This window comes from Kitasatospora sp. Root107 (assembly GCF_001424875.1).
Taxonomy (GTDB): domain Bacteria; phylum Actinomycetota; class Actinomycetes; order Streptomycetales; family Streptomycetaceae; genus Kitasatospora.
Genome location: NZ_LMCT01000010.1, coordinates 1 through 92,812, shown reverse-complemented (window position 1 = coordinate 92,812; position 92,812 = coordinate 1). Strand labels below are relative to the sequence as shown.

80 protein-coding genes, 2 tRNA genes and 3 pseudogenes are annotated in these 92,812 nt (G+C 72.2%); 31 read left to right on the top strand and 54 right to left on the bottom strand.

Annotation, left to right across the window (positions count from 1 at the left end; genetic code table 11):
* From ASC99_RS10115 to ASC99_RS10090, 7 genes and pseudogenes are all read left to right on the top strand, one after another.
* A pseudogene (locus tag ASC99_RS10115) lies at positions 1–407 on the top strand (NAD-binding protein); the annotation flags it as partial.
* Between the two features lies 1 nt (position 408).
* Positions 409–672 (top strand): annotated as a pseudogene (locus ASC99_RS40295) (Ion channel protein); the annotation flags it as partial.
* 32 nt (positions 673–704) lie between these two features.
* A complete protein-coding gene (locus ASC99_RS10110) occupies positions 705–1,682 on the top strand; it encodes an NAD(P)H-quinone oxidoreductase (RefSeq protein WP_057230413.1) in 978 nt (325 codons plus the stop codon).
* Between the two features lie 154 nt (positions 1,683–1,836).
* A complete protein-coding gene (locus tag ASC99_RS10105) occupies positions 1,837–2,682 on the top strand; it encodes a hypothetical protein (RefSeq protein WP_057230411.1) in 846 nt (281 codons plus the stop codon).
* 97 nt (positions 2,683–2,779) lie between these two features.
* Positions 2,780–3,367: a bacterial proteasome activator family protein gene (locus ASC99_RS10100; protein ID WP_057230409.1), complete on the top strand. Its 588-nt coding sequence runs from the start codon at positions 2,780–2,782 to the stop codon at positions 3,365–3,367.
* Between the two features lie 189 nt (positions 3,368–3,556).
* Positions 3,557–4,885 (top strand): annotated as a pseudogene (locus ASC99_RS10095) (protein kinase); the annotation flags it as partial.
* Between the two features lie 174 nt (positions 4,886–5,059).
* On the top strand, positions 5,060–6,778 hold the full coding sequence (locus ASC99_RS10090) for a protein kinase (RefSeq protein WP_082598223.1): 1,719 nt from the start codon (positions 5,060–5,062) through the stop codon (positions 6,776–6,778).
* A 225-nt stretch (positions 6,779–7,003) separates the two neighbouring features.
* Here ASC99_RS10090 and ASC99_RS10085 read toward each other — a convergent pair whose 3' ends face one another.
* A complete protein-coding gene (locus tag ASC99_RS10085; protein WP_082598222.1) occupies positions 7,004–8,083 on the bottom strand; it encodes a phosphotransferase enzyme family protein in 1,080 nt (359 codons plus the stop codon).
* Positions 8,084–8,142: 59 nt separating this feature from the next.
* On the bottom strand, positions 8,143–8,802 hold the full coding sequence (locus ASC99_RS10080) for a response regulator transcription factor (RefSeq protein ID WP_057230407.1): 660 nt from the start codon (positions 8,800–8,802) through the stop codon (positions 8,143–8,145).
* 361 nt (positions 8,803–9,163) lie between these two features.
* On the opposite strand from ASC99_RS10080, the gene pdhA reads away from it, so the two are divergent.
* The 3 genes from pdhA to ASC99_RS10065 are packed head-to-tail and all read left to right on the top strand — an operon-like array spanning position 9,164 to position 12,721.
* Entirely contained in the window at positions 9,164–10,345 is a 1,182-nt protein-coding gene (pdhA, locus tag ASC99_RS10075; RefSeq protein ID WP_057230405.1) for a pyruvate dehydrogenase (acetyl-transferring) E1 component subunit alpha, read from the top strand.
* Positions 10,345–11,319 (top strand): alpha-ketoacid dehydrogenase subunit beta, encoded by a 975-nt coding sequence (locus ASC99_RS10070; protein ID WP_057230403.1) that lies wholly within the window; start codon positions 10,345–10,347, stop codon positions 11,317–11,319. The genes pdhA and ASC99_RS10070 overlap by 1 nt, the downstream gene beginning before the upstream one ends.
* 13 nt (positions 11,320–11,332) lie before the next feature.
* Entirely contained in the window at positions 11,333–12,721 is a 1,389-nt protein-coding gene (locus tag ASC99_RS10065; RefSeq protein WP_057230401.1) for a dihydrolipoamide acetyltransferase family protein, read from the top strand.
* A 57-nt stretch (positions 12,722–12,778) separates the two neighbouring features.
* Here the strand turns inward: ASC99_RS10065 and ASC99_RS10060 are convergent, their stop codons facing one another.
* From ASC99_RS10060 to ASC99_RS10050, 3 genes are all read right to left on the bottom strand, one after another.
* A complete protein-coding gene (locus ASC99_RS10060) occupies positions 12,779–13,672 on the bottom strand; it encodes a hypothetical protein (protein WP_057230399.1) in 894 nt (297 codons plus the stop codon).
* A gap of 184 nt (positions 13,673–13,856) precedes the next feature.
* Complete coding sequence (locus ASC99_RS38405) at positions 13,857–14,627, bottom strand: hypothetical protein (RefSeq protein WP_157531461.1); 771 nt, start codon at positions 14,625–14,627, stop codon at positions 13,857–13,859.
* Between the two features lie 56 nt (positions 14,628–14,683).
* Entirely contained in the window at positions 14,684–15,556 is an 873-nt protein-coding gene (locus ASC99_RS10050; RefSeq protein ID WP_057230396.1) for a hypothetical protein, read from the bottom strand.
* Positions 15,557–15,759: 203 nt separating this feature from the next.
* Here ASC99_RS10050 and ASC99_RS10045 point away from each other — a divergent pair, with 203 nt between their 5' ends.
* From ASC99_RS10045 to ASC99_RS10035, 3 genes are all read left to right on the top strand, one after another.
* On the top strand, positions 15,760–16,971 hold the full coding sequence (locus ASC99_RS10045; RefSeq protein ID WP_057230394.1) for a benzoate/H(+) symporter BenE family transporter: 1,212 nt from the start codon (positions 15,760–15,762) through the stop codon (positions 16,969–16,971).
* A gap of 197 nt (positions 16,972–17,168) precedes the next feature.
* On the top strand, positions 17,169–18,407 hold the full coding sequence (locus tag ASC99_RS10040; RefSeq protein WP_057230392.1) for a M64 family metallopeptidase: 1,239 nt from the start codon (positions 17,169–17,171) through the stop codon (positions 18,405–18,407).
* A gap of 73 nt (positions 18,408–18,480) precedes the next feature.
* Positions 18,481–19,791 (top strand): nitrate/nitrite transporter, encoded by a 1,311-nt coding sequence (locus tag ASC99_RS10035; protein ID WP_057230390.1) that lies wholly within the window; start codon positions 18,481–18,483, stop codon positions 19,789–19,791.
* Positions 19,792–19,872: 81 nt separating this feature from the next.
* Here ASC99_RS10035 and ASC99_RS10030 read toward each other — a convergent pair whose 3' ends face one another.
* Positions 19,873–20,694, bottom strand: coding sequence for a maleylpyruvate isomerase family mycothiol-dependent enzyme (locus ASC99_RS10030; protein WP_057230388.1), 822 nt, complete (start codon positions 20,692–20,694; stop codon positions 19,873–19,875).
* A 168-nt stretch (positions 20,695–20,862) separates the two neighbouring features.
* Here ASC99_RS10030 and ASC99_RS10025 point away from each other — a divergent pair, with 168 nt between their 5' ends.
* The 3 genes from ASC99_RS10025 (at position 20,863) to ASC99_RS10015 (ending at position 23,418) form a co-directional block, all read left to right on the top strand.
* A complete protein-coding gene (locus tag ASC99_RS10025; RefSeq protein WP_057230429.1) occupies positions 20,863–21,660 on the top strand; it encodes a carbon-nitrogen family hydrolase in 798 nt (265 codons plus the stop codon).
* A gap of 177 nt (positions 21,661–21,837) precedes the next feature.
* On the top strand, positions 21,838–22,725 hold the full coding sequence (locus ASC99_RS10020) for a GntR family transcriptional regulator (protein WP_063857052.1): 888 nt from the start codon (positions 21,838–21,840) through the stop codon (positions 22,723–22,725).
* A gap of 45 nt (positions 22,726–22,770) precedes the next feature.
* Positions 22,771–23,418: a hypothetical protein gene (locus tag ASC99_RS10015; protein WP_057230386.1), complete on the top strand. Its 648-nt coding sequence runs from the start codon at positions 22,771–22,773 to the stop codon at positions 23,416–23,418.
* A 70-nt stretch (positions 23,419–23,488) separates the two neighbouring features.
* Here the strand turns inward: ASC99_RS10015 and ASC99_RS10010 are convergent, their stop codons facing one another.
* The gene (locus ASC99_RS10010) at positions 23,489–24,274 is read right to left on the bottom strand and encodes an SLATT domain-containing protein (protein WP_057230384.1); all 786 of its coding nucleotides are present in this window, start codon (positions 24,272–24,274) and stop codon (positions 23,489–23,491) included.
* A 471-nt stretch (positions 24,275–24,745) separates the two neighbouring features.
* Here ASC99_RS10010 and purD point away from each other — a divergent pair, with 471 nt between their 5' ends.
* The 4 genes from purD (at position 24,746) to ASC99_RS09990 (ending at position 30,702) form a co-directional block, all read left to right on the top strand.
* Positions 24,746–25,987, top strand: coding sequence for a phosphoribosylamine--glycine ligase (gene purD / locus ASC99_RS10005; protein WP_057230381.1), 1,242 nt, complete (start codon positions 24,746–24,748; stop codon positions 25,985–25,987).
* 493 nt (positions 25,988–26,480) lie between these two features.
* The gene (locus tag ASC99_RS10000; protein WP_057230379.1) at positions 26,481–28,040 is read left to right on the top strand and encodes a hypothetical protein; all 1,560 of its coding nucleotides are present in this window, start codon (positions 26,481–26,483) and stop codon (positions 28,038–28,040) included.
* Between the two features lie 165 nt (positions 28,041–28,205).
* Positions 28,206–29,741, top strand: a complete 1,536-nt coding sequence (locus tag ASC99_RS09995; protein ID WP_057230377.1) for a N,N-dimethylformamidase beta subunit family domain-containing protein — start codon at positions 28,206–28,208, stop codon at positions 29,739–29,741.
* A gap of 61 nt (positions 29,742–29,802) precedes the next feature.
* Positions 29,803–30,702 (top strand): phosphoribosylaminoimidazolesuccinocarboxamide synthase, encoded by a 900-nt coding sequence (locus tag ASC99_RS09990; RefSeq protein ID WP_057230375.1) that lies wholly within the window; start codon positions 29,803–29,805, stop codon positions 30,700–30,702.
* A gap of 159 nt (positions 30,703–30,861) precedes the next feature.
* Here ASC99_RS09990 and ASC99_RS09985 read toward each other — a convergent pair whose 3' ends face one another.
* From ASC99_RS09985 to ASC99_RS09955, 7 genes are all read right to left on the bottom strand, one after another.
* Positions 30,862–31,470, bottom strand: coding sequence for a response regulator transcription factor (locus ASC99_RS09985; RefSeq protein ID WP_057230374.1), 609 nt, complete (start codon positions 31,468–31,470; stop codon positions 30,862–30,864).
* On the bottom strand, positions 31,467–32,690 hold the full coding sequence (locus ASC99_RS09980) for a sensor histidine kinase (protein ID WP_057230372.1): 1,224 nt from the start codon (positions 32,688–32,690) through the stop codon (positions 31,467–31,469). The genes ASC99_RS09985 and ASC99_RS09980 overlap by 4 nt, the downstream gene beginning before the upstream one ends.
* 80 nt (positions 32,691–32,770) lie before the next feature.
* Complete coding sequence (locus tag ASC99_RS09975) at positions 32,771–33,565, bottom strand: ABC transporter permease (RefSeq protein WP_057230370.1); 795 nt, start codon at positions 33,563–33,565, stop codon at positions 32,771–32,773.
* Positions 33,562–34,533, bottom strand: coding sequence for an ABC transporter ATP-binding protein (locus ASC99_RS09970; protein ID WP_057230368.1), 972 nt, complete (start codon positions 34,531–34,533; stop codon positions 33,562–33,564). The genes ASC99_RS09975 and ASC99_RS09970 overlap by 4 nt, the downstream gene beginning before the upstream one ends.
* A 147-nt stretch (positions 34,534–34,680) precedes the next feature.
* A tRNA-Gly gene (locus tag ASC99_RS09965) sits at positions 34,681–34,753 on the bottom strand.
* 25 nt (positions 34,754–34,778) lie between these two features.
* Positions 34,779–34,851: transfer RNA gene (locus ASC99_RS09960), tRNA-Gly, on the bottom strand.
* Between the two features lie 139 nt (positions 34,852–34,990).
* Positions 34,991–35,308, bottom strand: coding sequence for an Lsr2 family protein (locus ASC99_RS09955; protein WP_057230366.1), 318 nt, complete (start codon positions 35,306–35,308; stop codon positions 34,991–34,993).
* A gap of 465 nt (positions 35,309–35,773) precedes the next feature.
* Here ASC99_RS09955 and purS point away from each other — a divergent pair, with 465 nt between their 5' ends.
* From purS to ASC99_RS09935, 4 genes are all read left to right on the top strand, one after another.
* Positions 35,774–36,028, top strand: a complete 255-nt coding sequence (gene purS / locus ASC99_RS09950; RefSeq protein WP_033250393.1) for a phosphoribosylformylglycinamidine synthase subunit PurS — start codon at positions 35,774–35,776, stop codon at positions 36,026–36,028.
* Positions 36,025–36,702, top strand: coding sequence for a phosphoribosylformylglycinamidine synthase subunit PurQ (gene purQ / locus ASC99_RS09945; RefSeq protein ID WP_057230364.1), 678 nt, complete (start codon positions 36,025–36,027; stop codon positions 36,700–36,702). Before purS ends, purQ begins: the two co-directional genes overlap by 4 nt.
* Positions 36,702–38,957: a phosphoribosylformylglycinamidine synthase subunit PurL gene (purL, locus tag ASC99_RS09940; protein ID WP_057230361.1), complete on the top strand. Its 2,256-nt coding sequence runs from the start codon at positions 36,702–36,704 to the stop codon at positions 38,955–38,957. The genes purQ and purL overlap by 1 nt, the downstream gene beginning before the upstream one ends.
* Before the next feature lie 61 nt (positions 38,958–39,018).
* Entirely contained in the window at positions 39,019–39,852 is an 834-nt protein-coding gene (locus ASC99_RS09935) for a maleylpyruvate isomerase family mycothiol-dependent enzyme (protein ID WP_057230359.1), read from the top strand.
* Between the two features lie 168 nt (positions 39,853–40,020).
* Here the strand turns inward: ASC99_RS09935 and ASC99_RS09930 are convergent, their stop codons facing one another.
* On the bottom strand, positions 40,021–40,875 hold the full coding sequence (locus ASC99_RS09930; RefSeq protein ID WP_057230357.1) for a DUF3152 domain-containing protein: 855 nt from the start codon (positions 40,873–40,875) through the stop codon (positions 40,021–40,023).
* A 191-nt stretch (positions 40,876–41,066) separates the two neighbouring features.
* Here ASC99_RS09930 and ASC99_RS09925 point away from each other — a divergent pair, with 191 nt between their 5' ends.
* A complete protein-coding gene (locus ASC99_RS09925; protein WP_057230355.1) occupies positions 41,067–41,486 on the top strand; it encodes a DUF3151 domain-containing protein in 420 nt (139 codons plus the stop codon).
* A gap of 82 nt (positions 41,487–41,568) precedes the next feature.
* Here the strand turns inward: ASC99_RS09925 and fbaA are convergent, their stop codons facing one another.
* On the bottom strand, positions 41,569–42,591 hold the full coding sequence (gene fbaA, locus ASC99_RS09920; protein ID WP_057230353.1) for a class II fructose-bisphosphate aldolase: 1,023 nt from the start codon (positions 42,589–42,591) through the stop codon (positions 41,569–41,571).
* 323 nt (positions 42,592–42,914) lie between these two features.
* On the opposite strand from fbaA, the gene ASC99_RS09915 reads away from it, so the two are divergent.
* Complete coding sequence (locus ASC99_RS09915) at positions 42,915–43,622, top strand: DedA family protein (RefSeq protein WP_057230352.1); 708 nt, start codon at positions 42,915–42,917, stop codon at positions 43,620–43,622.
* A 48-nt stretch (positions 43,623–43,670) separates the two neighbouring features.
* Here ASC99_RS09915 and ASC99_RS09910 read toward each other — a convergent pair whose 3' ends face one another.
* The 32 genes from ASC99_RS09910 to ASC99_RS09760 form a co-directional block, all read right to left on the bottom strand.
* A complete protein-coding gene (locus tag ASC99_RS09910) occupies positions 43,671–45,494 on the bottom strand; it encodes an alkyl/aryl-sulfatase (RefSeq protein ID WP_057230350.1) in 1,824 nt (607 codons plus the stop codon).
* Positions 45,495–45,586: 92 nt separating this feature from the next.
* Positions 45,587–46,123, bottom strand: a complete 537-nt coding sequence (pyrE, locus tag ASC99_RS09905) for an orotate phosphoribosyltransferase (RefSeq protein ID WP_057230348.1) — start codon at positions 46,121–46,123, stop codon at positions 45,587–45,589.
* A 27-nt stretch (positions 46,124–46,150) separates the two neighbouring features.
* The gene (locus ASC99_RS09900; protein WP_082598227.1) at positions 46,151–47,029 is read right to left on the bottom strand and encodes an SRPBCC domain-containing protein; all 879 of its coding nucleotides are present in this window, start codon (positions 47,027–47,029) and stop codon (positions 46,151–46,153) included.
* A gap of 69 nt (positions 47,030–47,098) precedes the next feature.
* The gene (locus tag ASC99_RS09895) at positions 47,099–48,736 is read right to left on the bottom strand and encodes a spermidine synthase (protein WP_369824209.1); all 1,638 of its coding nucleotides are present in this window, start codon (positions 48,734–48,736) and stop codon (positions 47,099–47,101) included.
* 79 nt (positions 48,737–48,815) lie between these two features.
* A complete protein-coding gene (locus tag ASC99_RS09890; RefSeq protein ID WP_057230344.1) occupies positions 48,816–49,385 on the bottom strand; it encodes a DUF2617 family protein in 570 nt (189 codons plus the stop codon).
* A gap of 346 nt (positions 49,386–49,731) precedes the next feature.
* Entirely contained in the window at positions 49,732–51,207 is a 1,476-nt protein-coding gene (locus ASC99_RS09885) for an aldehyde dehydrogenase (protein WP_057230342.1), read from the bottom strand.
* A gap of 28 nt (positions 51,208–51,235) precedes the next feature.
* Positions 51,236–52,129, bottom strand: a complete 894-nt coding sequence (locus ASC99_RS09880; protein ID WP_235502551.1) for an isocitrate lyase/phosphoenolpyruvate mutase family protein — start codon at positions 52,127–52,129, stop codon at positions 51,236–51,238.
* A gap of 62 nt (positions 52,130–52,191) precedes the next feature.
* Positions 52,192–52,773, bottom strand: a complete 582-nt coding sequence (locus ASC99_RS09875; protein WP_057230340.1) for a thiamine pyrophosphate-dependent enzyme — start codon at positions 52,771–52,773, stop codon at positions 52,192–52,194.
* A complete protein-coding gene (locus tag ASC99_RS09870) occupies positions 52,773–53,297 on the bottom strand; it encodes a thiamine pyrophosphate-binding protein (RefSeq protein WP_057230337.1) in 525 nt (174 codons plus the stop codon). Before ASC99_RS09870 ends, ASC99_RS09875 begins: the two co-directional genes overlap by 1 nt.
* Before the next feature lie 23 nt (positions 53,298–53,320).
* Positions 53,321–54,631: an acetyl-CoA carboxylase biotin carboxylase subunit family protein gene (locus tag ASC99_RS09865; RefSeq protein ID WP_057230336.1), complete on the bottom strand. Its 1,311-nt coding sequence runs from the start codon at positions 54,629–54,631 to the stop codon at positions 53,321–53,323.
* Positions 54,631–55,674 carry a hypothetical protein gene (locus ASC99_RS09860; RefSeq protein ID WP_057230334.1) on the bottom strand — a complete coding sequence of 348 codons (1,044 nt, stop codon included), beginning with the start codon at positions 55,672–55,674 and terminating at the stop codon, positions 54,631–54,633. Before ASC99_RS09860 ends, ASC99_RS09865 begins: the two co-directional genes overlap by 1 nt.
* 48 nt (positions 55,675–55,722) lie before the next feature.
* Positions 55,723–56,580, bottom strand: coding sequence for a TauD/TfdA family dioxygenase (locus ASC99_RS09855; RefSeq protein WP_057230332.1), 858 nt, complete (start codon positions 56,578–56,580; stop codon positions 55,723–55,725).
* Between the two features lie 45 nt (positions 56,581–56,625).
* Positions 56,626–57,021 (bottom strand): hypothetical protein, encoded by a 396-nt coding sequence (locus ASC99_RS09850; RefSeq protein WP_057230331.1) that lies wholly within the window; start codon positions 57,019–57,021, stop codon positions 56,626–56,628.
* Positions 57,021–58,373: a cation:proton antiporter gene (locus tag ASC99_RS09845; RefSeq protein WP_057230329.1), complete on the bottom strand. Its 1,353-nt coding sequence runs from the start codon at positions 58,371–58,373 to the stop codon at positions 57,021–57,023. Before ASC99_RS09845 ends, ASC99_RS09850 begins: the two co-directional genes overlap by 1 nt.
* Positions 58,366–59,691, bottom strand: a complete 1,326-nt coding sequence (locus tag ASC99_RS09840) for a sulfate adenylyltransferase subunit 1 (protein WP_057230327.1) — start codon at positions 59,689–59,691, stop codon at positions 58,366–58,368. Before ASC99_RS09840 ends, ASC99_RS09845 begins: the two co-directional genes overlap by 8 nt.
* A gap of 2 nt (positions 59,692–59,693) precedes the next feature.
* The gene (cysD, locus tag ASC99_RS09835; RefSeq protein WP_057230325.1) at positions 59,694–60,614 is read right to left on the bottom strand and encodes a sulfate adenylyltransferase subunit CysD; all 921 of its coding nucleotides are present in this window, start codon (positions 60,612–60,614) and stop codon (positions 59,694–59,696) included.
* Entirely contained in the window at positions 60,611–61,183 is a 573-nt protein-coding gene (cysC, locus tag ASC99_RS09830; RefSeq protein ID WP_235502549.1) for an adenylyl-sulfate kinase, read from the bottom strand. The genes cysD and cysC overlap by 4 nt, the downstream gene beginning before the upstream one ends.
* Entirely contained in the window at positions 61,180–63,180 is a 2,001-nt protein-coding gene (locus ASC99_RS38400) for an inositol monophosphatase family protein (RefSeq protein ID WP_157531460.1), read from the bottom strand. The genes cysC and ASC99_RS38400 overlap by 4 nt, the downstream gene beginning before the upstream one ends.
* A complete protein-coding gene (locus tag ASC99_RS09820) occupies positions 63,146–64,339 on the bottom strand; it encodes an MFS transporter (RefSeq protein WP_057230322.1) in 1,194 nt (397 codons plus the stop codon). Before ASC99_RS09820 ends, ASC99_RS38400 begins: the two co-directional genes overlap by 35 nt.
* A 118-nt stretch (positions 64,340–64,457) precedes the next feature.
* Complete coding sequence (gene pyrB / locus ASC99_RS09815) at positions 64,458–65,504, bottom strand: aspartate carbamoyltransferase (RefSeq protein ID WP_057230320.1); 1,047 nt, start codon at positions 65,502–65,504, stop codon at positions 64,458–64,460.
* Between the two features lie 91 nt (positions 65,505–65,595).
* The gene (locus ASC99_RS09810) at positions 65,596–65,805 is read right to left on the bottom strand and encodes a hypothetical protein (RefSeq protein ID WP_057230319.1); all 210 of its coding nucleotides are present in this window, start codon (positions 65,803–65,805) and stop codon (positions 65,596–65,598) included.
* 40 nt (positions 65,806–65,845) lie between these two features.
* Complete coding sequence (locus tag ASC99_RS09805) at positions 65,846–66,718, bottom strand: TauD/TfdA family dioxygenase (RefSeq protein ID WP_057230318.1); 873 nt, start codon at positions 66,716–66,718, stop codon at positions 65,846–65,848.
* A 44-nt stretch (positions 66,719–66,762) separates the two neighbouring features.
* Positions 66,763–68,028 (bottom strand): hypothetical protein, encoded by a 1,266-nt coding sequence (locus ASC99_RS09800; RefSeq protein ID WP_157531459.1) that lies wholly within the window; start codon positions 68,026–68,028, stop codon positions 66,763–66,765.
* Positions 68,003–69,961 carry a S9 family peptidase gene (locus tag ASC99_RS09795; protein WP_057230316.1) on the bottom strand — a complete coding sequence of 653 codons (1,959 nt, stop codon included), beginning with the start codon at positions 69,959–69,961 and terminating at the stop codon, positions 68,003–68,005. Before ASC99_RS09795 ends, ASC99_RS09800 begins: the two co-directional genes overlap by 26 nt.
* Positions 69,958–70,980 carry an aminotransferase class I/II-fold pyridoxal phosphate-dependent enzyme gene (locus ASC99_RS09790; RefSeq protein ID WP_057230315.1) on the bottom strand — a complete coding sequence of 341 codons (1,023 nt, stop codon included), beginning with the start codon at positions 70,978–70,980 and terminating at the stop codon, positions 69,958–69,960. The genes ASC99_RS09795 and ASC99_RS09790 overlap by 4 nt, the downstream gene beginning before the upstream one ends.
* 29 nt (positions 70,981–71,009) lie before the next feature.
* The gene (locus ASC99_RS09785) at positions 71,010–72,080 is read right to left on the bottom strand and encodes a hypothetical protein (RefSeq protein ID WP_157531458.1); all 1,071 of its coding nucleotides are present in this window, start codon (positions 72,078–72,080) and stop codon (positions 71,010–71,012) included.
* Between the two features lie 512 nt (positions 72,081–72,592).
* The gene (locus tag ASC99_RS40290; protein WP_235502548.1) at positions 72,593–73,258 is read right to left on the bottom strand and encodes a hypothetical protein; all 666 of its coding nucleotides are present in this window, start codon (positions 73,256–73,258) and stop codon (positions 72,593–72,595) included.
* Between the two features lie 193 nt (positions 73,259–73,451).
* Positions 73,452–73,607 (bottom strand): hypothetical protein, encoded by a 156-nt coding sequence (locus ASC99_RS38395; RefSeq protein WP_157531457.1) that lies wholly within the window; start codon positions 73,605–73,607, stop codon positions 73,452–73,454.
* A gap of 728 nt (positions 73,608–74,335) precedes the next feature.
* Positions 74,336–75,370 (bottom strand): LuxR C-terminal-related transcriptional regulator, encoded by a 1,035-nt coding sequence (locus tag ASC99_RS09775; protein WP_082598219.1) that lies wholly within the window; start codon positions 75,368–75,370, stop codon positions 74,336–74,338.
* 152 nt (positions 75,371–75,522) lie between these two features.
* Positions 75,523–76,074, bottom strand: coding sequence for an NUDIX hydrolase (locus ASC99_RS09770; RefSeq protein ID WP_082598218.1), 552 nt, complete (start codon positions 76,072–76,074; stop codon positions 75,523–75,525).
* A gap of 13 nt (positions 76,075–76,087) precedes the next feature.
* Positions 76,088–77,248, bottom strand: coding sequence for a pyridoxal phosphate-dependent aminotransferase (locus tag ASC99_RS09765; protein WP_057230313.1), 1,161 nt, complete (start codon positions 77,246–77,248; stop codon positions 76,088–76,090).
* Between the two features lie 9 nt (positions 77,249–77,257).
* Positions 77,258–77,485: a hypothetical protein gene (locus ASC99_RS09760; RefSeq protein WP_057230312.1), complete on the bottom strand. Its 228-nt coding sequence runs from the start codon at positions 77,483–77,485 to the stop codon at positions 77,258–77,260.
* A gap of 268 nt (positions 77,486–77,753) precedes the next feature.
* Between ASC99_RS09760 and ASC99_RS09755 the strand changes: the two genes are divergently transcribed.
* A complete protein-coding gene (locus tag ASC99_RS09755) occupies positions 77,754–79,700 on the top strand; it encodes a BTAD domain-containing putative transcriptional regulator (protein WP_057230310.1) in 1,947 nt (648 codons plus the stop codon).
* An 87-nt stretch (positions 79,701–79,787) separates the two neighbouring features.
* On the opposite strand, the gene ASC99_RS09750 is transcribed toward ASC99_RS09755, so the two are convergent.
* Entirely contained in the window at positions 79,788–81,005 is a 1,218-nt protein-coding gene (locus tag ASC99_RS09750; RefSeq protein ID WP_057230308.1) for an ATP-grasp domain-containing protein, read from the bottom strand.
* A 187-nt stretch (positions 81,006–81,192) separates the two neighbouring features.
* On the opposite strand from ASC99_RS09750, the gene ASC99_RS09745 reads away from it, so the two are divergent.
* The 4 genes from ASC99_RS09745 (at position 81,193) to ASC99_RS09730 (ending at position 86,350) form a co-directional block, all read left to right on the top strand.
* Positions 81,193–82,479, top strand: a complete 1,287-nt coding sequence (locus ASC99_RS09745; protein ID WP_057230306.1) for an acetyl-CoA carboxylase biotin carboxylase subunit family protein — start codon at positions 81,193–81,195, stop codon at positions 82,477–82,479.
* Between the two features lie 23 nt (positions 82,480–82,502).
* Positions 82,503–83,771: an acetyl-CoA carboxylase biotin carboxylase subunit family protein gene (locus ASC99_RS09740; protein WP_057230305.1), complete on the top strand. Its 1,269-nt coding sequence runs from the start codon at positions 82,503–82,505 to the stop codon at positions 83,769–83,771.
* Positions 83,772–83,776: 5 nt separating this feature from the next.
* A complete protein-coding gene (locus tag ASC99_RS09735) occupies positions 83,777–84,994 on the top strand; it encodes an MFS transporter (RefSeq protein ID WP_063857050.1) in 1,218 nt (405 codons plus the stop codon).
* Between the two features lie 183 nt (positions 84,995–85,177).
* The gene (locus ASC99_RS09730) at positions 85,178–86,350 is read left to right on the top strand and encodes a hypothetical protein (protein WP_157531456.1); all 1,173 of its coding nucleotides are present in this window, start codon (positions 85,178–85,180) and stop codon (positions 86,348–86,350) included.
* Positions 86,351–86,410: 60 nt separating this feature from the next.
* On the opposite strand, the gene ASC99_RS09725 is transcribed toward ASC99_RS09730, so the two are convergent.
* The 5 genes from ASC99_RS09725 to ASC99_RS09705 all read right to left on the bottom strand — a co-directional run.
* Entirely contained in the window at positions 86,411–87,352 is a 942-nt protein-coding gene (locus tag ASC99_RS09725) for a hypothetical protein (protein WP_057230301.1), read from the bottom strand.
* 5 nt (positions 87,353–87,357) lie between these two features.
* Positions 87,358–88,599, bottom strand: coding sequence for an ATP-grasp domain-containing protein (locus ASC99_RS09720; RefSeq protein ID WP_057230299.1), 1,242 nt, complete (start codon positions 88,597–88,599; stop codon positions 87,358–87,360).
* 46 nt (positions 88,600–88,645) lie between these two features.
* Complete coding sequence (locus tag ASC99_RS09715) at positions 88,646–90,133, bottom strand: FAD/NAD(P)-binding protein (RefSeq protein ID WP_057230297.1); 1,488 nt, start codon at positions 90,131–90,133, stop codon at positions 88,646–88,648.
* Entirely contained in the window at positions 90,133–91,044 is a 912-nt protein-coding gene (gene metF, locus ASC99_RS09710; protein WP_057230295.1) for a methylenetetrahydrofolate reductase [NAD(P)H], read from the bottom strand. The genes ASC99_RS09715 and metF overlap by 1 nt, the downstream gene beginning before the upstream one ends.
* Positions 91,045–91,076: 32 nt before the next feature.
* On the bottom strand, positions 91,077–92,812 hold a 1,736-nt coding region (locus ASC99_RS09705), incomplete at its 5' end, for a vitamin B12 dependent-methionine synthase activation domain-containing protein (RefSeq protein WP_200948306.1).

Below are 92,812 nucleotides of genomic sequence, written 5' to 3'. Positions count from 1 at the left end.
GAGACGTTGTTGCGGGCTGAACTGCCTACGGCCAGCCGGGTGGTGGTTGCTCCGGAGCGGGATGACACGTCGGTGTTGGTGACGTTGACTGCGCGTCAGTTGAACAAGCATGCGACGGTGGTGGCGGCGGTGCGGGAGGACGAGAACGCGCCGTTGCTGCGGCAGAGTGGTGCGGATGTGGTGGTGACCAGTTCGAGTTCGGCGGGGCGGTTGCTGGGGATGTCGATGCTGAGTCCGCATGCGGGGGCGGTGATGGAGGATCTGCTGACGTACGGCAACGGGCTGGATGTGGTGGAGCGGCCGGTCACCAAGGCCGAGGCGGGGCACAGTCCGCGTGACTGCACCGATCTGGTGGTCGCGGTCGTGCGTGGCCGACGGGTCCTCAACTACACCGAACCCGAAGCCGCNGCGGGGCGGTTGCTGGGGATGTCGATGCTGAGTCCGCATGCGGGGGCGGTGATGGAGGATCTGCTGACGTACGGCAACGGGCTGGATGTGGTGGAGCGTCCGGTCACCAAGGCCGAGGCGGGGCACAGTCCGCGTGACTGCACCGATCTGGTGGTCGCGGTCGTGCGTGGCCGACGGGTCCTCAACTACACCGAACCCGAAGCCGCCGTCCTCCAGCTCACCGACCGCCTCATCACCATCCAGCAGGCGGTCCCGTCGGCCTGAGGCCACCCCGGCGGGGCAGTACCGTCGGAGGTATGCATGCGATGACGATTCCTCAGCCCGGTGGTCCCGAAGCACTGGTGTGGGCGGAGGTGCCCGACCCGGTGCCCGTCGCCGGGGAGGTGCTGGTCGAGATCACGGCCAGCGCCGTGAACCGGGCCGACCTGTTGCAGCGGCAGGGCCGCTACGCACCGCCGGCCGGCACCTCGCCGTACCCCGGGCTCGAGTGCGCGGGGCGGATCGTCGCCCTCGGGGCCGGGGTGGCCGGCTGGGCGGTCGGCGACCAGGTCTGCGCCCTGCTGGTGGGCGGCGGGTACGCCGAGCTGGTGGCCGTGCCGGTCGGCCAACTGCTGCCCGTGCCGGAGGGGTTGAGCGTGACCGAGGCGGCCGCGCTGCCGGAGGTGGCCTGCACGGTCTGGTCCAACCTCTTCATGGTGGCCCATCTGCGCCCCGCCGAGACGGTGCTGCTGCACGGCGGCGCCAGCGGCATCGGCACCATGGCGATCCAGCTGGCCAAGGCGGTCGGGGCCAAGGTGCTGGTCACCGCCGGGAGTTCCGACAAGCTGGCCCGCTGTGCCGAACTCGGTGCGGACGTCGGCATCGACTACCGGAAGCAGGACTTCGTCGAGGAGGTCGCGGCCGCCACCGGTGGGGCCGGGGCGGACGTGATCCTGGACATCATGGGTGCCAAGTACCTGGACCGGAACCTCGACGCGCTGGCCACCAACGGCCGCCTGGTCGTGATCGGTCTGCAGGGCGGGGTGAAGGGCGAGCTGGACCTCTCCAAGCTGCTCGCCAAGCGGGCCGCGGTGGCCGCCACCACGCTGCGCGGCCGCCCGCTCGGCGAGAAGGCGGCGATCGTGGCGGCGGTTCGCGAGCACGTCTGGCCGCTGATCGAGGCGGGCGTGGTCAAGCCGGTGATCGACCGGGTGCTGCCGCTGACCGCGGCGGCGGAGGCGCACCGCGTGCTGGAGGCGGGCGAGCAGGTCGGCAAGGTGCTGCTCACGCGCTGACCGCGGGACCTGCCGCGGCTCCGGACCGGGAGCCGCGGCAGATCTCCGACTGGGTACGAAATGCCTGGATTGTCGGATTGTGTGAGGCTGGTGCGGAGCTGTCCCGCCGCCGTCCGCGTCCCAGCGCGGTCGGCCGTCGGAAGGACCTCCCTCCGTGGCCGCACTTCCGTTCGCGTTCTCAGCACGTCCCGTTCCGGTCACGGTGATCTGGCGTACCGCCGTACTGGCCGGCGTGGCGGTGCCGCTGCTGCTGGCCGGGCCGACCGCGCTGGCGGAGGAGCGGGAGCCGGCGGGCCCGCCGCAGGTGGAGGTGGTGCTGACCACCGTGCCGCCGGTGCTGATACCCCAGCTCCCGGTCCTCCCCAAGCTGCCTCAGCTACCCGCGCTGCCCACCGTTCAGCTGCCGGTCGTCCCGGGCTCGAGCCCGGTGCGGACCGTGCCGGCGAAGCCCCAGCCGTCGGAGCCCGTCGCGCCCTCGCCGATACCGTCCGGGGAGCCCAGGCCCGACCCGTCGCCGACCGCCGGGCCCAGTGCCGAGCCGTCCGCCGAGCCGAGCCCGGCTCAGACTCCCACCCCGACGCCCGTCCCGACTCCCACCCCGATCCCCGCAACGGAGCCGACGCCGTTGCCGAGCCCCGTGGCCCCCGCCCGCCCGGCCGCGCCCGTGCTGCCGGTCGGGCCCGCCCGCCAGGGCCAGGTCCCCGCGCACCAGCCGCCCGCTCCGGCGGCCCCCGCCGTCGCCGAGCAGGCTGCCCCGCTGCCCGAGCGCGCCGCACCCGCCGACCCGACCGGCTCGGCGACCGAGCCCGGCGAGCAGGCAGCACCGGCCGAGCCCGTGGAGTCGGCCGACCGGCCTGCGGCTGCCGTCCAGATGGCGGCCGGCCTCACCGCCCCGCTGCGCTGGACCGACGCCTCCAACCTGCAACTGCCGCTCGGTGCCGGGCTGGCGATGATCGGTTGCGGGCTGGCGCTGGTCGGCTTGCGGCTGCGCCGCCGCTGACAGCGGGTCAGGCCGGATCGGCGGCGCGGGCGGCCTCGTACCCGGCATGATGGTCGGTGAGTTGACCCTCCCCCCGCGTGAAGCATATGAAGGAGCTATGACTAAGCCGATGAACGAACGGTCGCAGTCGGAGGACGCCCCGAAGGTGCAGATCGTGGGCCCGGACGGGATGCCGGTCGGGGCGGTCCCCGGGGCCGGGTTCGGCCGGTTCGGCGAGGGCGAGGCGATGGAGCCGCGCGAGCTGCCGGTGACCGAGATGGTCGAGCAGCCCGCCAAGGTCATGCGGATCGGCAGCATGATCAAGCAGCTGCTGGAGGAGGTCCGGATGGCTCCTCTCGACGAGGCCAGCCGGGTCAGGCTGAAGGACATCCACGCCAGCTCGATCAAGGAGCTGGAGCTCGGCCTGGCGCCGGAGCTGGTGGAGGAGCTGGAGCGGCTCTCGCTGCCGTTCACCGAGGACACCATCCCGACCGAGGCCGAGCTGCGGATCGCCCAGGCCCAGCTGGTCGGCTGGCTGGAGGGCCTGTTCCACGGCATCCAGACCGCGCTGTTCGCCCAGCAGATGGCCGCCAGGGCCCAGTTGGAGCAGATGCGGCGCGCGCTGCCGCCCGGCAGCCACGGCGCCGAGGCGGAGTTCGACGAGCCGGTCGAGGGACGCGGCATCCGCTCGGGCCCGTACCTGTAGAGCTGCTGCGCGGACTTCGTTCCAGCTCGGACACGGCCCCGCCCCGGCACCCGGTGGCGGCGGGCCGAGCCGATACCCTGACCCCTGTCGTCGGCCCCTGCGGGTCGGCGGCCGGGGTCGGTCCGGTTCTGCACCCGGACGGCTGGGCAGCCGGGACACCTCCGCAGCCGGAGGGGGAAGCAGGAGAGCATGAGCGGCGAGGACGGCAGCACGGGCGAGGGACACTCGCTGGCAGGCGGCCGGTACGTGCTGCGGCACCTGCTCGGCCAGGGTGGGATGGCCTCCGTCCACCTGGCCCACGACACCGTGCTGGACCGCAAGGTCGCGGTGAAGACCCTGCACACCGAGCTGGGCCGGGAGCAGGCTTTCCGGGAGAGGTTCCGCCGGGAGGCGCAGGCGGTCGCCAGGCTGCAGCACACCAACATCGTCTCGGTCTTCGACAGCGGCGAGGACATCGGTCCGGACGGCGCGACCACCCCCTACATCGTGATGGAGTACGTCGAGGGCCAGGCGCTCCGCGACGTGCTGAACGAGGCGATCGCCAAGCACGGCGCGATGCCCGCCGACCAGGCGCTGAAGATCACCGGGGCGGTGCTGTCCGCGCTGGAGGCCTCGCACGACCAGGGCCTGGTGCACCGGGACATCAAGCCGGGCAACGTGATGGTCAGCGCCAAGGGCACCGTGAAGGTGATGGACTTCGGCATCGCGCGCGCCCTGCAGTCCGGGGTGACCTCGATGACCCAGACCGGCATGGTGGTCGGCACCCCGCAGTACCTCTCGCCGGAGCAGGCGCTCGGCAAGAGCGTGGACGCCCGCTCGGACCTCTACTCGGTCGGCTGCATGCTGTTCGAACTGCTCACCGGGCAGCTGCCGTTCGACGGTGACTCACCCTTCTCGATCGCGTACAAGCACGTGCAGGAGGAGGCGCCCTCGCCGTCCGGGCTCAACCCGGCGGTCCGCCCCGGGGTGGACGCCCTGGTGGCCAGAGCGATGCGCAAGGACCCGGCGCACCGGTTCCCCACCGCCGAGGCGATGCGGGCCGAGCTGGAGCGGATCGCGGCCGGAGCGTCGGACGGCGGGACGCCGCTGCGGGTGGCCACCCCGCTGGTGATCGGCGAGGGTCCGCGTTCGGTGTCGGCCGGCGGCGCGGTCTCGGCCGGGGGTTCGCTGACCGGCTTCCCGCAGGTCAGTGGCGACCTGCGCGGGCCCGCCCCGCAGGTGCACCAGCCGTACCAGCCGTCCACCCCGCCGCCGTACGGCCCGCAGACCCCGCCGCCGGCCTTCGCCCAGCCGTACCCGGGGCCGCACACGCCGGGGCCCTTCCCGCAGCAGCAGCCGTCGCCGTACCCGTTGGGTCATCAGCAGCCGTACCCCCAGCAGCCGTACGCCGCACCGCAGTTCGCCCCGCAGGCGGCGAAGGGGAATGGCTGCTCGACCGCGCTCGTGATCGTCGGGGTGATCATCGGGGTGATCGTGCTGGCCTCGGTGATCGTCGCCATCGTGGCGGCCAAGCAGGAGCAGAACCGGCAGAACAACACCTACGACTCCGGTGCCTCGACGGCTTCGAGCCAGTACCTCCCGGACCAGCCGATCTGACCGTCGCACCGGCTCCGCCACGGCACGGCGGGCCCGCCGAAGCGGTAGCGTTCCAAGGACGCAACTGACAGGGCGACCCGCCCGGGGCGAGGAGTGATGGCACAGACACAGCAGCCGGGCGACGGCGCGGACGAGACCCCCGAGACGCCCGAGGTGCCGACGGCCACCCCCACGCCCAGCACCGCCGAGACGGCGGAGACGGCTGTGCTGCCCGCAGGTGGCGGCCCCGGGCCGGCCACACCGGGACGGGGCACCGCCGCACCGCTCGGCACCGTCGGCGAGGGCCGCTACCGGCTCACCCACCGGCTCGGCCGGGGCGGGATGGCCGAGGTGTTCGCGGCCCAGGACATCCGGCTGGCCAGGACCGTCGCGGTCAAGCTGCTCCGCACCGAACTGGCCCAGGACGAGACCGCCCGGCTCCGGTTCACCCGGGAGGCGCACTCCGTCGCCTCGCTCAACCATCACTCGATCGTCGCGGTCTACGACACCGGCGAAGAGATCGAGAACGGCGAGTCCACGCCGTACATCGTGATGGAGCTGGTCGAGGGCCGCACCGTCCGCGAGCTGCTGGTGGACGAGGAGGCGCCGCCGGTCGACCAGGCGCTGATCATCATCGCCGGGGTGCTGGAGGCGCTCGCCTACAGCCACCGGCACGGCATCGTGCACCGGGACATCAAGCCCGCCAACGTGATCATCACGACCGGCGGCGCGGTCAAGGTGATGGACTTCGGCATCGCCCGCGCGCTCACCGGACCGGCCAGCACCATGACCCAGACCGGCATGGTGATGGGCACCCCGCAGTACCTCTCGCCCGAGCAGGCCCTCGGCAAGCCGGTGGACCACCGGTCCGACCTGTACGCGGCCGGCTGCATGCTCTACGAACTGCTGGCGCTGCGCCCGCCGTTCACCGGTGAAACCCCGCTCTCGGTGGTCTACCAGCACGTCCAGGACGCACCGGTGCCGCCCTCGGAGGCCAACGACCGGGTGCCGGTCGAGCTGGACGCGATGGTGCTGCGCTCGCTGGCGAAGGACCCGGACGACCGGTTCCAGAGCGCGGACGAGTTCCGGGCCCACCTGCAGCACGCGCTGCGGGAGATGCACGGTGCGGCCGGGGCCGGCTACGCGGCGGGAGCCGCCGCCGCGGCCGCCGCGGCGGCCGGGCTGGCAGCGGCCGGGGCCGGCAACACCGGCGGCTACCCCGGCTACGAAGGCGTCCCGAGTGGGGGCACCGCGATCACCGAGCCGCTCGGCGGTGTCGGAGCCGGTACCGATCCGACGGCGGTGCTGGGGTATCCGGTGGGCTCGCCGTTCAAGACGCCCTCGGCGCCGTACCCGGCGGTCGGCGGTGGCGGCGGTGGTGGCGTCGGTGCCGGAGGTGACGACGGGTCAGGCGGGGAGGAGCCGAAGGGGCGACGGAATCCCTGGCCGGTGGTGGCCGGGGTGCTGCTGGTGCTCGGCGCCGCAGGCGTCGGCATCGGGCTGGCACTGAACAACAACGACAAGGGCACCGAGCCGCCGGTCACTCCCTCGGCGTCCAGCTCGGCCTCGGCCACGCCGTCCCCGTCGGAGTCGCCGTCCCCGTCGCCCACCAAGACCAACTCCCGGACGGCGTCGCCGAGTCCGACTCCCACGCCGACACCGACCCCGACCCCGACGCCCACCCCTTCGCCGTCGCCGAGCCCGACACCCACGCCGACGCCGACACCCACCCCGACCCCCACGCCGACACCCACCCCGACCCCGACGCCGTCGCCCGCCGGCTCCCCGTCCAACCCGGCTCCGCCCAGCACTCCGGCGGCGAACCCGAACTCGTAGTTTTCGCAGGTCCCGAGGTTGCACCACCCAGGGGCTCGGGGCTCTGCTGACTTGCGGCTCCGCCGCGGGGCGCGGAGGTCTGGCGTTCGGGTCACTGCGAAAGTGCCTGACCATCGACGCACGGATCACCTTTTCCGATGTCGGCGTCGCCCCGCGGCGGAGCCGCCCATCAGCAGGGCCCCGAGCCCCTGACCGTAGATGCCTGAGCACCTGCCTGAATCAGGGTCAGTTGGTCAGGGCGTCGAGGACCTGTTCGTACTCCTGGCACCACCAGGTGAGTTGGCCGGCCGAGGCGGCGAAGAGGTGGTCGGCGCGGTGGTCGGCGCGCTGGTAGTGCCACTGGAGCATCCAGAGGTCGTTGAGGCGTTCCCACCAGACCCGGTGCGTGGCGGCGGCCAGGTCGGCGGTGCCGGCGGCGCCGGTGCTGCGGTAGGCGCGGGACCAGCGGCGGACCCGGTTGAGGTCGAGGACTCCGGTGGTGCGGTCGTCGAAGAGCAGGGTGGCGGCCCGGACCGCCTCTTCGGCCTGGGGGCGGGGGCCGAGTTTGTCCCAGTCCAGTACGGCCGTCACCCGGCCGTGCCGGTGGAGCAGGTTGAGGCCGTGGAAGTCGCCGTGGGTCCAGCCGGTGGGCGGGGCGGCCTGCGGGGCGGGGCGGCGGTGCCGGTGGGTGTCGAGCAGGTCGAGCCGTTCGGTGAGCCGTCGTTCGGCGAGGGTGTCGAAGGAGCCGGTCCCGGCGGCCCTGGCCTGCTCACGGAGGCGGCCGACCAGGAGGGCGGTCTCCGCCGGGTCGGCGGACCGGTGGCCGGCCGGCTGCCGGACGGGGGCGCAGACCTCGGCAAGGGCGCCGTGCAGGCGGCCGAGTAGCGCGCCGAGCTCGCCGCACTGCCGTAGGTCCAGCTCGGTGCCGTGCCGGTGTTCGCCCTCGATCCAGGGGAAGAGCGCGAACAGGCGGCCGCCGTGGCTGGTCCAGGTGCGGCCGTCCCGGGTCCGCACCGGGGGCTCGACCGGCAGGCCGAGCGCCGCCAGGGCGGTGGTCGCGCGGTGCTGGGCGGCGACCACCGGGCGGGTGGCGGTGGCCTGGTCGACGTAGCACTTGAGGAAGAACCGGCCGGTGCCGGTCTCCACCCGGTACCCCCGGTTGAGCAGCCCCTCGGCGACCGGTATGGCGCTGAACCGGGCCAGCCGGTAGGTGCGCAGCACCCCGGCCAGGGTGCGGTCCTGGACCGGGGGGCTGAGTGTGCCGATGGGGGGTGCGCTGGTGTCCGGGCGAGCCGGTGCGCACGCGAAGGAGGTGCCTTGGGTCACGTCCCCTGAGCGTAGTGCTTACCGGCAGGGGTACTTGACAGGGCGTCAGCGATCTGCTCTCAGTGGTGCTGGTCCGCCTGGTGCCTGGCCACGTACGCGGCGGCCTGGGTCCGGCGCTCCATCCCCATCTTGGCGAGCAGGCTGGAGACGTAGTTCTTGACGGTCTTCTCGGCCAGGTGGAGCTCGTTGCCGATCTGACGATTGGTCATCCCCTCGCCGATCAGGTCGAGGATCCGGCGCTCCTGCTTCGTCAACTGGGCGAGCCGCTCGTCCTCCTTCTCGCCCCCGTCGCGGAGCCGCGCGAGCACCCGACTGGTGGCGATCGGGTCGAGCAGCGACTTGCCCGCCGCCACGTCGCGGACCGCGGAGATCAGGTCGGTGCCGCGGATGGCCTTCAGTACGTACCCGGAGGCCCCGGCCATGATGGCGTCGAAGAGCGCCTCGTCGTCGGAGAAGGAGGTGAGCATCAGGCACTTGATCTCGGGGTGCTGGGAGCGCACCTCGCGGCAGACCTCAACCCCGTTGCCATCCGGCAGGCGGACGTCGAGCACGGCGACGTCCGGCCGGACGGCCGGGATCCGGGTGAGCGCCTCGGCGGCGGTGCCGGCCTCGCCGACCACCTCGATGTCGTCCTCGATCGACAGCAGCTCGTGCACGCCCCGGCGGACGACCTCATGATCATCGAGCAGGAATACCCTGATTTGTCCGTTTCCAGTCACGGCCGAATGCTCCCATGAATACGGACCGAAGTCCTGTCCTCCGTGCCGACCACCGTGCGGAAATTGATGCCCGTTACCCCCTTACGCGGAGACAGCTGCCCGGATAGCGTGCGCAGGTGTCCTGACGGCCACGAAATGAGAGCCGCGCCACACCCGTGGCGCTCATCGACCCGAACAACTAGGACGTCCTAGCGCAGAAGCGCCAAGGGGCTGCGCTGGGTAACGTTCTCGTAAGGGACGCCGTCGGAAAAGGAACACCACCTGCTGAGCAGATCGGTGCGCATACCCACGCGCTCCTGCGAGGCGGTGACCGGACCGGTCACCGGCGACCCCGGGCGGCCGGACAGACCGAGGAGTGAACGTGACCGTCAAAAGCACGACGAGGGCGCGCAAGAAGGCTGCCCCCGCCGTACCTGACACCCTCCCGCCAGTTCTTTCGGAGGCCCAGTCTTCGGAGTCCCAGCCGGACGCCCAGCCGGAGTTGATCCAGCTGCTCACGCCGGAAGGCATCCGGGTCGAGCACCCGGACTTCCCGCTGACCACCACGCCGGAGGAGCTCCGCTCGCTCTACCGGGACCTGGTGCTGGTCCGGCGCTTCGACGCCGAGGCCACCTCGCTGCAGCGCCAGGGCGAGCTCGGCCTGTGGGCCTCGCTGCTCGGCCAGGAGGCCGCCCAGGTCGGTTCGGGCCGGGCGATGCGCACCGGTGACTACGCCTTCCCGACCTACCGCGAGCACGGCGTGGCCTGGTGCCGCGACGTCGACCCGCTGAACCTGCTCGGCATGTTCCGCGGCGTGAACCACGGCGGCTGGGACCCGAACGAGAAGAACTTCCACCTCTACACCATCGTGATCGGCGCGCAGACCCTGCACGCCACCGGTTACGCGATGGGCATCACCAAGGACAGCGCGGACGACGCGGTGATCGCGTACTTCGGTGACGGTGCCTCCAGCCAGGGCGACGTGAGCGAGGCGTTCACCTTCGCCTCGGTCTACAACGCGCCGGTGGTCTTCTTCTGCCAGAACAACCAGTGGGCGATCTCCGAGCCCACCACCAACCAGACCCGGATCCCGCTCTACCGCCGCGCCTCCGGCTTCGGCTTCCCGGGCGTCCGGGTGGACGGCAACGACGTGCTGGCCTGCCTCGCGGTGACCCGCTGGGCGCTCGACCACGCCCGCAGCGGCAACGGCCCGGTGCTGGTGGAGGCGTTCACCTACCGGATGGGCGCGCACACCACCTCCGACGACCCGACCCGCTACCGGGCCACCGAGGAGACCGAGTCCTGGAAGGTCAAGGACCCGATCTCCCGGCTGAAGGCGTACCTGGAGCACGAGGGCCTGGCCGACGAGGCGTTCTTCGCCGAGCTGGAGGCGGAGAGCGAGCAGCTCGGCCTGCGGGTCCGCGAGGGCGTCCGGAACATGCCCGACCCGGACCCGACACTGATCTTCGACCACGTCTACGCGGAGCCGCACACTCTGGTGGACGAGGAACGGGCGGAGTACGAGGCGTACGCCGCCTCCTTCGAGGGCGGGGAGAACCACTGATGGCCGGTCAGCTCAGCATCGCCAAGGCGCTCAACGAGGCGCTGCGCAAGTCGCTGGAGAACGACCCGAAGACCTTGCTGATGGGCGAGGACATCGGGAAGCTCGGCGGTGTCTTCCGGATCACCGACGGCCTGCAGAAGGACTTCGGCGAGGACCGGGTGATCGACACCCCGCTCGCCGAGTCCGGCATCGTCGGCACCGCGATCGGCCTGGCGCTGCGCGGCTACCGCCCGGTGGTGGAGATCCAGTTCGACGGCTTCGTCTACCCGGCCTTCGACCAGATCGTCTCCCAGCTGGCCAAGATGCACGCCCGCGCGCTCGGGCACGTGAAGATGCCGGTCACCGTGCGGATCCCGTTCGCGGGCGGCATCGGCGCGGTCGAGCACCACAGCGAGTCGCACGAGGCGTACTTCGCACACACGGCCGGCCTGCGGGTGGTCACCCCCTCCAACGCGCACGACGCGCACTGGATGCTCCGGCAGGCGATCGCCTCGGACGACCCGGTGATCTTCCTGGAGCCGAAGCGCCGTTACTGGGACAAGGGCGAGGTCGGCGACTCGGCCGACCTCGGGCTGCACTCCGCGCGGGTGGTCCGGCCGGGTGCCGACGCCACGCTGATCGCGTACGGCCCGATGGTGAAGGTCTGTCAGGAGGCCGCCGCGGCGGCCGAGGAGGACGGCCGCCGCCTCGAGGTGGTCGACCTGCGGTCGATCTCGCCGATCGACTTCGCCACCGTCGAGGAGTCGGTCAAGCGCACCGGCCGGGCGATCGTGGTGCACGAGGCGCCGGTCTTCATGGGCCTGGGCTCCGAGCTCGCCGCCCGGATCACCGAGCGCTGCTTCTACCACCTGGAGGCCCCGGTGCTCCGGGTCGGCGGCTACCACGCCCCGTACCCGCCGTCCCGGGTGGAGGAGTCCTACCTGCCCGACCTGGACCGCGTGCTCGACGCCGTCGACCGCGCACTGGCGTTCTGAGAAGAGGAGCGAAATGACCACTGAGGTGCGCTCGCTCCGCGAGTTCAAGATGCCGGACGTCGGCGAGGGTCTGACCGAGGCCGAGATCCTGACCTGGTACGTCAAGCCCGGCGACGTGGTGACGGACGGTCAGGTGGTCTGCGAGGTGGAGACCGCCAAGGCGGCGGTCGAGCTGCCGATCCCGTTCAACGGGGTCGTCGAGACGCTGTTCTTCCCGGCCGGTTCGACGGTGGACGTCGGCATGTCGATCATCTCGGTCGCGGTGGGGGAGGGGGCCGCCGAGCCGGCGCCCGCCGCCGCGCCGGCTGCCGCCGCTGCTCCGGTCGTCGAGGCGCCGGACGCTGCCGTGCCCGAGCGCCGCGAGGTGCTGGTCGGGTACGGGCCGCGTACGGGTGGTGCCCAGCGGCGGGCCCGGAAGGCTCCGGCCGCTCCGGCCGCGGCGGTGGCCGCTCCGGCCGCGGCTCCGGCCGTGGTGGTGCCCGCGCAGGCCGAACCCGTGTCGGCGGAACGGCCGTTGGCCAAGCCGCCGGTGCGCAAGCTGGCCAAGGACCTGGGCATCGACCTGCGGACGGTCACCCCGACCGGCCCCGACGGTGTGATCACCCGGGACGACGTGCACGCCGCCGCCGTCCCTGCGCCGGTGGCCGAGCCCGTCGTCGCTCCCGTTGCCGCCGCCCCGCTGCCGGTCGCGGTCGGTACGGGTGACGTCCGGGTGCCGGTCAAGGGCGTCCGGAAGGCCACCGCGCAGGCGATGGTCGCGTCGGCGTTCACCGCGCCGCACGTCACCGAGTTCATCCAGGTCGACGTCACCCGGACGATGAAGCTGGTGCGCGAGCTCAAGGCGAGCGGCGAACTGGGTGAGGGCGTCCGGGTCAGCCCGCTGCTGCTGGTCGCCCGGGCTCTGCTCACCGCCATCCGGCGGCACCCGGAGATCAACGCCGCCTGGGACGAGGCGAACCAGGAGATCGTGCTCAAGGGCCAGGTCAACCTGGGGATCGCGGCCGCCACCCCGCGCGGTCTGCTGGTGCCCAACATCAAGGACGCCGGGTCCAAGACCCTGCCGCAACTGGCGACCGCCCTCGGCGAGTTGACCGACGTCGCGCGCCAGGGCAAGACCTCGCCGGCCGACCTGTCCGGCGGCACCGTGACGATCACCAACGTCGGCGTCTTCGGCGTCGACACCGGCACCCCGATCCTCAACCCCGGCGAGGCCGCCATCCTGGCCTTCGGCGCGGTCCGGGAGCTGCCGTGGGTGCACAAGGGCAAGGTGGTGCCCCGCCTGGTCACCACGCTGGCACTCTCCTTCGATCACCGCCTGGTCGACGGCGAGCTGGGCTCCAAGGTGCTGGCCGACACGGCCGCCGTCCTGGAGCGCCCGAAGCGCCTGATCACCTGGGGCTGACGCTCCTTCGGCACGCGGACGGGCCCTGCTCCCTCGGGAGCAGGGCCCGTCCGTTTTTCAGCCCCGGGTGCGGAGGGTGCGGCGGACCAGCAGCAGCACGCCGGCGCCGAGCGCGACGAAGGCGGCGGCAGAGGCGAGCAGGAAGGTGTTCGGGGTGCTGCTGCCGGTTTCGGCCAGCTCGGTGGTGGTGGCGGCGGCGGTGGGCGAGACGCTCGGCGTCGGTGCGGTGGCGGGCACGTCCTTGGCGGCGGCGGGCACGGCGGCCGGGGTGACCGGGGTGACCGGCGCGGCCGGGGCGGCGGTCGAGGGGGTGGCCTTCGGGGTGGCGGGCTTGGTGGGCTGGGCCGCCGGGTGGTTGAACTTCAGGTTGGTTGTGATCATGGGGGCGTCACCCTGGGACGACACGTGGAGCTCGATGCCCTGCTGCTCCTTCGGTGCCGTGGCGGCCAGCCCGATCCGGAACACGTAGCGCTTGGTCTGGCCGTCGGCCAGCGGGGCGTCGAGCAGCGAGGTGTCGGCGGAGAGCGTCGGGTCGCAGCCGAGGCGCAGCTTGAGCGGCTGCCACTTGCCGTCCTTCATCACCTCGACGGTGAAGTCCTGCTTCCGGACGTTGACGTTCGGCAGGTGGTTGTCGGCGGCCCCGGACTGCGGGTTCCAGAACGAGAGTCCCGGGCTGATCGCCTTGTAGGGGGCGCCGGTGTGGTTGGCGATCTGCACGCCGAACTCGACCTTCGGCCCGCCGGCGGTGAGGGTGGTGGCCCTGGGGTTGACGAAGGTGAGAGCCGGGGTGGTGGCGCGCTGCGGCTCGGGCGCCTGGGCGGAGTTCGAGAAGGGCGCGTCGCCGCAGGCCCAGGCGGTGGAGGCGGGGAGGACCGTGAGCCCTGCGGTGAGGGCGACGACGGCGGCCAGCGGAGCAATCTTCGCAAAACGGTTGATAACGGGCGCACGCATGACGGGTCTCCCCCAAGGAGCTGGAACTGACGATGAGTTGGTGAAGGGGTGCCGCCTGGCCGGCTCCTGCCGGGCCCTGCTCTCCGTGCCTTCAACCGTTAAGACGTGCATCCCCGTCGGGGGTTGCAGGTGAGTTCAGAAATCTTTTCGAGGGATTTCCGGCAGCGCCGGGCGTCCGGTTCTTTCAGCGCCGGCCGAGCCGGCGGACCGTCAGCAGGATGGCCGCGCCGAGGGCGACGAAGGCGGCGGCGGAGGTGAGCAGCAGGGTGTTCGGGGTGCGCGGCCCGGTCTCGGCCAGCTCGGCGGCGGTCGCGGTGGGGGCGCTCGACGCAGTGGCCCGGACGGGAGCGGGAGCCGGGGAGGCCTTCGGACGGACCAGGCTCAGCCTGCCACCCTTCGCGTTGCCCGAGAGCCAGTCCTCGCCGGTCGCGGAGACGGAGTAGGTGACGAAGCCGAGGCCCGTCGGCGCACCGGCCGGCACACCGACCCGGAAGGTCAGCTCGACCGACTCGCCCTTGCGCAGCGCGAGCATCGGCAGCGCCTCGTCCTCGTTCACCAGGCCTCGGGTACAGCCCGGCTGGAGCGCCAGCGGGTGCCAACTCCCGGTGCCCTTGCGCCAGGAGGCCTGGACGTCCTTGACGGTCAGATCGTGTCCGTCGACGAAGTGCCCGAGCCCGATCGCCGGCTCCACCGCCCGGTAGTCGCCGTCGGTGTTGTTGGTGATCCGCACCGGGACGTCCACCGCGGCACCGCCCACGGTGACCTGGGCCGGGGACTTGAGCTGGGTGACCGTCAGCTCGCCCTGGTGCTTCGCGGGGTGCGGCTGGGACTGGGTACGGCCCTTGAGGTCGGACCCGCAGACCGCCCAGGCGGAGCTGCCGCCGGCGACGACGGGCAGGCCGACGGAGAGCACCAGGGCGGCGGTGACGGTGGCGGCGGAACGGGACATGCGCATGGTGGACTTCCCCCGGGGAACTGGTGGTTGGTGGCGCGAGTGGGTCAATGAGTGGGTCAGCGGCGGCGGTTGTGGCGGCGGACCACGGTGAGGACGGCTGCGCCGAGGGCGACCACGGCGGCGGCGGAGGTGAGCAGGAAGGTGTTCGGGGCGCTGCTGCCAGTCGAGGCCAGCTCGGTGGCAGGGGCGACGACGGGGGCAGCGGGCTGCTGGGCGGGGGTGGTGGAGGCACTCGGAGTCGGCGTGACCGTCGGGTCGGCGGCCGGCGCAGCGGCCTGGACGGCGGCCGGGGCGGCCTTCGGAGTGGAGGGCTTCGGCGTGACGGGCTTGGCGGCCGCCGACGGGCGGACCATGGTCAGGGTGATCGGCTTGACGTTGGGGGAGAGGTGGATCTCGAGGGACTTCTGCTCGACCGGAGAGCTGCTCTTCAGGCCCAGCCGGAACTGGAACCGCTTGGTGTCTCCGGCCGCGAGCACTCCCCTGGCCGCCGAGACGTCGACGTTGAGGTGCGGGTCGCAGCTGTGCCGGAGCGGGAGGTTCTTCCAGCCGCCGCCGACCATGACCTCGACGGTGATGTCCTCGGGGCGGAGGTTGACCTTCCGCAGGTCGTTGGAGACGTCGCCGGACTGCGGGTTCCAGAGGGCGGGGCGGGGCGCGATGCTCCGGTAGTCCTCGCCGGTGCCGTTGGACAGCTCGATGCCGAACTCCACCTTCGGCCCGCCCACGGTGATCTTGCCCGGGGTGCCCGGGAGGAGGGTGGCGGCCGGGTCGGTGGCGTGGTGCTCCCAGGCCTCGGTGGCGGCCGGGGCGGGCCGGTCGCCGCAGGCCCAGGCGGTGGAGGCGGGGATGACGGTGAGTCCGGCGGTGAGGGCGGCGACGGCGGCCAGCGGGGCAATCTTCGCAAAACGGTTGATAACGGTCGTACGCATGACGTGTCTCCCCCAAGGAGCTGAAACTGGCGATGAGTTGGTGAAGGGGCGCCGCCTGGCCGGCTCCTGCCGGGCCCTGCTCTCCCTGCCTTCAACCGTTAAGACGTCCATCCCCCTCGGTGGTTGCAGGTGGGTTCAAAACTTTTTTCGAGGACTGTCCGGGAGCCCTCCGGGATACTGCCGAGGTGACAGAACTACGGGGGATGACAGCGGCACCGCAGGGCACGACCGAGCCTCGGGCGTCGCTGCGCAGGGATGTGTCGGGGCCGGCCCTGCTGGCCGGTCTGGTGTGTGTGGCGGTGTCGTTCTCGGGGCCGCTGGTGGTGGTGCTGGCGGCGGCGAAGGCGGGGCAGCTGACGCCGGATCAGACCGCCTCGTGGATCTGGGCGGTGTCGATCGGCAGTGGGCTGAGCTGCCTGCTGCTGTCCTGGCGGACCAGGACCCCGGTGATCGCGGCCTGGTCCACGCCGGGGGCGGCGCTGCTGGTGACCAGCCTGGGGGAGTACCCGTACCGGGAGGCGGTCGGGGCGTTCCTGGTGAGCAGCGTGGCGGTGACCCTCTTCGGGGTGACCGGGCTGTTCGGCCGGCTGATCCGGGCGGTGCCGGTCGGGATCGTGAACGCGATGCTGGCGGGCATCCTGTTCTCGTTCGGCGCGGGGATCTTCACCTCGCTGAAGGCCGCGCCGGTGCTGGTGCTGGGCAGCTTCGCGGCCTTCCTGGCCGCCCGCCGGTTCGTGCCCCGGTACGCCGTACCGGTGGCCCTGCTGGCGGGTGCGCTGCTGGCCGCCGCCACCGTCGGGCTGCCGCTGCAGTTCGGTCAGGGCGGCCCGGTCCGGCCGGAGCTGACGGTCCCGCAGTTCAGCTGGGCCGCGATGGTCGGTCTTGCGCTGCCGCTCACCATCGTCGCGCTGGCCTCGCAGAACGCGCCGGGGCTCGGCGTGATGCGGGCCTCCGGCTACGAGCCGGACGACCGGCTGCTGATCGGCGCGATCGGCGGGTTCTCGGTGCTGCTGGCCCCGTTCGGCTCGCCCGGGGTCAACCTGGCCGCGATCACCGCCGCGATCTGCACCAGCCCGGAGAGCCACCCGGACCCGCGCCGCCGCTACGTCGCCGGGATGTCCACCGGCGTGCTGTACATCCTGATCGGCAGCTTCGCCGGGGTGCTGGTGAGCCTCTTCACCGGCCTGCCGGCCGCGCTGATCGCGGTGGTCGCGGGCACCGCCCTGCTGGCCTCCTTCCAGGGCAGTCTGGCCGGGGCGACGGCCGACGAGTACGGCCGGGACGGCGCGGTGGTGACCTTCCTGGCCACCGCCTCGGGGATGACCCTGTACGGCATCGGCTCGGCCTTCTGGGGCCTGCTGTTCGGCGTCGCGACACACCTCGTGCTGCAGACCGGGCGCACCCGCAAGGGCTGACCCACGGGGGTTGACCCACGGGGGTTGACCTGCGGGGCTGACCGCGCAACCGGGGCTGGGCCGGTCGGCCGACCGGTTGCACCGGTCCGGGGAACTTGGCGCGCAGGGGGACTGCGGGGGCGTACGGGACGGGTACGTCTTCGCGACCCCCCACCCGAGCCCCCGCCGGGTGACCGGAGCAGCGAGGACGAACCCGTATGCCTTCTGGCAATCCTGGCCGTCGTCTGCTCCGCGGCCTGGCCGCAGCCGTCCTGCTGGCGGCAGCCGTGCTCCCCGCCGCGCTGGAGGTGGCCTCGCCGCCGCCGTACGACGTGATCGGCGCCCCGTCCCCGGCCCCCGAACTGGCCGTCCCGCCGCACCTGCTCCGGCAGGCCGACCTGCGGGCCGACGGGGCCGCCCCGACCGTCGACATACGGCGCAGCGGGACGCCCGACCGCCGGATCACCCTGGTGCTGCTCGGCGACGGCTACACCGCCGATCAGCAGGACCTGTTCCGGCAGCAGGCCGACCTGGCCTGGCAGTCGCTGATGGAGATCGAACCGTTCCGCAGCTACCAGGGCTTCTTCAACATAAGGCGGGTCGAGGTGGTCTCCCCGGCGGCCGGGATCGCCGAGGGCGACCAGTCGGGACGGCGGCCCGACTCGCCGCTCGGCATGCACTTCTGGTGCGAGGGCACTGCCCGGCTGCTCTGCGCCGACGAGACCGCCACCGCCCGGTACGCCGGGGCGGGCGAGGGTCCGCAGTACCTGATCGCGCTGGCCAACTCCACCGAGTACGGCGGCGCGGGCGGCACCGGGGTGACCACGCTGGCGGGCGGCAACCCGGACGCCGGGCGGATCATCCAGCACGAGATAGGGCACACCGTCGGGGACCTCGGCGACGAGTACGACAGCGCACCGGCCGACGCCGACTACCCCAACCTGTCCACCCAGGACGCCGAGGAGATGCGCCGGGGACAGCAGAAGTGGTGGCGCTGGCTGGGCGCCCAGTCGCCCGACGGCGGTGGCGTGATCGGCGCGTACCGGAGCGCCAACGGGGTCTACCGGCCGACCGCCGATTCAGTGATGCGCACCCTCGGCGGCAGCTACAACCTGCCCTCCCGGGAGGCCATCATCAAGCAGATCTACCAGCGGGTCGGCCCGACCGACCCGCCCGTCCCGGCAGCCGGCGAGGTGACCGGGCGGCCCCGGCTGGCGGTGCGGCCGCTGGGACTGACCGGACCGCGCCGGCTCGCGGTGGAGTGGCGGGTGGACGGGCGGGCGGTGGAGAGCCCGGCCGAGGACCGGAGCTGGCTGGACACCACCGGGCTGAACGTCCCGGCCGGCCGGACCGTCACGGTCACCGCGACCGTCCGGGACGACACCGACTGGGTCCGCGACGAGGAGTTCCGGGAGCAGCGGATGACCCGGACGGTGAGCTGGCAGCTCAGGGACTGAACCGGCCCTCCGTACCCGGATCGTTGCCCGTCCCGGGCCGTTCGCGGTTGACGCGCTGCATAGTCTGTTCGACGTGACCGTGGACCCCGAGACCGCCAGCCCCGCCCCCGCCCGTGTCGCCGTCCCCGGTCAGCGCGTACCCCTGCCGGTCACACCGCCTGGCGGCCGGGCCGCCTGGTTCGCCTGGTGGATCGGGGTCAGCGTCTACGTCCTCGCGGTGATCCACCGCACCAGCCTCGGCGTGGCCGGGATCGACGCCGTCGAACGGTTCGGGATCGGGGCCTCCGCGCTCTCCACCTTCGCGGTGCTCCAGGTGCTGGTGTACGCGGCGATGCAGATACCCGTCGGCCTGCTGGTCGACCGCTTGGGGCCGCGCCGGGTGCTGCTCACCGGCATCCTGTTGCTGAGCCTCGGTCAGCTCGCCTTCGCCTTCTCCACCTCGTTCGGACCGGCCCTGGTCTCCCGGGCCGTGCTCGGCTGCGGTGACGCGATGACCTTCATCAGCGTGCTGCGGATCTCCGCACGCTGGTTCCCCGCCGCGAAGAACCCGCTGATCGCCCAACTCACCGGCCTGGCCGGGATGGGCGGCAACCTGATCACCACGGTGGTGCTCGCCCAGGCCCTGCACCGCGAGGGCTGGACCGCCAGCTTCGCCTTCGTCGCGCTGCTCGGGGTGGGGGTCTTCGCCCTGGTCGCGCTGCTGCTCCGGGAGGCCCCGGCGGGTGTCGCGGTGGTCCCGGCGGCCGGGCGGCGGCTCTCGGTCCGGGCCCAGATCCGCGACGCCTGGCGCGAGCCGGGCACCCGGCTCGGCATGTGGGTGCACTTCACCACCGCCTTCCCCGGTGCGGCCTTCGGACTGCTCTGGGGGATGCCGTACCTGGTGGAGGGTCAGGGCATGACCCGGGGCGAGGCGGGCGGGCTGCTCACCGTCCTGGTCGGCAGCAACATGGTCTTCGCGCTGCTGCTCGGGCGGGTGCTCTCGCGGACGGTCCGGGCCCGGATGCCGATCACCCTGACCGTGATCGCCGCCACGGCGGTGAGCTGGGCCGTGGTGCTGGCCTGGCCGGGGGCGCACCCGCCGCTCTGGCTGCTGCTGGTCCTGCTGCTGGTGATGGGCACCAACGGCCCCGCCTCCCTGGTCGGCCTCGACTACGCCCGCTCCCACAACCCGCCGGAGCGGCTGGGCACCGCCTCCGGCATCGCCAACATGGGCGGCTTCATCGGCACGGTCATCACGCTCTTCGGGGTCGGCCTGCTGCTCGACACCCTGGTGGGGGCGGACGGGGTGCACTCGGCGGAGGCGTACCGGTGGGCGCTGTGCTGGCTGTTCGTGCCGCTGGGGGTCGGGACTGGGATGATCTTGCGGCTGCGGCGGCTTGTGTAGGGTCTCCGACCTGCGGGAACGCGGTAACCCTTGTTCGGAACAAGGGTTACCGACCGCAGGTCGACGGATTATGACGCCACGTCAGGGCGTGACGGCGAAGTGGGCGAGGATCCGGGCGCCGAGTTCCTGGTCGCCGTCGATCTTCACCGGGCCGGGGCGGCCGCGTCCGCAGGCCAGGCGGAGGTAGGTCTCCCAGTCGAGGGTGAGCCGGACGTCGGGGGCGAGGCTGACGGTCTCGTCGATGGTGGCCCGGCCGTCCTCGTCGATCCGGACGGTGCGGAGGAACTCGAGCGGGCCCGAGACGTCCAGGGCGAGCGTGGTGCCGGGCGGGGCGCCGACGGACTTGGCGAGCACCTTGGGGAGGCCGGCCAGCATGATGTCGCGGGAGATCAGGGCGGCGGCCGAGTCGAGGTTGCCGGGGACGCCGAGCGCCCGGCGGAGGTCCTGCTCGTGCACCCAGACGTCGAAGGCGCGCAGCCGGAGCAGCTCGGTGTACGGAACGTCCCGGGAGAGCGGCCCGGCGGGCCAGCGGACCAGGTCGTCCGCCTCGTGCTTCGCGTTGCGCAGCGCGCGCGAGCGGCGGATGACGGTGTACTCCAGCTCGCCGGTGATCTCGGGTGCGGTGTGGCAGCGCCGCTTGTCGACCGGGAGCTCCATGTAGCGGGCGAACTCGCCGGTGACATGCCGGAGGTCGCCGGGGAGCGAGTGGATCGGGCGGGGGTCGCCGAGGAGCTCGGACTCCAGGGCGATGACATGTGAGACGACGTCACGGACCGACCAGCCGGGGCATTCGGTGGGCCGGTTCCAGGCGTCGGTGGGCAGCGGGGCCAGCAGCTCGGCTATCGCCTCGATGGTCTGCGTCCACGCGTCGATGCAAGCCTGCACGGTCTGGTTCTCCGTCACGGGATTCTCCGGCCCTCCGTCAGCTTCCGTACTGTGCCGCCCTGGAGCGCGAACCCGGGTGTTCCGGCTTCCGGGCGGCGGCGCTAACCGCACGTTACGCTGCCGGGTGACAGCCGGGCAGTGCTTTCGGGTGACGATCGTAGGACTGGTCTCATGGACGGTGGTAGTGTGCGCGCTTCATTGATCCAAATCGACGTCTCGGACGTCGAACCGCCCGCCGAACGGCGGGCCAGGGTAGCCGCGTTGGTCCGTGCCCAGGAGGGCGCCGACCTGGTGGTACTGCCCGAGCTGTGGCCGCTCGGCGGCTTCGCGTACGACGCCTGGTCGGAGGGTGCCGAGCCGCTCGACGGGCCGACCGCCGAGGCGATGTCGGCCGCCGCCAGGGCCGCCGGAGTCTGGCTGCATGCCGGTTCGATCGTCGAACGCGATCCGGACGGCCCGATCTACAACACCTCCCTGCTGTTCGCCCCGGACGGCGAGCTGACCACCACCTACCGCAAGATCCACCGCTTCGGTTTCGACAGCGGCGAGGCGATCGCGATGGGTGCCGGGCAGGAGATCGTGGCCACCACCACCGAGCTGGGCACCATCGGGATGGCCACCTGTTACGACCTGCGCTTCCCCGAGCTGTTCCGGGCCCTGCTGGACGCCGGGGCCGAGCTGCTGCTGATCCCGGCCGCCTGGCCGGAGCGGCGGCGCGAGCACTGGACCCTGCTGGCCCGGGCCCGGGCGGTGGAGGAGCAGGCCTACGTGCTGGCCTGCAACACCGCGGGGACGCACGGCGGGGTCGAGCAGGCCGGGCACAGCATCGTGGTCGACCCGTGGGGCAAGGTGCTGGCCGAGGCCGGGGCGGGCGAGCAGGTGCTGACCGTCGACTTCGACCCGGCGGGGGCGGCCAAGGCCCGCTCCGAGTTCCCGGTGCACCGCGACCGGCTGCTCGGCATCCCGGCTCCCGTCCAGCGCTGACCGGCCCGGTACGGCGCTGACCGGGCCGCCCCGGGCGGCCGGGTGCGTGTCCGGATATGGACACTGTTAGGGCTCTTGCGCACCAGGTGGGCGCATTTGAGAAGATGAGCCCTGGTCGTGTTCCGCTCGGAGCGGCCGGCGAGCAGGGCCGAGCCCGGAGAGGAGGCTGTCGCCCGGATGTCCAGCCCCACGGCTCCCCCCGGCGACGGCCGCCCGGCGATCCAGCGCAACAGCCTGCGCGAGCAGATCGCCGCCGCGCTCCGCGAGGAGATGATGGCGGGCCGCCTGGCGGCCGGCCGCAACTTCACCGTCAAGGAGATCGCCGAGCTGTACGGCGTCTCCGCCACCCCGGCCAGGGAGGCCCTGGTCGACCTGGCGGCGCAGGGCCTGCTCCGGGCCGAGCACCACCGCGGCTTCACCGTCCCGGAGTTCGACTGGTCGGACTTCGTGGAGATCTTCGAGGCCCGCACCATGCTGATGGACAGTGCCTTCCGCCAGCTCGGGGCCCGCGCCAGCGGCTACGACTGGCGGCGCCTGCCGTCGCTGCGCCGCCGGGCCGAGGCGGCCCAGCGGGCGTCCCGGTCCGGCCAGCTGGACGTGCTGGTCGGCTGCGACCTGCGGTTCTGGCACGAGGCCGGTGCGCTGCTCGAGAACACCCGGGTCTCCGGCTACCTGGGCTGGCTGCGGGTGCAGTCCTGGATGTTCGCGGCGCCCTATCTGCGCGCCGCCGGTGAGCTCGAAGGGGTCTGCTGGGACCGTCACCCGGATCTGGTCGACCGGATCGAGGCCCGGGACGTGTCGGGGGCGCACCAGATGGTGAACGAGTACAACCTGTTCACCGTGGAGCTGCTGGCCCGGCTGAGCGGCCGGCCACTGGAGTCGGTGGCGGTGCTGCCGCTGCTCCGCCGTCCGGTGGCGGAGTGTCCGGCCCCCGCCCCGGCCGCGGCGGGGGGTGAGCTCGGTCTCGGTCTGGTGCCGCTGCCCCGGGCCGTCCCACCGGGTCGTTTCGGCCGCCCGCTGCAGTCCGGTGCCGGGGCCGGTACCGAGGAGCCGGTGGCGCAGTAGGGTGGGCTCTTCCCGTGTCCGCCCTCTGAGAGGAAGAGCCGGCCCATGGCCTGCGACCTCTGGCTCGTCCCGCTGGTGGACGTCCTGACGCACAGCCCCGAGAACCCGTTCCGGGACGACCTCGTACGGTACAACGCGGCCCTGGTCGCGCACGGTCTGCCCGAGGTCCCGGTGTACCGGTACTCGCCGGAGCTCAGCGGCTCGGTGGAGCCGATCGCCGCTTTCGACTACGACTCGCTGCACTTCCTGCGGCGGGCCTACCTGCTGGGACTGACCGGCTTCGCGATCGAGCCGGTGGACGCGCTCGGGGGTGACTACGAGCAGCTGCTGGAGATGTTCGAGTCGACCGCCGAACAGTCGCACCTGGTCTGGCACTTCGACCACGCCGGGGCGTACGTGCCGATCGACTTCCAGCTCCCGCTGGTCGCGGACGAGCTGCTGGCCGCCGGCGGCCCGCTCGGTTCCTCGTACGGTCTGCTGCGTGAACTCCAGGCGGTGGCGCCGGTGTTGGGCCTCGATCCGCTGAACCCGCCGGCTCCGACCCGGCCGCTCGCGCCGACCGATCTGGAGCAGACCTTCGAGCCGCCGATCGACGACCAGCACCCGTTCGCCCGGGAGCGGCACGCCTGGGCGGGGCTGTACGCGGCGGCGACCCGGAGTGTCACCCAGGGCTCGATGATCGTCTTCGCCTGAGCCCGTCCCTGCCTGATGCATCGTTTCTGCGCGGACGCCCCGGCCGGGGCGTCCGCGCAGACCGAGGCGCCTAGCGCAGCGGGCCCTCCGGCGGGCGCTGCCGCGGCATGGTCGGCCGGGTGCCCGGCGGCGGCAGGATCCGGACCTGGGCGCCGGCACCGCTCTCGGTGCGGCCGCCCCACGGGCCCGGGGACTGGGTGGGCAGCTGGGTCATGGTGGCGCGGAACTCCAGCATCCACTCCGAGGTCTCGCCCCTGACCACGTCCGAGACGTCCTCGCAGAACCGGCGCAGCACGCCGAGACAGCGCTCGGCCGCCTCGCCCGCCGTGCCCTCGGTCGGGCCGAGCACCTCGCGCACGCACTCCGAGGCCCAGTCGAACTGGAACGCCTCCAGCCGGCGCTGCAGCGCCTGGGCGGTGCTGACGTCCCGCATCCAGCCCGAGGTCTGGCCGAACGCCCGGTCCACCCCGAGGCAGGCGGCGGAGAGGGCCAGACCGACGTAGCCCCAGCTCGGCGAGGCCCAGGAGACCCCGCTGAGCGAGAGCAGCGGATCGGTCAGCCCGGCCACCGCGAACCCGGCCGCGCCGAACCGCAGCAGCCTGGCCCAGCGCCGCTTCCAGACCCGGTCCCTGCGGTACCAGTCGATCGCCTCGACGGCCCGCTCCTCGGACCAGCGGTAGAGCTCCTCCAGCCGCTCGGCGGGCTCACCCCAGTCGCCGAGCGGGAACTGGCGGGCACTCAGATCGGTGCGGCGGCGGGTGGGGGTCAGTGCGGCGGAGGCCACGACGGGCTGGTCCTCCTCACCGACTTCCTTGCCCCAGGGGCTCTCCTCGGGCTGCATTTCCGGCTGGCTCACCTGTGGGGCTCCCTGTGGCGGGCGGACTGCTGAGGCCCTGGCGGGTACCGGGCCTGACGGTGCGTCGAGCGGCCAGTGTTCCGGACACCGGCCAGGTGTGACACTTCGTCGGACGGTCGGCACCGCGAGCGGTGTGGGTCGCCCATGGTGTCGTGCAACGGTGACGGCCGGTGCTCGTCCAACAGCACTTCTTACCGCCAAATGGCTGACCATGTGGCCGCTTCGGCAGCGATCGTTATCGGAATTCACCCCATCAAGCCGAGGTGGGAGAGTTGCGGCGGTCGGCGAGATTTCACCCTTCCGAGCGAGTCCGTCCGGTCCCGTCGCCCTGACCCGGCCACTCTGCCCGGCCCTCAGGGGCGCAGATCTTGGAGTTTCCTCCAGCCACCGGCCGCCCGTCGCGGCCAGTGACTGGAGGTTCCGACGGGACCGGCGACCGGCCCGATCCGGCCACCGACTACCCTTCAAGGCGTGAAGGTCCTCGTCATCGGCGGCGGCGCCCGCGAACACGCCCTGTGCCGCTCTCTGTCCCAAGATCCCGCCGTCACCGAGCTGCACTGTGCCCCGGGTAACGCCGGGATCGCACAGGTGGCGACGGTCCACCCGGTCGACCAGCTGGACGGTGCGGCCGTGGCCGCGCTGGCCCGGCGGCTCGGCTCCGAGCTGGTCGTGGTCGGCCCGGAGGCCCCGCTGGTCGCGGGGGTCTCGGACGCCGTCCGGGCGGCCGGCATCCCGGTCTTCGGCCCGTCCGGGGAGGCCGCCCAGTTGGAGGGCTCCAAGGCCTTCGCCAAGGACGTGATGGCCGGCGCCAACGTGCCCACCGCCCGCTCCTACGTCTGCACCACCGAGGCCGAGGCGGCCGAGGCGCTGGACGCCTTCGGCGCCCCGTACGTGGTGAAGGACGACGGCCTGGCGGCCGGCAAGGGCGTGGTGGTCACCACCGACCGCGCCGAGGCGCTGGCGCACGCCGTCTCCTGCGAGCGGGTGGTGATCGAGGAGTTCCTGGACGGTCCCGAGGTCTCGCTGTTCGCGATCACCGACGGCGTCACCGTGCTGCCGCTGGTGCCCGCGCAGGACTTCAAGCGCGCGCTGGACGGCGACCAGGGCCCCAACACCGGCGGCATGGGCGCGTACTCGCCGCTGCCGTGGGCCCCCGAGGGCCTGGTGCAGGAGGTCCTGGAGACCGTCCTGCAGCCGACCGTGGACGAGCTGCGGCACCGGGGCACCCCGTTCTCCGGCCTGCTCTACGCCGGTCTGGCGCTCACCTCGCGCGGCACCCGGGTGATCGAGTTCAACGCGCGCTTCGGCGACCCGGAGACCCAGGTGGTGCTGGCCCGGCTGCGCACCCCGCTGGCCGGGGTGCTGCTGGCCGCCGCCAACGGCACGCTGGGCACCCTGGAGCCGCTGCGCTGGGACGAGGGCGCCGCGGTCACCGTGGTGATCGCCTCCGAGGGCTACCCGGCCGCCCCGCGCACCGGTGACCCGATCGAGGGCCTGGCCGAGGTCGAGGCCGAGGGCGCGTACGTGCTGCACGCCGGGACCGAGGCCGGCCAGGACGGCGAGGTGCTGAGTGCCGGTGGCCGGGTGCTCTCGGTCACCGCGGCCGGGGCCGACCTGGCCGAGGCACGCGAGCTGGCCTACCGGGGGGTCGCCAGGATCTCGCTCAAGGGCGGGCAGCACCGCACCGACATCGCGCTGAAGGCGGCGCAGTAGCCGACCGTCCGTGAGGGCGCTGCGACCGGGTCATCCCACCGGACGCAGCGCCCTTCGGCGTTGTCGGGCACCAGTCGCCACACCGGTCGGCGGCAGGATTCCAGCCCTTCGGGTGATCCGGTCGCCATCCGGCTGACGCGGCCGGGCCCCGGGTCGTAGGGTGCGCTGCATCGCGTCGGCGGGCTGCCCGCCGGTGCGGCCGCCGCCGGGTGTCCGGGCGCGGCCGGGGGGATGCTGTCGGTGGCGCTCGGTCCGGCCGTCGTGTCACCAGGACGGGTGGAAACGGTAGCGATCCGGAACGCCTGCCCACAGGCAGGCGTCAGAACTGTCAGAAGTGCCATGCACGATGCACAAGCGGGGCCGACGTCCGTCGTCCCCCGTTCGGATACTGATCATTTCGAGTCGGCTCGGGTGTCCGGGTCGTGGCCGACCTCCCTGTACCGGAGGGCGCCGCGATCCGTGGACGCCGGCTCCGAAGGGGGTGCCGCGCCGTATGGCCGCTGTCGACGCAGCCCGCGCACGTGCCCAGGCCGTGCTCCGGGTCCGTGGGCGGGCACTGGGAGTCGCCGCGCTGCCCGCCGCCCTCGCGGTGGTGCTGTTCGCGGGCCGGTTCACCGGCCGGATCGGCGCGCCGGGCTCCGCCGACGCGGCGGCCTGGGACCTGGCCCGCTGGGTGGTCGGCGTGCTCGCCGTGCTGGTGCTCCTCGCCACCTGGCTGGTGGCCAGGACGTACACCAGAGCGGTGCCGCCGCGGACGCCCGCGGTGCCGATCGCGGAGTCCGCCGCCCCTGAGCTCTACCGGCAGATCGGTGAGCTGGCCGAGCGGCTCGGGGTGCCCGCCCCGTCCGGGATCGCGCTCACCCCCGACTGCGACAGCTGGCTGGAGGAGGTGCACCGGCCGGGCCGGCGGCGCCCGACGGGCCGGCCCGTCCCGGTGGCAGGGGAGGTGCTGTCCGGCGGTCCTGACCGGGCGGCGGAGCCCGCGCCGGTGCTGGTGATCGGCTCGCCGTTCCTCTGGTGGATGCGGGCCGGAGAGCTGCGCGCCCTGCTGGCCCCGGTGGTGGCCGGTACGGCGGCGGCTGCCGATCCGGACATCGCGGCCGCCCGGCGGTTCCTGCGCGGACTCGACGCCTCGCTCGGCGAGCCCCGGCGCGGGCCCGCCGCCCTGCTGGACCGGCTCACCAAGCTGCTGCTGAACGCCTGCCGGGAGCACTCGGCCGAGCTGGAGCGGGCGGTCGCGGCGGCCGCCTCCGAGCAGGCCAAGTCGGTCGACTACGGTCTGCGGATCGCCGCCCAGGAGCAGGTCGGCCTCGCCTACGCGGGCTGGGACAGGCTGCTCACCCGGGTCGCGCTGCCCGCCTGGCGGCTCGGCCGCCACCCGGCCCACCTGAACGCGGGGGTGGTCGCCGCCCTCACCGAGCTGTCCCGCCGGGACCGGCTGGCCGAGGGGTACGGCACCCGGCTCGGCGACCGTCCGGCCTGCGACCTGCTGGAGGAGCCGGGGTCGGTGGACGCGGCCGTCTCGCTGCTGGCGGCCGAGGTGCTGTTCGGGGAGCCGTTCGGCACCGCGGGCACCGGCTGGCGGGAGCTGGACTGGGCCGACTACCCGGCCGAGGTGGTCGAGCTCGGCTGGCGCGGCCAGGCCGAGGCGCTGCGCGCCGTGCTCGGCGACGGGGTGCCCGAGCAGTCCGCTCCCACCCTTCACCTGGTGCTGGCCCGGCTCGCGGAGGGCGGTGGCGAGCCCCTGGCCGCAGCACTCGCCGCGCACCTGGCGCGCACCGAGCAGATCGCGCCCCCCCTCCAAGTGGTCCGCAGCGGGCGGGACTTGCTGGTCGACCACGTCACCGCGCTGGTCTGCCTGGCGGCGGTGGACACCGGCCGCGGCCGGGCCGGCATGGACTGGCTGGACGGCCCGGTGCTGCTGCTGGGCGGTACCAGGCGCCCCGAGCTGGGCGCGCTGGTGGCCGATGCGGTGGAGCAGGGCAAGGACGCCCCGCTGCGGTCCTGGCTGGAGGCGGCCGGTCTGCGGCTGGCGGGCCCGGTCCGGCTCTGACGGTCCGCCGGATCGCTCCGGAGACGAACCAGATTTCAGTAAATACTTGTTGCTACGGTGGGGTGACGCAGCGCCAGCACTGTGGTGTGCTGGACCGCACGCACATCCGCCTGGCACATGCCACCGGGGGCCCGAGTCGGGCCGGTGCGAGTGTGGGAGGGGCGCGTGGGGACGGAACTCAACCGCCGCTGGGAGTCGGGCACCCTGAAGCACGGTGTCTCCGACCCCTTCGGCCAGGGCCCACTGCCGTGGCTGCGGAGCCCGGACCAGTACGTGGCCGGCATCGAGGGCGCGGTCCCGTGGTACGTCAGCCTGGACGCGCCCGGCCAGCTCCCGGCGGGTGTGCCCCGCCCCAGGCCGCCGGTCGGCACCCCGGCCAACTCCGACGACGTCCAGCAGCAGATCAAGGGCTTCGCCTCGGCCGGAGTGATCCGCCCCGGCGGCTCGATCGACCTGCGGGTCACGGTTAACCCGCCGCGCGAGTTCACCGTGGACGTCTACCGGATCGGCCACTACGGCGGCGACGGCGCCCATCACATGACGTCCAGTCCGCTGATCGCCGGGCTGGCCCAGCCCGCCCCGCTCGTGGTCGGCCGCACCGTCTCCTGCCACCACTGGTGGCAGTCCTGGCGGCTGCACGTGCCGACGCACTGGCGCCCCGGCGCGTACGTCGCGGTGCTGACCACCGCCGACAACCTGCACCGCAGTCACATCCCGTTCACGGTCAGGGACTTCGACGAGCACTCGCACCCCGCCGAGCTGCTGCTGGTGATCCCGGACGTCACCTGGCAGGCGTACAACCTGTTCCCCGAGGACGGCCAGAGCGGCGCCAGCCTCTACCACGCCTGGGACGGGCGCGGCGGGCTGCTCGGGGAGCAGGAGGCGGCCGTCACGGTCTCCTTCGACCGCCCGCACGCGGGCGCCGGGCTGCCGCTGCACGTCGGCCACGCGTACGACTTCATCCGCTGGGCCGAGCGGTACGGCTACGACCTCGCCTACGCCACCGCGACCGACCTGCACGCCGGTCTGGTCGACCCGGCCAGGCACCGGGCGCTGGTCTTCCCCGGCCACGACGAGTACTGGTCCGAGCCGATGCGGCGGGCCGCCGAGCAGGCCAGGGACGGCGGCACCTCGCTGGTCTTCCTCTCCGCCAACACCATGTACTGGCGGGTCGACCTCACCCCCAGCCCGGCCGGCGAGCCGAACCGGCTGCTCAACTGCCGCAAGCGCCAGCGCCTGCACCCCGGCCACCCGGCGGCGGGGACCTCGGGCAGCCAGAGCGCGCTCTGGCGGGACGCGGCCGAGCCCGAACAGCACCTGCTCGGCGTCCAGTACGCCGGCCGGGTACCCACCCCGGTGCCGATGGTGGCCCGGAACACCGGCCACTGGCTCTGGGAGGGCACCGGCCTGCACGAGGGCGAGGAGCTGGCCGGCCTGGTGGCCGGCGAGGCCGACCGCTACTACCCGAAGGTCGCGCTGCCCGAGCACACCGAGCGCGCCCTGCTCGCGCACTCCCCCTATCGGGACACCGCGGGCCGCATCCGGTACCAGGAGACCTCGCTCTACCGGGCACCCAGCGGCGCGTACGTCTTCGCCGCGGGCACCTTCGCCTGGTCACCGGCCCTGGACCGTCCCGGGCACACCGACGAGCGCATCCAGCGGGCCACCGCCAACCTGCTCGACCACCTGTGCAAGGAGTGAGCGGGCGGCGCATGAAAGACTCGGTGCCCAGAGCCCCCCTTCTCTGAGGACTGAGACGACCTTGAGCGGATTTGTCACCAAGCCCGAGCCGGTCCAGGTACCTGGTCTGGAACACCTGCACACCGGCAAGGTGCGCGACCTCTACCGGGCCGGCAACGGCGACCTGGTGATGGTCGCCAGCGACCGGACCTCCGCCTTCGACTGGGTGCTGCCGAACGAGATCCCGGACAAGGGCCGGATCCTCACCCAGCTCTCGCTCTGGTGGTTCGAGCGGATCGCCGACATCGTGCCCAACCACGTGATCTCCACCGAGGTCCCGGCGGGGGCGCCCGCCGACTGGGAGGGGCGCACGCTGATCTGCCGCGCTCTGGAGATGGCTCCGGTCGAGTGCGTGGCCCGCGGCTACCTGACCGGCTCCGGCCTGGTGGAGTACCGCAGGGACCGCACGGTCTGCGGCATCGCCCTGCCGGAGGGCCTGGTGGACGGCTCCGAGCTGCCCGCCCCGATCTACACCCCGGCCCTCAAGGCCGAGGTCGGCGAGCACGACGAGAACGTCCCCTACGAGGAGACCGCCCGCCGGCTCGGCGCCGAGCTGGCCACCACGCTGCGCCAGACCACCCTCGCGGTGTACGGCCGGGCCCGGGACATCGCTCGCGAGCGCGGCATCATCCTGGCCGACACCAAGTTCGAGTTCGGGCTGCTGAACGGTGAGTTGGTGATCGGCGACGAGGTGCTGACGCCGGACTCCTCACGCTTCTGGCCGGCCGACCAGTGGGAGCCGGGCCACGCCCAGCCGTCCTTCGACAAGCAGTTCATCCGCGACTGGCTGGCCTCGCCCGAGTCCGGCTGGGACCCCAAGGGCGAACTGCCGCCGCCGGCGCTGCCCACCGAGATCGTCGCGGCCTCCCGGGCCAAGTACGCCGAGGCGTACGAGCGCCTCACAGGCAACGCCTGGCAGTAGATTTCGCCGGGCGCCCGGGCGCCCGCTCCACCGTGTGGCCCCGCTCGGCCGCCAGCTCCAGCAGGTGGGCGGGCATGTTCAGCTCGTCCGGAGCGACACCTTGTACGAGGTCGGCGTCGCAGTTCCCCGAGCCCCTGGTCGTACCTGGTTGATCACTGTTTAGATCCAGCCGTGTTCGCGGGCGATCCGGACGGCTGCGTGGCGGTTCTCCGCGCCGAGTTTGGTGGCGGCGGCCGAGAGGTAGTTGCGGACGGTGCCGGAGGAGAGCGAGGCCCGTTCGGCGATCTCGGCGATCGAGGTGCCGTGGGCGGCGAGCTCCAGGACGTCGGTCTCGCGGGGGGTGAGCGGGCTCTCGCCGGCGGCTATCGCGTCGGCGGCCAGCTCGGGGTCGACGTACCGCCCGCCGGCCCGGACGGTGCGGATCAGACCGGCCAGGTCGGCGGCGGAGACGGTCTTCGGCAGGAAGCCCCGGACCCCGACCTCCAGGGCGCGCTTGAGGTAGCCGGGCCGCCCGTGCCCGGTGACGATCATGGTGCGGCACTCCGGCAGGACCCGCCGCAGCTCGGTGGCCACCTCGATGCCGTCCATCCCGGGCATCTGCAGATCCAGCACGGCGACGTCGGGACGGTGCGCCTTGGCCATCGCCAGCGCCTCGGGGCCGGTGGCGGCCTCGGCCACCACGGTGAGGTCGTCCTCCAGCGCGAGCAGCGCGGCCAGCGCGCCCCGGATCAGGTGTTCGTCGTCGGCGAGCAGGATGCGAATGGTCATCCGGTGGAGACCTCCATCGAGAGGGCGGGTGCGGTCAGCGGCAGGTCCACGGTGAGCCGGAACCGGCCGGGCCCGGCCGGGGGAGTGGCGAGTCGGCCACCGTACACGGCGAGGCGTTCGCGCAGACCGGTCAGTCCGGTGCCGCCGGTGCCCGGCTGACTCTCCGTCACGCCGTCGTTCTCGATCTCGAGCAGGGCCTGGCCGCCGCCGATCCGGAGCCGGATCAGGCAGCTGGTGGCCTCGCTGTGCCGGAGCACGTTGGTGGTCGCCTCGCGGACCGCCCAGCCGAGTACCGACTGTGCGGTGACCGGGAGTTGGTCGACACTGCCGAGTTCGACCTCGCAGGCCACGTCGGCGGCGCGGAGCACCGAGCGGGCGCCGGTGAGTTCGGCGTGCAGGTCGGCGGTGCGGTAGGCCCGGACCACGTCCCGGACCTCGCGCTGGGACTCCTGGGCGATCCGCTGCACCTCGGTCATCTGGTCGGCGGCCTCGGGGCGTCCCCGGCGGGCGAGTTGGGCGGCCAGCTCGCTCTTCAGCGCGATGGTGGTGAGGTTGCGGCCGAGTACGTCGTGCAGGTCGCGGGAGAACCGCAGCCGCTCCTCGGCCACCGCCAGCCGGGACTGGGTCTCCCGGGCACCGTCCAACTCCCAGACCACGCCCACCAGCCAGGCCGAGCAGCGGCAGGTGGCGGCGAACAGCAGGCAGGCCAGCGCGACGGCGGTGAGCACCCCGAGGGCGGTCCCGACCGGGAGACCGGCGATCAGCAGGGCGGGCAGCACCAGCAGCAGGACGGCGGCGGCCAGTGCACCGGAGAGCCGGTTCGGCAGGGCCACCGTGACCGGGCCGAACCAGAACATCAGCAGCACCGGCGTCAGCATGGCTCCGGTCGGCTGGGCGACCGGCGTGGTCAGCACCACGGCCCAGACAGTGGCCAGGGCCAGCCCGGTGGAGACCGCGAGCAGCAGGTCGGGCCGCGGCCGACGGCCCAGGTAGTGCGGCAGCGCGGCCCGGAGCAGCAGAACCGAGGCGACCGTCCCGACCAGCGTGCCGGCCACCAGCAGCTGCAGCGCCGGAGTGGACGGCCGGTCGGGATCGCTGCCGAGCGAGCCCAGGACGGCCAGCGGTTCGGCGCAGGCGGCCAGGTAGAGCGACCAGCGGATGTAGACCTCGGTCCGCTGCGGCTTCCCCAGCTCGCGCCAGCGGCGCAGCGGGTGGTGCACGTGGTCTCCTCGGGACGGCATCGGATGCGGCTGCCCTTCCTATCAGAGGGGCTGTCAGAGGGGCCGGTGCGGACCGCCGGTCAGCGTCGGGGCTCCCAGCGGAACCAGCGGTCGGTGGCCCAGCCGGCGGCGGCGATCCAGGCCAGCGCGAGGGCGAGCAGCGGGAGGGCGTCGGCCCAGGTGCCCGCGAAGCCGACGGCGGGGGCCGAGCCCTCGGTGCCGAACCAGCCGAGCCGGAGCAGCTGGAAGGCGGGGGTGGTGGGCAGCAGCCGGAAGACGGCGGCGAGCTGGTCGGGCATCGAGTCGAGCGGGAGGATCATGCCGGAGCCGAACTGACTGAGCAGCAGCACCGGCAGGGTGGTGATGCCGGCGCTCTCCACCGTCCTGGTGATCACGCTGGAGAGGGCGGCCAGCCCGACCAGCACGGCGATCAGCAGGGCGAGTCCGAGTATCACCAGCACCGGGTTGACCGGCAGCGAGAGGTCGAGACCGACCGCTCCGGAGCCGCACAGCACCACGCTCAGCAGCACCGCGAGGCTGACCGAGGGCACGGCGGTTCCGGCCAGGATCTCCAGGTCACGGGCCTCGCCGGTGCGCAGCCGCTTGAGCACCAGCTCGCCGCGCCGGGCGACGTACGCGGCGGTCAGGTTGTAGTAGACGACGAACATCGGGATCAGCCCGAGCAGTCCGGTGACCAGCAGGCCGCCGGTGCTGATCCCGGGGAAGTCCGCGGCCTGCTGCTTCATCGGCTCGGCCAGTCCGACCACCAGCAGCGGCGGCAGTGCCAGTGCGGTGAACAGGGCGGTCCGGTTGCGCAGCAGCAGGGTGGTCTCGGCCCGGCCGAGGGCGAGCAGGCGGCTGGTGGCGGTGGTCATCGGACGGCTCCGGTCGGCTCAGGGGTGGAAGGGGTGGAGGCGACGGCCAGGAAGGCCTCCTCCAGCGAGGCGCTGCGGGCATCCAGCGCACCGAGCGGGACCTCGTGCCGGGCGGCCCAGCCGAGCAGCTCGGTGAGGGTGGACTGCAGGGTCGGGGTCCGGACGGTGATCCGGCGGCCCTCGGCGGTGACCTCGGCGCCGGGCAGTGCGGGCAGTGCGACGGTCTCGAACCGGCCGCTGCGCTCCGGGAGTTCGAAGGCGATCCGGGACGGTCGGCCGGCGATCACCTCGGCCACGGTGCCCTCGGTGACGATCCGTCCGCCGTGCATGATGGCCAGCCGGTCGGCCAGCTCCTCGGCCTCTTCGAGGTAGTGCGTGGTGAGCAGCACCGTGGTGCCCTGGGCCCGGAGTTCACGGACCAGCCGCCAGGTGGCGGCCCTGGCCTCCGGGTCGAGGCCGGTGCTGGGCTCGTCCAGGAACAGCACCTCCGGGCGGCCGAGCAGGGCCAGCGCCAGGTCGAGCCGACGGCGTTCGCCGCCGGAGAGCTGCTTGACCCGGACGGTGCGCCGGTGCAGCAGGCCGACCAGGTCGAGCGCCTCGTCCACCGGGCGGGCACCGGTGGTCATCCCGGCCCAGGCCCGGCCGGTCTCGGCGACGGTCAGTTCGGACGGGAAGCCGCCCTCCTGGAGCATGATCCCGATCCGCGGCCGGACAGCGGTCCGCTCCCGGTACGGGTCGTGGCCGAGCACCCGGATCCGGCCCTCGGTCGGCGCGGCCAGACCCTCGATCAGCTCCATGGTGGAGGTCTTGCCGGCGCCGTTGGTGCCGAGCAGGGCGAAGAGTTCGCCCCGGCGGACGGTGAGGTCGAGGCCCCGGACGGCGTCGAAGCCGCCCGAGCCCGCCGGGCCGTAGTGCCGGTGCAGGCCGGTGACCTCGATGACGGGTGGCTCGGTGCGGCTGGTGTCCATGCCCCAAGCCTCCCGGCGGGGCGGCCCGGTGGGCAGTGCGTGCGGTCACCGGTCAGGGCCGCGTTCACACGGGTCGGCGGTGACAAATGTCAGTGGGTGGCGGCGAACACGACGAAGGGCCCCCTCGATGAGGGGGCCCTTCAACTGAGCGGACGACGAGATTCGAACTCGCGACCCTCACCTTGGCAAGGTGATGCTCTACCAACTGAGCCACGTCCGCACGATCTTCGGTTGTTTTCACTGCGAGCGGACGACGAGATTCGAACTCGCGACCCTCACCTTGGCAAGGTGATGCTCTACCAACTGAGCCACGTCCGCACGGTGCTTCTTGAAGCACCGGCCGCCTTCCGGTCTCCCGGCTTGGCGACAGAAAGAACTCTACCCCATCGGAACGAGTGGTCGCCCCACCCTTTCCGCCGGGGCGGTCGGGGTGGGGCGACGAGCCGGTCGGGCCAGGTCAGTTGGCCTCGGCGAAGGACTCGTAGACGTGCTTGGGAATGCGGCCCCGGGCGGGCAGCTCCATGCCGCGGGACTGGGCCCAGGCGCGCACGGCGGCCGGGTCCGGGGTGAGGGCGGTGCGGCGGAAGGACTTTCCGGCGCGGCTCTGCCGGCGGCCGGCCGCGACGAACGGGGCGAGGGCCTCCCGCAGCTTCTCCGCGTTGTCCAGGGACAGGTCGATCTCGTACGACTTTCCGTCCACGCCGAAGTGAACGGTCTCGGCGGCGGCGCCGCCGTCCAGGTCGTCGGAGAGCGTGACAACTACACGCTGAGCCATGGGTGTCGATCCTCTCGGGCAATTCGGCCGCCGGATGCGGGATGCGCCCGGGCGGCCCGATGTGCACCAGTCACGCGGGCGCTTGCGGGCAGGCAGGAAGCCGCGCTGGATACGCAGCACTCGCCGTCACCGGTGGCCCTATTCTGCACCCAAAGCGGGCCGAAATCGAAGAGTCCTGCTTTCTTTTCCGGATATTCACGTGTGTTCGCCGGTGGGTGATAGCGGGTGATGTGGATGGTCGTTCTGTCCCGTAGTGCCGGTATTCGGGCGTTCCAGAAGCGGCTGCGGAATCCGGCGTAAAGGGAGGCCGTCGCGGGCAGTGGGTAGGGCGGAACCCTTGGGACGTAAGGGGCAAAGGTCTACGCGCGTCGCCCTCTCCGGACCCGGCCCGGCCAGCAAAGTCGCCCGAATGCCCCGGTAGTCTGGAGGTCCCCCGCCTCACGCACCACACCACCGGGAGTGCCAGTGGCTCGCGTCGTAGTCGACGTCATGCTCAAGCCCGAGATCCTCGACCCCCAGGGCCAGGCGGTGCAGCGTGCACTGCCGCGTCTTGGATTCGCCGGGATCGCCGATGTCCGTCAGGGCAAGCGATTCGAACTGGAGCTGGAGGGTCCGGTCGACGACGCCGCGCTCGCCCGGATCCGGGAAGCCGCCGAGACCTTCCTCGCCAACACCGTGATCGAGGACTTCACCGTCCGGGTAGAGGAGGAGGGGAAGTGACCACTCGCGTCGGCGTCGTCACTTTCCCCGGTTCCCTCGACGACCGCGACGCCCAGCGTGCGGTCCGGCTGGCCGGCGCCGAGCCGGTCGCCCTCTGGCACCGTGACAAGGATCTCCACCAGGTCGACGCAGTCGTCCTCCCGGGTGGATTCAGTTACGGCGACTATCTGCGCTGCGGCGCGATCTCCCGCTTCTCCCCGGTGATGGACACCATCATCGAGCAGGCGAAGCTGGGAATGCCGGTCCTCGGTATCTGCAACGGCTTCCAGGTGCTCTGCGAATCGCACCTGCTGCCCGGCGCGCTCACCCGCAACGACTCGCTGCACTTCGTCTGCCGCGACCAGAAGCTGCGGATCGAGAACGCCGAGACCGCCTGGACCCGGGATTACTCGGCCGGGCAGGAAATCGTCGTCCCGCTGAAGAACGGCGAGGGCCGCTTCGTCGCCGACGGGCACGTGCTGGACCAACTCGAGGCAGAGGGCCGGATCGTGGCCCGTTACCTCGACGTCAACCCGAACGGTTCCTACCGCGATATCGCCGGCATCACCAACGCCGCCGGCAATGTCGTCGGTCTGATGCCGCACCCCGAGCACGCGGTCGAGCCGCTCACCGGCCCGAGCACCGAGGGCCTGGGCTTCTTCACTTCCGTCCTCAAGCAGTTGGTGAACGCCTGATGACTCTCGACACCGTCAAGAACGCCGAGCAGACGCCCGAGGCCGAGCAGCCCTGGTCCGAACTCGGCCTGAAGGCCGACGAGTACGCCAAGATCCGGGAGATCCTCGGCCGTCGCCCCACCGGCGCCGAGCTGGCGATGTACTCGGTCATGTGGTCGGAGCACTGCTCGTACAAGAGCTCCAAGGTGCACCTCAAGCAGTTCGGCGAGAAGAAGCCGGACAGCGACGCGATGCTGGTCGGCATCGGCGAGAACGCCGGTGTGGTCGACGTCGGCCAGGGTTACGCGGTGACCTTCAAGGTCGAGTCGCACAACCACCCCTCGTACATCGAGCCCTACCAGGGCGCGGCCACCGGCATCGGCGGCATCGTCCGCGACATCCTGGCGATGGGCGCCCGCCCGGTCGCCGTGATGGACCCGCTGCGCTTCGGTGCGGCCGACCACCCCGACACCCGGCGAGTGTTGCCCGGGATCGTCGCGGGCATCGGCGGCTACGGCAACTGCCTGGGCCTGCCGAACATCGGTGGCGAGGTCGTCTTCGACTCCTGCTACCAGGGCAACCCGCTGGTCAACGCGCTCTGCGTGGGCGTCATGAAGCACGAGGACATCCACCTCGCGCAGGCGTCCGGCACCGGCAACAAGGTCATCCTGTACGGAGCCCGTACCGGTGGCGACGGCATCGGCGGCGTCTCGGTGCTGGCCTCCGAGACCTTCGACGCGACCGGCCCGGCCAAGCGCCCGGCCGTCCAGGTCGGTGACCCGTTCCAGGAGAAGCTCCTGATCGAGTCCACCCTGGAGATCTTCGCCGAGAAGCTGGTGCTCGGCATCCAGGACCTCGGCGGCGCCGGACTCTCCTGCGCCACCTCGGAGTTGGCCTCGGCCGGCTCCGGCGGTATGCGGATCGAGCTGGACACCGTACCGCTGCGCGACAACACGCTCTCGCCCGAGGAAATCCTCATGAGCGAGTCGCAGGAGCGCATGTGCGCCATCGTCGAGCCCGGCAAGGTTGCCCGCTTCCTGGAGATCTGCGAGAAGTGGGACGTCATCGCCACCGTCATCGGTGAGGTGACCGAGGGCGAGCGGCTGGAGATCTTCTGGCACGGCGAGCTGGTCGTGGACGTCCCGCCGCGCTCGGTCGCGCACGACGGCCCGACCTACAACCGCCCGTACGCCCGGCCGAGTTGGCAGGACGCCCTGCAGGCGGACGCGCCGACCGCCGAGCGGCTGCTGCGCCCGTCCACGGGCGAGGAGCTGAAGGCGGCGCTGCTGGCGGTCGCAGGTTCGCCGAACCAGGCCTCCAAGTCCTGGATCACCGACCAGTACGACCGCTACGTGATCGGCAACACCGTGCTGGCCACGCCCGAGGACTCGGGCATGATCCGGATCGACGAGGAGACCAACCTCGGCGTCTCGGTGGCCACCGACGGCAACGGCCGCTTCACCAAGCTGGACCCGTACACCGGCGCCCAGTTGGCGCTGGCCGAGGCGTACCGCAACGTCGCGGCCGGTGGCGCCAAGCCGCTCGCCGTCTCCGACTGCCTCAACTTCGGCTCCCCCGAGGACCCGGACGTGATGTGGCAGTTCGCCGAGGCGACCCGCGGTCTGGCCGACGCCTGCCTGGTCCTCGGTACCCCGGTGACCGGCGGCAACGTCTCGCTCTACAACCAGACCGGCGACACCGCCATCCACCCGACCCCCGTGGTCGCGGTGCTCGGCGTGATCGACGACGTCACCCGGCGGACCCCGATCGGCTTCGCCGAGGAGGGCCAGCTGGTCTACCTGCTCGGCGACACCGCCGACGAACTGGGCGGCTCCGCCTGGTCGCAGGTCGCCCACAACCACCTCGGCGGCCTGCCGCCCAAGGTGGACCTGGAGCGCGAGCGGCTGCTCGGCGACATCCTGATCGCCGCCTCCCGCGACGGCATGATCGACGCCGCGCACGACCTCTCCGACGGCGGCCTGGCCCAGGCCCTGGTGGAGAGCTGCCTCAAGGGCGGCAACGGCGCGCGCCTGATCGTGCCCACCGGTCTCGACCCGTTCGTGTTCCTGTTCTCCGAGTCCGCGGGTCGCGCCATCGTGTCGATCCCGCGCAGCGAGGAGCTCCGGTTCAACGACATGTGCGGCGCCCGGGGCCTGCCGGCCACCCGGATCGGCGTGGTGGACGGTGACTCCCTGGAGATCCAGGGCCAGTTCACCGTCTCGCTGGCCGAGCTGACGGACGCGCACACCGGCGTGATCGAGGCGCTGCTCGCCTGACGGCGTCTCAGTAGTCGAAGGGGCGGCCCGGTTCGGGTCGCCCCTTCGGTACGCTCGCGCAATGGCGAACTCCGCGAACCGTCCCCGTAGTTACGACTCCGCCAAGGTGCGGTCCGCCCTGGCCGGGCAGACCGAGGCGCTGCGCGGTGTGGTGCACGAGCTGTGCGCCCGGCCGGACGCCGCTGCGTTGTTCGACCGGCCCACCAGGCTCGGGGACTGGAACGTCCGGCTGTTGGTCGCGCACCTGGGCTTCTGCCTGGACTGGCTGCCCCGGCACCTGGAGCAGCCGGTGCCGGACGGCGCACCGCTCTCGCTGGTGCAGTGGGTCGGCCTGACCAGGACGGCCGCCGCCGCGATCGACGCCGCCGTGCAGGAGCACGCGGAGGGTGCCTTCGCGGGCTCCCCGGCGGAGGTGGCGAAGGAGTTCGACCGCGCCTGCGACCTGCTGCTGGAGACCCTGGAGCGGCCCGAAGTCGCCGATCCCGCACGGCGGTTCGTGATCCGGTTCGGGCCGATCCTGCTGACCGACTTCCTGGTCACCCGGCTGGTCGAGACGGTGGTGCACGCGGACGACCTGGCGGCCGCCCTCGACCGGCCCGAATTCCCGCACGACCGGCAGGCCCTGGCCGCCGTCACCCGCCTGCTGGCGGACGCCTTCGCGGACCAGGTCCCGGGCGGTGCGGTCGAGCTGCGCATCCCGCCGTACGCGGTCGTCCAGGCCGTCCCCGGCCCCCGGCACACCCGGGGCACCCCGCCCAACGTGGTGGAGACCGACCCGATCACCTGGATCCGCCTCGCCACCGGCCGCACCAGCTGGGCCGAGGTGGTCGACGTCGCGGTGCACGCCAGCGGCGAGCGCAGCGACCTGGCGGAGTACCTGCCGATCATGGGCTGAACTTCTGGCAGGTGCTCCAGCATCTACCACCAGGGGCTCGGGGAACTGCGACGCCGACCTCGGAAATGGTGATCCGTGCGTGGGTGGCCAGGCGCTTTCGCAGTGGCCCGAACGCCAGATCTCCTCGCAGTTCCCCGAGCCCCTGGTGGTGCGCCCCGTGTGCCTCGACTACGGTCGCGCGGGCCCGCTGAGGTACTTGCCGGCCTCCGAGTACGGCCAGGCGTTGGAGACGCAGCCCTCCAGGCCGTAGATCTGCTGCATCATCGCCGGGGCCGGCTGGCCCTTGCCGGGGCAGCCGAGGTGGTTGCGGCCGATCCGGTGGCCGACCTCGTGGTTGATGATCAGGGCTCGGTACTCCTCGATCGGGCCGCTGAACTTCGGTGAACCGGTGTTCCAGCGCTTGACGTTGACCATCACCTGGCGGTCCACGTTGCAGTTCACCTCGCCGCCGGTGTCCAGCCCGGCCGTGGCGCAGATCTTGTCCACCGTCTCCGGGGAGGCGATCTTCACCGTGAAGTCGTAGCTGCCGGACGCCACCAGCTGGAACGAGTTCTTCCCGTCGGTGGTCCAACTCCGCTTGTCCGCCAGTATGTTCTGCACCTGCGTGGCGGCGGTCGCGGCGTCGATCCCGATCCCGTCCTCGACCTCCACCCGGTACTTGCGCAGGGTCTCGCCCTTGCCGGCCACCGGCCCGTTCGCCTGGACGGTGGTGAAGGTGCCGAGGCCCTTCCCCTCGACCACCGGGGTGGCGGCGGGCGTCGGTGTGGGTTCGACGGGCGGGGGAGTGGTGGCGACGGGGGACTCCGCGGCCGGGACCGCCCGGGCCTGTGTGGTGGGTGCGCCGACCGGCGTCCCGTCGGAGTCACCGGCCAGCTGGTAGGCGGCACCGCCGAGCACGGCCAGTACGGCGACCAGACCGACCGCGAGCACCCGTCGCCGCCGCCGTACCCGCTGCTTCCGCCGCCGCGCGCTGGCGGCGCGCCGACGGCTCGGGGCGGGGGAGCTGCTGGGGTTGGCTCGCACTACGGAAGCTCTCTGGTCGGCCGATAGAACTGACGCACTGTCGACCAGGACGATACCCGCAGCCCCGGCAGTTCCGGAGAGCCGGGCCCGGACCCTGCGGTGCTGTCCGACCGGTGGCCGGGCACAGGATCTTCGTGGTACCGCCCATCGGTCGTGGTTGACCCGGTCGGCTCGGCTGGCAGACTGCAGGTATGAGCATTCACCAGAACCTCCTCGGCGGTCCCGAGCCGACCCGACTGCCGGAGGACGAGCAGCCCTACCGGATGCTGGGCGAGGAGTCGGCCTCGCCGACCCAGGTCGCCGCAGCGTTCCCGACCTTCTCGCTGGCCTGGGCGATGCTGGCCGACGACGCCTTCGACGCCGGCCGGGTGGTCGAGTCCTACGCGTACGCCAGGACCGGCTACCACCGTGGTCTGGACTCGCTGCGGCGGGCCGGCTGGAAGGGCCACGGTCCGGTGCCGTGGGACCACCGGGGCAACCGCGGCTTCCTGCGCTGCCTGGCCGGGCTGGCCCGGGCCGCCGAGTCGATCCAGGAGACCGAGGAGGCCGACCGCTGCTGGACCTTCCTCAAGGACAGCAGCGCCGAGGCGTACGCCGAGCTGAAGCAGTAGTCGAAGCAGTAGCGGTCCGGACATGACGGAGCCCCCTCGACCGGGAAAGGGTCGAGGGGGCTCCGTCGTACGGAACTACCGACTACTTGATCCGGGTACCCGCGGAACGCAGGGCCTGGGTCGCCTCGACCACGCGGGCTGCCATGCCGGCCTCGGCCAGCTTGCCCCAGGTGCGCGGGTCGTAGGTGCTCTTGGTGCCGACCTCGCCGTCGACCTTCAGCACGCCGCTGTAGTTGCGGAACACGTGGTCCACGATCGGGCGGGTGAAGGCGTACTGGGTGTCGGTGTCGAGGTTCATCTTCACGACGCCGTTCTCCAGCGCGGTGGCGATCTCCTCGGCGGTGGAGCCCGAGCCGCCGTGGAAGACGAAGTCGAACGGGTCCTTCTTGCCGTACTGCTTGCCGATCTCGTCCTGCAGCTCGCGGAGCAGCTCCGGCTTGAGCACGACGTTGCCCGGCTTGTACACGCCGTGCACGTTGCCGAACGAGGCGGCCAGCAGGTAGCGGCCCTGCTCGCCCAGGCCGAGCGCCTCGGCGGTGCGGACGGCGTCGTTCACCGTGGTGTACAGCTCGTCGTTGATCTCGTGCGAGACACCGTCCTCCTCGCCACCGGTCGGGGTGATCTCGACCTCGAGGATGATCTTCGCGGCCTTGGCCTGGGCCAGCAGCTCCCGGCCGATGGCCAGGTTGTCGGCCAGGGTCTCGGCCGAGCCGTCCCACATGTGCGACTGGAAGAGCGGGTTCTGACCGTTCTTCACGCGCTCGGCGGAGATGGCGAGCAGCGGGCGGACGTAGCCGTCCAGCTTGTCCTTGGGGCAGTGGTCCGTGTGCAGCGCGACGGTGACGTCGTACTTGGCGGCCACGATGTGGGCGAACTCGGCGAGCGCGACGGCGCCGGTCACCATGTCCTTGCTGTGCTGGCCACCCAGGAACTCCGCACCACCGGTGGAGATCTGGACGATGCCGTCGCTCTCGGCCTCGGCGAAGCCGCGCAGCGCGGCGTGCAGGGTCTGGGTCGAGGTGACGTTGATGGCCGGGTAGGCGAACTTGCCCGCCTTGGCCCGGTCCAGCATCTCGTTGTAGACCTCGGGAGTTGCGATGGGCATGCGAATCCGCTCCTGTCGGTGCTCGGCGTACGGACGACCTGTCCGACGCTCGGTACGCCTTCGGTACGACGCGCGGTACCGGGAACGCCGACGCGGCTCTGCGGTGCGGCTGGTGGTACCTCGGTTCGACGGAGTCCGTCGCGGTGTGCACTGAGGGTGGGCGCTACCGCGGGCCGGACACCTGTGCCATCTTCCCAGACTCCCGCCCCGGGTCACCCCACGGCCCGCTGGTTGGGACGGACGGCGGCGGGAGAGGGGGTCGAGGGCGCCGGTACGGGAGGGACGTTGAGCCTCTCGTAAGGCGGGGGCGCTATCCTGCGCCCGTGGACTACAACCAGCTCGCCGTCAATCTGCTTGACGCCAAAGCCCTTGTCGCATCGGTGGGTGCGATCGGCATTCTGGCGATCATCTTCGCCGAGACCGGCCTGCTGGTCGGGTTCTTCTTCCCGGGCGACTCGCTGCTGATCCTGGCCGGGGTGGCCGCCTCCTCGGCCGCCTCCTCCGTCCTGGGCGAGGGCGCCCAGATGTCGATCGCGCTGCTGCTGGTGGGCGCGCCGGTCTGCGCCGTCGCGGGGGCCCAGCTCGGGCACTACTTCGGGGCCAGGGTCGGCCCGCGGCTGTTCGACAAGCCGAACTCGAAGATCTTCCGCCGCGAGTACGTGGTGAAGGCGGAGGAGTACTTCGAGAAGTTCGGCCCGGCCAAGGCCGTGGTGCTGGCCCGCTTCATCCCGATCGTCCGCACCTTCCTGAACCCGGTCGCGGGGACCCTGGAGATGCCGGCCAAGACCTTCTTCGTCTGGAACGTGGTCGGCGGGGTGCTGTGGACCGAGTCGATGCTGCTGATCGGCTACTTCACCGGTGACCAGCTCGCGCCGGTGATCGACCGGTACCTGATCCCGGCGATGGCGCTGATCATCCTGGTCTCGGTCTCGCCGATCATCTTCGAGGTGCTGCGCGAGCGGAAGAAGAAGAGGGCGGCCGCCGCGGAGAGCGGCGACCCGGTCTCCAGCGGCCGGCACCGCAAGGGCTGAGCACACGCACGACGAAGGGGGCCCCGGGCGGGGCCCCCTTCGGCATGTCTACGGCGTGACGATCGCGAAGTTCGGGTCCGGGGTGTCCAGCACGGCGAACAGCCGGGCCAGCGCCTGCGGGTCGCCGGACCGCTCGATCCCGTCCGGCTGTTGGCCGGCCAGCAGACCGAGCAGCTGAGGCTTGGTCAGGGTCAGCGTCAGGTCGGCCCCGCCCGCGCCGAGCGACTGCCCGGCCGGTGCGCTGCGGTGGGTCAGCGCGCCGTTGGAGAGGGTGAGCCGCCAGCCGCGCTGTTGGTCGGTGAAGATCCAGTCGAGGGTGAGCGGGGTGTCCCAGGCGCGCGGCCCGTTCACCCGGACCGCCAGCGAGTCGATCAGCTGATCGACCGTCAGGGCCATCGCCATCTCGGGGTTGGTCGTCTTCAGGTCCACCGTGGCGGGTGTGCCGCGCAGCTCCATCGCGGCGGTCAGGTAGAAGTTCCGCCAGGTGCCGTTCTCGGCGCCGTGGCCGAGCCGGTCGTAGACGGCGGCGAGTGCCTCGCGGGCGCCGGAGTGCTTCGGATCGGCGAAGACCGCGTGGTTGAGCAGGGTGGCGGCGAACCGGAGGTCGTCCTTGGCCACGTACTCCTGCGCCCGGCTCACCGTCGCGTCCGGGCCGCCGAGCAGCTCGACGTAGCGGGCCGCCTGCTCGGCCGGCGGGTGCGGCCAGAGGTTGGCCGGGTTGCCGTCGTACCAGCCCATGTAGCGCTGGTAGACCGCCTTCACGTTGTGGCTGAGTGAGCCGTAGTAGCCGCGCAGGGCCCAGGTCTGTTCCAGGGCCGGCGGCAGGGTGATCTCCTCGGCGATCTCCGGGCCGGTCAGTCCGGTGTTCAGCAGGCGCAGGCTCTGGTCGTGCAGGTAGGCGTAGAGGTCGCGCTGCTTGGTGAGGTACTCGCCGATCTTCTCCCGGCCCCAGGTCGGCCAGTGGTGCGAGGCGAACGAGACGTCGGTGTCCTCGCCGAAGAGCTGCCAGGCCTCGTCCAGGTAGTGCGCCCAGACCCGGGCGTCCCGGACCACCGCGCCGCGCAGGGTCAGCACGTTGTGCATGTTGTGGGTGGCGTTCTCGGCCAGGCAGAGGGCGTTGCGCTGCGGGAAGTGGAAGTTCATCTCGGCCGGGGCCTCGGTGCCGGGGGTGAGGTGGAAGACGATCCGGACGCCGTCCACCACCTCCTCCTGGCCGGTCTCGGTGATGTCCACGGTGGGCGCGATCAGCGTGATGGTGCCGGTCGACGTGGTCATCCCGAGCCCGGTGCCGATCTGGCCGTCGGGGGCCTTGGGCAGCCCGGCGCCGTACATGTAGACGGCCCGTCGGGTCATCGCGTTGCCGGCGTACACGTTCTCGCTGACCGCGTGCTCCAGGAAGCCGACCGGGGCGATTACCGGCACCGGTTCGTGGCCGTGCGGGACGACGCCCCGGGCGCCGCCGAAGTGGTCGCCGTGCGAGTGGGTGTAGATCAGGCCGGTGACCGGGCGGTCGCCCCGGTTGCGGCGGTACAGCGCCAGCGCGGCGGTGGCGGTCTCGGCGGAGATCAGCGGGTCGATCACGATCACGCCCTGGTCGCCCTCGACCAGGGTCATGTTGGAGAGATCCAGGCCGCGCACCTGGTAGATGCCCTCGGTGACCTTGAACAGACCCTGCCGGGCGCTGAGTTGGCTCTGCCGCCAGAGGCTGGGGTTCGCGGTCTCCGGGCAGTCCTTCTGGAGGAAGGCGTACGCGTCGTTGTCCCAGACCACCCGGCCGGTCGCGTCGGTGACGATCGCGGGTTCCAGGGCCTCCAGGAAACCGCGGTCGGCGTCGGTGAAGTCTTCGGTGTCTTCGAAGGAGGGAGTCGCCATGGGGCGACCCTGCCATGAAATGTCCGATTTCTCACGCTATGACGATGCCCGGTGTTTCACGTGAAACACCGGGCGTCCGTGCTGTCGGACCGTCAGAGACCGAGGTCGTCCAGGGTGTAGGCGGTGATGTACGGCAGGCCGGCCGACTCGATCGCCGGGGCCGCACCGCGCTCCACGATCACCGCGACACCGACCACCTCGGCGCCCGCCTCGCGGAGCGCCTCGACCGCGGTGAGCACCGAGCCGCCGGTGGTGGAGGTGTCCTCGACCGCCAGCACCCGGCGGCCCTTCACGTCCGGGCCCTCGATCCGGCGCTGCAGGCCGTGCGCCTTGCCCTCCTTGCGGACCACGAAGGCGTCCAGCTTCCGGCCGCGCGCGGCGGCGGCGTGCAGCATCGCGGCCGCCACCGGGTCGGCGCCCAGGGTCAGCCCGCCGACCGCGTCGAACTCCAGCTCGGCGGCGGCGTCCAGCATGACCTTGCCGACCAGCGGCGCCGCCTCGGCGTCCAGCGTGATGCGGCGCAGGTCGACGTAGTAGTCGGCCTCCAGCCCGGAGGAGAGGGTGACCTTGCCGTGCACGACGGCCTTGTCCTTGATCTGCGCCAGCAGGGCGTCGCGGTCGTTGCTCATGGGCGTTGAGTCTACGGGGAGGGGGGTTCAGCGCTTTCGCAGGGCGCGGACCAGCACCACGGCGCCGCCGATCAGCGCGACTCCGCCGCCGATCATCCAGGGCAGCGCGGTGCGGTCGTGCTGCGGCAGCTGCTCGGGGCCGCTCCAGCGGGTCGCGGCCCTGGCCCGGGCGCTGCGGGCGGGCAGCGCGGGGGCGTACCGGCCGCGCGGCGGCGCGTGGTCCACCTCCTCGGCGGACCGGCCGACGATGCTGCGCCGGACCGGCCCGCTGCCGCTGTCGCCGGTCAGGTACTCCAGGGCCGGGTCCTCGACGGGCTGCCGGGTCGGCTCGGCAGGCTCGACCGGCTCGGCGGGCCCGGTCGGCTCGTCGCCGAACGCGATCAGGTCGGCCAGGTCGTCGTCCAGCTCGGTGGAGAAGCCGGCCGCGTGGTCCTCCAGGTAGAGCACGGTGGCGGCCTCCGGTTCGGCGCCGCTCACCTCGGCCGCCAGGTCGTTGGCGAACCGGTCCAGCAAGCGGCGGCCCGCCGTGCCCAGGGCCACCGCGTCGAACTCGGCCAGCCGCCCGGTGGCGGTCAGGTCGGCGGTGAAGTGCAGCGCGCTGCCGGCGTCGTCCGCGCCGGGCTGCACCGAGATCCGCACCGTCGCGGTCACCTCGCCACTGCCCCGGGACTCCTGGCCCTCGGCCAGTGCGGTCAGCACACCCTCGCGGCCCTCGATCAGTGAGAGCACACCCTTGTACGTGATGGTCGAGCCACCGATCCGCAGCCGCAGCCGCCCGGCCAGCTCGTCACCGGCGGCCTCGGCCTCGATGCTCAGGCCGGGGACGCAGCGCACCAGCAGATCCCGGTCCCGCAGCGCCTGCTGGACGACGGTGGCCGGCAGCTGGACGACAACCTCATGCTCCATGCCCGCGAGCCTACCGACCCGGCCCCCGGACGGAGAGCATCCGGTCAGGTCGATCTGCTCCACGCCCGTTCAGTCCAGCAGGCTGCGCGGCTCCGGCACCCGCTCGGGGCGCTGCGCGGCGAGTCGGCCGGCGGCGCCGAGCAGGCTCTCGGTGGTGAGCGAGCGGGTCGGGGCGGCCAGCGCCAGCCTCGGCGGGGTCCGGGCGGCCAGCACGAAGGTCTCAGGACTGCGGGGCCCGGCCGGGCAGCTCCGGGTGCCGTCGGCGGCGGCGTACGGGACGGTGTGCAGCCCGACCGCCCGGACGGTGGCCTCGGTGGACCAGACGGTGTCGGTACGGACCACCAGCCGCCCGCCGGGCGCCAGCGCCCTGGCCGCCAGACCGTAGAACTCCCGGGAGTCGTACGGCAGTCCGCGCAGGGTGGAGAGCACCACGTCGTACGAGCCCGCGCTGCGCAGCCAGTGCAGCGGCTCGGCGGTCACCAGCCGGACCCTGGGGTCCTCGAGCGAGCGGCGGCTGAGGGCGGACAGCGCCGCGTCCCGGCGGACCAACTCCGGTACCGCCGGATCGAGTTCGACCACCGTGACGTCCCGGACAGCGGCCTGCCCGAGCACCTCGCGCAGTGCCATGCCGTCCCCGCCACCGAGCAGCAGCACCCGGCCGACCGGTCCGCTGCCGAGCGCGGGGTGCACCAGGGCCTCGTGCTCCCGGTACTCGTCGGGGCCGCACACCGTCAGCCGCCCGTTCAGGTAGAGCTCCAGCGGCGCGCGCTGTGGCGGCACCCGGGCCTCAGGATCGGAGCCGGTGGCGGACCCGGTGAGCACGATCTCCTGGTGTCTGCTCTGGATCGCCAGCCGGACCTGCGCGCCGTACAGCGCGTTCCGGGCGGCCCGTTCGATCACACCGGTGAAGGCGGCGGCCACCGCGAGCACCACCAGGACCAGGCCGCAGCCGGCCCAGAGCAGCAGTCTGGTCCGGGGCGAGGGCTCGTCCCGGAACAGCCAGAGCACCACGGCGGCCCCGGCCACCGCGTTCACCGCGCCGGTCAGCAGCGCCCCGCTGGTCTGGCCGAGCAGCGGCAGCAGCAGAAACGGGAAGGCCAGCCCGCCGACCAGCGCGCCGACGTAGTCGGCGGCGAACAGGTCGGCGGCGGCCCGGCCCGCGTCCTCCCGGCGGATCCGCTGGATCAGGGTCATCAGCAGCGGGATCTCGGCGCCGATCAGCACCCCGATCAGGAAGGTGGTGCCGACCACCCCGGCCATCGTGGCACCGTACCGGTCCAGCCAGGCCCAGGCGGAGTAGAGCAGCAGGACGGAGAGCCCGCCGGTCAGCGCGAGCGCACACTCGACCAGCGCGAAGGAGGTGGCGGGGCGGCGGGTGAGCCGTTTGGCGGAGAGCGAGCCGACGCCCATCGCGAACACCATCACGGACAGCACGACCGAGGTCTGGGTCATCGGGTCGCCGATCAGATGTCCGCCCAGCGCCACCAACTCGAGTTCGTACACCAGGCCGCAGGCCGCACAGACGAAGGCCGCGAGCAGTACCAGCAGCCGGGCCGGCCGGGCCCGGCCCCGGCCCCGGCCCGGCCGACGGCGGTCGCGGCCACCGGCGGCGCCCCGGGCCCGGACCGCGCGGGCACCGATCCCGGCCAGTCCGGCCAGGTCCTCGGTGCTCGGCTGGACGGGCTGGCCCGCCGGATGGTTGATCACGAACAAACGCTAGGCGAGGTGGGGGGCCGACCGCTGCGCCCATTCGACGGACAGGGCCGTGCACTGAATTGACGTTTCATCAACATGGGCTACCACCACTCGGGTCCGGCTCGGACGGACTTCCGAAGACCGTCAGTGAGGACCGGGTGCAGACCAGTCGGCCCTCCTGCGGATAGGCGTGCCAGGTCCGCCAGTTCACCCGGCGCTCGTCGCCGTTGGCGACCAGCGCGGTGAAGGCGCTCGGGTCGCCGGGGAACACCCCGGCCAGTGCACTCGGATGGCCCTCGACCAGGGCCAGCAGCTCCTGCGCGCGTGCGGCGAAGACGTGCGGCGGCAGCTCCTCGATCCGGGCCGCGAACTCGTACTCCCAACCGCCGACCTGTTCGGCCACCCGGGCGGGCAGCGGGGTGCGGCGGCCGGGCAGGCAGGCCACCGTCTCCAGGCACTCGCCGGGGCCGGCCGCCAGGATCACCTGGTGGGAGGCCCCGAGCAGTCTCAGTTGCAGTGTCCCGCCGGAGAGCCGGCCGGTGCCGAGGCGGTCGAGTCTCAGGTCGCGCACCGCGAGCGCGGGCAGCGGACTGCCGCCCAGGCACCAGGCCAGGTCACCGGCCCGGGTGTCCGTGTAGGAGGTCTGCAGTGTGGTGAGCATGCTGGGCTCCGCGTTTCAGCTCCGTGCGCGCCCGCCGTCAGCATCCGGCCCGGCACGGTGGCGGGGCTGTTCGAGGCTGTGCGGTCCCTGGCGCGGCCGACCGTGGAAGGAAGGATTCCGGCTGGAGATTCAGCAGCAGAGAAGCACGAATTCTCCGGGTCCGTCAGGGATTTACCCAGCTTTGCCCGGCATTCACCGTTCCGGTAGCACTCTCCTTCTGGGTGTGATCGCCCCGGTGCATGACTCTGTCCGGCGCACGCCCCTCTCACCGGGGCGCGCGCCGTGCACCACGGTCGTACGCCGGGGTGCGCCAACCCGCCCTCGCCGCAGCGGGCGGGCTGGGCCCTCAGTAGCGGATGCAGGCGGTGCGCCACTCCGTGTAGAAGTCCCAGACCTGCGGCGAGCATTCGGCCGGGCCGTACTGGGACTGCTTCGTGCCGATGTGGGGCATGTGCGGGTAGGCACCCACGCCCGGACGGTTGACATGGAGCATGCCCGCGTCGACCCGCTCCAGGGCCTCGAAGGCGAGCGAGGCGTCGGCGGTGAAGACGGCCGCCGCCATGCCGTAGCGCACGGAGTTGACGATGCGCAGGCCGTCGTCGAAACCATCGCACTCGATCACCGAGAGGACCGGGCCGAAGATCTCCTCCTGGGCGATGTAGCTTTCAGGGCGGACGCGGTCCAGCACCGTCGGAGACATGAACCAGCCGTCCGGAACACCCTCCGTGCGGCGCTCGCCGCCAGTCACTGCGACCGCGCCCTCCGCGAGCGCGTGCCGGGTGCCGTCGAGGCAGGCCTGCAGCCGGCCCTCGCTGACCACCGGCCCGACCTGCGAGCCGTCGTCCAGGCCGCTGCCCACCTGCAGCGCGGCCGCGCGCTCGGCGAGGCGGTGTACCAGCTCGTCGTGGACCGCGCGGTCCACGACGACGCGGCTGGTCGCGGAGCAGCGCTGCCCCGCCTGTCCGAAAGCGCCTGCCACGATCGCGTCGGCCGCCAGGTCGAGATCGGCGTCGGCGAGCACCAGAGCGGCGTTCTTGCCGCCCATCTCCAGCTGGGTGCGCAGGAAGCGCGGCGCACCCGCGGTGTGGATGGCCCGGCCCACCTCGACCGAGCCGGTGAACGAGATCCCGGCCACGGCAGGGGCCTTGACCAGGGTCTCGCCCACCTCGCGCCCGCCGTGCACCAGGTTCAGCACGCCGCCCACGGCGCCGGCCGCCACGAAACACTCCACCAGCAGCGAGGCGGTGAGCGGGGTGAGCGGGGAGGGCTTGAGGACAGCGGTGCAGCCGGAGAGCAGGGCGGGCGCGACCTTCCACGCGGGGATCGCGAGCGGGAAGTTCCACGGCGTGACCAGCCCGACGACGCCGATGGGCTCGCGCCGCGTCAGCGCCAGGGTGCGTGGGTCGTCGGCGGGCAGGGTGGTGCCGCCGAGGCGCCGGCCCTCGCCCGCCGTGTACTCCAGGAGCGAGACGGTGCGGTCGACCTCGCCGCGCGCCTCCCGCAGCAGCTTGCCCTGCTCGCGGGTGATCGCCTCGGCGAACTCCTCGCGGCGTTCGGCGAGGAGGCGGGCGGCGCGCAGCACGATCTCTCCACGCCGGATCGGACCGAGCGATCGCCAGGCCGCCAGCGAGCTTTCCGCGGATGCGACCGCTGCCAGCACGTCAGCGGGGCCGGAATCGGGGCTTCGGCTGACGAGTTCCGCGAGGTCGCCGGGGTTGCGGTTCTCCTGGGTGCGGGCCGACTCGGCGTCACACCACTGGTCCGCGATGAAATTGCGAACGTCCGCGACGACACGGCTGCCGGCGGTTCGGCGAGGCTCCATCATGATCCTTTCTCTCGGTCGGTCGGGATCAGCCGAGGGCGGAGTACGTGGCGGTCAGCTCGTCGTGACGGTTCTGGCGGGCGAGCAGCTCGTCCACTTTCTGCAGGGCGAAGATGTCCTTGAGGGAGGCGATGGAGCCCTCCACCGCAGAGGTCGAACCGGAGCCACCGATCTGGGCGAGGACGTCGCGCATCGCGGTGATCGAGGCGCGCAGCCCCTGGTTGGCGTAGATCACCCCACCGAAGCCGTGCTCGGTCAGCTCGGTGGCGGTCACCTGGGGGTAGGTGGTGGGCACGACGACGACGGGCAGCACGCCCTGGTACGCCTCGCGGAAGGCGAAGACCTCCTCGGGGGTGGCGCGCTTGGAGTGGATCAGCAGCGCGTCGGCGCCGGCGGCCTCGTAGACCACCGCGCGGCGCAGCGCCTCCTCGAGCCCGGCGCCGGCGATGAGGGCCTCGATTCGGGCGACGACGACGAAGTCCTTGTCGCGGCGGGCCTCCTTCGCGGCGGTGATCTTCGCGGCGAAGTCACCGATGGGGGCAAGGTCCTGGTTGCCCTCGACGAAGCTGTTCATCTTGGGGAACTGCTTGTCCTCGATGCAGACGCCGGCCAGGCCACGGGACTCGTAGGAGCGGACCATGTGGACCACGTTGCCGACGCCGCCGAAGCCGGAGTCGCAGTCGGCCAGCACCGGGATGTCCACGGCGCCGGCGATCTCGTCGGCGGCCTCCAGACACTCGGCCATGGAGAGGATGTTCGCGTCCGGCAGCGCGCGGGCGGCGGAGATCTCCAGACCGCTGGCCCAGATCGCCTCGAAGCCCGCCTCCTCGCCAAGCTTGGCGCTCAGCGCACTGTGCGCGCCCATGAAGCGGGTGATCGCGGAGCCGTTGAGTGCGTCGCGCAGTGCACGGGTCTTCGACACGGTGATTCTCCTTCAGGAGGAAGTTGGGAAGTTCGGTGGGGGCGGAGGAAGTTGGCGGAGCGTCAGAGCGTCGGGCGGTTGGCCGCCGCTCGGACGCGCGCGACGATCTCCTGCGGGGTGTGCGTCACGCGCCGGCCGGGGCCGTCGGCGCGCGGTCCGGTGATCGCGTGCAGCAGGGCCGGCGCGGCGGTCAGGTCGGCCGCGCTCAGCTCGGCGGAGGTCTCGACGCGGACGGCACTGCGGTAGCCCGCCGCCAGGGCCAGCGCCACGAAGTCGGAGCGCTGCACGGTGGCCTGACCACCCGTGCTCTCGTGCATGCCGTTGTCGACGACCACGTGCAGCAGCTTCGTGCCGGAGGCGGCCACCAGCGGCAGCACGCTGAGGTTCATCAGCAGCGAGCCGTCGCCGTCCAGAGCGATCACGGTGCGGTCGGGCCGGGCAAGGGCCAGGCCGAGCGCGACCGGTGCCGACATGCCCATCGAGCCGACCAGGTAGAAGTTCTCCGGCCGATCCGCCGCGTTGAACAGCTCGCGGCTGGTGAACCCGCAGGTGGAGACGGTCAGGGCGTCCGGGTGGCGGGCGAGCATCTCCCGTACGACCTCGGAGAGGCTGAGCGAGGGGGTGGTGAGCAGCGGTGCGGGCATCAGATGCCTTCCCGGACGATGAGCACGCTGCAGCGCTGCTCCTTGTCCATCTGGTCGATCGCGGTGGAGACGGAACCGGCCGGGTCCGTGGGGTCCAGGACGGTGTGGGGCAGCCGGAACAGGTCGAGCAGGTTCAGGAGTTCGGCGCCGATCACGTCGTGCTCGACGGCGTCGTTGCCGTCGTGGCCGCGCCAGCTGACGATCAGCAGCACCGGCACGTCGTAGATGAGGTTGAGGGAGGTGATGACGTTCAGGCTGTAGCCGAGCCCGGAGTTCTGCATCAGGACCACGGCCCGCTCGCCGGCCACGACCGCCCCGGAGGCGATGCCGATGGCGCTGTCCTCGCGCGGTGCGGGGACGTAGCGCAGACCGGCCAGCCGGGCGTCGTCGCCCGGCTCCTCCAGCAGCCGGAACGCACCCGTCAGCAGGCTGCAGGGGACTCCGGTCGCAAGGGTGTAGCCATGGTCCACCAGGCTGTGCAGCAGATCGCGGGCGGTCGTCGAACCCGCGGTGGTGGTGTGCATGTTGACCTTTCGTCGGACAGGTGTCAGTGGGGGGCGGTCGAGAAGGAGACGGGACTGCCGTCGACAGGTGAGACGAACTCGGCCCGGAACGCGTCCGTCACCCGCTCCGCCGTGGCCAGGCAGGACTGCACGTCGTCACCGGTCACCAGGAACGTCAGGACGCTGTACGGGCGGTCCGGGTGCAGCTCGGCGCCGGGGGCGAAGCGGGTCTTGCAGAAGACCAGCTCCGGGAAGCGTGCGAGCAGCTCCTCGCGGGCGGTCTGGCGGACCAGTGTCGCGGCCTGCGCGGGCGGCGGCACCGTGCGGTGCAGCGCGAACCTGACGCTGCGGTAGTCGCCCTCGGTGGGGCGGCCGAGTGCCAGGCGCATGATGTCGGCCTCGATGTCGGTCCCGCTGCAGGCCCGGAGCAGGTGGCCCATCGGGCCGCCCAGCCGGGCGTTGAGCTCGATGCAGGCCGGGCCGTCCGGGGTGAGCTTGAGCTCCAGGTGGGTGGCGCCCCAGCGGATGCCCATGGCCTCGACGACCCGGGTGGCGTGGTCGAGCACCTGACGCTGCCGGTCGGCGGGCAGCGAGGTGGGGACCACGTGGCCGGTCTCCACGAAGCCGTGCTGCGGGAGCTTGTCGGTGATGCCCACGTGTGTGACGCGGCCGTCCTCGACCAGCGACTCGACACTGATGTAGTCGCCGAACCCGTCCTCCTCGTACCAGCGGTCGCCCACCAGCAGCTGCTCCAGGACGAAGAGCGGCTCCGGGTCGAAGAGCGGGGACTGGCGGTAGGCCACCACGGCCTCGCGCAGCCGTCCGCGCAGCTCGCCCTCGTCGCGCACCTTGCTCACCAGGAAGCTGGCGGCGCCGTGCACCGGCTTCAGCACGGCGGGGAAGCCCACCTCGGCGATCGCCGCCGGCACGTCCGCCTCGCCGGCGATCGCGTGGAAGCGGATCTTCTCGACGCCCGCCTCGTGCAGGCGACGGCGCTGCGCGAGCTTCGACTGGGCGATGCGGACCGTCTGCGGCGGGTTGCCGGGCAGGCCGAGGCGCTGCTGGGCCTCGGCCTGGACCACGATCAGCGCCTCGCTGAAGGTGACCACGCCGTGCACGGGCCGACGGGTGTGGAGGTCCACCAGCAGGTCGGGGATGCGCAGGTGGTCAGCGGTGGCCAGCCACTCGCCGTCGAAGGAGCCGCTCCACTGGGCCCGCAGCTGCTCGACCGCGGCGGCCGGGGTGGCGCCCTCGAACCAGGCGACGCTGACCTCGGAGGTCACCGCGGCGGCCGCCGTCAGGGCGGCGTCCGGCGAGATGCCCCCGGCGCCCAGCAGGAGGACCAGATGGGCCATCAGGCACCTGCCGGCGCGGTGCGGGTGAGCGTGGGGAGCAGGACCTCGGTGACCAGGCGGGTCATGTCCTGCTCGTTGTGCGGGTCGACGAGCTGGACGCCCATGCCGCGGCCCACCCGCTCGCGGGCGGCCATCACGTTGCGGTGCGGCACGCCGTGCACCGGCGGGATGGTGATGTCGTTCTGGGCCAGCCAGGTGTCCGCGCCGAGCGAGGCCATGGTGTCCGAGGGCACCAGGACCAGCGCGCGGGCCGCGGCGACCAGGCCGGGGTCGCGCAGGATGTTCGGGATGCCCGCACCCCACAGGTCGCCGCCGAGCTCGGCGATGATGATCTCCGCGCCCTCCTCGGTCAGCCGGCCCACCAGATGCCGGGCGGCGCCGACCACGGCCTCGGCCGAGTGGCCGTAGGTGGTGGCCAGGCCCGCGTCGACAAAGTCGGCGGCGCAGTGCGCGCCGGCGTCCGCGAGGGTGAGCAGGTCGCGCAGCCGGCCGGTGCCGGCCAGCTTCGTGACACCCACCCGCATGCCGTGTCGGGTGGCCAGGTGGTTGACCAGGGCCGCGGCGAAGGTGGTCTTGCCGACCTCGGCGGCGGTGCCGCCGATGAACACCACGGGGGTGTCGGCGACCGAGGGTGCGGACTGCGTCTCAAGGCGCACCACCCGGCCGGCCTCGTCGGCGGCCAGGCCCACGAGTTCCAGGGCGGTCGCGGTGCCGAGCGAGGCCGGGGAGGAGGCCGCGATGCCGATGACGCCGCCGACGGCCATCAGGTCCGCGGGAGTGCCGGCCTTGACGGCCAGGCCGCCCTCGGGCAGCCCGCCGTAGATCGAGGTGGTGGAGTGGCGGTCGCCCAGCACGCCGACGATCTCGTCGCCGACCCGGATCCGGACGTCCCGGCCGTGGGTGTTCTCGACCGCCCGATAGGCGCCCACCTTCACGACCCGGGCGATGACCAGATCGCCCGCCCGCCCAGTGCCTTCGACGGCCGTCAGCCGCTCGGGGAGCGCCTGCGCTCCACGCGTACAACTCGCGATGACTGTGCTCATGACCCGTTCCAGATAAGAGTGTTGATGTGTTGTCGGAGGCAGGCGCGGTTATTCGATGTTGACGCTCCAGATGGCGCGCGGATTCACCGACTGGGCTCCGTCGGCGTCCGTGCGCACCGCCACCACCTCCTGGCGGCCGTGGCCGTAGCGGTCGTTGTCGATCACCACGACGTCACCGGCGGCCATCACGTACACCTGCTGGACCGCGGGGTCGTTGGCCGTGTCCTTGAAGCGGTCGACCGCCTCGAACCAGCGCTCCCCGCCCTTGATGGATTCGGCGGCCTTGTGCAGTCGGCCGACGTCCTGCGGCAGGCGGGCGGCGTAGTCGTCCAGGGCCGGGGTGCGCCGCGGGGTGCCCGGGACGTACAGGAAGGGCAGCTCGGACGGGTCCTCGTCCAGGTGCGAGGCGGGGAAGCTCATCGCGTAGCCGGTCAGCACGCGCAGGTCCTCGACCCAGTGCTCGGGGTAGCGGACCCGCATCTCGCGCAGCACGTCCCCCCAACGCACGATCAGGGACTCGCCGTTGAAGCCGCGCTCGAAGTCCTGCCAGCCCGCGTCGGCCATCAGCATGGCCAGGTGCAGCGGGCGGCGGCGGGCGAAGGAGCGCCCCGAGTGCATCGGCAGCGAGCCGGACTTCTCCTGGACGCGCTCGACCCCCTCGGACTGCGGGGCGCGGCAGCGCACGATGTTGATCGCGGGGTGCAGAGCGTAGGCCGCGTTGGTCGAGCCGGCCGCGTAGTTGGGGCACAGCTCGCCGAGCCGCGACAGCAGGCCGATGTACTGGTCGACATCGAGCGGGAAGTTGCGCAGGTAGGCGAGCCGGTGCTCGGCGACCGAGGCGATGGTGGCCTGCTCGATCTGATCCGGCGTCAGGCCGGTGCAGTCGAGCGTCAGGTTCTCGAACATGGTATCAACTCCCGGAAAATAACGCAGAGTTCGGGTGGCGGAAGGTCAGTCGGCCAGGACCAGGCCGTGCTCCGCAAGTAGTGCCAGCAGTGCGTCGGCGGACGGGGCCGGGATGCCGGGGCCGGCCGCGGGCAGCTCCAGGAAGGCAGTGCCCGCGCGCTGGTGGCGGGCTCGGGCCGCATCCCGCTCCGTCGGGCCGGCGGCGGACAGCACGACCGCGAGGATCCCGTTGCGGGCGAGGATCTCGGCCACCAGGCCGATCCGTTCGGCGGCCGCGTGCGGGTGCTCGCAAGGGACACCCGCGTCCTCGGCGTCGAGCACCTCCACCCGGCGGTGCTGGTCGGCGCGCAGCCGCATCGCGAGGTCCTCGGCCATCGCGTGCCGTGCGGGGCCGTCGAGCCACAGGGTGGCACCCGGCAGGCAGGTGCAGACGGTGTCCATCAGGAGCCCACCTCGACCGGTTCGGGCCGCCGATCGGCGACGGGCGGGCCAGGGAGGGTCGTACGGGAGAGGAGGCCGCGGTCGATCGCGTGCTCCAGCCACGAACCGGCCATCAGCGAGGTGATGACGGCGGTGAGGACGAGGGTGGTGAAGAGGGTCGCGCTGATGATGCCCGCGTCGTACGAGAGCGTGGCCAGCACGATCCCCGGTCCGCCGCGGGCGTTCATCGCGACGGCCAGGTTCACCGAGTCGGCGGGCGAGCGCCGCGCCCAGCGGGCACCCGCGTACACGCTCGCCGCTTTGACCACGCAGGCGAACACGATGAAGAGCAGTGTGAACAGCGGCGCGAAGGAGTGGACGAGGTCCAGCTTCAGGCCGACGACGGCGAAGTAGACCGGGATGAAGAACCCGGTCGCGAAGCCGCTGATGGCCTTGGCCGGCTCGCTTCCCGCGGCCCCCGGCGGGCGCCCCCAGCCGGCCATCAGGCCGACGACGAAGGCGCCGTACATCGGTGTGATGCCGAGGAAGAGGCAGCTGCCCGCCGCCGCGAGGACCAGCGAGAGCTGGACCGCGATCCGGCTGGTGGGCCGGTCCTCGTCCTTGGCCCGCGGGCCGACGGCGAGGATCCTGCGGACGACGGTGCCCACCGTGGCCACCAGGCCGAAGAAGACGACCGAGACCAGCGCGTGGTACGCGGCGGAGCCGTAACCGGAGCCGACACCGAGCAGGGCCGAGGCCCCGAAGGTGTCCTGCCTGCCGTGGGCGACCATGCCGAGGGTGATCGCGATCACCACGTTGAGGACGATGTCCTCCAGGACGGCGACCGAGAGCACCACCCGGGCGAAGGCCGTGTCGGCGATGCCGAGGTCCATCATGATCCGTGAGATCACCGGGATGCTGGTGATCGCCACCGCGCAGGCGATGACCAGCATCAGCGCCGTCCTGTCTCCTGCCCGGCCCATGAACGTGGAGAGGTCGACCGCCCGGACGAGGAACAGCCCGCAGCCGAACGGGACCACCATGCCGACCACCGCGATGATCCCCACCGCGCGGCTGTCCTGCCGGGAGAAGACGGCCCGCATCTGGATGCCCGCGAGGAACATCAGGAGCAGGGTGCCCAGTTGGTAGATCAGCGTCAGACCGGAGAAGGCCGGTCCGGCCTTGGGGAACAGCCAGGCCTGCGCCTGCGGGGCGATCAGGCCGAAGAGCGAGGGCCCGAAGAAGAGGCCGCCAAGGATCTCCCCGATCACCGGGGGCTGGCGGAACCGGGTGAAGAGCCGGCCCATGAAGTGTGCGGCGAGCAGCAGCACCGTGAGCGAGACGAGCAACCGGAAGAGATCGGTATCAGACATGGTGTGGCCAGTCGGGGGTGACGAGCCCGGTGGTACCGACCATGCCGGCCGTGCGGGTGGTGCCGTCGGCCGGATCGATCAGCAGGAACGAGCCCGTGCGCTGGTTGTCCCGGTAGTCGTCGAGGGCCAGTGGCTCGGCGGTGCGCAGCAGCACCTTGCCGATGTCGTTGACCCGCAGCTCCTGAACGTCGGTGTGCTGGTCGAGCCCCCCTTCCTCGATCGGCGCGGTGATGTCGATCCGGCAGGCGATCTCCTTGACGACCGCGCGCACGGTCCGGGTGGTGTGCTTGAGCAGTACCTTGTCGCCGGCCTTGAGCGGGCGGTCGTGCAGGTGGCACACCGTCGCCTCGACGTCCTGGGTGAGCCGGGGCGGCGGACCGGCCGCGAGGAGGTCGCCGCGCGAGATGTCGAGGTCCTCTGCGAGGCGCAGGGTGACCGACTGGCCGACTGACGCGATGTCAGCCGACCTGCCCAGGACGTCGATGCCGCTGATGGTGCCGGTCCGACCGGACGGCAGCACCGTGACGGTGTCGCCGGTGCGCAGCGCCCCGGAGGCCAACTGGCCCGCGTAGCCGCGGTAGTCGTGGAACTCGCCCCGCTGCGGACGGATCACGTACTGCACCGGGAAGCGGGCGGGCGCGTCGGCCGGGTCCGTGTCGACCCGGACGGTCTCCAGGTGCTCCAGCAGGGTCGGTCCGGTGTACCAGTCCATGTGGGTGGACGGCTCTACCACGTTGTCGCCGGCCAGTGCCGAGATCGGCACCGTGACGATGTCATTGACCCCGAGCCGCGCCGCGTAGGCGGTGAACTCCCCGGTGATCTGGGCGAAGACGGCTTCGTCGTAACCGACGAGGTCCATCTTGTTGACGGCGAGGACCACGTGCGGGACCCGCAGCAGCGCGGCGACGGCCGCGTGCCGACGGGTCTGCTCCAGCACGCCGTTGCGGGCGTCGACCAGCACGACGGCGAGCTCGGCGGTGGAGGCGCCGGTGACCATGTTGCGGGTGTACTGCACGTGGCCGGGGGTGTCGGCGAGGATGAACCGGCGCCGGGGGGTGGCGAAGTAGCGATAGGCCACGTCGATGGTGATGCCCTGCTCGCGCTCGGCGCGCAGGCCGTCGGTGAGCAGGGCCAGGTCGGGGCTCTCCTGACCGCGGCGACGGGACGCCTGCTTGACCGCCTCCAGCTGATCGACGAGAACTGACTTGGAGTCATGAAGCAGACGGCCGACCAGAGTTGACTTGCCGTCGTCGACGGAGCCGGCGGTGGCGAAGCGAAGCAGCGAGGTGGCGGTGAGCTCTTCGGTGGTGCTGGTCATGGCTAGAAGTACCCCTCGCGCTTGCGGTCTTCCATGGCGGCCTCGGAGAGCTTGTCGTCGGCCCGGGTGGCACCGCGCTCGGTGAGGCGGCTGGCGGCGATCTCGGCGATCACGTCCGCGATCGCGACGGCGTCGGAGTCGACGGCGCCGGTGCAGGACATGTCGCCGACGGTGCGGTAGCGGATCATGCGGCGCTCGGTCGGCTCGTGCTCCTTCGGACCGCCCCACTCGCCGGCGGTCAGCCACATGCCGCCCCGGGCGAAGACATCGCGCTCGTGCGCGTAGTAGATCTCGGGGAGCTCGATCTTCTCCCGCTCGATGTACTGCCAGACGTCCAGCTCGGTCCAGTTGGAGAGCGGGAAGACCCGGACGTGCTCGCCCACCGCGTGCTTGCCGTTGTAGAGCGACCACAGCTCGGGGCGCTGGCGGCGCGGGTCCCAAGCGCCGAACTCGTCGCGCAGGGAGAAGACGCGCTCCTTGGCGCGGGCCTTCTCCTCGTCGCGGCGGCCGCCGCCGAAGACCGCGTCGAAGCGGTTGCGCTCGATGGCGTCGAGCAGTGGCACGGTCTGCAGCGGGTTGCGGGTGCCGTCCGGGCGCTCGACCAGGCGTCCGTCGTCGATGAAGTCCTGGACGTGCGCGACGTGCAGGGTCAGACCGTGCTCGGCGACCACCCGGTCGCGGTACTCGATGACCTCGGGGAAGTTGTGGCCGGTGTCCACGTGCAGCAGCGAGAACGGCACCGGAGCCGGCCAGAAGGCCTTGAGCGCCAGGTGCAGCATGACGATGGAGTCCTTGCCGCCGGAGAACAGGATCGTCGGACGCTCGAACTCCCCCGCCACCTCGCGGAAGATGTGCACCGACTCCGCCTCGAGGGCGTCCAGATGCGTGGGGTGGAACAGGGGGGTGGGTGTCACGGTGGTCACGCCAGTCCCTTCTCAGTGAGCAGTGTGTGCAGTTGGGCGGCCGATTCGGCGACCGTGCGGTTCTGGGTCTGGAGGCGCAGCTCCGGGTCGGCCGGGGCCTCGTAGGGGTCGTCGATGCCGGTCAGGCCGGAGATCTCGCCGGCGGCCTGCCTGGCGTACAGGCCCTTGACGTCGCGCTCCGAGCAGAGCTCGACGGGGGTGGCGACGTGCACCTCCAGGAAGGCGGTGCCCTCGGAGGCATGGCGCTCGCGGACCGCGGCCCGCGAGTCGGCGTAGGGGGCGATCACCGGGGCGAGGACCTTGACACCGTTGGCGGCCAGCTTCTCGGCGACGAAGCCGATCCGGGTCACGTTGGTGTGCCGGTCCTCCTTGCTGAACCCCAGTCCCTTGGAAAGGAATTCGCGGATCTCGTCGCCGTCGAGCACCTCGACCCGGTGGCCCTCGGCACGCAGCCGCTCGGCCAGCGCGAAGGCCAGCGTGGTCTTGCCGGCACTGGGCAGGCCGGTCAGCCAGACCGTGGCGCCGCGCTCGGTCACGCCGGGCTCGTGTGGGGTGTTGCCGTGGGTCACTGCTGCTCCTGCGTTTCCTGCTGGATCGCCGCCAGCAGCGCCGGGGCGTCGGCGGCCTGGCAGACCAGCAGGTCGGGCAGGTACGGGTCGGCCAGGTTGTAGCGCAGCGGGCTGCCGTCCAGGCGGGAGACGTGCAGTCCGGCGGCGATCGCCACCGCGGCCGGCGCCGCCGAGTCCCACTCGTACTGGCCGCCGGCGTGGATGTACGCCCGCGCCTGGCCGCGGATCACCGCCGCGGTCTTGGCGCCGGCCGAACCCATCCCGACCAGCTCCGCACCGACCCGGTCGGCGACCCTCGCGAGGAAGGCCGGCGGCCGGGAACGGCTGCCGAGGATGCCGAGCTCGCGCGCCGCGGCGGGCGGCGTGGCGGGGGTGGCGGCCGTGGAGAGCGTGATGTCCTGGGCGGGCAGTGCTACGCCCCCCGCCACCAGGCGGCCCCGGGACCAGAGGGCCACATGGACGGCCCAGTCCACGCGTCCGGCCTCGGCGAACTCGCGGGTGCCGTCCAGCGGGTCCACGATCCACACCCGGTCGGCGGTGAGCCGGGCCGGGTCGGCCACGCCCTCCTCGGAGAGCACGGCGTCCAGCGGCCGGTGCTCGGCCAGCTGCGCGACCAGGAACTCGTGCGAGCGGGCATCGCCGAGGTCCTTGAGCGCCCCGGGATCACCGAAGGCGGGCTCGGTGCGCAGTCCGAGGAGCAGGGCGCCGGCCTGCTCGGCGAGGCGGTGGGCCAGCTCGTGGTCGTCGGGGGCGCAGCCCGTGCCGTCGTACGCTGCGCGCGCGGCCCCGGTGGTGGTGGTCACGGTGGTGCTGTCGAAGAGCCGGCGGATCCAGCGCTCCAGCTCCGCCGGGTCGGTGCCCGCGACCACGCCGGAGAGCGGAAGGTGCTCCGGCCGGTACGAGTGCTTCAGCCGCGTGGCTGTGCCGGGTGTGGCCATCCGGTGGCTCAGCACTATCGGGTCGTCCAGCAGGCCGTCGGGCACCTGGACGGTGACCTCGGCGCCGCCGTACACGTGGCCCGGGAAGACGAAGAAGCCGTAGCCCAGGTCGGTGCGGGCGGGGGCGATGAACCGGGTGGCCAGCTCGCCCTCGATGTCCGAGGCCATGTCGAGCGTGTGCAGGTAGGCGCCGGTGCGCAGTTCGGTGGTGCGCACGATGTAGCCGCCGCCGCAGCGCGCCGCCACCTCCATGAAGACCGGGCCGTCCGCGGTCATGATCGCTTCCAGGTGGAAGGTGAGCGACTCGCCGCCGAGCGCCCGGACACACGCGACGGCCCACTCGGCCAGTTCCGGGTCGTCGATCTGGACCGTGCCGTTCGGCTCACCGTTCTCGAAGCGCAGCGGTGTCCCGATGTACCGGGACGGCTGGACGACGACGGCCTCGCCCTCGAAGAGGAAGCCGTCGATGTGCCAGATCGGGCCCTCGACGTACTCCTCGAGCTCGTAGCGTGCCGTGAACCCGGCGCCTTCCTGCTGGCTGCGGGCACGGATGAAGTCGGATGCCTCCTCGACGGTCTCGAAGAGCCGCACGCCCTGGCTTCCGCCCTCGTCCCGCGGTTTGACGATGGTCCTGCCCTGCCACGGTGCGGTTGCGCCGCCGACCGGGTCGAGGGAGTCGGCCGCCAGGTACTGCGGGACCCGGAACCCGGCTGTGGCCAGCGTGTGCTTCATCGCGACCTTGTCGCGGAAGTTGCGCGCGGTCTGCGGCTGCATGCCCGGGACGCCGAACTCGGCCCGCAGCTCCGCGGCAGGCGTGATGAGCAGCTCGTGCCGGGCGATGATCCGGTCGTACGGGGGCTGACCGGCGAGCCAGGGGCGCAGCTGGTCCGCGACCGGAAGCGCCGGATCCCACTCGAACTTCTCGCAGCGGATGTGGTCCGGGATGTTGTCGAGGTACTCACGGGCACCCGCGTAGGCGACCTCGTGGACCGAGTGGTCGATGGCCTGCTCGTAGCCGAGCCGGTCAAACAAGTTCTGGTGAAGGACCAGTATCCGCACCGGTGTTCTCCCTGAGGGTGAAGTGAACGACGGCCCAGGCGGCCACGCCGCACAAGCCCATGAAGACGAAGAGAAGCTCGCGGTCGAAGGAGGCCAGCACCAGGCCGCCTGCCGCCGGTCCCACCCCGAGGCCGAGGTTGCGCAGCGTGGCGGCGCCGAAGTACGTGGCGCGCAGGTCGGGCGGCGCGAGCTCGTCGACCAGCACGCTGACGGTGGGGACGACCAGCACCTCGGCCATGCTGACCAGGACGATCAGCGCGACCAGGCCGGTCTTGCCGAACTGCACGAGCGAGAAGAGCAGGCAGACCACCGCGAACAGCGCGTTGCCCAGGAGGATCGTGCGGCGCGGGCTGAGCCGCTTCGAGATCGCGGTGGCCGGCGGTTGCAGGACGATGACCGCGACCGCGTTCACGGTGAGCAGCACGGAGAAGAACCGCACCCCGTCGGCGAAGCCGAGGTTGATGATCCTGGAGAGATTCGACTCGATCTGGCAGTACGCCAGCGAGAACAGGATCATCGAGATCGTCAGGCCCCGGAACACCCGGTCACCGCCGAGCACCTTGATCGCGCCGGTGAAACTGCGCCGCTCGGACGGCTGGTCGGACAGGCCGAACGCGGTGCCACGGGTGAGCCACCAGAAGGCCGACGCGAAGGCGAGATACGAGCAGCCCGAGATGACGAAGGCCGCTCGGGCGGAGGATACGCCCAGGAAGGCGCCGACCGGCGGGCCGATGCCCACCGCGAAGTTGGTCAGCACATAGCGGTGCCGGAAGAGCGCGGCCCGGCGCTCCTTCGGCAGGCTGTCGGCCATCAGGACCTGGGTGACCGGCCAGAAGATCGCTGACATGACCCCGTAGCAGGCATTCAGCAGGCCGAACGCCACCGGGAATGCCGGAGAACCCGTCAGGAAGGTCGCCGTCAGGAAGAACAGGAGGAAGACCAGGGCGCTTCCGAACAGCCCCACCAGCAGCACCAGCCGCTTGCCGACCCGGTCGGCGAGCACCCCGCTGAAGAATCCCGCGGTGAGCGAGCCGAGCTGGCTGAGCCCGACGATGATGCCGATGACGTACGGCGGGGCATCGATGTTCCGGCTCAGGTAGATCGTCATGAACGGTATGCAGAGGAAGGAGACCAGCTTCAGGGAGAAGGTGCTCGCCATCGTGGCCGAAACGAGTGGGTTCCGGTACGCGGAGAAGTCTCCGCCGGGGAGCCCCGCTTTTGTTGCAACTCTCATTCCATTCCTTGCTGTTCAGGCGCTCAGCAGTTCTGTGGAGTTCTCAGGAAGCGACGTTCCTGTAGAACGGGGCGTCGTCCGGCCCGGTGTAGTCCGGGCGGTACCAGGTCGCCGGACGGAGCGAGCCGGCGACCGCGTCGGCCACGCCGAGCACCGAGGCGAACAGCGCCATCCGCATCGGGATGCCGGCGTCGGTCTGCCGGAAGATCGCCAGCCGCGGGTCGCCGTTGAGATCCGTCGCCAGGTCGTTGGAGCCCGGACGACCGTCGCGCGGCAGCGGGTGCATGATCACCGTGTCCGGGCCGCACACCTGGCTCACCAGCGCCTTGTCGATGCGGAAGTCGTCGCTGTACGGCACCGGCTTGTCCGCGAACCGCTCGGTCTGCAGCCGTGTCGTGTAGACCAGGTCGGCGCCCTTCAGGCCGGTCTGCGGCTGGTTGCTCTGCTCGATCCGGTGGCCCCGGCGCTCGGCCAGCTCCAGCAGCTCCGCGGGCATCCCGAGGGACTCGGGGGCGACGCAGACGATGGTCAGGCCTTCGAAGCGGGAGAGCAGCTTGATCAGCGAGTGCACCGTGCGGCCGTGCCGCAGATCGCCGACCAGGGCGATCCGGCGGCCGTCGATGGTGCTGCCGATCCGCGCGAACTCCCGGTGCAGGGTGAACAAGTCGAGCAGCGCCTGGGTCGGGTGTTCGCCGGCGCCGTTGCCACCGTTGATCACTGGGATGTTGGTGGCCGCGGCGAACTCGTGCACGGCGCTCACCTCGGGGTGGCGCATCACGACCAGGTCGCAGTAGCCGCTGACCACGCGGCTGGTGTCGGCCAGCGATTCGCCCTTGGAGATCGACATGATCTCGGCGCCGGTGGTGCTCGTCACTCCGCCGCCCAGGCGCAGGAAAGCGGACTCGCAGCTGAGCCGGGTCCGGGTGCTCGCCTCGAAGAAGAGACTCGCCATCACCGCACTCTCAAGGACTCGGGTGACCTGTCGACCGCGCGCCACCGGCGTCAGCACCTCCGCGAGTTCGAAGAGCTGCTCCAGTTGCCGGCGGTCGAAGAGATCGCTGGAGAGAATATGCTTTCCGGTGAGTGACATGGCGGATCTGACTTCCTCTGGTGACTCAGCTGCATTCGGGGCACTGCAGGTGTTACGGGGCGCACGATTCCCTGCGGAAACCTGTGCGGATTCAGCGGTGGGCGAGCGCCACCAGCTGCACCGACGAGACGTTCCGCTGCTCGACCTCCTTGAGGGAGGCCACGGCGGTGTCCAGCGACTGGGCGGCGGCGTTGCCCGACCCGCCGATGAGGGCGTCGAGCTCACCCTGGAGCTCGGCGCAGACCGCGACCAGGTCGGCCTGCTCGCCACCGACCGACGAATTGTCAGAAGTACTGTTCACGTTGTCGATCTCCTTGTTTTCCAGATGTACTGACAAGTCGTCAGTGAACCGTGACGCTCCACAGCTCACGATTGTTCGTCCGTGTCTCGCCGTCGACGAGGTACTCCCCGACGATCTTCAGGCGGCCGTGCGCGAAGCGGTGGTTGTCGAGCAGCAGCAGATCGCCGCTCTGCAACGGGAAGCAGGCGAAGAACTGCTCCTCGGCGCTGGCCGCCAGCAGGTAGTCGAGCGACTTCTGGTAAGCCTCGAACTCGGGGATCTGGTCCTTGATGCCCACGATCTTTTCCCGCAGGTCCTGCTTGAGCCGGACACCGACGTCGTAGCGGCCGCGGGAGTCCGCCAGCGGGTAGAGCACCGGCAGGTTGCTGAGCTCCTCGCGGACGTTGTTCGCCTCGAAGGTGATCGGCGTGCCCGACAGCCGGGTGAAGTGCTCCTCGAAGACCTCGCCGTCGCGCTCCGCCAGCCGGTTGAACAGGTCGTACCAGCTGAGCACGACGGACTCGCCGCGCTCGCCGGCCGGCACCTCGCGCCAGCCCGGCTCGACCATCAGCATCGCGAAGTGCGAGGGCCGCGGCGAGCGCCAGGAGCGCGCCGAGTGCGGCCGCAGCCCGCCTGCGACGTAGTGCACCGACTGGGCGCCCTCGGCCTTCTTCTTGTACTTGACCCGGTTGATCTGCGGGTGCGGGTCGGTCTTCGCCAGCGCGCTGAGCGAGGAGTAGTTGCTCAGCGGCTCGCCGAAGCGGCCGAGGAAGTCGAGGTAGCGGTCGGGGTCGAGCGGAAAGTCGCGGACCAGGCAGATCCGGTTCTCCGCCATCGCCTCGCGCGCCTCGGCCGCGATCTCCTCGACCGACTTGTCGGCACCTGACACGTGCTCGTCCTGGATGACCTTGGCCAGCGGGTTCTCTGTGTACATCGTTGTCGCCTCCTGGGCAGTGATCGTGGGTGGACCCGACAGCGCTAGGCGGCGGAGGCCGCCGCGTCTGCCGCACGCCGCTGGAAGTCCCGGGCCTGCCCGAGGCGGCCCGAGCGGGCCAGTAGCGAGGCATGCGTGAGCAGCGTCAGGCGGTCGGCGTCCGGGCTCTCGGCCTGCGGGCCGAGCAATGCCAGTGCCTCTTCCGTCTGGCCCTGTCCGGCAAGGAAGTTGGCGAACTCGGCGCGCAGCTCGTGCTGGCCGGCATTGGCCGCCAGGCTCTGCCGGTACAGGACCTCCGCCAGCGCGGGGTCGCCCAGCCTGCCGGCGGTCAGCTGGGCCAACTTGCCCAGTGTGTACGGGTGGTTCGGCCGGACGGCCAGCGCACGCAGCATCAGCGCGCGGGCCTGCTCCGTGTCGCCCTCGTACTTCTCCACGTAGAGCGCGTAGTTGCACAGGGTGCGGGGGTGCACCGGGTCGAGTCGCAGTGCCTCGCGGTAGCGTCCGCCCGCGTACTGCGGGTCCTGCTTCTTGTGCTCGGCGTACAGCGCGAAGTTGCTGTTCACCCGGGCGTACCGGGTCTCGGCGGCAACCGGGCGCCCGGCCTCCCGCTTCTTGTCGTCCGGTGCCCAGTGGATCTTCTCGGTCCACAGCGCGAGCAGCCGCATGTCGTTGGCGTCCTCGGGGTAGCGGGCCTGCATCTCGGCCAGCCCGATGGGGTCGGGCCGGTCGGCGAGGTAGCCGAAGCGCTCCATGGAATCCCACTCGGAGAGGGTGATCAGCTCCTTGAGCTCCTCCGAGTAGTCCGGGCGGATCTTCGTCGCGTTGATCCGGCTGCCCTCGGCGAGCACCGCGGGGTCGAACTCCTCGCCGACCAGCTCCAGGAAGCGGGCGAAGTCCTCCTGCAGGTTCTCCTGTCGGCCGATGAAATCGACCTCCTCACCGGGCGCCCCGACGTACGAGGTGTAGATGTTGCCCAGCGCACCCGGCAGCGTCGTCACCGCACGACGGACGAAGGTCTCGAAGTCGGCGCTCTCGCAGTGCTCGTCCAACGGGTACTGCGGACGCCAGCCCTTCTCCATCCGGTAGGACCAGTACGAGCGGTACCACTCCAGCGGATCGCGCACGAAGGCGCCGACGAAGCTGTACTGCGAGCGGTCGAAGTCGCCGAGCAGGTCGTGCTCGCGCATCGCGGGATCGCCCACCTCCTCGAAGGCGAGGCCGAGTTCCCGGAACTTCTTGCGGATCCAGGTGCTGCCCGTCTTCGGAGTCAGCAGCAGCAGCGCATTACTGTGCGTCAGATGAAGTGCCATGTTCCGCTCCAGAATTCGGCGCCTCGGCCGCCTTCCGGCGGACGGCGCGGGGTGAGTCGAAAAGCTTCATGGTGGTGCCGCCCGGCAGGCCCGCGTCCTTCGACGACGCCGCCGCCGCGGGCCGCCCCAGCCGGTCGGCGAGGTAGTCGGCCAGCAGTGCGTCGAGGGCACGGCGGTTGCCGGTGGTCACCACCTCGTGGCCCTCGTCGGGGAAGAGCGCGAGGGTCGCGTCCTGGTCGGACTGCGCCAGGGCCATGAACATCCGCGTCGCCATCTCGGCCGGAACCCGGCTGTCGTTGGCGCCGTGCACCAGCAGCACCGGGCACCGGAAACCCTCGGGCCGGTTGACCGGTGAGGCCGCCGCCAGGGCCGCCCGCTGCTCCGGCAGCGCCGGATCGCCGATCCGGCGCCGCAGCATCGGGAGGGCGCTGCGCCAGAAGGTCGGCGGCTCCTCGACGAAGCGCACCAGGTCGGTCAGCGGCGAGGTCGCCACCGCGCAGCGCAGCTCCCGTCGAGTGGTTGCGGCCATCTGGAGTACGGCGTAGCCGCCGTAGCTCCCGCCCAGCAGGGCGATCCGGTCAGGGGCGGCGAGGCCCTCGGCCACCGCCCAGTCCAGCGCGTCCTCCAAGTCGTCCTGCATCGCGGCGCCCCACTGCCGGTCGGCCGCGTTGATCCAGGCCGAACCGAAACCGGTCGAGCCGCGGAAGTTGGGCTCGATCACGGTGTAGCCCCGCGCGGCCAGCCAGGCCCGCCGCTCGGCGAACTCCCAGCGGCTGCGCCGCCACGGCCCGCCGTGCACCAGCAGGACGGCCGGTCCTGGCCCGCTGTGCTGTCGGGCCTGCTCGCTGCGGGTCACGTAGGTGACGGCGTGGCCGCCGTCCCGCAGCGGCACCAGGGCGGGCAGGCACTCGACCGGCAGTGGATCCTGGCCCGGCCGCGCCATGCTGAGCGGCCGGGTCTCGCCCGTCGCCGTGTCATGAACGGCGTACCGCACATCGCGCTCCGGACGGTGCGCGGCGACCAACCAGTGGTTGCCCCGGCGCTCCAGGACCGCCGGTTCGGTGCCGAGTGCGGTGCGCAGTCGCTCGATCGTCGGCGCCCACCGCTCGTCCAGCGGGACGCAGCTCGGCTGCGCCCGCTCGACGTGCAGGAAGTCCGGTCGGCCGGTGTCCGCGGCGAACAGCAGCCCGCCGAAGTCCCCACCGCTGACCCGGTGCACGGTCCGCGGGGTGCCGACCGGTGCGCCGGGCCGGCAGCCCAGCTCGGCCAGCTGTACGCCTGCGGGCCCGTCCGGCAGCACCAGGAAGAGGCTGGCACCGTCGTCGCCGAAGCGCACGAAGCGCACGGTGAGCGCGTCCTCGTGCGGGATGCGCAGGAAGAGGCCGCCGTCCGTGGTGTCGGGCTGCTGCGGGACGTGCCGCAGCTCGCGGGCGCCGTCCGGCAGCACGGTCTCGGCCAGCCGCGGCCGCAGCGCACGATCGAAGTACACGGCGGCGTGGTCGGAGCCGCGCAGGACCGGTGTCGCCCGGCCGGTGTGCAGCGAGACCAGCAGGTAGTCGCGGGAGCCCGGCTCGCGGCCGGCGGCCGAGACCAGCACCTCCTCGGGCCGCTGCTCGGAGAGCCCGGCGATCTGCATCCGTTCGGCCGAGCCGTCACCGAGCGGCGTCCACTCGCCCGTCTCGACCCGCACCCGGTAGAGCGTCCAGTTCTCGGACCCGTCCGAGTCGGCCACGGCCAGGCCGATGCCGGGAAGGTGCGTCCAGGTGAAGGCCCGGCAGCGCGCCGCCCCGACGCCCGTGCGGCTCAACTCCCGCCGCGCGGCCACGTCGTACAGCACCAGGTGGGGAGCCGCGGAGCCACTGGACAGCCACCCGGCGAGCCTGCCGTCGGCACTCAGCGACGGCGGTCCGTTGACCTCGCCGGACCCGCTCACGGATTCGAGGCGGCCCGGTCGCCCGCTGCCGCGTGCACGCGGGCGACGCAGTCCACCACGGCGTCGATCTCGGACTCCTGCGGGACGGTGATCCGCACCCCGATCGGCCACTCCTGCGGGTAGCCCTTGAGGTCGTGCAGCAGCCTGGTGCGGTAGCCGACGGCGAGCAGCTCCGCGACCATCCGCTCCGCGTGCGGGCTCTCCAGGCAGATGTAGTTGGCGTCCGAGGCCCAGATCCGCAGCCCCTCGACTTTCGCCAGGCCCGCCACCAGGGTCTGGCGGGACTCGACCGCCCGCCGGATGCTCGCGTCCACGGCCTCAGGCTGTGCCAGCAGCCGCAGGGCGGTGCGCTGGGCGACACCGGAGATGCTGTTGGGCATCAGCCAGAAGCGGAAGTCCTCCCGGGCGAAGACCTGGGAGACCGCGAAACCGATCCGCAGGTTCGCCAGCCCCCAGGCTTTGGAGAAGGTCCGCATCACCACGAGGTTGGGGTATTGCGACACCAGCCGCAGCGCTGAGTCCGGCGCGAAGTCGGCGTAGACCTCGTCCAGGATCACCAAGCCCTGGGCGCGCTCCAGCAGCGTGGCGATGTCCCGCAGGTCGAACTGGTAGCCGAGCGGATTGCGCGGCGAACAGAGCACGAGGATGGCCTCGGGCCGGTCCAGGTACGGCTCGAGGGCCGGGAGGAGTTCACCGGGCTCGCGCACCGGGACGCTCTGGTACTCCCAGCCCTGCTGGCGGGAGACGGTGGCGGTGAGGTGGAAGTTCGGGGTGACGTCGACGACGAGGCCCTGATAGGCGCTGCGCAGCAGGGTGTCGATGAGCTGGGTGGCCCCTGCGCCGACCCGCACGAACTTCTCGGGCACGCCGAAGTGGGCGGCCGCGGCGGCGGCGACGCTCTCGCCCCAGACTTCGTCCTTGTTGGTGATGTCGATGGATTCGGTGGCCGACAGCATCTGCTGGGTCTGCTCGCGCGGGTCCAGGAATTGGTTGCCGGTCCAGGTCAGGTCAAGCGTCATCGGAAACTCCGTGATTGAGGTGAGCGCGGTCAGAGCAGGAAACGTCGCTTCTTCCCGCCGGGCGGGGTGATGCGGGCGCACTGCTCCAGTTCCGGGTCCTCTGCGGGGAGCAGGCCCGCAACGGCCTCGCGCAGGGCGGCCGCCGGCACGCCGGGGTCGGTGCAGGAGGCTTCCGCGGACCAGCGAAGCAGGGTCCGGTCCCGCTCGCCCAGCACGAACTGGAAGTCGGCGAGGCCGGGGAGGAAGCCGATGGCCCGGGTCACCTCGTCTGCGGAGAGCTCCGCCGTGCGGAACCGGACCGTCTCCGGTTCCCGGCCGTGCAGCCGCAGCAGCCGTTGAGTGCCGTCCGCGGCGGTCGCCAACTCGGCGTGGTCGCCGGTGCGGTAGCGGGCGAAGACCGTGCTCCGGTTGGCCAGGTTGGTGAGCACCAGCTCACCTCGGCCGTTCTCGTCGACCTGTCCGGTCGCGTCGAGCACCTCGAGCCGCACGTTCTCGCCGAACACGCGGTACGTCGCACCGTCCGGCTCGGTTGCGGCAATCAGGCCGCCCTCCGTGGAGGCCAGCGCGTCCACCACAGGCGCGCCGAAGTAGCTGGTGAGCCGCGCGCGGTCGTCCGGATGCAGCGGCTCCCCGCTGACCAGGAGCAGCTCCGGCTGCCAGGGTGCCCGCTCGGCGCCCTGGCCGAGCAGCGCTGCCCGCAGATCGAGCAGGTAGGTCGGCTTGCCGTACAGCACGGGGGCCTGGAACTTCTGGAGGAGCGCGAGGGTGTCCTGCCCGGACTCGGGGAGCTGCAGGCGCAGGTAGAGCCCGTTGTCCAGCGACGGCAGGGGCCGGACGAAGCTGGGCCGGCCCGGCTTGTTGCTGACGAACAGCACGGCGGGCACACCGCGCCGGAAGGTCTCGGGCGGCAGGCCGGCGAGGTCCCGGATCTGCGCGAAGAAGTGGTAGTTGACGGCGTACCAGGCGGCGTCGTCCAGCGTGACCTCCAGCGGCCGACCAGTGGTGCCGCTGGAGGAGAGGCGGTAGCCCGGACCGCCGGTGGCGGTGGCCGCTGCCGGCCGGAACCGGCCGCCGTCGGTCTGGTGGACGGCGCGGTCCACGATCGGCAGCTCGGCGGCCGAGGGAAGGTTCCGGTAATAGGGGACCTCCCGGCGCGCGAACGTCAGGAATTCATCGTGCGCGGCCCGCGCCGAGGCCGGCCAGGATCTTTCCTCCCAATCCTGCCGGGCACGGCGGACCGTCTCCAGTGAATTCGCGATGACATCATCCGAGTCAATCATCATGGACCCCGCCCAATCGTCGAGCTGACGAAGCTTCAAGGTCGGGCGCGGACGGCGGTCGGGGATCGACCGCGGGCACCCGGGATGCGGAAGGGACCCGGCTTGCCCAGGGAGACTTGACGGAGCGTCACATCAGGGGAGCCGGTCGGCTGCCGGAAAATCCGACACTTCTTCCGCCGCCAAGAGCGTGACACTTCCGGACTGCCATGTCAAACATTTCCTGACGTCGTCCTCGCGGAATACGAGGGAACGCCCAAAGGGCCTTGCATGGCATTCTTTCGATGCCGTGCAAGGCCTTTTGGGCGCTTGGTGAAATGCGTTGAAGGTGCGGCTCAGCCGGTCGCGAGCACTATCAGTTCGTCGATGTCGTATTCGGCGCGTGCCGCACTTCCGTGGCGCGTCAGCTTTCCGCGGCTCGCCCATTTGCGGACGGTCGCCTCGGACACCCCCGCGGCCTGGGCCGCGAGCCGGGTCGGCAGCCTGCGCCCCGCGGGTGTCGGATCCGCCCCGTGCACGGACGGTGACCCCCGCAGCGCCAGCCACTCCCGGCTGGACCAGGCGTGACCGGACCGGCAGCGCACATCGCCGCCGTCACCCATCCGCGCCTCCAGCGGGCTGGCGCACTCGGCCCGCGGGCAGCGGCCGAGGGTGATCCGGCGCGGCTGCGGCGGCTGGAGCACGCGCCTGGCCTGCACGACCAGCGCGCCGATCTCCTCGGCCAGGTCGGCGGCGGCCGGATGGTCGGCCAGCACGTCCAGGTGCGGGAGCAGGAACGCGGCCAGCGGTCCGACCTCGCGGGCTGGTGCGGCGCCCGCCGTGAGCTCGGTGACCACACCCGCCCAGGAGGCCAGCACGCCGAGCATCGCCGTACGGACCGCGGAGGCCTCGTCGTTGAACATGAGCTCGGAGTTCCGGCTGCCGCTGACCCGTTCACCGCGACCGTTCATGGTGGGACCCAGGACGTACTCGACCTCGCGGTACAGCTGGGGCAGCTCCATGAGGGCGGCCGCGAGGTCGTCTCGGCACGCCCGGCAGAGCCGACCGGACTGCGTCCGCGGTCCATCCGGCCCGGGCCTCGCGTGGCCGGTCCCGTACTTCGGCGCTGGGCATCCGCTGCTGCTGACGGCTTGGCGCATAGGGGTTCCTCGAGTACTGAGTGGCGTCAGGTGCGGGCTCCGGGGTCGGAGACGGCTAGTCCCAGCCCCAGCTGCCGGCGAGAGCCGACTGGGTCGAGGGCGAGTCCGCGCGGACCGCCGACGTGGCGAGCTGCTGCGCCGAGGCGGTCACCACCAGGGCGGCAAGGGCCGCCACGGAGCAGGCGATCGAGGTGAGAAGGCGCGTAGGCATGGGGTCCTCTTCAGCAGTACACAATGTGGGATGGGATGTGTGCACCACGGGAAAAGGAGTCCGCCGGAAATCGTGTTTCCCTTGTATTCATCTCCCCGTTGCTCAGCCAAGGTGACACAGTGTGCAGTGCCCGCTCAAGGGATTCCCATGGCCTTAAGTTGCCCTGGCCACATGGTGCCACTCGGGAACTGAACCCCTTTTCGTCCTATTTGGTCGGCTCACTGCTCGGTGGCAACACCGGTCCCCGGCAGGGGCGCTACCCGGATTGTCGCGTCGCACATGCCCGCGGACCGCTGATCGGTGGAAGTCACCAGCTCAGCGCCCAGGTGGTGGCCGGCGAGCGCTCGCCGGACCGCGGCCAGTACGCCGGTTCCCGCGGCCTTTGCCGATGCCCCTCTGACGAAGAGCACGCCGCTATGTCCAGATTTATTCGTTCTAGGCGCGTAGACATGTTCAAGAACGCAGCCGGGGGTCGCTGACAATTCCCTTGCAACGTCATTGAGGTCCAGCCGGACCTGGCTGCACTCTGGCACGCTGTGCCGGATATGGATTGCGTACATGAGAGCAAATGGTGGCAGCCACAAGGCTACGGAAATCGGCTGAGCGGCGGCCGTTAACTGCCATGGCACGAGACGGCCAGTCGTCGCTGCTCACGCGGCAAGCCGGGCCCGCAGCAGTCCTGGCGCTCACGGTGAAAGGCTGGGGCCGGGTCCACCTCCGGCCCTGACCTACATCCAATCGGCCCGAGAGACCAGCAACCCGGCCTCGAACCGGCTCCGCGCGCCCAGGCGGTTCATGATCTCCGCCATCATCCGCCGCACCGTGCGCAGCGAGACGCCGAGCTTGCGGGCGGCCACCTCGTCCGTACTGCCCATTTCGAGCAGCTTCAGCAGCTCCAGCTCCTGCGCCGTCAGCTTGCCCGGCCTGCTGGGCACCACCCCGTCCAGCGGACGCGCCTGCTGCCAGGTCATCTCGAAGAGTTGCACCAGCGAGGCCAGCACCCCCGGAGCCTTCAGGACTATGGCCCCGGCCCGGCTGTTCTGCGGATCGGTGGGCAGCAGCGCCACGGACCGGTCCACGACGAGCATCCGGACCGGCAGGGAGGGGATCGTCCGGATCTCGCCGCCCAGGCTCGCCAGCCAGCGGGCGTACTCGGTGGTGGCCCGGTCGTTGCGGACGCTGTCGAGGTACAGCGTCCGGATCCGGACGCCCGCGGCCAGGCTCTTCTCGTCCAGCGGTCGGCTGGCGTCCAGTGCCTCCGGGCTCTGGGCGCCGCCCGGCATGAAGGAGAGCAGCTCGTGCTGTGCCTGCGCAGCGAGCTCGGTCAGCCGGGCCCGCACCGTGGTGATCTCGTCGAGCTGCTCAAGGCCCTGGTTGCCCCAGCGCCCCTGCTGCGCCGAGTAGAGAGCGGCGAGCTCGGCGGCCTCGGTGCGGGCCGCGGCGAGCTGCGCCTGCTGGCTCTGGATCTCGCTCTCGCGCCGGTTCAGCAGTGCGGCCAGACCGATCTCCGGGTTCAGCGCGACCGGTGCAGTCGAGTACTCGGCGGGGTAGAGCATGGACAGCTCCGCCAGTTCGTCCAGGCAGGCCCGCACCTGAGCCGCAGTCATCCCCAGCTCTCCGGCGATCTCGGCAACGCCCCAGCCGGGACGGCCGACCACGGTTCGGTAGACGTCCAGCAGCCGATCGCTCAGACCGAGGAGCGCGCACAGTGCGGCTCGGTCCAGCTCTGGCTCCGCGCCGTCGCCGACCGTCAGGGCGTTCATGGATGCTTCCCCCTTGCTTCACCTCACCGTGCGGCAATACCCCCTGCAGTCATGCATATTAGCGACACGTCATGGCCGCGCCAGGTCCCCTGGCGTGTGGGTAAAGACCGTTCGCGTCGGCTGGTGGGCGGTTGACGTCAGCTGACGGCGGTTCACGGACCCACCGGCGTCCCGTCCACCAGCTCCGCCGGGCCCGTCCCGGTCGCCAGCGCGGCGAGCGATTCCCGCAGCTGTCCCCACGACGCGGGGGTCAGCAGCCGAGCCGCCTCCTCCGGAGTGCACATCCGCCACTCCGCCAGCTCCGTCTCCTGCAGCTGGATCCCCGCCAGGTCCCCCTCGCTCAGCGGGCCGCCCTCGAAGACATAGACCACCCGCGGCCGGTCGTCCGCGCGATTCACCCAGTCCACGCCGAGCAGCCGCCCGGGAGAACAGGCCAGGCCGATCTCCTCGCCGATCTCGCGGACGGCTGCCTGCCGCGGGGTCTCCGACCCGGCCTCGACGGTGCCGCCGGGCAGTCCCCAGTGCAGCTCGTTGAGCCCCGGCTGGAGCCGGACCAGCAGGATCCGGCCCCCGCCGTCGGTGAAGACCACCCGGGCCTTGGTCACGGCCGCCGGGAGCCGACCGGCACCTTCGATGGGTGCCGGTGGGACGGGGCGGGACCCGTTGGGGCCGTGGGCGTCGACGGTTGTCCGGTGCAGGTGCATGCAGGGAGCGTAGTCAGAGCTGCTGTAGGCGGGTGACGGCCTCCTGCAGGACATCGTCCCGCTTGCAGAAGGCCCATCGAACGTGGCTGCGTCCGGCCTCGGTGTTGTCGTAGAACACCACGTTCGGGATGGCCACCACACCGCAGCGCTCCGGCAGCTTGCGGCAGAACTCCAGACCGTCGGTCTCGCCGAGCGGGGTGATGTCGGTGGTGATGAAGTACGTGCCCTCCGGCCGGAACACCTCGAAGCCGGCCGCCGCCAGCCCGTCGGCCAACAGGTCCCGCTTGCGCAGGTGGTCGGCCCGCAGGGTGTCGAAGTAGCTGTCGGGCAGCCGCAGCGCGTCGGCGACGGCGTACTGGAACGGCCCCGCGCTCACGAAGGTCAGGTACTGCTTGGCGGTCCGCACCGCCGCCACCAGTTCCGGCGTCCCGGTCACCCAGCCGACCTTCCAGCCGGTGAAGGAGAAGGTCTTGCCGGCCGAGGAGATCGAGACGGTGCGCTCGCGCATCCCGGGGAGGGCGGCCAGCGGACGGTGCGCGCCGGCGAACACCAGGTGCTCGTACACCTCGTCGGTGATCACCAACAGGTCGTGCTCACAGGCGAGTTCGGCGATGCCGCGGAGCTCGTCCGGGGTCAGCACGGTGCCGGTCGGGTTGTGCGGGGTGTTGATGAGGAGCAGCCGGGTGCGCGGGGTGATCAGGGCGCGCAGCTCGTCCAGGTCGGGGCGGAAGCCGGGAGCCCGCAGGGTGAGCGGGACCCGGGTGGCGCCGGCCATCGCGATGCAGGCGGCGTAGGAGTCGTAGAACGGCTCCAGTGCGATCACCTCGTCGCCGGGCTCCAGCAGCGCCAGCAGGGCGGCGGCGATCGCCTCGGTCGCCCCGGCGGTGATCAGCACCTCGCTGTCGGGGTCGTACGTGAGGCCGTACCAGCGCTGCTGATGCTCCGTCACCGCCGCCCGCAGTTCCGGGATGCCGGGCCCGGGCGGGTACTGGTTGCCCCGCCCCTCCAGGACGGCCCGGGCGGCCGCCTCGGCGATCGCGCGCGGGCCGTCGGTGTCCGGGAAGCCCTGCCCCAGATTGATCGAACCGGTGGCGACGGCCAGCGCGGACATCTCCGCGAAGATCGTCGAACCCATCCCCGCCAGCCTGCGGTTCAGCAGTGGCCTCGTACCCATCCCGGCTCCTCAAGGTCGGTCGTCGGGGACCATCCTGCGGGGCGCCCGACCCGAGAACAAGTCCGGCTCGGCACCGGCGGGTTCGGCCTGCCCCGGCCCGCTGGGGCGGGCGGCCGGCTCGCGGAGCAGGGGGTAGGGGAGCGGCACCCGGATCGCCATCACCGGGTGGAGGTCGCGCCACCAGAGCACCAGCAGGTGGCGCAGGCGGCGGCCGAGTGCTTCGAGCGTGGCCCGCATCGGTTCAGATCCCTCCCTCGACGCGCCCGGCGGCGCGAGCAGAAAAAACCTACGGGTAGGAATATTAATCTGCAAGGGAATGTCTCACTTGGCGAGATGGTGAACCTGTCGGACGCCACCGGCCTGCGAGGACGTCCGCGCCAGAGGTGGGGGCGGTCGTCCAGCGCGCGGGACGACCGTGTCCAAGTTGATTGAACCTGACACAGAGCCATGCTAAAAACCTTCCAGAAGGTTTTTTACTGCCCAGCTGCCACCAAGGGAGAAGAGCGTGGACTTTGCCGTGCTGGGACCGGTCGAGGTGCGCGACGAGCAGGAAGACCTCACACCCGCCGCCGCCATGCCCCGCCGGGTGCTCGCCACGCTGTTGCTGCAGGCGGGGCGGACCGTCTCCACCTCGACCCTGGAGGAGGAGCTCTGGGACGACGAGCCGCCGAAGCTGGCCCGGAAGACCATCCAGACCTACCTCTACCAACTGCGGAAGGCGCTCGCGGCGAGCCCGACCGGTGGCCGCAGGCAGCTGCTGGAGACCCGCCCGAACGGCTACCGCATCCTGCTGGAGCCCGGCGAGCTGGACCTGCGGCTGTTCGAGCAGCGGGTCGGGGTGGGCCGGTCGGCGCTGGCCGAGGGTGACCACGGCCGGGCGGCCGCGGTGCTGCGTGAGGCGCTGGGGCTGTGGCGGGGCAGCGCGCTCGGCGACCTGTCGCACGGGCCGGTGCTGGCGGCCGAGGCCGCGCGGCTGGAGGACGCCAGGCTCGGCGCGCTCGAGCAGCGGGTCGAGGCCGACCTCCGGCTCGGTCGGCACCGCGAACTGGTCGGCGAACTCAAGGCACTGACGGTACGTCACCCGACCCGGGAGGAGTTCGCGGCGCAGCTGATGCTGGCCGCGTACCGCTCCGGGCTCCAGGAGGACGCGCTGAGCACGTACGGCAGGCTGCGCCGGAGCGTGGTGGAGCACACCGGCCTCGAGCCCTCCGAGCGCCTGCAGCGGCTGCACCGGGCGGTGCTCTCGGCGGCGCCCGGGCTGGCCGCGCCCGAACGGACCGTCGCCGCCAGGACGGTGGCCCGTGGCCGGCCGGCCGAGATCCCGGCGGCGCCGCCCGGGCTGGTCGGCCGGGAGGCGGAGTCGGAGCGGATCAGGCGGGGGATGGGCCGGCTCTGCTCGGTCACCTGCGTGGTCGGCGGCCCCGGCACCGGGAAGACCGCGCTGGTCACCGAGGTGGCGCAGCGGGTCAAGGAGCGTTATCCGGACGGCCAGTTGTTCGTCACCCTGCACGGATCGGACGGTGTCCCGCTCGCGCCCACCGAGGTGCTGTCGACCTTCCTCCGGGCGGCCGGCCTCGACGGACCGCCGGGCTCGGCGGAGGAGCCGGCCCGGTCCTGGGAGGAGTCGGCCCGGCTGTTCCGGAGCTGGACGGCGGACCGCAAGGTGCTGGTGGTGCTGGACGACGCGGCGAGTGTGTCGCAGGTCCTGCCGTTGCTGCCGAGCGGGCCCGAGTGCGCCACCCTGATCACCGCCAGGCAGCGGCTGGCCGGCCTGCCCGGGGCGGTCGGGGTCCAGCTCGCGGCGTTCGGGCCGGCCGACGGGCTGCGGCTGCTGGAGTCGGTGGCGGGGCCGGGACGGATCGGCGCGGAGCGGGCGGTGGCACGGGAGTTGCTGGAGCTGTGCGATCTGCTGCCGCTGGCTGTCCGGGCGGCCGGGGAGCGGCTGGCGGCCCGGCCCGGGCTTGGGGTGGCGGAGTTGACGGCCCGGCTGCGCGCGGAGCGGGGCCGGCTGGCCGAACTGGGGGTCGGTGACCTCGACGTCGCCGGACGGCTGGCGGAGGCGATCCGGCGGCTGGCGGCCGGGGAGCAGCAGGCGCTGCGGGCGCTGGCGGGCCTGGGTGGACGGCCGTTCGGGATCGCCGAGGCGGCGCGGGTGCTTGGCGTCGAGACCGGTCCTGCCGGGCTGCTGCTGGACCGGCTGATCTCCGCCCACCTGCTGGTCGACCTCGGACCTGAAGGTCTCGAAGGTGGCGCGGGCGTCGCGGGCGGGCCGGCCGGCTTCCGGATGCCCGACCTGGTCCGGCTGGCCGGCGCCGCGCCGGTCTGCGCGCTGTCGGGCCGGCCGGACGGGAGCAGCCCGRCCGAGCAGCCTACGGCGGTCCGGTACCGGGACGCCCGGCGGCCGGCCCGGCGGGCGCACTGCGCGGGACGCCCGGCGCTCGCCCTGCGCTGACGAGTGCGCCCAGGCGGCCCGTTGGTCGCCCGGCGGCGAGCGGCGGGCCGCTGTGCTGTGGCCGACCGCCGGGGTCGGCCACAGCGGTCAGCGCAGCCGGATGTCGAGCTCCCCGAGCAGCTTGTCGGCCAGCGGCCCCGCCGCGTCGGGGTCGGCGGTGCCGACCACCAGCACGCCGTAGCGCTCCAGGTTGGAGGCGACCGGGCGGATCTCGGTGCCCGGCTCGAGCTCGCAGGAGGCGGCCAACACCTCGGGGCGGGCCGCGAGTTCGTCCCAGCCCTGGACCGAGGCGACGGTGCCCGGCGGGGGAGTGAGGAAGCGGGTGGCGGCCCCCCGGGTGGCGGCGGGCAGCCGGACCTCGCGGCCGAGCAGGTCGTCCAGCCAACTGCCGTACAGCTCAAGGCCGGGGCGGGTCCACTCGACCATCGCGTGGATCCAGTCGCCGCCCTGACGGACGTGCAGTTCGCCGAGCACCACACCCTGGTCGGTGAGCCAGCACTCGACGTGGAACAGGCCGTGTCGCAGCCCGAGCGCGCGCAGCGCGTTCGACACCTCCTCGTCGATCGCCCGGGTGTCCTCCGGTGCGATCTGCGCGGGCATGGTGTGGCCGCACTCCACGAAGGAGCTGCCGACGACCTGCTTGCCGGTCACCGCCAGGACCTGTGGTGAGCCCGAGGTGATGATGCCCTCGACGCTGAACTCCGGTCCGCTGACGAAGGTTTCGACCAGGGCGTTGCCGTCCTCGTCGGCGGCCTGGGCGAACGCGGTGGCGATCCGCGCCGGGTCGTCGACCTGCTGGACGCCCTCGCTGCTGGAGCCGCTGCGCGGTTTGACGATCACGGTGCCGCCGACCGAGCGATGGAACTCCTCGGCCTGCTCGGCGCTCGCGCACAGCCGGAGGGCGGGCTGCCGGAAGCCGTGCTCGCGCAGGTACTCGCGGCAGATGTCCTTGGTCCTGACCCGGCGGACCGCCTCGGGCGGGTTGCCGGGCAGCCCGAGCGCGCCCGCCACCTCGGCGGCGGCCACCACCGCGTACTCCCGGAACGCCAGCACGGCGGTGATCGGCTCGCGCTCCGCCCTGGCGACGGCCCAGGCCACGCAGGCGGCGGCGTCGGTGAAGTCCAACTGGTCGACATCATCGGCGAGTCGGACCAGCTCGGGGGCGGCCGCCAGGTTCTCGGCGGTGTCGGTGAGGACGATCCGGCTGCCTCTGGCGCGGAGCTGGGTGAGGGCGCGGGCACAGATGTCGTGCACGTAGCCGGTGGTCGCCGGTGCGGCGCCGCCGATGATCAAAGTCGTGGTCATGCCCCTGACTTATACCGGCCCGCCGGGCATACCGACAGCTCTTCCGGGCGACCGTCCGAACTGCGAGACGGCACTCCCCGGATCTATTCAGATGTCATTTCAAGTGCCTAAGATGACATCAGCAAGGCATCCACAGCAACGGAGATGCCATTCGATCCCCTGTGTCCGTCCATCGAGAGGTCCTGCCATGTCCCGCAGCACCGTGTTGGTCATCGAGCCCAACTCCTCCGGCATCGGCCTGCTGGCCGCCGCCGAGCGGCTCGGCCACCGCCCGCACGTCTTCGACCGCAAGCCGGTCGACCGGCTCCCCGAGCAGGTGCGCCGCGCGGTGGCCGAGGGCCGGGCCGACTACACCCGGCTGGAGATCCGCAGCCGGGAGGCGGTGATCGCCGCCGCCCGGGCCCTGGCCGGCTCCACCGACGTGGTCGCCGTGGTCCCCGGCTACGAGTACGCGGTCGAGGTGTGCGCGCACACCGCCCGGGCGCTCGGCCTGCCGGGGCTGGACCCGTCGGCGGTCGGCGCGCTGCGGGACAAGGGCTGGATGAAGGCGGTGCTGGCCGAGGCCGGGGTGCTGGTGGCCCGCAACGAGGTGTTCGGCGCAGCAGCCGACCCGGCGGACATCCTGGCAGCGGTCGGGCTGCCCGCGGTGCTGAAGCCGGTCGACGGCTCCGGCAGCCAGTACGTCCGCCGGATCGACAGCGAGGCCGAACTGGCCGGCTACCTGGCCGAGGTGAGGGCCAGTCCGATCGACGACTACGGCCAGCTGCTCGGCCTCTCGCTGCTGGCCGAGAGCTACGTGGCCGGTCCCGAGTACAGCGTCGAGGGGTACGTCGAGGGCGTCCCCGGCGCCCTGCGGGTGCACGTGCTCGCGGTGACCGAGAAGCACCTCGGGCCCGAGCCGACCTTCGTCGAGGTCGGTCACGTGGTGGACGCGCCGCTGGACCCCGAGCAGCGCGCGGCCCTGGTGGACACGGCGCAGCGGGCGGTCCGGGCACTGGGCATCACGGTCGGCTGCTTCCACCTGGAGGCCCGGCTGACCCCGGCAGGTCCGTACGTGATGGAGGTGGGCGCCCGGCTCGGCGGGGACCGGATCCCGTGGCTGGTGCAGGCGGTGTGCGGCGCCGACATGTGGGAGCTGGCGGTCCGTTCGTTCGCGGGCCTGCCGCAGCCCCCGGCGCCGACCGCCGGGAGCCGGTCCGGAGCGGCGGCGGTGCGGTTCTTCAGCGTCGCCGAGGAGGGCCGACTCGGTGATCCGGCCCGGCTGGCGGAGCAGCTGCGGTCGGTCGAGGGGTGCATCGAGGCGGAGGTGACGGCGGCGGCGGGTGCGGTGCTGCGCCCGGCCGTCGACCTGCACAGCAGGTTCGGCCACGTGGCCCTCGCCGCGCCCAGCCGGGAGGCGCTCGCCGAGCGGCTGGCCCGGATCGACAGGTTCGTCCAGGAGGCCGTGCAGACGGCCGTGACCGTCGGCGCCTGAGTCGCCGAAGGGAGGGAAGTCCGATGAGGATTCTGATCATCAACCGGTGGGACGACGAGCACCAGAGCGACTACGGCTCGCGGATCGACCACTCCGTGCACGAGGTCAGCTATGTCACCGTGCCCAAGCACGTGCCCCGGATCCCGGCGGCGGCCCGGCACATCCAGGTGGTGGAGGACTACAGGTCGCCGGAGCCGGTGATCGAGGCGGCCCTCGCCGCCCACCGGGCCTGCGGCGGCTTCGACCGGCTGCTGGTGCTCTCCGAGTTCGACCTGCTGACCGGCGCGCAGATCCGCGAACGCCTGGGCATCCCGGGGCCGGACACCGAGGCGGTGCTGGTCTTCCGGGACAAGACCCGGATGAAGGCCCGGGTGGCCGCGGCCGGTCTGCGGGTGCCGCGCTTCCAGGAGGCGGCCACGCTCGCCGAGATGACCGCCTTCCGGGCCGAGTTGGGCGCCCCGGTGGTGGTCAAACCCCGGACCGGCGCGGCCAGCATCGGCATCTTCGTGGTCGGCCCCGAGGAGGACCTGGCCACCACCCTGGCCGGCACCGAGCTGGCGGACTATCAGGTGGAGGAGTACCTGGAGGGCCCGGTCTGGCACGTCGACGGGCTGATGGAGGACGGCTCGATGGCCTTCGGTCGCGCCTCCCGGTACATGGACACCTGCTACGGCTTCGCCCAGGGCCGCCCGGTGGGCTCGGCGGTGCAGACCGGGCCCGAGGCCGACACGATGCTCGCCTTCACCGAGGCCTGTCTGCGGGCGCTGGGCCTGGAGCGCGGCGCGTTCCACTTCGAGCTGATCCAGACCCCGACCGGGCCGGTCTTCCTGGAGGTCGGCGCGCGGTTCGGCGGCGGCGAGATCCCCTGGGTGTTCCAGGACGTCTACGGCGTCGACCTGATCGGTGACTGGATCCGGCTGGAACTGGGCGAACGGCCCGTCACCCTGCCCGCGCCCGGCCCCGACCACGGGCACGGCGGCTTCCTGCTGGTCCCCGAGCCGCTGGGCCAGGAGCTGGTCTCCCGGCCGTCGATGGTCGGTGCCGTGCCCGGCCTGTACGCGGAGGAACTGCCCGAGCCGGGGCACAAGTTCGACGGCAAGGGCGGCTACCGGTTCATCCTCGGCCGGTTCCGCTACCACGCCGGCAGTGCGGCCGAGGTGGAGGAGGCGATCCGGGTCACCATCCGGGACTACCACTGCGAGTTGGCCGCCCTGCCGGCCGAGCCGGTCGCCGCACCCGAGCAGGCCGAGCAGGTCACCGAGCCCGTCGCCGTGCCCGAGCCGGTGCGGTGACCGCGATGGCCAACGCCTACCGGCAGATCTTCGCCGTGCCCGGCACCGCCGCGTTCAGCTCGGCCGGGCTGGTGGCCCGGCTGGCCACCGCGATGACCCGCTTCGGCATCGTCGCGATGCTCTCCCAGCAGCCCGGCGAGTACGCCCTGGCCGGGGCGGTGACCGCGACCCACGCGATCGCGTACGCACTGGTCGGGCCCCGGCTGGCGCGGGCCGTGGACCGGCACGGCCAGCGGCGGGTGCTGCTGCCCGCCGCCGCGGTCGGCGCGGTCGCACTGACCGTGCTGGCGCTCTGTCACCGGCTGGCGGCGCCGGCCTGGACGCTCTTCCTGGCCGCCGCGGTGGCCGGGGTGATCCCCAACGTCGGCTCGATGGTCCGGGCCCGCTGGGCGGAGATCTTCCGGGGCACCGACCGGCTGCACCCGGCGTACTCGCTGGAGTCGGTGGTGGACGAGACGGTGTTCACGCTCGGGCCGGTGCTGGCGATCGGGCTGTCCACCGCGTTCGCCCCGGAGTCGGGGCTGCTCGCGGCGGCCGGGCTGCTCGCCCTGGGCAGCTGGCTGCTGGCCCGGCAGCGCGGCACGGAGCCGCCGGTCCGCCCGGCCGAGCGGGTGCGCTCCGGCTCGGCGATCCGCAGCCCGGGTCTGCCCGCGCTGGTGGTGACCTTCCTGGCGATCGGGGCGGTCTTCGCCTCGATCGAGGTGATCACCGTCGCGTTCGCCGACGAGCGGGGCGACAAGGCGATGGCCAGCTGGGTGCTGGCGGTGTACGCGATCGGCAGTGCGCTGGCCGGGCTGCTGTACGGCGGCCTGGCACCGCGCGGCACGGTGCGCGGGCGGCTGCTGACCGGCACCCTGCTGATGACCGTGACGATGGTGCCGTTGCTGGTCACCGGCAATCTGCTGCTGCTCGGTGTGGTGCTGTTCGTGGCCGGTACGGCGTGCGCGCCGACCATGGCCACCGCCATGGGGATGGTCGAACTAGCAGTGCCCCGTGCCCAGTTGACGGAGGGTATGACCTGGGCTAGCACCGGCCTCGGGCTCGGCATTGCGCTGGGTGCCGCACTCGCCGGTGCGGTGGTGGACCACTCCGGCGCGAGCCTGGCGTTCGTCGTGCCGGTGGCCTGCGGGGCGCTGGCGGTGGCCGCCGTACTGCTCGGCGTCCGCTCGGTGCCGCGCACCCCGGCGGAGGCCACCCAGAGCCCGGTCGCGGTGTCGGCCTGAGCCGGCCCGCCCCGACCACGGCCGCCCCGGTGGCCGTGGTCAAGGCGTGGTCGAGCGGCGACCGAGCGCTGACCGGCCCGGCTTCCCGGACCGGTCGCCGGTCTGCTGTGCTGACGGACGGCGCGGGCCGACCCGGCCTGATCCGTCGTCAGTTCGTCCAACGACCACCCGAGGCAGCGATCCGTGTTCCTACTCGTCGATCCAGTGTTCAGCGGTGCCGACCTGGCCCGCACCCTCCGGGAGCAGGGGGCCGACTGTCTCCCGGTGTTCAGCAGCCAGGCCGAGCGGACCGGCGGTCCAGCCCCCTGGACCGGGTGGGCCGGCCGTCGTCCGGACGCGGTGATCGCGGCCAGCGGCTCCGGCGGACGGCTGGCCGAGCAGCTCGCCCGGGACTTCGGACTGCCGTACCACGACCCGGAGTTGGCCGCCGCCCGGTGTGATCCGGCGGTGATGAGCCGCACGCTGCTCGAAGCGGGCCTGCCCGCGGTCGCGGGGGCCGTGGTGGAGACGCCCGAGCAGCTGGCGACGGTGCTGGACGGCTGGACCGACTGGCCGGTACTGGCCCGCCCGGCCACCGGTGCGGGCACCGAGCCCGGGCGGCTGTGCCGGACCGCCGCCGAAGTCGCGGCGGCGGTGGCCGAGTTGCACCGAGGCCCGCTGGGCACCGGCCGGGCGGTGCTGCTGCACGGGCTGCCGGACGGCGAGACGTACGAGGTGCACACCGTCAGTTCGGCGGGCCGGCACCTGGTGGCCGAGGTCTACCTGCGGCACCAGAGCGAGGACGGCGGGGTGCTGGTGCACCGGGACAGCGTGGCGCACAGCCTGCTCGGTCCGGCCGAACGCGGGGCGATCACAGCCGCCGTCGGTTCGCTGGACGCGCTCGGCGTCCGCGAGGGCTCCGCCAGGACCGAGCTCCGCCGGACCGCCGACGGCTTCCGGCCGGTCCGGGTGGAGCCCTGGCCGACCGGCCCGCGCAGCTCCGCCGACCCGTACTTCGCGGCCTTCGGCTACACCCGGCTGCACCTGCTCGCGGAACGCTTCCTGCGCCCCGAGCAGTTCGCCCGCCGACTGGAGCTGCCGTACCGGCCCGCCCGGGCGCTGGCCAGGATCGAGCTGCGGGTGCCGGGCGCGACCGGCACCCTGCGGTCGGTGCCCGGCCTCGACCGGCTGCGGCGGCTGCCCGGCTTCCACAGCGTGACCGGCCTGCCGGAGACCGGGACCCCGGCCACCGTGCTGGAGCGCTCGGCGCAGGGCTGGGGCGTGGCCTACTTCGTGCACGAGGACGACAGCCTGCTGCACAGCTCGGTCGCCGTGGTGCACGCGATGGAGGAGACCGGCGAACTCTTCGCGCTCTGAGCCACCGTCATGCCGAAGGGGGACCGCGCAGTCGCGGTCCCCCTTCGGCATGACGGACGGTCAGGCAGGTGCCGCCACCCGGCGGTCCTGGACGACGGTGCGGGCCTGCCGGGCGCAGGCGGCCGCCAGCAGGACGAGCAGCCCGATCAGCGCGCAGGCCACCGGGTCGAGCGGCCCGCCGAAGGCGGTCTGGCTCAGGTAGGTGATCCCCGGGAGGGTGCTCAACAGGGCCATCGCCAGCAGGGGTTCGGCCCGTTGCAGCCCGATCTGGAGCAGGTAGAGCGGCAGTGCGACCGCCGCCAGTGCGGTCAGCGCCATCAGCGGCAGCGGAATCGGGTCCGCTCCGCCCGTCCCGCCGGCCCCGCCCGTTCCGCCCCGGGCCAGCAGCAGGGCCCCGGCCACCAGGTAGGTGAGGTGGAAGCGGTTGGCGGTGACCCAGAGCGGGTCCGCCCCGGCCGCGCCGAGCTGCCGGGAGATCCGGGCCAGCAGCGCGGCCGAGATCCCGGAGACGGCGACCAGCACGGTACCGCCGACCATCGGCAGCGAGAGCGCGCCGGGCTCCGGGTTCAGCCGTACGGCGATCAGCACGGAGAGCCCGAGCAGCCCGAGGGCCCCGGCCAGCCGGCCGGCGGCGGGCGCGCTCTCCCGGCGGATCAGCGCGATGCAGACCACCGCGAGCGGTCCGATGCCGGACTGGACGCTGGTGGCCAGTGCGGCGGGAATCCAGGCCAGCGCGGAGAAGAAGCCGAGGAAGGTGACGGCGGTGGCCAGGTTCATCAGCACGATCAGCCGCCGCACCGAGCTGCGCTGCGCGGCCGGGCGGGCGGGCCGGGCGCCCTGTCGGACCCGGCGGGCCAGGCAGAGCGAACCGAACAGCAGGGTGGCCGCGACGAAGGCGAGGCAGGAGAACAGCAGGCTGTCGCCGAACTCCAGCCGCCCGGACAGATAGCCGTCCGCACAGGCCTGCAGGATCACCGAGACCACGATGAGCAGGATCGGCACGGCCGTCACCCTGCCGTCGGCTGGTCAGCCAGCCGGAAGAACCCGCCGGCGTCCTCCAGCGGGTGGAGCTCGGCCAGCGACTTCTGCAGCACCGTCTCGTCCTCGTGCACCAGGAAGGCGATGCCTGTCGCACCGGTGGTGAGATGGCGGTCGCGGATGGGTTCGCCGATCGCGGGCAGCCGCTCCACACTGTGGAAACCGGGCAGCCTGCGCAGCGTCCGTAGCCCGTCGATCGACTGCACGGTACCTTCGCGGTGCGGGCGCAGGAAGACCTTGGCCACGGTCTGCGGCGGGGCGTACGGCCGGTCCAGCCGGGCGGCGAACTCGGCGGGGCGCAGGTAGCGCTCGACCACCAGGTGCTGCTGGCTGTAGCCGAAGGCGGCGTGGTACGGGTCGGGCGTCAACGAGGGGCCCATCACCCGGGAGTTGACCTCGACCAGGCGCGGGCCGCGCGGGGTGAGCATCACCTCGGTGTGCGCGGCGCCCTCGCGGATGCCGAGTGCGTCCAGGCAGGCCAGCACGTAGTCGACCAACTCGCGCTCGTCCTGCCGGAGTTCGGGCCGGGAGATGATGTGCCGGAGGACCGGTGCGCCGTCGATGTGGTCGATCCGCTCGGCGTACACCTCGCTGAGCAGGTGGCGACCGGCCAGGCTGACGGTGTTGACGATGTACTGGGTCCCGGCCAGGAACTCCTGCAGCAGCACCTCGTCGTTGACCTCGCCCATCAGGTTCCTGGCGTCGGCGATGGCGTGGAAGGCGGCGACCACCTGCTCGGGGGTGTGGCAGATCTGGCAGCCGTCGCTGCCCGCGCTGTTGCGCGGCTTCACCATCACCGGGAAGCCCTCGGTCCAGTCGGTCAGCGCGGCGGTCAGCTCGGCCCCGGTGCGGACCGCGACGGTCCGGGCGGCGGGCACCCCGGCCTGCTCGAGCGCGCGGACCATCAGGTGCTTGTCGCGCCGGGCGTCGATCAACTCCGGCCGGTGGTGGTCGAGTCCGAGCGCGGCGGCCAGGGTGTCGGCCAGGATGACGCCGTACTCGCTGGCGGCGATCACCGCGCTCGGGCGCAGCTCCCGCAGCACGTCGAGGGTGGTCTCCAGGTCCCGGTGGAGCATGGTGTGGGCGGAGGCATCGGCCTGGTAGGCCGCGTGCAGGCTGCTGTCGTACAGGTGCAGGCAGGCCTGGCCCTCCTCCCGGAAGGCCTCGGCGAGGGCCGATCCGGTGGAGACGGGGCTGACAAGGACGATCACGGGACTGCCTTTCGGGTGAGTCGGTGGCGGGTGAGTCGGTGGCGGGTCAGACGGGTACGGCGGTGGCGAACTGGGCGGCGATCCTGGCGGCCTGCTTGGCCGCCGCGTTCAGGTAGTTGACGATCGCGGTGCGGTGGTGCGCGGCCGCGCCGACCACCCAGATCCGGTCCGGCGTGGGGTGCTCCGGCTCGCGCAGGCGCAGGTCGGCGGTGATCTCGGGGACGGCCGCGCCCGGACCCGGCGGGCCGATCCGGTACGAACCCGGTCCGGCCAGCGAGAGCTGCGGCTTCTGGAAGCCGGTCCCGCAGACCACGTGGGTGAAGTGCTCGACCCGGCCGTCCGGCCACTCGACCCGCCAGGAGGCCGGCCCCTCGGGCTCGATCGAGGCCGGGTACCCGGTGGCGACCGAGAGCCGGCCGGCCGCCAGGTGCTCGGCGAGCAGCCGGGCGTTGCGCTCCGGGATGGCGGAGATGTAGCGGGACATCACCGTCCGATAGCGGCCCAGCACATCGGCCCGGGTGGTGGCCGGCCAGGCTGCCGTCCAGTCGTTGACGGTGTCGATCACCTCGGCCACCACGTCCTGCCAGGGCACCCGGCCGGCCGCCGCCAGCGCCAACTCCCGTTCCAGGCGGGTCGCGGGGGCACCGGCGGGGCTGGTCTGCTCGCGCAGCGGCAGCGGCCGGTCGGCCCGGTTCACCGCCTCGACCAGCAGCCGGGCGACCTCCCGGTCGAGGTTGGCCGTACCCGGGGTGAGCCGCTGCCAGCGGTCGGTGTCCAGCAGCGGACGCTCCGGGCGGCGCAACCGGGTCCGGACGGCCGGGAGTTCGCCGGAGGGCGAGGTCATCACGGTGCGTCGGCCGTCCCGGCACAGGACCAGCGCCGCGTCGATGGCGGAGAGCTTGGTGCCGAGCACCAGCACCTCGGCGTCCCGGGGCAGTTCGCGCAGCCGGTCGACCGGGTACGGGGCGTCCAGCATGGCCGGGTGCCCGGCGTGCCGGCGGACCGGCTCGGGCAGCACCGGGCGGTCCAGGCCGAGACAGAGCAGCACGTCGGTGGCGAACAGCGGGGTGGAGCCGGTCAGTTCGACGCTGTAGCTGCCGTTGGTCTCGCGCCGTACGGCGGTGGCCCGGGTGCGGCGGTGCTCGATCCGGATGCCCCGGCGCTCGGCCCGTCGGCGGCTCTCCTGGTAGCGCTCGCGGCAGTACTGCCCGACCAGGTAGCGGGGCACGAAGTCCTCGGGGTGGGCGGGCCAGCCCCGGGAGGAGAGGTAGTCGAGCAGATCCGATCCGTCGTCAGCGCGGAGTGAAGTGACATCGACGGAGGTGTTGCACAGCAGCAGCGGGTCGCTGGTGCCGAAGGCGTGGCCGAAGCCCACCGGGTTCGGATCGACGATGGTCACCGAGTCGCCCGGGGAGAGCTTCGCAGTGAGCTGGGTGAAGGTGCTGACCGCCGTGGCCCCGCCGCCGACGATCACCACATCCCGGCTGGTGGTCGTGGTCGGGCACGCGGGCTCCAGTTCTGACTGACGGTGCATCAGGCGCTCATCGGGTGACGGCCGGTGGCGGTCGTGCGGACCGCACGGTGGATCTCCAAGGCGTCGTCCGCCCGGTTGAGGGTGATGAAGTGCAGGCCGGGCGCGCCCTCGGCGACCAGGCGGGCGCTCATCTCGACGGCGTGCGCCAGCCCGATCCGGCGGACCTCGGCCGCGTCGTCCCGGCAGCGCTCCAGCCGGTCGACGAGCTCGCCGGGGACGGTGGCGCCGCTGAGCTCGGCGAACCGGGCGAGCTGGCCGTGGTCGGTGATCGGGATGATCTCCGGGATGATCGGCGTCGGGCAGCCGGCGGCAGCCACCCGGTCGCGCAGCCGGAGGTAGTCCTCGACCCGGAAGAACATCTGGGTGATCGCGTAGTCCGCGCCCGCCCGGCACTTGTCGACGAAGTGGCGCAGGTCGGTGTCCGGATCGGGGGAGCGCGGATGCCCCTCCGGGAAGGCGGCCACCCCGATCCTGAACCGCCCGGTGGCGCGGACCAGTTCGACCAGCTCGGCCGCGTGCCGGAAGCCCTCCGGGTGCTGCCGCCACACCCCGCGCGGGTCGCCCGGCGGGTCGCCGCGCAGAGCGAGAACGTCGGTGATCCCGGCGTCCGCGTACTGGCCGATGATGTTGCGCAGTTCGGCCCGGGAGTGGCCGACGGCGGTCAGGTGGGCGACCGGGGTGAGCGTGGTCTCGGTGGCGATCCGCTCCGCGATCCGCACCGTCTTCTCCCGCGAGGAGCCACCGGCGCCGTACGTGATGGACACGAACGCGGGGCCGACCGCCTCGACCCGCCGCAGGGCGTTCCAGAAGCGCCGCTCGGCGAGCTCGGTGCGGGGCGGGAAGAACTCGAAGGAGTACGTCGGCTCGCCGGCGGTGGGCGCACCGAGCTGCGGCGGGTCGTGGTGGGGCATCGGACTTCCTTTCCGGGTGGTCGGAGCGGGGGTCAGCGGGCGTTGAAGTACTTGGCCTCGGGGTGGTGGACGATCAGCGCCGAGGTGGACTGCTCGGGGTGCAGCTGGAACTCCTCGGAGAGCAGCACGCCGATCCGTTCGGGCTTGAGCAGCTCCATCAGCTGGAGCTGGTCGCCCAGTTCGGGGCAGGCCGGGTAACCGAAGGAGTACCTGGATCCCCGGTAGCCCTGGCGGAACACCTCGTCCAGCGAGCTGGAGTCCTCGCGGTGGACGTCCAGTTCGGCGCGTACCCTGGCGTGCCAGTACTCGGCCAGTGCCTCGGTCAACTGGACGGACAGGCCGTGCAGTTCGAGGTAGTCCCGGTAGGCGTTGGCGGCGAACAGCTCGTTGGCCGCCTCGGCGATCCGGTTGCCCATGGTGACCAGCTGGAAGGCGATGACGTCCGTCTCGCCCGACTTCTCGGAGCGGAAGAAGTCGGAGAGGCAGAGCCGCCGGTCACGGCGCTGGCGGGGGAAGGTGAACCTGGTCCGCTCGGAGCCGTGCTCGTTCAGGATGATCAGGTCGTCGCCCTTGGAGACACACGGGAAGTAGCCGTAGACCACGGACGCTTCGAGCATCCCCTCGGTGTGCAACCGGTCCAGCCACATCCGCAGCCGGGGGCGGCCCTCGGTCTCCACCAGCTCCTCGTACGACGGGCCGCCGTCGCCCCGGCCGGGCTTCAGGCCCCACTGGCCGAGGAAGGTCGCCCGCTCGTCCAGCAGACTCGCGTACTCCGCCAGCGGGACACCCTTGACGATCCGGTCTCCCCAGAACGGCGGCACCGGCACCTGGTTGTCCACCGCCACGTCCGACCTGCCAGGCCCGGTGACCGGAGCCGGCTCGACCGGGCGGGCGACGGCGCTGACCCGGCGCGGCTTGAGCGGCGGGAGCGAGGCACCCGGCACACCGCGCTTCACGGACATCAGGGCGTCCATCAGGCGGAGGCCTTCGAAGGCGTCGCGGGCGTAGCGGACTTCGCCTTGGTAGATCTCGTGGAGGTCYTGTTCGACGTAGGCGCGGGTGAGGGCGGCGCCGCCGAGGATGACGGGGAAGTCGGCGGCGAGGTGGCGTTGGTTCAGTTCTTGGAGGTTCTCTTTCATGATGACGGTGGATTTGACGAGGAGGCCGGACATGCCGATSACGTCGGCGCGGTGTTCCTGGGCGGCGTCSAGGATGGCGGAGACGGGTTGCTTGATGCCGAGGTTGACGACGGTGTAGCCGTTGTTGGAGAGGATGATGTCGACGAGGTTCTTGCCGATGTCGTGGACGTCGCCCTTGACGGTGGCGAGCACGATGGTGCCCTTGCCCTCATCGTCGGACTTCTCCATGTGSGGTTCCAGGTGCGCCACCGCGGTCTTCATCACCTCGGCGGACTGCAGGACGAACGGCAGCTGCATCTGGCCGGAGCCGAACAGTTCACCGACGACCTTCATGCCCGCCAGCAGGGTGCCGTTGACGATCTCCAGGGCCGGACGCTGCGTCAGGGCCTCGTCCAGGTCCGCTTCCAGGCCCTTGCGCTCACCGTCGACGATGCGGCGCTGCAGCCGCTCCTCCAGCGGCAGAGCGGCCAGCTCCTGCGCCTTCGACTCCGCGCTGGAGGCGACGCTGACGCCCTCGAACAGCTGCAGCAGGCGCTGCAGGGGGTCGTATCCCTCCGTGCGGCGGTCGTAGACCAGGTCGAGGGCGACCGTGCGCTGCTCGTCGGGGATGCGGGCGATGGGGAGGATCT

What these genes read in the sequence shown, in the direction of transcription:
- ASC99_RS10110 (WP_057230413.1), top strand. Translation starts at nt 705, where the DNA reads ATGCATGCGATGACGATTCCTCAGCCCGGTGGTCCCGAAGCACTGGTG.
- ASC99_RS09840 (WP_057230327.1), bottom strand. Translation starts at nt 59,691, where the DNA reads ATGACCAGCACCACCGAAGAGCTCACCGCCACCTCGCTGCTTCGCTTC.
- ASC99_RS09790 (WP_057230315.1), bottom strand. Translation starts at nt 70,980, where the DNA reads ATGACGCTTGACCTGACCTGGACCGGCAACCAATTCCTGGACCCGCGC.
- ASC99_RS09765 (WP_057230313.1), bottom strand. Translation starts at nt 77,248, where the DNA reads ATGGGTACGAGGCCACTGCTGAACCGCAGGCTGGCGGGGATGGGTTCG.
- ASC99_RS09875 (WP_057230340.1), bottom strand. Translation starts at nt 52,773, where the DNA reads ATGCCCGCACCGCTGCTCACCACCCCCTCGCTCAGCCTCTCCGAGGTC.
- ASC99_RS09750 (WP_057230308.1), bottom strand. Translation starts at nt 81,005, where the DNA reads ATGACCACGACTTTGATCATCGGCGGCGCCGCACCGGCGACCACCGGC.
- ASC99_RS09985 (WP_057230374.1), bottom strand. Translation starts at nt 31,470, where the DNA reads ATGACCATTCGCATCCTGCTCGCCGACGACGAACACCTGATCCGGGGC.
- ASC99_RS09850 (WP_057230331.1), bottom strand. Translation starts at nt 57,021, where the DNA reads ATGGACACCGTCTGCACCTGCCTGCCGGGTGCCACCCTGTGGCTCGAC.
- ASC99_RS10065 (WP_057230401.1), top strand. Translation starts at nt 11,333, where the DNA reads ATGACCACTGAGGTGCGCTCGCTCCGCGAGTTCAAGATGCCGGACGTC.
- ASC99_RS40290 (WP_235502548.1), bottom strand. Translation starts at nt 73,258, where the DNA reads ATGGAGCTGCCCCAGCTGTACCGCGAGGTCGAGTACGTCCTGGGTCCC.
- ASC99_RS09935 (WP_057230359.1), top strand. Translation starts at nt 39,019, where the DNA reads ATGGCGAACTCCGCGAACCGTCCCCGTAGTTACGACTCCGCCAAGGTG.
- ASC99_RS09970 (WP_057230368.1), bottom strand. Translation starts at nt 34,533, where the DNA reads ATGGACACCAGCCGCACCGAGCCACCCGTCATCGAGGTCACCGGCCTG.
- ASC99_RS10100 (WP_057230409.1), top strand. Translation starts at nt 2,780, where the DNA reads ATGACTAAGCCGATGAACGAACGGTCGCAGTCGGAGGACGCCCCGAAG.
- pyrB (WP_057230320.1), bottom strand. Translation starts at nt 65,504, where the DNA reads ATGTCACTCACCGGAAAGCATATTCTCTCCAGCGATCTCTTCGACCGC.
- ASC99_RS10000 (WP_057230379.1), top strand. Translation starts at nt 26,481, where the DNA reads ATGGCCGCTGTCGACGCAGCCCGCGCACGTGCCCAGGCCGTGCTCCGG.
- ASC99_RS38395 (WP_157531457.1), bottom strand. Translation starts at nt 73,607, where the DNA reads ATGCCTACGCGCCTTCTCACCTCGATCGCCTGCTCCGTGGCGGCCCTT.
- ASC99_RS09820 (WP_057230322.1), bottom strand. Translation starts at nt 64,339, where the DNA reads ATGGCGAGCACCTTCTCCCTGAAGCTGGTCTCCTTCCTCTGCATACCG.
- ASC99_RS10020 (WP_063857052.1), top strand. Translation starts at nt 21,838, where the DNA reads ATGTCCAGCCCCACGGCTCCCCCCGGCGACGGCCGCCCGGCGATCCAG.
- ASC99_RS10060 (WP_057230399.1), bottom strand. Translation starts at nt 13,672, where the DNA reads ATGCGTGCGCCCGTTATCAACCGTTTTGCGAAGATTGCTCCGCTGGCC.
- ASC99_RS09805 (WP_057230318.1), bottom strand. Translation starts at nt 66,718, where the DNA reads ATGTACACAGAGAACCCGCTGGCCAAGGTCATCCAGGACGAGCACGTG.
- pyrE (WP_057230348.1), bottom strand. Translation starts at nt 46,123, where the DNA reads ATGAGCAACGACCGCGACGCCCTGCTGGCGCAGATCAAGGACAAGGCC.
- ASC99_RS09885 (WP_057230342.1), bottom strand. Translation starts at nt 51,207, where the DNA reads ATGGAGCCTCGCCGAACCGCCGGCAGCCGTGTCGTCGCGGACGTTCGC.
- ASC99_RS09735 (WP_063857050.1), top strand. Translation starts at nt 83,777, where the DNA reads ATGGCCAACGCCTACCGGCAGATCTTCGCCGTGCCCGGCACCGCCGCG.
- fbaA (WP_057230353.1), bottom strand. Translation starts at nt 42,591, where the DNA reads ATGCCCATCGCAACTCCCGAGGTCTACAACGAGATGCTGGACCGGGCC.
- ASC99_RS09770 (WP_082598218.1), bottom strand. Translation starts at nt 76,074, where the DNA reads ATGCACCTGCACCGGACAACCGTCGACGCCCACGGCCCCAACGGGTCC.
- ASC99_RS09740 (WP_057230305.1), top strand. Translation starts at nt 82,503, where the DNA reads ATGAGGATTCTGATCATCAACCGGTGGGACGACGAGCACCAGAGCGAC.
- ASC99_RS09715 (WP_057230297.1), bottom strand. Translation starts at nt 90,133, where the DNA reads ATGCACCGTCAGTCAGAACTGGAGCCCGCGTGCCCGACCACGACCACC.
- ASC99_RS09855 (WP_057230332.1), bottom strand. Translation starts at nt 56,580, where the DNA reads ATGTTCGAGAACCTGACGCTCGACTGCACCGGCCTGACGCCGGATCAG.
- ASC99_RS09800 (WP_157531459.1), bottom strand. Translation starts at nt 68,028, where the DNA reads ATGGCACTTCATCTGACGCACAGTAATGCGCTGCTGCTGCTGACTCCG.
- purL (WP_057230361.1), top strand. Translation starts at nt 36,702, where the DNA reads ATGACTCTCGACACCGTCAAGAACGCCGAGCAGACGCCCGAGGCCGAG.
- ASC99_RS09760 (WP_057230312.1), bottom strand. Translation starts at nt 77,485, where the DNA reads ATGCGGGCCACGCTCGAAGCACTCGGCCGCCGCCTGCGCCACCTGCTG.
- ASC99_RS10040 (WP_057230392.1), top strand. Translation starts at nt 17,169, where the DNA reads ATGCCTTCTGGCAATCCTGGCCGTCGTCTGCTCCGCGGCCTGGCCGCA.
- ASC99_RS09890 (WP_057230344.1), bottom strand. Translation starts at nt 49,385, where the DNA reads ATGCTCACCACACTGCAGACCTCCTACACGGACACCCGGGCCGGTGAC.
- ASC99_RS09865 (WP_057230336.1), bottom strand. Translation starts at nt 54,631, where the DNA reads ATGGCCCATCTGGTCCTCCTGCTGGGCGCCGGGGGCATCTCGCCGGAC.
- ASC99_RS10090 (WP_082598223.1), top strand. Translation starts at nt 5,060, where the DNA reads ATGGCACAGACACAGCAGCCGGGCGACGGCGCGGACGAGACCCCCGAG.
- ASC99_RS09775 (WP_082598219.1), bottom strand. Translation starts at nt 75,370, where the DNA reads ATGAACGCCCTGACGGTCGGCGACGGCGCGGAGCCAGAGCTGGACCGA.
- ASC99_RS09860 (WP_057230334.1), bottom strand. Translation starts at nt 55,674, where the DNA reads ATGAGCACAGTCATCGCGAGTTGTACGCGTGGAGCGCAGGCGCTCCCC.
- ASC99_RS10050 (WP_057230396.1), bottom strand. Translation starts at nt 15,556, where the DNA reads ATGCGTACGACCGTTATCAACCGTTTTGCGAAGATTGCCCCGCTGGCC.
- ASC99_RS09745 (WP_057230306.1), top strand. Translation starts at nt 81,193, where the DNA reads ATGTCCCGCAGCACCGTGTTGGTCATCGAGCCCAACTCCTCCGGCATC.
- ASC99_RS09975 (WP_057230370.1), bottom strand. Translation starts at nt 33,565, where the DNA reads ATGACCACCGCCACCAGCCGCCTGCTCGCCCTCGGCCGGGCCGAGACC.
- ASC99_RS10070 (WP_057230403.1), top strand. Translation starts at nt 10,345, where the DNA reads ATGGCCGGTCAGCTCAGCATCGCCAAGGCGCTCAACGAGGCGCTGCGC.
- ASC99_RS10015 (WP_057230386.1), top strand. Translation starts at nt 22,771, where the DNA reads ATGGCCTGCGACCTCTGGCTCGTCCCGCTGGTGGACGTCCTGACGCAC.
- ASC99_RS09900 (WP_082598227.1), bottom strand. Translation starts at nt 47,029, where the DNA reads ATGGAGCATGAGGTTGTCGTCCAGCTGCCGGCCACCGTCGTCCAGCAG.
- ASC99_RS09925 (WP_057230355.1), top strand. Translation starts at nt 41,067, where the DNA reads ATGAGCATTCACCAGAACCTCCTCGGCGGTCCCGAGCCGACCCGACTG.
- ASC99_RS09910 (WP_057230350.1), bottom strand. Translation starts at nt 45,494, where the DNA reads ATGGCGACTCCCTCCTTCGAAGACACCGAAGACTTCACCGACGCCGAC.
- ASC99_RS38405 (WP_157531461.1), bottom strand. Translation starts at nt 14,627, where the DNA reads ATGCGCATGTCCCGTTCCGCCGCCACCGTCACCGCCGCCCTGGTGCTC.
- ASC99_RS09870 (WP_057230337.1), bottom strand. Translation starts at nt 53,297, where the DNA reads ATGCACACCACCACCGCGGGTTCGACGACCGCCCGCGATCTGCTGCAC.
- ASC99_RS09845 (WP_057230329.1), bottom strand. Translation starts at nt 58,373, where the DNA reads ATGTCTGATACCGATCTCTTCCGGTTGCTCGTCTCGCTCACGGTGCTG.
- metF (WP_057230295.1), bottom strand. Translation starts at nt 91,044, where the DNA reads ATGCCCCACCACGACCCGCCGCAGCTCGGTGCGCCCACCGCCGGCGAG.
- ASC99_RS10045 (WP_057230394.1), top strand. Translation starts at nt 15,760, where the DNA reads ATGACAGCGGCACCGCAGGGCACGACCGAGCCTCGGGCGTCGCTGCGC.
- ASC99_RS09955 (WP_057230366.1), bottom strand. Translation starts at nt 35,308, where the DNA reads ATGGCTCAGCGTGTAGTTGTCACGCTCTCCGACGACCTGGACGGCGGC.